Genomic DNA, 115343 nt, shown 5'->3' on the forward strand with positions numbered 1-115343 from the left:
TCAGCATCAAGACTGCCTGTTGAACTTCATGACTCACGCCGCCGGGTCCGATCCCTTCACTTTGCCGACGGAGAAGCCGAAATGATCGAAGTGTCAATGCGGTGCATGACCAAGCTGCTTGCGGGCTCTGCGCTATCGCTGTGTGCCGTGACGGCCATGGCGGACGATACGCTGAGCCTCTCCGAGAGCGCGTTCGCCCTTGCCGCTCCGGAGGTCCAGGCTGGCCCGTCCGGTACGCCCAGTCCATGGCGCTTTTCCGTGGGCGCCGGCGTCGTGAACATGCCTAAATTTCCAGGCGCGAGCGGCACGAAATGGGAGGGCGTGCCAGTGGTGAGCGCCAGCTACGACCGCTTCTTCATTGGCGCCAATCCGGATGCCGCATCGTTCCTGTCGCTCGGTGCTTACTTCTATCGCGACAGTAACTGGCGCGTGGGTGCGGCCATCACTTACGACTTCATCGAGCCGCGTAACGAATCCGACGACTCGCGGCTGCATGGCCTCGGCGATATCAAGCGCACCACGCATGCGGAGCTATTCGGCGTCTATACCTATCAGTTCGTCACGGCGCGCGCGAGCGTGTTGACCGATATCGGGGGCAACGACCGCGGCACCGTGGTGACTTTCGATGTGCTGGGCAAATACGAGCCGATGCCGGGATTGACGCTCAGTGCCGGACCCGGACTCACGTGGGCGAGCAGCGACTATAACGAAACCTATTTCGGCGTGAACGCGGAGCAGAGTGCCCGCTCTGGTTTGCCGGGCTTTTCGGCGAGTTCTGGCTTGAACCAGTTGCGCTTTTCGGTCGGTGGCGTGTATCGGATTGGGCGGCACTGGAATGTCGGCGCCAATGCCGCATTCGCGTGGCTGCGTGGCGACGCAACCGACAGTCCGATCACCGAGAAGACGAGCCAGATATCGTATGGCCTCTTCTGCACCTATCTCTTCTGAGTCGGGCGAAGCTTCCTGCCGGTTGTCATGTGAATGCGCGTTGCGCGCAATGCTGTAGCGGTTCGGCTCACCACGCAATGGGGTGAGCCGGGCCGAGTTCACTGACCGTAGACGTCGAAGTCGAAATACTTTTTCGCGATCTTGTCATACGTGCCGTCCGCGCGCGTGTCGGCGATCGCCTTGTCGATCTTCTCCTTCAATTCGGTGTCGTCCTTGCGCAAACCGATCGCGGTTCCGCTGCCCAGCGTCTTCGCGTCGTAGAGCGCGTTGCCGGCGAATGCGAAGTCCTTGCCTCTCGGTGTGCGCAGGAAACCGACTTCGGCCTGCACGGCGTTCTGCAGCGATGCGTCGATACGGCCGGCGATCAGATCCGTGTAGACGAGATCCTGATCCTGATACGAGACGACAACCGCGCCGGCCGGCTCCCAATACGTCTTCGCGTACGTCTCCTGAATCGAGCCCTGCTCGACGCCGATGTGCTTGCCTTTCAGCGCTTCCGGTGTCGGTACGATCGGCGCGCCCTTCTTCGCGACGAGGCGGGTGGGGATGCGGAATACCTTGGACGAGAACGCGATCTGCGCCTGGCGCGCCGGGGTCATCGACATCGTCGAGAGTACGCCGTCGAATTTGCGGCCTTTCAGCGCGGGAATCATGCCGTCGAACGAGTTTTCGACCCACACGCATTTCGCGTTCAGGCGGCGGCAGATCTCGTTGCCCAGGTCGATGTCGAAGCCGACGAGCTGGCCGTCGGCGGCTTTCGATTCGAACGGCGGATAGCTCGCATCGACGCCGAAGCGCACGGTCGACCACTCCTTTGCGATGGCGCTGCCGGACGATACGGCGAGTAGCGCCATCGTCAGCGTTGCAAGCATGGTTTTCATGTTTCTCCTTTCATCACTCTTTTAAAAACCGCGCGACGTGAATGAACGACCGCAAACGGACGTCAGGCACGCTGTTGCTGCGCCGGGACCAGCTGGACCAGTCGCAAGCGGCGCGCAAACCCGCCATTCGAGCGCAAATAGCCCGAACAGACAAATGTATTAAATAAATCGGTTCATGCGATCGGCGCATATGGAAGGCGATGCGGATTCTACCGGCATCGACTTGAATTTTGCGGACACGATCGAATTAGCGATGCTCGTCGATGAGAACGTGCAACAGGTTGGGGGACCGCACGTCGCGCGGCGCAGCGTCCATTCGCACAGCTTGACTTGTATATGCCTCAAGAGGTATATAAGAGGTATGGAGTCGACATTTGCCATCATCGCCGAGCCGAACCGCCGCGCCATCCTGAGTCTGCTTGCAGCTTCGGAGCAGTCGGTGGGTGAAATCGAGGAGAAGCTCAACCTCTCGCAACCCTCTGTCTCGAAGCATCTGCGGGTGCTCCGGGAGGCCGGTTTCGTGGAGGCGCGCGTTGATGCACAACGGCGTCTATACCGGATCAATCCGGAACCGTTGATGGAGATAGACGCCTGGCTCGCTCCATTCCGCCGATTCTGGTCGGTCCATCTCGACGCTCTGGAGCGTCACCTCGATCAGGTCGATCCTGCACCGCGCAGCAAGGGGAAGAAACGATGAGCAATCGCGACGAATACATGCCGGGCCCTGCCGCCGGCGCCGAAGTCAGACAGGATGGGGAAAAGTGGACGCTCGTTGTTGTCCGCGAGTTGCGCCATTCGCCGGCGCAAGTCTGGACGGCGTTGACCGATCCGGCCAGTCTGCGTGAATGGGCGCCGTTCGATGCCGACCGTAGCCTCGCCTGCGTCGGGCCCGTCAGGCTTTCGACGGTCGGAACGCCGGCGCCGCAGATCTCGGAGACCGAGGTGACGCGCGCCGACGCGCCGAATCTGCTCGAATACCGCTGGGGCGGCAACGATATGCGGTGGACACTCGAACCGCTCGGCGACGGCACGCGTCTCACGCTCTGGCACAACATCGATCGCAACTTCATCTCGATGGGCGCAGCCGGGTGGCACATTTGCCTCGACGTGCTCGAGAGGCTCGTGGCGGGTGATCCGATCGGGCGTATCGTCGGCGGCGACGCGATGCAATTCGGCTGGCCGCGCCTGAACACCGAGTACACGAAGCGCTTCGGTCTCTGAAACGGGCGCACGGTAAGGGGCAAAACCGGCGTCGGCGTCGTAGTCAAAAAAGAAGGCTTGCCCCGAATCATTACGATGTCCGAAAGATCAGGAGGAGAAGATGAAAAAGGCGGAGCCGACCGAAGGTCAGCCGGCATCTGAATTGATCGACAACAGAATCGCCGAACTCGGAGACTGGCGCGGAGAGACGTTGAGCAGGATGCGCAAGCTCATCAAGGATGCGGACCCTGAGGTCGTGGAGGAATGGAAGTGGATGGGCACGCCCACGTGGTCGCATGATGGGATCATCTGCACCGGCGAGTCGTACAAGTCGGTCGTGAAGCTGACCTTCGCCAAGGGGGCTTCGCTGGAAGATCCGTCCAGCCTCTTCAACGCTAGTCTCGACGGAAATGTTCGACGCGCGATCGACATCCATGAAGGAGAGCAGGTCGACGCGGCGGCGTTCAAGACGCTTATCCGCGCCGCCATCGCTCTCAATACGGCTGGTGTAAAGGCAAAGGCAACGAAAAAGCCGGCGCGGACGAAGTAGTCGTCGGACATGTGAACGATGCCCCGATGCCCGAAGCGTCTTACGCGACGCGCTTCGGGCAACGCGGCGCACGCTTGCCTGCCAGACGTGCTCAGTCAGGTATCTCCGGCTCGACCAGCCTCGCCAGTTGAGCGAGCGATTCCTGCCAGCCGAGGTAGCACATCTCCACCGGAATGACCTCGGGCACGCCTTCCTGCACGATGGTGACATCGGTGCCGCAGGACACCTGCCGCAATGAAATGGTGACGTGCATCTGCCCGGGCAGGTTCGGATCGTCGAAGCGGTCGAAGTAGCGGATTTTCTCGTTCGGCACCAGTTCGATGTACTCGCCGCCGAATGAGTGGCTATGGCCGGTGCCGAAGTTGCGGAAAGACATCTTGTGGGTGCCGCCGACGCGGGCATCCATGTGGTGGACCTGGCAGGTGAAACCGTAGGGCGGCAGCCAGCGCACGATTGCATCGGGTTCGAGGAAGGCGCGGTAGACGCGCTCGGGCGTGGAGCGCAAAACGCGGTGAAGATGAATGGTTCCGGTAGACATGATGTGCTCGCCTTTCACTAGAGAAGTTGGACTTACTTCTACGACGAACCGGCAATGCGGGTATCGACATGGGTTTCCTCAGGGAAAACCCATGGATGCCGCCAATCGTACTCGAAAAGGCTAGCCGCGCGGGGAGGGACGCCGCTCACTGTGACGGTGGCTGAATGCAGTTCACGACGGTCCCGGCCGTGATACGCATCCAGCAATCGTGAGCGGCGCGGCGGGCGCAAGGTGCCCCCGACTCCGGCGTCAACGAGCCGTTTGCGACTGGCTGAACCACGCGTCGAACTTCACCGAACCGAGGCGTGGATTCGCACCGGGCACCAGCGTGTCGTCGTGCAACTCGGCGCCGAAGTAGCGTGCGTGCGGATCCGCGACCACCTTGCGCTGATCGTGCGTCGCGCTAAGGAAATGCTCCGCGAGTTCGGGTAGCCGAATCCGCTCCGGCCCCGCCACTTCGACGACGCCATTCAGCGGCTTGCCGAGCGCATAGTCCGCGACCGCGAGGGCGATGTCGTCCGAGGAGATCGGCTGGATGTACGCGGTCGGAAGCCGTACGGTGTCGCCTTCGGTGCCCGATTGCACGATGCCGCCGATGAACTCGAAAAATTGCGTCGACTGGACGATCGTGTACGGCACGCCCGATGCGCGAATCAGTTTCTCCTGCGCGATCTTGCCGCGGAAATAGCCGCTTTCCGCGAGCCGCTCGGTGCCGACCACGGACAACGCGACGTGATGCGTGACGCCCGCGGCAGTTTCGGCTGCGAACAGATTGCGGCCGGACGTTTCGAAGAATTCGAGCACGGCCTTGTCCTCGAACGACGGCGAGTTGGCCACGTCGACGACGACTTGCGCGCCGCTCAGTGCGTCTGCAAGTCCCTCGCCGGTGATCGTGTTGACACCCGACGCCGGTGATGCCGCGATCACGTCATGACCGCGCGTCCGCAGGTCGTTGACGACTTTGCTGCCGATGAGTCCGCTACCGCCAATGACGACGATTTTCATGATGTCCTCTCGATGAGTGTTCGTGCAGCCGTAGAGGCCGCCGGATGTGTCTCGGGGCCTGGCGCGCGCATCGCACACGGCGCGTCGCAGGGGGCTGTATCGGAGACCTGATTGATGTGGCCGCCGTACGAGTTCAATAGTAGGCGTCGGCCGCGGCTCCCAGTAGGCCCGCGGCGGAACTCGCACTGTTGCCGCGACGACACCAATCAGCGCGCGCGCGCCGTGGGCAAGGCGGAAAGTACGGGGAATGAGGTCATGCAGTCGAGGTCGAGCGCGCGCGTTTGTTCCGTCATGTAATCGACGAATACACGGATACGCGCGGGTAGATGTTTGCGGCTCAGATAGCAGATGTAGTGGCCGCGGTCGTCGGGCGCGTATTGCTCGAGACAGGACCGCAGCCGCCCGTCGCGCAGCGCGTCGCAGACCTGGTACGCGGCGAGCTGCGCAATGCCCAAACCGTCGCGCACGGCTTGCAGTAAGAGGTCCGGGTCGTTGAACGTGTGTGGGGCGTTGGGCGTCATCCTGTGCGGCAGGCCGTTCACCTTGAACTCCCATTCGGTGATGCGCCCCGACGCCGCCCGCAAGTTGATGCAGCGATGCGCCCCCAGATCCGCCACGCTGCGCGGCAAGCCGTGCTCGCGTGCATAGGCGGGCGACGCGCAGACGATCATCTGCATCGGGATCAACTGCCTGGCGACGACCTGACTGTCCTCCATGCGTCCGTCGCGGAAAGCGACGTCGACGCGGTCGGCCGTGAAGTTGGCCGGACTGTCGTTGAGCAGCAGGTCGAGCGCGATATCCGGATAGCGTTCGTGAAAACCGCGCAACAGCGGCGCGACGATCGCACGGCCGAAGCCGCTCGTCGAGCAGATGCGCAATTGTCCGCGTGGCGGTCCGCTGCGAAGCTCGCGCATTTCCTCCAACGCCTGCACGATGCGCTCCACACCGGGATGGCAGTTCTCGTAGAAGCGTTCGCCTTCCCGCGTGAGCGACGTGCTGCGGGTGGTGCGCAGAAAGAGGCGCGCATCCAGTTGCGCTTCGAGTTTCTGGATGTTGCGGCTCACGGCCGAGCGGCCGATGCCGAGCCGGTCGCCGGCCTTGGCGAAACTGCCTTCGCTGGCGACCGCCAGAAACGCGATGACGCCCGCGTAGCTGGTGGCGAAGCTGCTGGCGAGCGAATCCTCGCTAGCGGGGGCGGAAATGGAAGAGGGTGCCGCTGGTCGGCGGAACGCGTGCATGTCAGGCATGGCGGCTCGGGTCGAAGAGGTGCATATCCCCAAGACGGGCGACGCGCGCGCGCTGTGACACGATCCGCCATTTTTTTCGGCGGACGATGTCACAGGCGGGTGGATCACTTCACTTCACCGGCGTCAGCACAGGCGCATTTTTGTTCTTCAGCAGCAGGACAAGAAACTTGGCCGGCTGCGTGGCGCTGGCGTTCCGGCCGACCGTGTGAATGTCGTTCGGCCCTTCGTAGAAGCTCTGCCCGGGCGTGAGCGTCACTTCCTTGCCGCCCTTGACGCCCATCACGATCGACCCTTCCAGTACATAGATGAAGCCATGCGCATCGTGCCGATGGGCGGGATCGGCGCCGCCGGGCGGGTAGACGACCGTGATCATCAGCGCTTCCTTGCCTGGATAGTCCGCAAGCGGCTGCTCCATCACGGGCGTGACGATCGCCTCGGGCGCGGCGCTGGCCGGTCCCGCAAACCACGCCGTGCAGAGCAGTGGCACCAGCAACGCGAGTCTTTTCGATCTCGACATGATGTTTCTCCTGCAAAGGCCACGCGGTGCGCGGCCGTTACTCATGCAAGGCCGGCCTTGTCGAGACCGAACGCTTTGTCCGACGAGCCCGGCACGGTCTTGAAGGCGACGTTCGCGCGGTTCCACCCGTTGATCGCCATCACTTCATAAGTCAGATCCGACAGTTCCTTCTCCGAAAACTGCGTGCGTACGCGCTCGTAGATGTCGTCGGGAACGCCTTGCTCGGGCAGGCGCGTGAGGATTTCGGTCCACGCGAGCGCGGCGCGTTCGCGCGGCGCAAACAGCGTCGATTCGCGCCAGACGGCCAGATGGTGCAGACGCAACTCGCGTTCGCCGTGGATCTTTGCCTGCTTCACGTGCATGTCGACACAGAAGCCGCAGCCGTTCATCTGCGAAGCGCGGATCGCGACGAGATCGCGGACCGATTCCTCGATGGCGCTGTCGCCCAGCAGGTTGCTGAACTCGAGAAACTTCTTGAACAGTTCCGGCGATTGCTGGATGTAGTTGATGCGTTGGCTCATGATTTTCTCCTGGCGGGAATGAAGCCGGCGCCCTTCGGCGACCGGAGCAGCGGTGTCGGCGATCTGCCGTACGGAAACCATGGTAGGTTCCGCCGCCCGGGCCCGGTAGACATGCCAGGGTGCTCACGCTGTTGCCCGCTCGACACCAATCGCGCGGACGCCTCCTGCCGTGGAGAAAATCTTCAGCAAGCTCCGAATGCGGCCGCGAGACGCACGAGCTTGTCCGGATTGCGCTGCACCTGGATGCGCACGATCCGCGCGCCATCAATCTCATACGACTGCGCGGATTCCAGGGTGCCTTCGATGAAGCGCAACAGCGCCCACTGTCCGTTGAGCACCGCGAGTTCGATGCGCAGTTCGTTGCCAAAGCGCCGGCTTGCGGCGTAGAACAGTTGCGCGATGCGCCTGCCGCCGACCATCGGTCTGGGGAAGCTCGGCACGCGGCCGCCGCCATCGCCGACGAGCACGGCGTCTTCAGCGAGCATGCCGTTGATGGCCGCGAAGTCGCCGCGCTCCAACGCCTGCGCGAACACTTGCAGCAACCGCAGATGGCTTTCGCGCGACACCGCGAAACGCGGCCGTTCATCGCGCAACTGTGTCTTCGCGCGGCTCACCAACTGGCGGCAAGCGGCTTCGCTTTTGCCGATGGCGTCGGCCACTTCATCGTAGTCGGCATCGAAAACTTCTCGCAGCAGGAATGCTGCGCGCGCCTCGGGCGTCAGTCGTTCGAGCAGCATCAGGAACGCAACCGATACGTCGTCCGCTCGCTCCTTGATCTCCTCGGGGGTGACCGGCGACTCGATGATGTGCGGCTCTGGAAGCCAGATACCTGCGTAGTGCTCGCGCTGCACCTTGGCGGCGCGCAGCCGGTCGATCGACAGACGCGTGGTGACCGATACGAGCCACGCTTCCGGATTGTCGATGGTGGCGCGGTCTGCGCCATGCCATCGCAGCCATGCGTCCTGCACCACGTCTTCGGCTTCCGCAACCGACGCCAGCATCCGGTACGCGATGCCCTGCAAACGAGGGCGAAGCCTGTCGAAGATGCGGGTCGCGTCATCCATCTGGGCGGGCTCCTGATGTGGCGTGTCGAGGGAGGAGGGAGTGCGCTTCATCGAAGATCTGGTTGGTTCGGGATTCGTTGTGGTGAAGTGAATCACGCAAGATGAGGACTATGTTCCTGGTGAATGCGGCGAGTCATGTCTGGCAGCTTGCCGCCTTTTAGTATAGCCGTGCGGGTGTGCAGCATCTGTCTGTGGTCTGCGGGCATCGCAACGTTGGCCAACACGCCGAAGCAGCAACTGATGGTCGCGCATGACGCGATAGACCCGCTTGGCGTTCACGCACGGCGCACCAGTCATTTCGTGACTATGTCGCAGCAGTGCCCCAGACTCGCCGGTCTCCATACGTCGGCAAGCCAGCCACGTGCTCGTGGATTGCAGCGACCAGCTCCGTGTCGTCGGTCTGTCGGGCGCGGCGGCCGTCCTGCCAGTCCGGCGAACGGGCTTTTCCGACTGGCAGAGCAGAGCACGCCACGCCGAGAACATCGCAGACTGCTTTCATTGGTCATCCCCGGGCAGTAAGGGCGAGCGCGCAATCCAGTTTTTTTGAGCGGCCATATTCGACTGCTTCCTTCAGGATTTCTGCCTCCAGCGTCTTCTTGTCAAACAGACGTTGGAGTTCCCTGATTTCCTTCATCGCTGAGGCTAACTGCGAGGCGGGCACCACGGTTCCCCCGCCTTCACCGCAGCCAGGCTGCCTTCCTCGTATTGCTTGCGCCACGCAAACGCCTGGTTTCGGTTCAGCCCGTGTCGTCGGGAACCGCTGAAACCGTTGCTCCCGGCTCCAGGGCTTCCTGCACGATGGCCACTTTCTCCTGGACGGAACGTCGACGACGGCGCTCCGGTCCCGTCAACACTTCCATCACTTCTTGCTTGTTGTTAGTCAAAAACACTGTCGTATGCCTACCCGCTATTGTAAGTGGGAGACTGTGTCCGGAGTTTCAGGGGGCCGCTCCAGTCAGCCGTGGTAGCGGTTATATGCGATCGAACAGATTCGCAGACCGTTCCGGGTCGAGACGACGCATTCGTCAATGACGAAAGCTGACATTCGCCGGCACCTACTCGCGAATGTCGGCGAAGCTTGATTTCATTTTTTCGAGTTTATTGTTAGCCGCCAGCAGATTCCCAATCTTGCGCATCCTTTCCCCTTCTATTGGGCAGGGACAATCGCGAGCGGCACCTTCGTTCCGCGCTCCGCTCAACCTTACAGTTTACTTGCGATCGATTCTCGTTTGAAGTAGGCTGACCGCTCGACAAATCAGCGGGCGAGGTGACCGATGTTCAAGTTTCTGGTGTTGATGGCGGCGTTCGGCATTTCCGGTGCAGTATTCGCGAAGGCCGATTGTGTGGCCCATCCGAAGAGCGAATGGATGAAGGAGTCGGATGCGCGCGCCCAACTGGAAGGGCAGGGCTACAAGATCAAAAAGTTCAAGGTCGACGGCAACTGCTATGAAATCTACGGCCACAACAAAGAGGGCAAGAAGGTCGAGATTTACTTCGACGCCAAGACACTGGATGTCGTGAAGTCGGAAATCGACTAACCGCAGGCGGTACGCGATGCCCGTCAAGATCTGGGACATCTGGGTGCGGTTCACGCACTGGAGCGTCGCGGGCATCGTCGTGTGGAATCTGTTCGGCTCGACCGATCAGATGCATCGAATTCTCGGCTATGTTGCCGCGGGGCTTGTCGTGTCGCGCATCGTGTGGGGTTTTATCGGCACGATGAACGCGCGGTTTTCTGCATGGTGGCCGACGCACTCGCGTCTCATGGAATATCTTCGCTCGCTTGCCGTTGGCAGGCCGCAGCATCATCTGTCGCACAATCCGCTTGGCGGCGTGATGGCGTTGACGTTATGGCTGCTGATTCTGGCGCTGGCCGTGAGCGGCTGGATGATGCGCCTCGACGCATTCTGGGGAGAGGACTGGCCGCAGGACCTTCACACCTGTCTGTCGATTGCGCTGCAGATCTGCGTGTGCGTGCATATTTTTGCGGCGCTCGTGATGAGCGTATGGACGCGCGAAAATCTCATCGGCTCGATGCTGTCGGGGTTCAAACGGGAGTCGGGGGATAAGGAGACTTTGCGTTAGCGTTGGGGTTGGCATGGCCGACATAACGGCCCTTTGTTGAGCAGCGGCGGTCTCTTCGATTGCTTAAAGATTCGCTGTCCGTATGAAAAGTAAAGCCTCGCTTATCCTGCGGTGCTCGCTGCATTACCGGCGCGTGCGTCGCGAACTTGCCGCGTGTTCCGGCCAATGCAATCGCTCACGTCCGCCTCGACGGCAATGGCGCCATGCTGCGCCGAACGCCAACCGGTCGCGACGTGAGCGGCTGATCACTTAGTAGGCGGCCTGCACGCCGCCGACGTCCCCCGCTCGATCTCTCCGACGCGCCAGGCCGCGTGGCGGCACGCTCGCCAATGTCGCTGGCGAATGCCGACCCCAGACGACTCTCGCTCAACGCCCGATCGCTCAAATCATCGCAAATGTGAACATTTTCGAATCTGAAGGAACAAATTCGCGCATGATCGTGTTTGTCATCAGACATCTCGTTCCTGCGGCACACCGGGTTTATAAGGTAGATATCTCAATATAATCAATAAAATAAATCTCACACATGGTTTTCCCTGGTGTGATGTCAAGCGTCGAGTGATACGATGACTGACGCGAAACGAACAGGAAAAGTTCGAATTCGCGTATACCGCTCGAGGCAACTCGCGGCATCGACAATTCGGAGATACCTTGAAAACAATCGTTGGACTGCGCTGGTGGATCATCGCGCTCGTGTGCCTCGGCACGATCGTCAACTATCTCTCGCGCAATTCGCTCGGCGTGATGGCGCCGCAATTGATGACACTGCTGCACATGAGCACCCAGCAGTATTCGTACGTCGTCGGCGCCTTCCAGATTGGCTACACGGTGATGCAGCCGGTGTGCGGCGTGATCATCGATCTGATCGGCCTGCGGCTCGGTTTCGCGCTGTTCGCCTGCCTCTGGTCGCTGACGGGCGTATTCCACGGTTTCGCGAGCGGCTGGCTCTCGCTCGCGGCATTGCGCGGGCTCATGGGCCTGAGCGAAGCGGTCGCCATCCCCGCAGGCATGAAGGTGGTTGCCGAATGGTTTCCCGATCGCGAGAAATCCGTTGCGGTCGGCTATTTCAACGCGGGCACGTCGTTCGGTTCGCTGCTCGCGCCGCCGCTGGTCGTCTTCCTCTCGTTGCGCTATGGCTGGCAAAGCGCGTTTGCCGTGACGGGCGCGCTCGGCTTCGTGTGGGCCGCCGCGTGGTATCTGCTGTACCGCTCGCCGGCGGATCACTCGCGCATCAGCGAGGTGGAGCGCGAAAAGATCGTCAGCGGGCAGGCGCCTGCCGCGCCGCGCCGCCGCAGCGTGCGCGAGGTATTGCGCACGCGCCGCTTCTGGGCGATTGCGCAAGCGCGCTTTTTCGCGGAACCCGCGTGGCAGACCTTCAGTTTCTGGATTCCCCTTTATCTCGCCACCCAGCGTCACATGGATCTGAAGCAGATCGCGATGTTCGCGTGGCTGCCCTTTCTCGCCGCCGATCTGGGCGGGCTGTTCGGCGGCTATCTGTCGCCGTTCCTGATGAAACACCTGCGCGTGCCGCTGGTCTGGTCGCGCATCGCGGGCGTCGTGCTCGGCGCCTTCATGATGCTCGGGCCGGCGGCCATCGGCCTCGTCGCTTCGCCGTATCAGGCCATCGCGCTCTTCTGCGTGGGCGGTTTCGCGCATCAGATGATCTCGGCGCTCGTGAATACGCTCGCCGCCGACGTGTTCGACCCGAGCGAGGTCGGCACCGTGGCCGGCTTTGCGGGCATGGCCGCCTGGATCGGCGGCCTCGGCTTCTCGCTGCTCGTCGGCGCGCTCGCCGACTCGATCGGCTATACACCGCTATTCGGCGCCCTCGGCGCTTTCGACCTGATCGGCGCGACGCTGCTGATCATCCTGATGCGCGGCGTCTCTCCCGACGGCCGTCCGCGTCCGATCGCCACCGGCGCCGGCACTCCTGCGTGACCTCATTCGAAGACCCATCATGCGTTCACTGACGAATCTGAAACACCCGCCACGTTTTGCGTTGTCGTCCCAGCTCGACAACCACCTTGTTCTGACCGCGCAGGAAAACTGCCGTATCGAGCTGTTCGTTCTCGCGGAAGACATCATCCGCGTGCTTGTGCTGCCCGACGGCGAATTGCACGGCCCGCGCACCTGGGCAATTGCGCCTGGCACCGACGATGTCGCGCTGGAAGGGCGCGAGCGTCGTGACCTCAACGGCTTCACGCCGCCGCCGTTCGCGGTGTCGAACGACGCGCAGCACCTGGTGGTCGAGACGGCGCGCGTGCGCCTGACGGTCACGCTCGACGGCGGCCTGTGCGCGTGGGACATCCTGCACGACGGCGCATGGCATCGCGTGATGAGCGATCGCAAGACGCAGTCCTACAACTTCGGCTGGTGGGACAAGCGCGTGTATCACTACATCGAGCGTCGCAAGGACGAGATGTACGTCGGCCTCGGCGAGCGCGCCGGCTCGCTCGACCGTGCGCATCAGAGCTACGAGATGCGCAATATCGACGCGATGGGCTACAGCGCGCGCACGACGGATCCGCTTTACAAGCACATTCCGTTCTACGTGACGTGGCAGCCGCAAACGTCGACCGGCTTCGGCCTGTTCTACGACACGCTCGCCGATTGCCGCTTCGACATGGGCCGCGAGCTCGACAACTACCACGGCCACTACCGCCATTTCATCGCCGAGCATGGCGACCTCGACTATTACTTCATCGCGTCCGCTGGCACGCCGTTGAATGCGGTACGCCGCTTCACGTGGTTGACGGGCCGCCCCGCCTGGATGCCGAAGTGGGGGCTGGGCTACTCCGGCTCGACCATGAGCTACACCGACGCGCCCGACGCGCAGCAGCGCATGGGCGAATTCATCGAACGATGCAGCGAGCACGACGTGCTGTGCGATTCGTTCCATCTGTCGTCGGGCTATACGTCGATCGGTCCGAAGCGTTACGTGTTCAACTGGAATCACGAGAAGTTTCCCGATATCGACGGCTTCGTGCAGAGCTATCTCGACCACGGCGTGCGACTGTGCGCGAACATCAAGCCGTGTCTGCTGCAGGATCATCCGGCATTCGAAGACGCGGCCCGCGCGGGTCTGCTGATCGAGTCGCGCGACGGCGACCCGGCATGGGTGCAGTACTGGGACGAAGTCGGCGCGTATCTGGACTTCACGAATCCCGACACCATCGACTGGTGGAAGGCGCGCGTGAAAGAAAGCCTGCTGAAGCACGGCATCGCGGCGACGTGGAACGACAACAACGAGTTCGAGATCTGGTCGCCTGACGCGATGGCGCGCGGCTTCGGCAAACCGTATCCGGCGCGCGAGGCGAAGGTGCTGCAAACGCAAATGATGATGCGCGCGTCGCACGATGCGCAGCGCGAGCATGCGCCCGACCGGCGGCCATTCCTCGTGTCGCGCTCGGGCGGCGTCGGCATGCACCGCTACGTGCAGACCTGGTCGGGCGACAACTACACGTCGTGGGAGACGTTGCGCTTCAACCTGAAAATGGGCCTTGGACTCGCGATGTCCGGCGTGTCGAACAGCGGCCATGACATCGGCGGCTTCTCGGGTCCGGCGCCGGGCCCCGAGCTGTTCGCGCGTTGGGTCGCGTTCGGTATCTTCCTGCCGCGCTTTAGCATCCACTCGTGGAATGACGACGGCACCGTCAACGAACCGTGGATGTACCCCGAGGTCACGCAGCACGTGGCCGATCTGATCAAGCTGCGCTATCGGTTGATCCCGTACCTGTACGAACTGCTGTGGCAATCTCACCGCGCCTATGAACCCGTTTTGCGGCCGATGTTCGCGGAGTTTCCGCACGACCCGCGCTGCCTCGAAGACGGCGACGACATGATGCTCGGCTCGTCGGTGCTGGTCGCGCCGGTGGTCGATGCGGGCCAGTCGACGCGCGACGTGTATCTGCCTGCGGGCACGCGCTGGGTCTCGTACTGGAGCGGCGAAGTATTCGACGGCGCTCAGACGGTGACGCTGCCGGCGCCGTTCGAACAACCCGTGTTCCTGCTGCGTGAAGGCAGCGTGGTGCCGTTGAATATCGCCGAACAGCACTTCGGCCACCCCGCGGACGAACGCGCATTCATCGCGGTGCCGCACGCCGGCACCGGCGTGACGCGCGGCGGCTGCGTCGAGGACGACGGAGAGAGCGAAGCCTGGCGCACCGGCGAACAAGGCCGCTGGAACGTCACGATGAAGGGCGACGCGCACACGTTGCGCATTGCGGTCGAACGTGAAGGCTGGATGCAACAGCCGCAGACGCAAGTCCGCCTCTACATGCCGATGCATGAAGCGCGCGCTATCGAGTGTATCGGCGCCACGCTCGCAGCCGACCACACGGCCGAAGGCTGGCGCTGCCTGACGATCTCCCTGTCCCACTGAACCCCTCAAAAAAGCATCCAGCACCGGCCTGAGGGATCAGGCCGGATATTCAATCCGGAGACCAGCAAGCGATGAACTCTTTGAAGCGCGCGCGAACCCGCGCGTTCGTCCTTTCCTGCCTGCCGTTGGCGGGCGCAGTGGTGTCGAGCAGCGCATCGGCGCAAAGCAGCGTGACGTTGTACGGTGTTGTCGATAACGCGTTCGCCTATGTCAGCAACCAGAACGGCCACTCCAACTTCTACATGAGCCAGGGCAACCTGCAGGCGAGCAAGTTCGGCCTGCTCGGCGCGGAAGACATCGGCGGCGGCACGAAGGCGATTTTCCGGCTCGAAAGCGGCTTTAATTCGCTGACCGGCGCGCAAAGCAGCGCTGGCTACATGTTCAACCGACAAGCTTATGTGGGTCTGGCGAATGACCGCTACGGCACGGTGACGCTCGGCCGCCAATACACGCCTTACTTCCAGATGGTCGGTGGACTCGGCCCGACCGGCGTGCTCACCGGTGCGACCGGCGCGCATCCCGGCGATATCGACGCGCTCGACACGACGCTGCGTTTCAATAATTCGGTTACCTATCTATCGCCGGCTATGGCGGGCTTGCAGATGAGCGCGCAATACGGCCTGGGTGGCGTGCCGGGCAGCATTGCCAACGGCAGCCATTTCAGCGCGGCGTTTCGCTACGACTACAGGCCATTCGCAATTGCAGCGGGTTACGTGAAGCTGAAAGACATCGCGACGAGCGCGGCGCTCGGCAGCTTTGCGATCAACTCGCCGGTGAATAACGGCTACGCCACCGCGCGCAGCGCACAACTGTTTGCCGCGGCGGCGCGCTATAGCTTGCAGGACCTGATGGTCGGTATCAACTATTCGAACGTGCAATACGCGCCGGGCAATGGTTCCTTGTTTACGAGCAAGGCCGTGTTCAATACGTACGGCGCAATTTCGACCTACCGGGTCACGTCCAGCGTGACGGTCGGCGCGGGCTACAGTTATACGCAGGCCAGCAAGGCGAATGGCATCAGCGATCCCGCACGCTATCACCAGATTTCACTCGAACAGACGTACAACCTCTCCGCGCGCACGACGCTCTATGCGCTTGAGGCGTATCAGCATGCGCGTGGCAAGTCGCTGGTCGCAACAGGTGCCGGCGCGACGAGTATCGTCGATGCGGTCGCGGTGGTCGGCGACTCGCAGAATACGACGCCGTCGTCCGGACCTTCGCAATTCGTCGGGATGGTGGGGCTAAGGCACGCGTTTTAAGGGCACGAAGGCCGTGGGATTGCGCGTTGCCGATGGCGGCGGGCGTCCCGCGCGAAATTACAATTGTTGACTCTTTCTCGGCTTTGGAAACAGCTATCCGGCATAGTCACGTGCTAAATTACGCCCGCCAGTTTGACTGCGTCCAGGCGCATTGACGAAGACAAGTCGATGGAACGCAGGTTGCGCCTGGACCGGGAGAACTGGCAAACATGCAGCAGCGCAAATAGACAGCCAGGAAAGCACTGGCATTGAAGCCGGCCTCGCACAGAGGCCGGCTTCAACCATTTCGGTGTGAGCTTTCTGAGATTACCCATCGAGCGCCAGAAACTGGTGCAGCGACTGAACCGCGGCAGCGCCTTCCCCGACAGCCGTCGCCACTCTCTTGACCGACCCGCTGCGAACGTCACCCACCGCGAAGATGCCGGGCCGGCTCGTTTCGAGAAAATGAGCGGGGCGCTCCGACGACCACGTGTTGATTGCATCGGGCCCGGTGAGCACAAAGCCATTCCTGTCCAGTTCGACGCAATCGCCGAGCCACGCGGTATTGGGCTGTGCGCCGAGAAAAAGGAAGACATGGCGGATCGCTTTTTCTTCGATCTGCCCTTGCCGGTTCCATTTGATCGATTCGAGCTGTGTGTCGCCGTTCAATTCCACGATCTGCGTTCGCGTATGAACGGTGATATTCGCGGCTGCCTCGATGCGCCTGATCAGGTAATTCGACATACTCGCATTGAGTGCGTCACCGCGGATCACGACGTGCACGTGACGGGCGAATCCCGCGAGAAAGACCGCAGCCTGGCCCGCCGAGTTGCCTCCGCCGACGATGACCAACTCCTGCTGCGGACAGAATGCGGCTTCCATATACGTGGCACTGTAATAGATGCCGCGTCCCTCGAAATGCTCGAGGCGGTCGAGCAAGGGTTTGCGATAGCGTGCGCCGGTCGCGATCACGACCGAGCGGGCATACAGATGCTCGTCATAATTGAGCCGGAGGTGAAAGGGCGGCCCGCTGTGACATTCGATGCCGAGTACTTCGATCGGCACGCCGACCTCGGCGCCGAATTTACGACATTGCGACAGGCCGCGCCCAGCAAGCGCTTGCCCCGATATACCCGTTGGGAAGCCGAAGTAATTTTCTATCTTCGAACTGGTGCCCGCCTGGCCGCCCGGCGCCTTGGTGTCCAGCACGGCCACTCTCAATCCTTCGGAAGCCGCATAGACCGCAGCCGCAAGACCGCCCGGTCCCGCACCGACTACCACCACGTCGAACCGCTCGCCGTTCAGGCGGTCGGGGCTGAGCCCGATCGCGTCGGCGACGGCCCGATGGGTCGGCTGCTTTAGCACGTTGCCTTGCAACGTGACCACCACTGGCAAATCGGCTTCGGTTGTGCCATAGCGCTCAAGGAGTGCTTTCGCTTCCTCGTGTTCGACGATATCGAAGTAAGCAAAAGGATGAGCGTTGCGGCTCAGGAAATGCCGCAGCTTGAGCGTATCCAGCGAAGCCGAACTGCCGATGACCAGCACGCCGCCGTTCTGATCCTGAATGAACGCGACGCGCCGCAGGATATAGGCGCGCATGATCGTTTCGCTCAATTCCGCTTCAGCGATGACGAGCGCGCGGAGCGACTCCTCATCGATCACGATCACTTCGCAGTCGCTGGTGGCACGGGCGCTCGCCACCGCGGCGCGACCGGCAAGCGTTCCTACTTCGCCAGTGAAACTGCCGGGGCCGTGCAGACCCAGAACGTGCAGGTTCTCCCCTGTGCCCCTCGTCGCCTCGATGGTGCCGGAGACGATGGCGAACATGGGTATATGGCGCTCGCCTTCGGAGAACAGCACGTCGCCGGTGATCAGCTTGCGCCGTTCGCCGTATCGTTCCAGAAGTGCGAATTGCCGCTCATCCAGCTTTGGAAAGATCTGGTAGTGGCGGCTGCCGCCTGCCAGCAGCTCTTCCAGTTTGCCTGAAGACTTATTGCTCATGGACGCGTTCCGAAGGGATAGGCGCACGGTGCGTGCGGGAGTGAGTCTGTGGGCGGTGGCCGGTTGGAACTGGCGAGAGTCACGCGGGCCGCGATATTCGGACAGATTGTGCGCCCGAGTTCTGCCCCAGGTAAAGTGCGCGGGAATTAGCGGTGGGGCGCACGTGAGTGCGCGAAGAGAACGGGCGCTGAGTGGCGGGCGTGGGGCAGTCGCCTTTGTGCGAGCGAGCGATCGGTTTCAAATGGCGGAGAGGAGGCGAGTCAGGCGCGCTGCGCTGGTACTTCCGGCTTTCGCGCAGTGCTTACCAGGTGCGGCCGGTGATGGGTGGACGGCGGGTCCGATTGCGCGGCGGGCTGGCTAATATGACCGCGTGATGAGTCACGGCATTGAGGGATGTCGCCGCGCGATCAGTGTGCAATCCGCCACGCCAATCAAACCAGCGGATCGGCGTGGCTATGCAGAAAAGCCGCGGAATTACTGCGCAACGGGCTGGGTCACGTCGGTGCCGAACCAATGAACGGATATCTTTTTCAGCGTGCCGTCCTGCTTCAATTCAGTGAGTGCGTCGTTGATGGCTTTCGCAAACTTGGGATTGTTCTGGCGGAACGGGATGCCCATCTCCTGATCGGCTCCCTTGAGTACCGCACCGGGGCGAAGCGGCAGCTGTGAGGTCTTGATGATGTACGGCAGCATCAGCCGGTCGTCGATCGTCGCATCGATACGCTTGCTAGCGAGGTCACGCAGCTTTTCGGGCGCGCCGGGGTAGGTTTGCACGTTAATGCCCTGGACGGCTCGCGCCATCTGATCGTAGTTGGTCCCGAGTGTCACCCCCAGCTTCTTGTCCCCCTTGAACTCGTCCAGGGACTTGAATTCGCGCTTGTCGTCCGCGCGCTGAATCAATTGCGCGGCCGAGTAGGTGTAGGGCTGACTGAAGTCCAGGGCCTGCTTGCGTTGCGGGGTGATCGTCACCTGGTTCACGATGACGTCGAACTTCCCGGTCTGGAGCGCCGCGATGATACCGCTCCACTCTGTGGGAATGAACTGCGGCTTGACGCCGAGCTTGGCGGCAACCGCTTTCGCGACATCGACATCGAAGCCTTCGAGTTGGCCGTCGCTGTTCCGATAGTCGAACGGAGGATAGGTGCCTTCCAGACCCACCTTGAGTACCCCGGCCTGCTTGACGGTGTCCAGCAGATCTTCAGCATGGGCGGCAACGGAGGCCAAACCGGCGGCCGATAGAGCCAACAGGCTGATGAGCACGCGCTTCGACAATTTCATTGAACATCTCCTTGTTATTCGAGTATTGAACTGCCTGACTACTTCACTACGAAAGAACGGGTTCAGCTTGCTTCAAGAAGGCTGGCTACTTCGGGATGAAGTCTCCAAAGAATGCTGGTCAATGTCGCGACGCTTTGCCGCCACCTGTCGGGATCGGCGGACCTCATCGTAGCACTCCTCGTAGCGCGTCATGAGGGGGACTCAACGGCTGGCCAGGTCATGGTTTTTACGTCTTCATGCGCCTGCCCACGATATGTCATGGTGTGAGCCATTCATTTGTATGCACATAGCGTCATGCGACCTCGGACATATAACCGCCAAAATTCCGCCAATCAATATCTTTTGGGGTTTTTGCAACACATCAATTTTCCTCTGATCTGCAATGCAAGCGTGGACGCGGTCCGCGCGGCAGCGCCATAACGTCAGACGAAAAACCGGATTGTTTCACGCGTTCGAGCGTGAGACATTGAGGGAACGTCAGCGCCTCATCGCGCGGCGTGTGTGTTCTCGCCGCAGCGCTGTCTGCGGCTTTTTTTATGGCGCAGACGTGTCTCCCCGGAACCGGTGAACTGCCGCCGACGTCGACGGAGCGCCGTCAAACTGCGCTGGAATGCGCTCATGCCATGGCGACCCACCGAACGGAATTGAGCCGAATCGGGCCGACGCCCGCCAGCCGACACCGCTATTGACGCGCGGCCGCAAAACCACAGGTACGAGGGTTGCTGATTTCGAACCAATCCGTGCGCCGGGTGACGCGTCATGAGTTCAAATTCGGCAATCCCCCGGCTACCAGGCGATCGAAGTCCGCAAGGGGCAGGTGACGGAAAGATGTCGCGTGAGGCGTTGCGCGACCGTTTCACGGCCCGCTTATGCGACCCGGCGTTCAGGGCCGAAGACGCTTCGCTCGCCCGTCTCCGCAATTCAGCGGCAGATTTTGGAGCGTAAAGTCTGCGAGGTCGATCTGCTCGATCTTTCCCGTCTGAATTCGGACCACGAATCTAAAGGCAATAAAACTGACCGCCGGTCATGATCCTGGTGACGTCCTTGCGGGCGAGGTCCGGTTTTTGCTGCGGCGTTATCGCGTCGGCTCGCTTGCAAACGGCCGCACGCTACTCAGAGCAGCGCATGCGAGGAGAGAGGAAAGTGTCCGCAGGGGTATCGACCGCCAGGCGAGATCTACGCACCGGCTTCGGCAAATTCACACTCGCAGCCATCCTCGCCTCCAACCTGATCCCCGCCCTTGCATCGACCTCCGCCGGACCTGACGCAGCACCCTCAGCCCCGCTGAACTATTTTCTCCACGCGGCCGGCCCGGCAGCTACGCCGACCCGGCAATTGGGCTGGGTGCTGGCCGCTATCGCGATAGGGGTGACGCTCATGATTGCCGCGCTGCTATTCGGCGCGATTACCCGTCGACGCCCATCGGCACCGATGCCGTCGCTCAGTGCTGAGTCTGGCGGCATGCGCTGGATCTACATTGGCACGGGCGTGTCTTCGGGCGCATTGCTCGCCATGCTGGTCTACGTGCTTGTCACGCTCGAGTCGGTCGCTTCGCCCGCCACGCATCCGCGGTTGACGATCACCGTGACGGCTTACGACTGGTGGTGGAAGATCGACTATGCCGACGACCCCGACCCGGCCCGCAACTTCAGCACCGCCAATGAAATTCATATCCCTGTCGGCGAACCGGTCAAGATCGAGCTCAAAAGCGCGGACGTGATCCACGCGTTCTGGGTGCCGCAATTGGCGGGAAAGACCCAGACGATTCCCGGACAAACCAACGAGCAGTGGCTTCAGGCGGATCGGCCCGGCATCTATCGCGGGCAATGCTCGCAGTTTTGCGGCGCGCAACATGCCCATATGGCCTTCGAAGTGATCGCGCAGAGCGCCGCGGAATTCAGCGCATGGCGCGATGCACAGGGACGCGCCGCGGGCGAAGCCGCGCGCGATGCCACGGTCGCAGCCGGCCGGCGTCTGTTCGCCGAGCGCTGCGCGGGGTGCCACACAGTTCGCGGTACCGACGCCGACGGTCTGCAAGCACCGGATCTCACCCATCTGATCTCGCGCCGCGAAATCGCGGCGGGTGCGCTGAGCAATACGCCCGATCACCTGCTCGACTGGATCGAGCACGCGCAACGAATCAAACCGGATGCGTTGATGCCGGATATCGCGCTGAGCGCGGGCGAGGCCGCCGCGCTGTCGGCCTATCTGGCGACGCTGCATTGAAACCCTGTTGAAACACGGAGTGTGTTCGATGTCCGAACCTGCTGTGACCGCCGTGACGCAAAACGCAGAGCGCGCTGCGCCGCCGCTTGCGCGCATGCCGCAGCGTGGCCGCCTCGCCACGGGGAGCCCCGAGGAAAGGCATCTGCGTGAAATCTGGGAAGCGGCCCCCGGGTGGCGTGGATGGCTCTCGACGGTCGACCACAAGACCATCGGCTTGCGCTATCTGGTCACGGCTTTCATCTTCCTGCTGATGGGCGGCATCGAAGCGCTGGTCATGCGCATTCAACTCGCGCGTCCCGATGCAACAGTGCTGACGCCCGAGCAATACAACCAGCTTTTCACGATGCACGGCGTGACGATGATCTTTCTCTACGCGCTGCCGGTGCTGTCGGGCTTCTCGAACTATTTGTGGCCGCTCGTACTCGGCTCGCGCGATATGGCGTTCCCGCGTTTGAACGCCCTCTCGTATTGGATATTTTTGTTCGCGGGCATCTTCCTGTACGCGAGTTTTCCGGCGGGGCAGGCGCCCGACGCAGGCTGGTTCAACTACGCGCCGCTGTCGGGCCTCGAATACAGCACCGGCCCGAACATCGACGTGTATGCGCTCGGCATGGTGCTGCTCGGCATTTCGACGACGGTCGGCTCGATGAACTTCATCGTCACGCTGTTGCGCATGCGCGCGCCGGGCATGTCGCTCGATCGGATGCCGGTTCTGGTGTGGGGCACGCTGACCGCGTCGGGTGGAAATCTGCTGGCGGTGCCTTCAGTGAGCCTCGCATTTTTTCTGCTGTGGATGGACCGGCGCATCGGTACGCATTTCTTCGACGTATTGAACGGCGGCCGTCCGCTTCTCTGGCAACACCTGTTCTGGATCTTCGCGCATCCGTGGGTCTATGCGGTCGTGCTGCCGGCCATGGGTATCGTATCCGACGCATTGCCAGTATTTTGCCGGCGTCCGCTGGTCGGTTACGGGCCGGTCGCGCTGTCCACCGTCGCGACGATGGTGATCGGCTTCGTCGTGTGGATTCATCACATGTTCGCGACCGGCATCCCGGCGCTCGCGCTATCGTTCTTCGGCGCGGCGAGCATGGTGATCGCGGTCCCGAGCGCAGTCGCCACCTTCGCGTGGATCGCGACCATCTGGACGGGCAGGCCGGTGTTGCGCGTGCCATTCCTGTTTTTCGCGGGCTTCGTGCTGCTGTTCGTGATCGGCGGCGTATCCGGTGTGATGACGGCGGCTGTTCCGTTCGACTGGCAACTCACCGATACGTACTTCGTGGTCGCGCATCTGCATTATGTGCTGCTCGGCATCAACGTATTCCCCGTGATCGGCGGCATCTATTTCTGGTTTCCGAAATTCACCGGCCGGATGATGAGCGAACGCCTGGGCAAGCTCGGCTTCTGGGTGTTGTTCATCGGCTTTAACGTCGCTTTCTTTCCGATGCACATCGCGGGACTGCTCGGCATGCCGCGCCGCATCTACACGTATTCCGGCGACATGGGATGGAATGCGGTGAATCTCGTCACGTCGGTGGGGTCGTTCCTGTTCGCGGCGGGCGTGCTGATCTTTCTGGTCGATCTCGTGGTAAGCCTGAAACGCGGCATACCCGCCGGCGACAATCCGTGGGATGCGCCCACGCTCGAATGGTCGATCAGTTCTCCGCCGCCACCGTATAACTTCGCGGTCGTGCCGTCGCTGGCGAGCCGGCATCCGTTATGGGAAGGCCGCATCGACGAGCCGGGCATGGCGTCGCACGCGCACTCGCAACTCGACGAAGGCTATCTGCTCGCCGAAGGCCGCGAAGCGCTCGGCACCACCGCGCTCGAAGCGCGCCCGGACGTGATTCTCAAGATGCCCGGCGATTCGTACGCGCCGTTCTGGCTGGCGGTATTCGCGGCACTCGTGTTCACGGGACTCGCACTGGGCGCATGGACCTTTGCAGGCGCGATGCTGGCGGGCTGCGCGGTGTCGATCGTCGTCTGGTTGTGGCCGGAACGTGCATTAGTCCAGCGCGAGCCGGTTGCCGTGCAAGACGCAGGAGTCTGAGATGAGCGACGCCATCGATCTGAATCAGCCGTCGGGCGAGCCCGTTGAACCGCTGCTGTGCTTGCCGGTGGGCAGCGCTGGCGAGCGCTCGGGCGGCTGGTGGGGCTGTCTCATGCTGATCGTCACCGAAGGGTCGCTATTCGGCTATCTGATCTTTTCGTATCTGTATCTCGCCTCACAAAGCCCGCAGCATTGGCCACCCGAAGGACTGCCGAAGCTCGGCCTGGGCATCGCGAACACCTTGATTCTTTTATCGAGCAGCGTGTTCGTATGGTGGTGCGAGCGCTGCGTGCGGCGCAGGCGCCTGCGCTGGGCCGTGGCGTCGATGGCGGCGGGTGTCGCGCTCGGCGGCGTGTTCATGGGGGTTCAATTGCTCGAATGGCGCGATCATCCGTATGGTGTGACCACGCATCTTTACGGCTCGCTGTACTTCACCATCACGGGCTTTCATATGGCGCACGTTGCCGTGGGCATCGTCGTGCTGCTGTTTCTGCTGCTGTGGACCGCGCTCGGTTATTTCGACGACAAACGCTGCGCCGCCTTGACGATCGGCGGTCTGTACTGGCATTTCGTCGATGTCGTGTGGCTCTTTATTTTCAGCACGCTGTATCTGACGCCTTACCTGTTTCAGGGGTGGTCATGGCAGAGCAGATGAAGCCATCAGAAGCGTCATATTCACCGATGCGATATGCCCTGGCCGGCCTCCTGATCGCGCCGCTCGCATGGCTTCTGCAAGTGGTGATCGCCGAGACAGTGGCTGCGCAAAGCTGCTATCCGTTCGACACGCCGCTGTCCGCGCCGCTCGTGCCGTGGATGCGTCCTGCGCTCGTCGTGATCAGCGCGGTGTGTCTCGCGGCGGGCGGATTCGGCGGCGTTATCGCGTGGCGCAATCTGCGGCGGCTCGCGCGGGAGATGAGAGGCGCGAGACGTAAGCGGACTGAACTCGTATGGTTCGTGAGTCGCGTAGCGGCCATGTGCAGCGCACTGTTCCTGTTCGCGCTGATCGCGACCGATGTCGCTTTGGCAATCGTGTCACCGTGCAGGTGGTGGTGATGGCGATGTATCCATTCATTCATTGCGCCGTACGGCGATATTGGACGATTCGTCGGCGAATGACGCGCCGTTCCTGGCTCGGCCCGTTGACGGCGTTGGCGTTGGCGCTTGCGTTGAGCGTCGAGCGGGTCTACGCGGCGGACCAGGCCGGTGGGGCAGCCGGTGCGGCTGACGCCGCCGAAATCGCCCGCGGCGCGTATCTTGCCAAGGCGGCCGATTGCGCCGGTTGCCACACGGCCGCCCCGCACTTGACCCGACGGGGCGCCCCGCCGACCTTGTCGCCGCCCTTTGCCGGAGGGCTCGGAATGGGTTCGCCTTTCGGCACGATCTATTCGTCGAATATCACGCCCGACCTCCATGCCGGTATCGGCCGCTATAGCTACGACGATTTCGCACGCGCGTTGCGTGACGGCGTCGCGCCCGGCGGCAAGCGCTTGTATCCGGCGATGCCTTACCCCTCTTTTGCCCGAATCACCGACGACGACATGCACGCGCTGTACGCGTACTTCATGCACGGGGTGCCGCCGGTAGCCACGCCCGCGCCCGAAACCCAACTGCCGTTCCCGTTCAACCAGCGCTGGGCGCTGATGTTCTGGGACTGGGTCTTTGCGCCGCGCGGCGTGTTCAAACCGGAAGCCGGGCGCGATGCGCAATGGAATCGCGGTGCTTACTTCGTGCAATCGCTCGGACATTGCGGCGCGTGCCACACGCCGCGCGGCCCCGCTTACGAGGAGCGCGGCTACAGCGAGTCGAGCGCGGCCTATCTGACAGGCGGCACGAACGACCACTGGTTCGCGCCGAACCTGACCGGCGATCCCGGCTCAGGGCTCGGCCGAAGCTCCGCGGCCGATATCGCCGCTTTCCTCAAGCATGGCCACGGCGGCGGACTGGTTACGTTCGGCTCGATGGTGCAAGTCGTCGAAGACAGCACGCAATATCTGAACGATACCGACCTCGATGCGATTGCCGTCTATCTGAAGAGCCTGCCGGCGCGCGCGCCAAGCGGCCATTTCAACGGCCAGTCACGCGCCGCGCAGCAGACTGCGCAGGCGTTCAAAACGGGCAACGTCGAACGGCCCGGCGCGGGTGTTTACGCGAGTTATTGCGCGCGTTGCCATCAGATGGATGGCGCGGGCGTGCCGCAAAAGTATCCGCGTCTGGCGGGCAATCCAGCGGTGTTGTCACCTTCGACGACATCGCTGGTGCGCTTGCTGGTGGAAGGGGGCGCGAGCCCGCATACTGACGGCGGCCCGGAGCCTCGCGAGATGCCGTCTTTCGCCGGGAAGTTGAATGACCGCGAAATCGCGCACGTGCTGACGTTCATCCGCAACACGTGGGGCAATGCGGCGGCGCCGGTGACCGCGAGGGATGTGTCGAGCGTGCGCGCGGCCTTGCATAAATAAAACGGCGACAGCATTCATTTCGGCGCGCTGTCGCCCCTCTCTCCCGGCATGGACCGGGCATGTGCGCAATCAGGCGGCCCGACGAGCGGCAACCACCTTCACCGGAATCGCCTTGGCCGCGGGCACCTTACTCTCTTTCGCATGATGCGACAGCGGAATCAGCGGATTGCATTCCGGGTAGTAACCCGCGATGCAACCCTCGGGCAAGTCGAACGGAATGATGCGCAATCCATCGATGCGGCGCTCCATTCCATCCGGAGACACCGCCTCAAGCGATACCTCGGCATCCGCTTCGAGCCCATGCCGCTCGATATCGCGCGCATTCATCAACAGCACCATGCGCGAGCCCCGTACGCCGCGAAAGCGGTCGTCGAGCGTGTAGATCGTCGTGTTGAACTGACTGTCGCTGCGCAGCGTGAAGAGGCGCAGGTCGTCGGGCTGGCGAGCGGGCATGTCGGGGTCCTCGTCGAGCGTGGTCGGCACCATGAATTCGGCCTTGCCGCTCTTCGTTTTCCATTGACGCTCACGTGCGGGCAGTGGGCGATGAAAGCCGCCCGGCGTCCACATCCGCGCGTTGAAGTCGTGGAAAATGTCCGGATACGTTTCGGCGATGGCGTCGCGCACCAGCGCATAGTCGTTGCTCCACGCGTCCCAGTCGACCAACTGCGAATCGAGCGTCGCTTTCGCGATGCCCGCGACGATCGCCTGCTCGGACAATAGCCGGTCGCTTGCCGGCTGCGCGACGCCGTGCGAGCCGTGCATGCAGCCGGTGCTGTCTTCCATCGAGACCGCCTGCGGCTTGCCCATGCGCTCGTCGATTTCGATGCGGCTCAAGCAAGGCAGCAGATAAGACACTTCGCCATGCACGAGATGGCTGCGATTGAGTTTGGTCGCGATGTTGACGGTCAGCCGCAGCTTGCGCCACGCCGGCTCGATTGCGTAGCGGTCGGGCACCGAGCGTACGAGGTTGCCGCCTAGCTGGAACACGGCGCGCACCTTGCCGTTTATCACGCCCTTGCATGCATCGACCGTCGCCATGCCTTGCGTGCGAGGCGGATCGAAGTGGTACTGCTCGGCGAGCTTGTCGAGCGGCGCGAGTTCCGGCTTCTCCGTGACGCCCACCGTACGCTGTCCCTGGACGTTCGAATGTCCGCGAATCGGCGACGGCCCCGCGCCGGGTTTGCCGATATTGCCGCGTAACAGCAGCAGATTCACGACCATCCGCACGTTCTGCACGCCCATCCGATGCTGCGTGAGGCCCATGCCGTAGTGGATGATGACCGCCTTCGCGCGGATATATTCGTCGGCCGCGGCTGTGAGCGCGGCGCGCGTGAGGCCGCATAGACGCTCGAGTTCGTCCCAGCTGGCGCGGCGCACATAGTCCGCGAATTCGTCGAAGCCGGTCGTATGTTGCGCGATGAACGCAGCGTCGACGATACGCGCTGCGCCGGTCGCTCGCGCGTGGTCGTCCGCTTCGATCACGGCCTTGCAGATGCCGACGATCGCCGCCGAATCGCCACCCGCTTTCAACTGATGATATTGCGTACTGATTTGCGTCGCGCCCGGCTTGAGCATTTGCGCGGGCGACTGCGGATTCACGAAGCTCACCAGGCCCGGCTCGCGAATCGGATTGAACGTGATGATCGGCACGCCGCGCTCCCTCGCTTCCTGCAGGTCATGCAGCATGCGCGGACTGTTCGTGCCCACGTTCTGGCCGAAGAAGAACATCAGATCGGTATGCTTGAAGTCGTCCAGTGTGATCGTGCCGACGCCCACGCCGATCGCTTCCTTCAGCCCGACGCTCGTGCTTTCATGGCACATATTCGAACTGTCCGGCAGGTTGTTGGTGCCGTACATGCGTGCGAAAAGCTGGTACATGTAGGCGGTTTCGAGCGACGCGCGGCCGGACGTGTAGAACACGGCTTCATCAGGCTGAAGCGCGCGCAGTTCGCGGCCGATTTCTCCGAACGCATGCTCCCATGTCACTTCGACGTATTGGTCCAGCGCCGCATCCCATCGCATCGGCGCGCAGAGGCGGCCGGCATCTTCCAGCGCGTGATCGTGCCATTGCGCCAGTTCCGCCAGTGTGTGGGCTTTGAAGAATTCAGGGTCGACGCGGCGCGAGGTGGTGTCCCATGCGGTCGCTTTCGCGCCGCTCTCGCAGAATTCGAGCGGATGCGGATGCGCGGGTTTGGCCCACGAACAGCTCACACACATGAAGCCGTCCGGTTTGTTCTGATGCACGAGCACACGGCTCGTGCCAACCGGCGCGCCTTCCTGAACCAGTGCGCCCGCGACCGCCTTGACCGATCCCCACCCGCCGCTGGCGTGCTGATAGGGGTCCGTGTCCTTGTGTGCGGTGCTCATGGCTGCCTCCCCGAGATGAACGACCTGTACGACTGCCCGCAACGAGCGTGCCTTGCATTTGGCTTACCCGGCTGGCATTAGCCACCTGCCGTCGTGTTTCGCGTGGCTCCATCAGGATTGTTTTTTGCAACGGAGCGTGTACGGCTCAGACATTGGAGAACGCTCATGACTGCAACGGTAGGGGATTTCGTCGTCGAACGGCTACGCGACTGGGGTGTGCGGCGCATCTTCGGCTATCCGGGCGACGGCATCAACGGCGTGTTCGGCGCGCTCAACCGGGCTTCGAAGTCGAAGGAAGGCGGGATCGAATTCATTCAGGCGCGTCATGAAGAAATGGCTGCCTTCATGGCATGCGCGCACGCGAAATTTACGGGCGAACTCGGCGTGTGCATCGCGACGTCGGGGCCGGGAGCCTCGCACCTGATCACCGGCCTCTACGACGCGCGCATGGACCATATGCCGGTGCTCGCGATCGTCGGGCAACAGGCGCGCGCCGCGCTCGGTGGCCACTATCAGCAGGAACTGGATCTTGCCGCCATGTTCAAGGACGTCGCCGGGTCGTTTGTGCAGCAGGCGAGTGTGCCCGCCCAGGTTCGCCATCTCGTCGATCGCGCGGTACGGATCGCCATTGCCGGGCGCGACGTGACCGCGCTCATTTTGCCGAACGATCTGCAGGAACTCGAATACGAGCCGCCGGCTCGCAAGCACGGCACGCTGCATTCCGGTGTCGGCTATACGAAGCCTAAAGTCGTGCCCTACGGCGAAGATCTGCAGCGTGCGGCGGATGTCCTGAATGCGGGCAGAAAGGTCGCGATTCTCGTGGGCGCGGGTGCGCTCGGCGCCACCGATGAAGTCATCGCCGTCGCCGACCGGTTGGGAGCGGGCGTCGCCAAGGCGTTGCTCGGCAAGGCGGTGCTGCCCGATGATCTGCCGTTCGTCACGGGATCGATCGGGCTGCTCGGCACGAAGCCGAGCTACGACATGATGGCCGAGTGCGACACGTTGTTGATGATCGGCTCCGGCTTCCCGTATGCGGAGTTCCTGCCGAAGGACGGACAAGCACGCGGCGTGCAGATCGACATCAAGGCGGACATGCTCAGCTTGCGCTATCCGATGGAGGTCAATCTCGTCGGCGACAGCGCGGAAACATTGCGCGCTTTATTGCCTTTGCTAAAAGAACAGTCGGCGAAGTCCTGGCGAATGAAGCTCGAGCGCTGGACCGGGGATTGGTGGACCACGCTCGACAAGCGTGCCGCGCAGAAGGCGGAGCACGGCGTGAACCCACAGCGGGCCTTTACCGAACTGTCACCGCGCTTGCCGGAAAACGCGATCATCACGAGCGACTCCGGTTCATGCGCGAACTGGTATGCGCGCGACCTGAAAATACGGCGCGGCATGATGTGTTCGTTATCGGGTGGATTGGCGTCGATGGGCGCGGCCGTTCCGTATGCGATTGCCGCGAAGTTTGCGCATCCGCAGCGGCCGGTGATTGCAATCGTCGGCGATGGCGCGATGCAGATGAACAACATGGCGGAGTTGATCACCGTCGCGAAGTACTGGAAGCAATGGAAGAACCCGCGCTGGATCTGCATGGTGCTGAACAACGAGGATCTGAATCAGGTGACATGGGAGCAGCGCGCGATGGAGGGCGACCCGAAGTACGAGGCATCGCAGCAGATACCGAACGTGCCGTATCACCGTTTTGCTGAACTGATCGGCTTGCGTGGGCTTTACGCTGACGACGATGAAAAGCTCGGCGGCCTGTGGGACGAAGCGCTGGCCTCGGACCGGCCCGTTGTGCTGGAAGTGAAGAGCGATCCCAACGTACCGCCATTGCCGCCTCATGTGACGCTCGCGCAAGCGAAGGCGTTTGCGTCGACGCTTTTCGAGGGCGATCCCGATGAGGGGAGCGTCCTTGTCGAGACGGCAAAGCAGGTGCTGGGTGCGGTGTTGCCGGGGAGTCAGCGCGATTGAAGGTGCGATTGCGTGGGTAATGGGCGCGACCAGAGGGGGCGCAGCCGCCCCGGGGCACGTCACGTTCATGCCGAGTGAGGCAAGAGCTGCGCGGCGAAGCCTCATGTGAATGAGGTGCGCGAACAGCAGCGAAGTCCACGGGCACGATAAAAATCCGCGCCTGCTGTAACCATTTGCCGGTCAGCGACGATCTATCAGTTAATCGCCGCAACTGTCCGCCGTTTTGCATGGCGGCGGTGCGTCCGTTCTCTCGATCATCGTGACGTTGACCGCTTATGAACCTCCTTCGCGCGCTGTCCGCCTTCGTTAATCCATCCTGGCTTACGCCACGCTTTGGCCGTTTCGCGCCGCTGCCGATCCGTCTGATCGTCGGCTACGGTTTTATGGCGCATGGTTATGCAAAACTCGTCAAGCACCCGGATAACTTCGTCGCGATCCTCCACGCGCTCGGCGTGCCGGCTCCGCACCTGATGGCGTGGAGCACCATCGTCATCGAACTGCTTGGCGGCTGCGCCATTCTCGCCGGCGCCTTCGTGCCGCTTGTCACGATACCGATGATCGCGGTGCTGCTCGTCGCGACTTTCACCGTGCATCTCCCCTACGGATTCACATCGATCAAGCTGATGTCGGCAGTGGGCGGGGTGCCGCAATTCGGGGCGCCGGGCTATGAAACCGACCTGCTATACGTTGCCGGGTTGATCTCGCTGGTGTTCGGCGGCTCGGGGCCGCTCGCCGTGGACGGCATGCTGGCGCGCTGGTATGCGCGCCGCACGGAAGGATTACTGCAAGCGTGACGTGCAAAACCGCGACCTTCCGGCGATGACATTGCCCCCTTGCGCCGGTTGCCGCAAGCCGTCGTCCACGCCGCTGGACGACGGCGCGAAGTCGATGATGTCGCAAGCCGAACGCCGACTCACGGCGCTGCTCGTGCGTTCGATCAACGGGGACAAGCGCGCGTATCAGCGCTTTCTCGAAGAGCTCGCGCGTCATCTGCGCGTGCGTCTGCGCAAGCGTCTGCATCAGCAGGACGCGGACATCGAAGACCTCGTGCAGGAAATCCTGATCGCCGTGCATAACGGGCTCGACACATTCAGGCCGGACGTACCGTTGACCGCGTGGATCAGCGCGATTGTGCGTTACAAACTCGCCGATCATTTCCGTTCGCTCTTGCGCCACGGGGCGCTTTTCGAGCCGCTAGGCGACACGACCGAACCCGAGGCGGCATCGCAGATCGACACGCTCGAAGCGCAGCGCGATCTGCAACAGTTGCTGGCCACTTTGCCGCCGCGGCAGCGTGGGCTGGTCGAGCAGATGAAGGTGCTGGGCTTGTCAGTGGCGGAGACCGCGGCGGCAACGGGCCTGTCCGAATCGGCGGTGAAGGTCGGCGTGCATCGCGCGCTCAAAGCACTCGCGGCAAAAATCCGGGGAAAATCGTATGAAGACTGACGAACTCATCACGATGCTGGTGGACAGCCCCCGCCCCCCGTCGCGTGCGGCGGTGGCGAGCCGCCTTGGCCTTGGCTTCGCGATCAGCCTCGCCGCCGCGCTGTTGCTGCTCATGCTCCTGCCCGGCGCCGCCGCAGGCCTCATGACGCGCGTGACGATGCCCGCGTTCTGGGCCAAGCTCGCATTGCCACTCACGATGACGCCAGCCGCCGTGTGTGTGACGTCGCGTCTGTCACAACCCGGCGTGCGCGTCGGCCGCGCGTGGGTTGCGCTGGCGCTTCCCGTGGGCATGGTATGCCTCGCCGCGCTCCTGGTGCTCGCGGTGGCGGCTCCCGAAGTGCGCGGGGAGCTGATTTTGGGACACACGTGGCGCACCTGCTCGCTCAACATCGTATTGCTGTCGATGCCGGCGCTCGGCGCATTGCTGTGGGCAATGCGTGGCTTGGCGCCTACCCGTCCGCAACTCGCCGGGGCCGCGACCGGGCTGCTTGCCGGCGCGATCGGCGCGTCGGCTTACTGCCTGCGTTGCCCCGAGATGAACGTGCCGTTCTGGGCGGCGTGGTACCTGCTCGGCATGGCGGCGCCGGCGCTTCTTGGCAGTCTTCTCGGGCCCCGTATGATGCACTGGTAGGATCGCTGCTCTTCTTTTTCAACGCCCGCGTCTGATGGCGCGCAACGGAGTCTGCAACGACGGCTGCGAGTCGTTGATTTTCGCGTCGATGACATCGGCGATGGCGATGCTGGTTCGTTGCCTCGACGTCAGCTTGTGTCGGTCCGGTCAGCTTCTGTCCGATCTATTTCGGCAGTTGATCCTTTCTACGCCAGACTCCGCTATGACTTGCCGAGAAAACCCGGTAGCCCGGTCGCTAAATCGCTGCGAGCGAGTTGGATCGCCTTGCGAAGCGCGTCGTCGAACTCGTCAGCGTTGGTCGGCGCAGGCAGCAGACTGCGCAGAAGATCGGCCCAGCGAAACTCCGCCAGCGGTGTGTCGGTTTTTTCAAAGGCTCCCGCGTCGCGGGCAAAAGCGGCGAGACTGCGATATTCATCGTTCGGCAGTTCCCAGACATGTCGCGGCATGTCGCTGAAAGGCCGGCGGCAGCCTTGTTCATCGTAGGGGTATGTCCAGCGCCGGTCTTCCATCGTCAGCCAGAACTTTTCGGGCGTCAGCGAGGATAGGTCTTCAAGCAGTACAACCGGCACTGCCGCTATCCGCAGCGCGTGGAGCGCGGCGACGATATGGTGATGATCGGTCAGATACGGCACTGCGTTTGGACCCAGCACGATCGGCACGGGCTTTTCTGCGATGGCCATTTGACGGTCGTGCTCCGACAGGCTTCGATATTGCTCGGACTTCTTTGCGACTTCCCGCATACCGTGCGTCATCTGTGAAGGCCGCAGCCGTTCCAGCGCGATTTGCTTCATGACGTACTCCCGGTGGTCTGCGCGCAGGTTCACAGCAAGTGTCATTCCTGCCCAATTCGGCGCTGGGCACATCGTATGCTCGCTTGCTATGGCGGCGCGTTGTCACGTCGCCGCATTTCTCACTGACAGCGAAAGGAGAAGATCATGCCGCTGAAAAGAGGAACCTCGAAAGATACGGTGTCGCGCAACATCAAGACCGAGACGAAGCACGGCAAGCCGCACAAGCAGGCCGTGGCGATCGCTTTGAACCAGGCGCGCAAATCGGGCGCGAAGATCCCGAAGAAGAGCGACAAGTAGCGCAAGTGGATGGCGGTTACGGGGAATCCGCCAGCGAGGAACCTATGTCAGCTATGTCAACCAGTAGCGAACCGGTTGAGGAAACCGGAGGATGTGCGTGTGGTGCGGTGCGCTTTCGCGTCAATGCGCGACCGCGGCGGGTGTCGCTCTGCCATTGCATGACTTGCCGGCGCATCCATGGCAACGTCTTTGGCGGCTACGCGATGTTCGAACGCAGCGCGGTGGAATTCTCGGGGTCTACTCAGGCCTGGCCGAGTTCGCCCGGCGCGCGGCGGCATTTTTGCCCGACGTGCGGGTCGGTCGCGTTCATGGAGTATGTCGGTGGCGACGAGCTCGACTTGCCATTGGGTGCGTTCGATCGCGTGGGCATTTATGAGCCGAGCTACGAGTTGTGGTGTCGTCACAAGGAGCCTTGGCTGCCCGCCGGTGTACGGGTCGAATACAACGAGGGTAGGCCGGGGTAGCAAGCGTCGCTTTACGGTTTTAGAGCATTGCGCAACGCTGCCTGCAAGACCTCAATAGCTGCCGGCTCAACCGGCGAAAGGAGTGGAAGATGACTGATACGAAGCAATCGAATACACAGCCCGGCAATCCGAAGAACGCGGGCAAACAGCAGGGCCAGCAACAGCAGAATCAGCAGAAGACGCCGCAGCATCAAGGCGGTCAGCGGCAGCCTTGATGGCATGTCGTGACGAGATACCGTGGGCACCGTTCGCAAGCGGCGTCCACGGTAAGACCCCATGCGCATGCGTGGCCTGTCGCGACTGACTACGTTGCGCTGACGCCGCCGGCGTCCCCGAACTCTACCCCGCGGAGGGCATGATGAAACCCACAGCAGACCATCCGGCGCAGAGCACTGTGGATGGCAACCCCAGTAAGCGCGCAAGCGCCGCTAACACGAACACGCCACCCGATACCGCGCAGAACGCGCGAGATATCGAAGAGAAACGCAAACATAGCCGCTCAGAAAACGCGTTGCAGTCTTCGCAGGACAAAAACCCGATCCCGCCCGACTCGACCCGTCATTCATAGGCATCGCAGACATGCGGTCCACGACAGACGACAAGCCCCCTCGGCGCACGCGCGGCGACACGCATCCCGACGCGGATGTCGAGCGCGATCAGCAGCCTGCAACCCTCGACGATTGCCGACGCTGCGCGCTTTGGCGCAATGCAACGCAAGCGGTGCCAGGCGAAGGGCCACGTCACGCGGCGATCGTATTGGTCGGCGAGCAGCCGGGCGACGCGGAAGACCGTCAGGGCAGGCCCTTTGTCGGACCGGCCGGCGCGTTGATGGACAAGGCGCTCGAAGAAGCGGGCCTCGTGCGCAATGAGGTCTACGTGACGAATGCGGTCAAACATTTCAAGTGGACCCCGCGTGGCAAGCGTCGTATGCACAAGACGCCGGGGCAAAGGGAGATCGATGCTTGTGAATACTGGCTCAAACAGGAACTTCACCGCATAGGGGCGCGTGTGATCGTCGCATTGGGCGCCACTGCACTCAAAGCCGTACTCGACGATTCACACGCACGGTTGCAGGACGCGCTCGGCAAGGCGATCGAGCACGGCGAGCATCTGGTGGTGGCGACATATCATCCATCGTTTGCATTGCGCGCGCCTGATCCGGCGACCCGTCAGCGTGTTTATGCCACGATCGTCGACGCGCTTCGCAGCGCGGAGAAACTGACTCATCAGCGCAAACCCGCTGGTTCGTGAGATCCAGGCCTGCCTCACTCACGCTGCCGAACCCGCTCGCTGCAACCTTCACCGATTCATCAGCCGCTGCGCGTCGAAAGGCGCGCGTGCCTTGACGTCATCGTCGAAATGGCAGTACACCTCGCGGCGTTTCCGGTGGGGCGGATGCGCGTCCGGCGCGATCAGCCGCGCCTCGATGAGTTCACACGTGCAGTCGTTAATACATGTCGGTCTGGGCTACCGTCGCCCGGCATGCCGTCTCTTCGCGCAGGCCATACCTGCTGGGCCCAAAGGTTGCTCATCTCCGTCATGAACGCTGACCGCAATGCCGTGCATTTTCCCGCACGCCGCGCCTATCCGCCCGCACCTGGAGATTTGACATGAGCGCCATCCAACGCCCCACGCCGCCGTTTCCCGCCCAGCAGCAACATCGCACGCCGGGCACGACGGCTGAAATGAATCCGCAACCCGATCATGGCGAACGAACGTACAAGGGCTCTGGCCGCCTTGCGGGCAAAGCGGCGATCGTGACCGGCGGCGACAGCGGCATCGGCCGCGCAGTCGCTATCGCATTTGCGCGCGAAGGTGCGGACGTGCTGATCTCCTACCTCGACGAGGACGACGATGCACGCGAAACCGCTCGCTGGGTGGAGGAGGCGGGCCGCAAGGCGGTGCTGGTGCCGGGCGACATCACCTCGCGGCCGCATTGCGATGCCATCGTCGACAAGGCCATCGACGCGTTCGGCCGGCTCGACGTACTGGTCAACAATGCGGCGTATCAGATGAGCTACCCGTCGCTCGATGGCATCAGCGACGAAGAGTGGGACAAGACCTTCGATACCAACATCGGTGCGATGTTCAGGATCACGCGCGCGGCGGTCAGGCACATGAAGGCGGGTGCGGCGATCATCAACACGACGTCCATCAACGCCGACCATCCGAATCCCGGACTGATCGCCTATGCGACGACCAAAGGCGCGATTCAGAACTTTACCGGCGGACTTGCGCAGTTGCTGGCCGAAAAAGGCATTCGCGCAAACTGTGTGGCTCCCGGCCCGATCTGGACGCCGCTGATTCCGTCCACGATGCCGCCGGAGAAGGTCGAAAAATTCGGTGAGCAGGTCCCGATGAAGCGACCCGGTCAACCCGCTGAATTGGCGGCGGCCTATGTGATGCTTGCCTCGGACGAAGCGAGTTACATCTCGGGCGCCACGATTGCAGTAACGGGTGGCGCGCCGATTATTTGAGGTGAACTGAACGCCCGACCGGTTGGCACTGACTGTTGACCGGTCCTGATTGACCTGCACGCACCGTGTAGGCTGCTCTCCATACCGTCTCGACAGGTGAGTTGCCCCGGAGAGCGCCCGCGTTTTTTCGACATCCAGATTCGGGTTTCAACGCTGGTGCCCCTTTGAGCGCCCAGGGCCGACATTGACACGTCCGCACCTATTGTGGAATAGTATTCCAAAGAGAACGAAATTCAACTTAGTCGGATGAATGCACTAAAAAGACCAGAATTCCCTTCCCCCGGTACAGCGTCATACTTCGGCTCGAAGTGCATGGATTCGAGGGCCGCCATCGTTGATCAACCCGGCCAACGCAGCAAGTAGCGCCAGTAAAGAGCGTCTTTCGAAGCAACTGTGGAAATGAACACTTCAAATCAGATGGACTGCGACCTGCTCGTGATCGGCTCCGGTGCCTCGGGTCTGGCCGCCGCGGTAACGGCCGCATGGCATGGCCTCAAGGTGATCGTGGTCGAAAAAGATGCCGTATTCGGTGGCGCAACGGCGTGGTCGGGCGGCTGGATGTGGGTTCCGGGCAATCCGCTGGCCAAATGCGCGGGCATCCACGAAGATCCGCAGCAGCCGCGCACTTACCTCAGGAACGAACTCGGCCACCGTTACGACGCGCAGCGTGTCGACGCGTTTCTCGACAACTGTCCGCACATGGTCTCCTTCTTCGAAGCGCATACGTCGCTGCAATTCGCGGACGGCAATGGCATCCCCGATGTGCATGGCAACGTCGAAGGCGCGGCCACGCAAGGCCACCAGGTCATTGCCGCTCCCTACGACGGACGTCAGGTCGGTCCGCTGATCAAACGTCTGCGCAAAACCATGCGCGAGACCGCGTTCATGGGTATGCCGATCATGGCGGGCGCGGACCTGATGGCTTTCCTGAGCATGACGCGCTCGCTCAAATCATTTATCCACGTGACGAAGCGTTTTACGCGGCATCTACTGGATCTCGCGCTCTATGGCCGCGCGATGCAGCTGGTCAACGGCGTGGCGTTGGTCGCGCGTCTCGTCAAATCGGCGCAGGACCTGGGTGTCGTCCTGATGGAGTCGGCACCCGCACAACGCCTGGTGTTCGAAGGGAGCGCGGTGCGCGGAGCGGTTGTTGCGACGCTCAAAGGGGACGTGACGATTCGCGCGACGAGGGGCGTCGTGCTGGCCGCCGGCGGTTTCCCCAACGACGTGGCGCGGCGCAAGGCGCTCTTCGCGCGTACGCCGACGGGCCGCGAACACCTCGCGCTGCCCCCCGAAAGTTGCTCGGGCGACGGCGTCAGTCTCGGAGAATCGGCCGGCGGCTATCTCTTCACGGATGTGGCGTCGGCGGCCGCCTGGGCGCCGGTGTCGAAAGTCACCCATGCTGACGGCAGCGTTGGCCACTTCCCGCACATCATCGACCGCGCGAAGCCCGGTGTGATCGGCGTGCTCTCGAACGGCAAGCGCTTCGTGAACGAGGCGGATGGCTACTACGACTACACGTCGGCGATGGTCGCGGCGGCGCCTGACGGGCAAGAAGTCGCTTCGTGGCTCATCTGCGATCACCGGTTTTTGCGCCGCTATGGTCTGGGCTATGCGCGGCCTTTTCCTGTGCCGGTCGGTTCGTTGATTCGCAACGGCTATCTGCAGCGAGGTTCGACGATCGAAGCGCTGGCGAAGCGTTGCGGTATCGCCCCCGATACATTGACGGCGACAGTGACGCGCTACAACGAGCATGCTCGCCGCGGCGAGGACCCGGAGTTCGGACGCGGCTCGACGCCGTATAACCGCAAGGGCGGCGACCCTCTGCATGGGGGGCCGAATCCTTGCGTCGCACCGCTCGAGCAGGGACCGTTCTACGCGGTCAAAGTTTTGCCGGGCAGCTTCGGCACGTTCGCCGGCCTTAAAACCAACGGGTCCGCGCAAGTGTTGACTAAGGACAGCCATCCGATTGCCGGTCTGTACGCGGTGGGAACGGATATGGCGAGTGTGATGGGCGGATGCTATCCGTCCGGCGGCATCAACCTCGGCCCTGCGATGACGTTCGGCTACATCGCGGGCCGTCATGCGGCGCATGCGATGGACTACGAACCACATGACGAGGCGCTCGTCAGCGCGGCAACCGTCTAACACAGCGAAGGCGTCGATACGGGTGCCGGTTCCCACGCATTGACGGCGGGCTTTTTTCCAGCGTACGGCACACACGCAGATTCGCGTGTGCGCCGTGCATTGTGCTTATGGCTGCGCCGCTTCCAGCAGAAATTCCACCATACGGTCGCAGACACGGCCGAACATCTGCGTGCCGGTCACCGTCGGGCAGCCACGGGCACGCGCCGCTTCGATAAACGGCGTGAGCGGCGGCTTCGTAACGACGTCGCCAACGAAGGTCTGCGGCCGTAAGCGCGACACATCGATAGGCAACGGGTCATCCGCGCGCATGCCGAGCGGCGACGCGTTGACCACGATATCGAACGTGTGCGCTTCGACATCGGCTGCGGCGCTGCCCACCTTGCCACGTTGCAGTGCATTGAGCCGCCCGGTCAGCGACGTCGTGCGGTCCGCATCGTTATCGCGGACGTCGAGCGAACCGACGCCCGCGCTCACGAGTGCATGGCCGATCGCCGACCCCGCGCCGCCGGCGCCGATGAGCAGCGCGCGCTTACCCGTCGGTTCACACCCCGCGTCGTTCAGCGCCGCGACGAATCCCGTGCCGTCGAACATGCCGCCGTGCCAGTGGCCGTCGGGCATACGGCGCAGCGTATTGACCGCGCCGAGGAAGGCCGCTTCGTCGGAAAGCGTCGTGCAGTATCCGGCTGCGCTGAACTTGTGCGGCACGGTAATGATCACGCCGTCGACGTTGTGCATCGGCTTCACGCCCGTGAAGAAGGCGGGGAGATCGGCGGGCGCCACGTGAGCGGGCACCACCAGCGCGTCGCGGCCGGCCGCCCGCAATGCGGCGGTGACGCCGGCAGGCGAACGGACCTGCGCGATCGGATCGCCGACGATGAAATAGATACGCGTCGCGCCACTCAGGCCTTCATCGAGCGACGGAGAAAATGAAGATGCGTTCTGCTGACTCATGCTGTTTCCAACCTCCTTTGATGTCTCCGGGTTCCGTTGCGCAGCGGGTACGGTGCGCGTGCATCCAGACCGAATCGATTGTCCTTGCTGCGCATATTTAGATGAACTTTAATCTGATATGGAATAGTATTCAACAAATAGATGAGGTTTCAGACGCTGTGATCGCTGTTCCGGCCAACTACAGAAGCACTCAAATCCAAGGAGAGACAGATGAGCAGGAGACGTTTGGCATTGATCGGCGCGGGAGCCATTGGGCGCATGCACGTCGAGCGCGCGCGTTCGCATGCGCAGTGCGAAATCGTCGCGATCGCCGATCCTTCACCGCAGGCGGAAAGCTTCGCGCGCGAGCAGCGGCTGCGCTGGTTCGCCGACTACCGGTCGATGCTCGACGAGGTGCGGCCCGAAGGCGCGATCGTCGCGACACCCAATGCGACGCATGTCGATGTTGGGCGCGACTGTATCGCGCGCGGCGTGCCGGTGCTGATGGAAAAGCCGGTGGCAGATACCGTCGAACAGGCGCGCCAACTGAACGACGCCGCCGTCGAAGCGCGCGTGCCGCTGCTCGTCGGCCATCATCGCCGCCACAATCCGATTCTGCGACGCGCGCGCGACATCGTGCAGTCGGGACGACTGGGCAAACCGGTGACCGCCACGGCTCTCGCCACCTTCTACAAACCGGACGCCTATTTCGACGTCGAATGGCGCCGTCGCCAGGGCGGCGGGCCGGTCCTGATCAATCTGATTCACGACATCGACATGATGCGCTTCCTGCTCGGCGATATCGTCGACGTGCAGGCGCTGACGTCCAACGCGATACGGGGCTTCGAAGTCGAGGACACCGCAGCCGTCATCCTGCGCTTCGCGAATGGCGCGCTGGGCACGCTGGCCGTGTCCGATTGCGCGGCGTCGCCCTGGAACTGGGACCTCGCCGCGGGCGAGGCGGCGCACTATCCCCGTCAGCAGGTGAACACGCATTTCGTGTCGGGCACAGATGCGTCGCTGACCTTGCCGCAGCTCGACGTCTGGGAGTACCGCAGCGGCAAAGGCTGGCACGAACCGCTGACGCACGAGCGCACCACGCCGCACAGCGGCGACCCCTACGCCGAGCAGTTGCGCCATTTCGCGGCGCTGATCGCCGGTGACGAAACCCCGGTCTGTTCGGGTGACGACGCCGCGCGCACACTGGCCGCAACCTTCGCCGTGCATCGCGCGGTGGCGGCGGGAGGGCGCGTCGCGCCGACCCTTTGAGGGAGGCGCGGCATGGTTCTGCATCGGAGAGCTAAGGGTTAAGCATCGTTTGAATAAAATAACAATATGGAATAGTATTCAACAAATCGAACCACCCTGAGGATGAAGCGGATTGGCCATGAAGCGCGAACCGATGCTCGAATGTGATGTGCTGGTACTGGGCTCCGGCGCGGGCGGCCTCTCCGCGGCGGTCACCGCCGCCGTGCGGGGACTGCGGGTCATCGTGGCGGAAAAGGAGGCGGTCTTCGGCGGCACGACGGCGTGGTCCGGCGGCTGGATGTGGATACCCGGCAATCCGCTCGCCGTACGTGCGGGGATCACCGAGGACGTCGAAGCGCCGCGCGCCTATCTGCGCAACGAACTCGGCTCGCATTTCGATGCGGCGAAGACGGGCGCGTTGCTGAACCACGGCCCGCGAATGGTCGAATTCTTCGAGCGGCATACGTCGATGCGTTTCGTCGACGGCAACCGGATTCCGGACTTTCACACGTCGGGCGGCGCCGGCACCGGCGGCCGCTCGGTCTGCGCAATGCCGTTCGACGGCCGTGAACTGGGACCGCTCATCGACAAGCTGCGGCAACCGCTCGCCACGACGACGCTTGGCGGGATGGGAATCGCCTCCGGCGCTGACCTCAGCCATTTCTTCAACGCGACGCGGTCGCTGCGCTCCGCGATGTATGTCACGCGAAGGTTAGCCACGTTCGCGCTGCACAAGCTGCGCTATGGCCGTTCGATGCATCTGGTCAACGGTCACGCGTTGGTTGCGCGTTTGCTGAAATCGGCGGTGGATCATGACGTCGATCTGCGCTCGAATGCGAAAGCCGTTGGCCTGATCCGCGAGGCGGGCCGCGTGGTGGGAGCACACATCGAGATCGATGGAATCGTCAAGGAGGTGCGAGCCGCGCGGGGTGTGGTGCTGGCGTGCGGAGGCTATCCGCATGACGTAGCGCGCCGCGCGCGCACCTTCTCCTACACGCCGTCCGGGCGCGAGCATTGGTCGGCCGCGCCGTTGTCCAATAGCGGCGACGGCATTCGCATCGGCGAGGCGGTCGGCGGCCATTTCGATGCAGCGCTCCGCGCGCCCGCCGCATGGGCGCCGGTGTCGCTCGTACCGCAACCAGCGGGCGAGCCACCGGTGGCGTTCCCGCATCTGATCGAACGCGCGAAACCGGGCGTGATTGCGGTGACGCGCACGGGCAAGCGCTTCGGTAATGAAGCATCGTCCTATTACGACCTGATGAGCGCGCTCTTCGAGGCAACGCCGCACGGCGAAGAAGTCTGCGCATGGCTGGTTTGCGACCATCGATTCCAGCGCCGTTACGGTCTGGGCGCATCGAGGCCGTTTCCGTTTCCGACCGGCTCCTATCGGCGCTCGGGCTATCTGAAACGCGCGGACAGTCTCGCCGGGTTGGCCGCGCAGTGCGGCATCGATCCGCAAGGGCTCGCGAACACCGTGGCCAGTTACAACACGTATGCGAAACACGGCATGGATCCGCAGTTCCATCGAGGCTCGACACCGTACACCCGTATGCAGGGCGACGCGCTTCACAAGCCGAACCCATGCGTCGCGCCGCTCGAAAACGGCCCGTTCTACGCGGTCAAACTGCTTCCCGGCAGCCTCGGCACCTTCGCCGGTCTGGCGACCGATGCCGCTGCCCGCGTCCTCGATGACGAGCACCGGCCGATTGCCGGTCTCTTCGCGACGGGCAACGACAGCGCCAGCATGATGGGCGGCTGTTATCCCGCTGGCGGCATCACGCTCGGTCCGGCGATGACCTTCGGCTACATCGCCGGACTCGCTCTCGCCGGTTCGGCTCAGACGGAGTCCGCCGCGCCTCTCTCCAATCACATGCAAGGACATATCCCATGACCCTCTATGACGTAGTGACGCTTACCGTGAAAATCGGTTCGAATGCGCAGGTCTTCGAAAGCATCAAGGCAAGCGGTGATCAACCCGGCTCGAAACTGCTTGGCTGCTGGTATTCCGATATCGGCGCGCTGGGGCAAGTGCTGGTGCTGCGCGGCTTCGAATCGGAAGCCGCGCTCGTCAGCGAGCGCAAGCGCATGCTGCTCGAAGGCAACCCGTTCGGCTGCGGCGAATTCGTCACCGACGTGAAGATCGACAGCTATTCGCTGTTCCCCTTCCTGCCGCCGATCGAGCCTGCCGTGCACGGCGGCATCTACGAAATGCGCATCTATGGGACGAAGCTCGCGAGCCTGCAGCACACCATCGACGCGTGGGAAAAAGCGCTGCCGGAACGCACGCAGCGCTCGCCGCTGATCGGCGCGATGTATTCGCTCGACGGCGCCGTGCCGCGCTTTCTGAACATATGGCCGTACGCGAGCGTCGACGAACGTTCGCGGATTCGCGCCGAAGCGGTGAAGGACGGCATCTGGCCGCCCAAGGGCGGCCCCGCGCATCTGACCACGATGGAATCGACCATCTGCGTGCCCGCACCGTTTTCGCCGCTGCGCTGAACGCGTATGGAGTACGAACGAACCACCGGATTCAAGGAAACGACATGACACAGCACAACACGCGCGCGCTTTCTCTCTCGGCATTGACCGCGCTCGAACTGACCCCGCCGCAGATGGTGGAGTGCGCCGCGCAGGCGGGCTACGACTACGTCGGCCTGCGCCTGTTGCCCGCAACCGATCACGAGGTGCGCCACGAGATCATCGGCGATACGCCGCTGAAACGCGAAACGCTCGCGCGCTTGCGCGACACCGGCATCAAGGTGCTCGACATCGAGATTCTGCGCCTGAGGCCGGACACGAATGTCGCCGATTACAAGCCGATGCTCGAAACCGGCGCGGAGCTCGGCGCACGCTATGTGCTGGTGGCCGGCAACGACCCGGACGAAGCGCGCACCGCGGATCGTCTCGCGCAACTCTGCGATCTCGCGAAGCCGCTGGGACTGTCGCCGTCGCTCGAGCCGATGCCGTGGACCGACGTGAAGGACATCACGCAGGGTGCGCGCATCGTCAAGGCCGCGGGCCGCAGTAATACCGGCCTCATCATCGACCCGATCCACTTCGACCGCGCCGGTTCGTCGACAGACGAACTCGCGGCGTTGCCGCGCGAGTACTTCGGCTACGTGCAGTTCTGCGACGCGCCCGCCGAGCGCCCGACCGATCTGGAGACGCTGCTCTTCCAGGCGCGCTGCGAGCGGATGATCCCGGGCGAAGGCGGCATCGATCTCGCCGGCATTCTGCGTGCGCTGCCCGACCATCTGCCGCTCAGCATCGAGGTGCCGACAGAGCAGTGGGCGAAGACCGCGCCGGCACTCGAACGTGCCCGCAAGCTGCGCGAGGCGACGCTTGCCGTGCTGGCGCAAACGTACGCGGCCGGCTGAAACGCGTGAGCGTCGCACAGTGCGCTGACGAGCCCGCGCGAGACGGAGCGCGGACTGGCATCCCTCATCGATAACAACCAATAACGATCCGGAGACAACCCATGAAGGCATCATTGAAGCCCGTCGCGTCAGACGCACAGGCGGCGCGCGTCATCGACGTGCAAAAGCTTCTCGACGAACAACCAGTCGGGCGCTTTCAGATTCTCGTGCTGTTGATGTGCATGTTCATCGTCACGCTCGATGGGCTCGACACCGTGATGGTCGGCTTCATCGCGCCGGCGCTGTCCACCGCCTGGGCGATTCCGCGCGATGCGCTCGGCCCGGTGATGAGCGGCGGCCTGCTCGGCCTCGCGTTCGGCGCGCTGGGCGCGGGACCGCTCGCGGACCGCTTCGGCCGCAAGACGGTGATGACCGGCGCGGTGCTGTTCTTCGGCGTGTGGAGTCTGGGTTCCGCGTTCGCGAGCAACGTCGGCGAACTGGCGGTGCTGCGTTTTCTGACCGGCCTGGGGCTGGGCGCGTCGATGCCCAACGCCGCCACGCTGATGGCCGAATACGCGCCGCAACGCTGCCGCGCGCTGATGGTGACGACCGTGTTCTGCGGCTTCACGCTCGGCGCGGCCGGCGGCGGTTTCATCAGCGCATGGTTGATCGCGGCGCATGGCTGGCACTCGGTGCTGATCCTCGGCGGCGTGCTGCCGATTCTCTACGTGCCGCTGATGATCAAATGGCTGCCCGAGTCCGCGCGTTTTCTCGCCTTGAAGGAAACGCGCCGCGCGCGCCTCGTGACGGTGATGAACCGCATCACAGCCGGCCTCGCCGATCACGCGACGCGCTTCGTCGCGCACGGCACGCCGCAGCGCGAACGCAGCCCGGTCCGTCTGATCCTCTCGCGCGACTATGTGTTCGGCACAGTGATGCTGTGGGTCTGCTACTTCGCGGGTCTGCTGACGGTGTACCTGCTTGGTAGCTGGCTGCCGATCCTGATTCGCGGCGCCGGCTTTACGCTCGAACAGGCGGCGATCGTCGGCGCGCTGTTTCAGGCGGGCGGCACCATCGGCTCGCTCGCGATCGGCTGGCTGATGGACCGCGTCAACCCGCACCGCGCGTTGGGCGCGACGGTGTTCGTCGGCGGACTCTTTGCGTGGTACATGGGTTTGCCGGGGCATGGCATCGTCGGCATCAGCGTGCTGGCGTTCGGCATGGGTTACTGCATGAACGGCTCCAACACCGGCTTTTGCGCACTCGCCGCCGGATCGTATCCGACCCGTATGCGCGCGACCGGCACGAGCTGGATGCTCGGCATCGGCCGCTTCGGCGGCATCGCGGGGGCCATGCTCGGCGCGAGCATGCTGCACGCGAACTGGGGCTTCGGCGAGGTGTTCACGGCGCTGGCGATTCCCGCGGCAGTCGGCGCCGCCGCGGTGCTTCTGAAAGGCGCGCGGCATCGCGGGCCGGTGCTGCGGGTCGAGGTTGCAGGCCACTAGGCCGGCGCTCAGGACCACACAGGAATGCGGGTTGCTTGAATTCCGATGTGGAATCGTGTTCTCATTCGGTATCTAAGTCGAACTGAGAGTTCAATATGGCGGGGAATCTTGAGCGGGCACTGGCGATCATCGAATTGCTGGCGAAGCAGGGCGGCAGCATGCAACTGGCCGCGATAGCCGACACGCTGAACATCCCGCGCAGCGGAACCCATCGCCTGCTCGCCGAACTGAGCGAAGAAGGCTATGTGCGGCAGGACGAGCACGGCGAGTACGTCCTTGCGCTCAAGCTTGTATCGCTGGCGTTGATCTGGCTGTCCACGGGCGGCGTGCTCGATATTTCGCAACCCGTGCTCGACAGGCTCGCCTCGGCCTCGGGCGAACTGGCGCGGCTCGGCGTGGTCGAGGACGATCACATCACGTTCGTCGGCAAGGCGCAGGGCGCCAAATCCGGCCTGCGCTACGACCCGGACATGGGCAGCCAGCCGCCGCTGCATTGCACCGCGAGCGGGCAGGCGTGGCTGTCGACGATGAGCGACGAAGAGGCGCTCGAACTGGTATCGCGCCAGGGTGGAATCGGCAAGGCGGGCCAGACCGGGCCGAGGGCGCCGAAGTCGATCCAGCAGTTTCTCCAGGACCTGGCTGGCGCGCGCAAACGCGGCTACGGCGTCGCGAGCGACACCTACGAGGTGGGGATGACGTCGATGGCCGCGGTTGTCCGCCATCCCGTCACCGGGCTGGCCGTCGGCGTGGTGAGTCTCGCCGGGCCGACGAGCCGCTTGCCTGAGGCGCGCTTGAAGGCGCTTGCGCCTGCGTTGCTCGAAGCCGTGTCGGACATGAGCGCGGCCACGCTCAGCTCGCCGTATTTCAAACGCAGCCTGAAAGTCGCGCCGGTGGTGACCAATGTGCAGCCGGTTCCGGCGCGGCGCAAGGGCCGGCCCAAAGCGGCCTGATTGCGGGTATGCCGGACCGCTCGTGCGGCTCGTCGCGGTATGGCGAATCAGCCTTCGCGCTTGTATCTGTCCGTGCAGACGCGCTGACCGGACCCTCTCCGGCGGCGTTCGCCGCTCATCATCTTGCTGCAGGACCACAAGGAAGCGGAAGGTCAAGGGCTTTCTACGCCATTTCTGGTGAACGGCCCCGAAGATCCTGCTGCGCGCCGTATCATCGTTACCAAGTCGAAGTACTTCCCCGAGATCAAGGATCTGTTCAAACGGCTGCAGCGCGAGGGGGCGTCATTTCTGGCGTGTAGCCGGCCAAATCGCGAACGCAAGCGTATTCAATGTCGGCTCGCATGACGAACCGCACACCCTGCTCAGGTCGCTGCCCTTAATTTCCATACATGACGCTCGACGTCACGCCAATGGCGCGGCATCTGTCTGCCATCAAGAAGAGATGGACATGAGGCAATATGCCTCTTCTCGTTGGGGCACCTGGCCAGCAGTGCAAAAAAGGCAAAGTCATCCGATGCGGTGATCCGCGTTTATTCGTCCGCGGTCGCGCGTGTCGCGTTGGGTTCGCTGTCGCCGAGCCACGTGACGTAGTCCTTCCATGCGCCGTTGACCGCGAGTTCGTGCACGTTGTCTCGTACGACGTCCGCCATCGTGCGCACGAGCCGCGACGCGCGCTGTTCACGCAGTGTCGCAAGCGAGACGATCGAGCGGATCGACGGCCGCTCGATCGGCAGCGCTCGCAGATCGCCACGCTGCACTTCGTCCTGAATGGCCGTGTACGTCAGCAGCGAGTAGCCGAGGCCACGATTCACGAGCGCCTTGGTCAGCGCGACACTATCCACCTCCAGCACGACGCGCAGATGCACGCCGTGCTGAACGGCCGCCTGTTCGAGGACGCGCCGGTTCGCATGTGGAAAACCCGGCACGATCAGCGGCAATTCGGCGAGATCGCGAATGCGCAGCGGCTCGCCGCCGCGTCGTTTGATCACGGTATCATCGGGCGGACCGACGATCACCATCGCTTCGTTGCACAGCGGCAGCACATCGAATGCTTCCAGCGCGGGCTGGTTGTAGACGATCGCGAGATCGACGCGCCGGTCGAGCAGCCATTCCTGCAACGAACTGCTGAGCCCTTCGCGGATATGCAGCCCTACCGCGGGCCAGCGCTCGCGAAACGCTTCGACGATCGGCGCCGATACGTGCACCCCCACCGCGGGCGGCAATCCGAGCGCGATATGCCCACTCAGACGATCGCTCGACGCGCGCACATGCTCACCCGTCTGCGCGACGAAGTTGATGATCATCTCCGCGCGTTCGAGCAACTGCGCACCGCCGCTCGTCAAACGCACACCGCGCCCGTGGCGCACGAACAGCGCGGTGCCGAGTTCTTCTTCGAGCTTGGCGATCTGCCGGCTCAACGCCGGCTGCGCGACGTACAACTCCGCCGCCGCGCGGCTGAAGCTACCCACTCGCGCGATGTGCACGAATGAACGCAGTTCCCTGATTTCGATGATCGTCTCCTGTTGTGCCGCACGTGCCACAGCTATGCTTTTTGAGCATAGCTTTCCATCGAAAAAAGGTTTTTGTCAATAGGTCGTGCCCCGGGCACAGTACTGGAAACGGAGACAGCCATTCATGAACGCGCTTTCAGAAGCTCTTGCCCCGCTGGCGTCGAAGGATAGCGAACTGGCATGGATCGACGCCTCGGGTATCAGCCTGGGCTATGTGCTCGCGGGAGCAGAGGGATCGGAGGCTGCCGGCACGGTCGTGCTGATTCATGAACTGGGCGGAAGCATCGCGAGTTGGGATGCCATCGTGTCCAGGTTGAGCGCGTCGCGCCGCGTACTTCGCTACGATCAGCGCGGACATGGCGATTCGGAAAAGGTCCGCGTGCCGTTCTCGCTTGCCGACCATGTCGATGATCTGCGCACGCTGCTCGACGAGCTTTCGCTGAACGAACCGTGCTGGCTCGTCGCGGCGGCTGCCGGCGCGCCGATCGCAGTGGACTTCGCGGCGCGCTATCCAGCACGCGTCGCTGGCATCGTGATGTGCGCGCCGGCCCTCGACGTCGATCCGTCACGACGGGGCATGTTGCGTGAACGCGCGCAACGGGCGAGGGCGGACGGCATGCGCGCGATCGTCGACAGTACGCTCGATCAGTCGTGGCCACCGGTGTTGCGCGACGATCCGTTTGCGCTCGAAGCCCATCTTGCTTACCGCGCGCGCCTGCTTGCCAACGATCCTGTCTGCTATGCGCTCGCAAACGACGCGCTCAGCGACATCGATCTGCGCGCGCAGTTGCCGGCCTTGCGCTGTCCGTGCCTGCTGCTCGCCGGCGAGCACGATCTGCAGCGCCCGCCCGCGCGGGTCGCCACTCAAGCCGCGCTGATTCGGGGCAGCGTGCTCGATACGGTGCCAGCCGGTCATCTGATGGCAGTGCAAACGCCTGCGCAGGTGTTCGACAAGATTGAAGCATTTATTGATAGAGACTACCGATGACCCACACCGCTCGGCCCGCTTTGCTGATGGTGTCGATGGAGCCGCCCGCCTCGCTCGAAGAGGAGTTCAACGACTGGTACGACACCGAGCATTTTCCGCAGCGCCTCGCGTTGCCGGGATTCGTGTCGGCGTCGCGCTGGGTCTGCGTGGACGGCTGGCCGCGCTGGATGGCGCTCTACGACCTCACCTCGCTGGATGCACTCGATAGCGACGCGTACCGCAAGGTGTCGGGCGCGCAATCGACGCCGTGGAGCAGGCGACTGCTGCCGCGCACGGTGGGCCGCTCGCGTGTGGCGGCTGGCGCGCTCGACGGGCGCGCAGAAGCACAACGCGATCCGCAAGCGGTCAGCCGGCTGCTTGCGATGAGCGTACGGCTGATCGCCGGCGTGGCCTCGGCGGAATCGATCGTCGCCGCGGTGCGTGAAGCGCTTGCCGCGCGCGAGGATCTGCTGCAGCTACGCGGCTTCGTCGAGGATGGCGAAACCGTGTGGATTCTAGCCGCGTTCGATTCACCGGCCACCTCGACACTCGCCGCCCAGATCGGTCGCCCGTGCGGATTCGGCATCAGCACTTTCAATGTTTATGTGCCATACCGGCGCAGCAGCTACTGATGGCATCACACGCGACGGCTGCATCTGAGCCGTGGCCACGAACGCTAACGAAGAACAGATAACGGAGACAGGGATGGCACAACTCAGGAAGCTGCACGTCCAGGTGCTGCTTGCGCTCATGCTCGCGGTGCTGGTCGGCATCGTCGCACCGGCCACCGCGATCGCCATGAAACCGCTCGGCGACGCCTTTATCGGCCTGCTGCGCATGCTGCTCGCGCCGATTGTGTTCTGCACCGTCGTGCACGGCATGTCGCACGTGCAGGACATGCGCAAGCTGGGGCGGCTCGGCGCAAAGACGCTGATCTATTTCGAGGTGGTCAGCACGCTCGCGATGTTCGTGGGTCTCGTGCTCGTCAACGTGTTCAAGCCCGGTGTCGGCATGCATGCGGCGCACCTCGAAAGCAGCGGGAAGGTCGCGCAGTTCGCGGAATCGGCCGCGCACATGTCTGTCACCGATTTTCTGCTGGGCATCGTGCCGACCACGCTTGTCGGTGCGTTCGCGACCGGCAACATTTTGCAGGTGCTATTAATCGCGATCCTGGCGGGTATCGCGCTGAACCTGTCGGTCGGCCGCGATTCCATTCTGCTGCGCGGCGTCGGCGAGGCGCAGCGCGTGCTGTTCACGATTCTCGGCTTCATCATGCGGCTCGCTCCCATCGGCGCATTCGGCGCGATGGCCGCCGCGGTGGGCAGCTACGGCGGCGCCACGATGCTCTATCTGATGAAGCTCGTGCTGCTCTACTGGGCCGGTTCGATCGGCTTCGTGCTGATTGTGTTCGGCGGCATCACCGCGTCGTGCGGCGTGTCGATCTTCGCGGTGCTGCGCCTGATTCGCGAGGAACTGCTGCTCGTGTTCGGTACCGCCTCGGGCGAGGTGGCGTTTCCCCGTCTCGTGCAAAAGTTGCAGCAGGCCGGTTGCGATGAAATGGTGGTCGGCTTCGTGCTGCCGGCCGGCTACAGCTTCAATCTCGACGGCACCGGCATCTATATGGCGATGTCAGTTGGCTTCATCGCGCAGGCCACCGATACGCCGTTCTCGATCGCCCAGCAGATCGCGTTGCTCGGCGTGCTGACGCTGACTTCGAAAGGCGGCACGACAGTTGCGGGCGGCGCATTCATCAAGCTCGCCGCCACGATGGAATCGCTGCGCGTGTTGCCCCTGGGCGGGCTCGGGTTGCTGTTCGGCATCGACCGCCTGATGGCGACGGCCACCGCGTTGACCAACATGATCGGCAATACGGTCGCCGTGATCGCCCTGGCGAAATGGGAACACGCGTTCGACGCTGACACCTTTCGCGCGTGCCAGGGGCCGCGTCGCGCGCAAGACAGTCACGAGACGCGCGCGGCGGCGCTCGCGTCGACCCGGTCATCCACGAAATAGCGGCTTCACCGCTCACTTCAGGCATCTCATGCTCAACAAGGAACTTCGATGAAACGTATCGCCGATCTCGATCCCGATCAGATGACTCCGGCGCAACGTGGCGCACACGACGCGATCGCCAGCGGTCCACGCAAGGGCGTACGCGGGCCGCTCGCCGTCTGGCTGCATCGCCCGGAACTGGCCCAGCATGCGCAGGCACTGGGCCGCTATTGCCGCTATGAAACGACGTTGCCGCCCCGCCTGTCGGAACTCGCGATTCTGACGCTGGCCCGCGTCTGGGGCTCGGAATACGAATGGTACGCGCACAAGCCGATCGCGCTCGAAGCGGGCGTGAGCCGCGATGTGGTCGAAGCGATTCGCACACACGCTCAGCCCGTTTTCTCGCAGCCAGATGAAGCCGTGATCCATGCGTTCCTGACCGAGTTGCATCGCGACCGCAAGGTATCAGATGCGCGCTACGCGGAAGCCGTCGAGCGGCTCGGCGAAGCGGGCGTGATCGATCTCGTCGGACTTGCCGGCTACTACACATTGATCTCGATGACGATCAACGTCTTTCAGGTGGCACAGCCCGCGGGCGTGCCAAACGAGCTCGGAGAATGAAGCAGATGAGCAAACGACTCGACAGCAAGGTAGCCATCGTGACGGGGGCGGGCTGCGTCGGGCCCGGCTGGGGCAACGGGCGCGCCGTGGCGGTGCGCTTTGCCGAGGAAGGCGCGAAGATCTATGCGGTCGATCGCAATCTCGACGCGATGCAGGACACGCTTCAGCGCGTGCGCGCGGTCGGCGCAGAAGTCACTGGCGTGGCATGCGACGTGACCGATAGCGCAGCGGTGGCGCGCATGGTGGAAGGCTGCGTGAAGACCTACGGGCGCGTGGACATTCTCGTCAACAACGTCGGCGGCTCGGAGGCGGGCGGTCCCGTCGCGCTCGATGAAGACAAATGGGACGCGCAGATCGCGCTGAATCTGAAAAGCGTGTACCTGACCTGCAAGCATGTCTTGCCCGTGATGGAAGCCCAGGGCGCGGGCGCGATCGTCAACACGGCATCGACCTCCGGCATTCGCTGGACCGGTGCCGCGCAGGTCGCGTATGCGGCGTCGAAGGCCGGCGTGATCCAGTTGTCGCGCGTCGTCGCGGTGGAGTATGCAGGCAAGGGGATTCGCGTGAACACGGTGGTGCCGGGTCAATTGCATACGCCGATGGTCGAGGCGCGGCTCGCAAACCAGCGTGCCGGCGGCGACGTCGACGCGCTGCTCACGCAGCGTCTTGCGCGGATTCCGCTCGGCTTCATGGGCGATGGCCGCGATACCGCGAACGCGGCGTTGTACCTCGCATCGGACGAAGCGCGCTTCGTGACCGGCACTGAGGTGGTGGTCGACGGCGGCATGACCGTACGCTGCGGTTAAGGAGCGCACCCATGAACCAGGTTTTGAAGACTTCCGACGCGCCGCTCGCGCATCCGCGCACACCGATGCTGCAATTGCCGCCCGGCAGTTGCGACTCGCACTGCCACATCTACGGACCGTTCGACCGCTATCCGCTGCCCGACGAACGCAGCTTCAACCCCGCGCTCGCGCCGGAGACCGCGTTGCGCAAGTGGCACGAGCGCTTTGGCTTCAGCCGCGCAGTAATCGTGCAGAGCCAGGGACACGGTTTCGATCACCGGCCGCTGCTCGACGCGCTGCATCATGGCGCGGGCCGTTATCGCGGCGTCGCGCTGGTGCGGCCGACGGACCCCGACTCGCAGATCGCCGAATTGGCCGCTGCCGGCGTGTGCGGCGCGCGCTTTCACTTTCTCGCGCATCTGGGCGGGCGCACCGATCTCGACGTGGTCCGCAACGTCGCCGCGAAAATCCGGCCATTCCGCTGGCACGTGGCGATCCACGTGGCCGGAAACGACATTGTCGAGTACGCGCCGTTCATCCTCTCACTCGACATGCCGGTCGTGATTGACCATATGGCTCGACTCGACATCGCCGATGGTCCAGACGGCGCGGCCGTTGCAGCACTGCGCCGCCTGATGGACAGCGGGCGCGTGTGGGTGAAGCTCAGTGCGGCAGACCGTCTGTCGAAGACCGGCACGCCGTTTCACGACGTGCTGCCGGTCGCGCGCAATCTCGCCGCGCATGCACCGCAGCGTGTGCTGTGGGGCAGCGACTGGCCGCACGTCAATCTGCACGGCCCGATGCCCGACGACGGCGACCTTACCGACCTGATTGCGCAGATGGCGCCGGGCGAGCAACAACGTCGCTTGCTACTGGTCGACAACCCCGCCGAGTTTTTCGGTTTCGAGTAGATCCATGTCCTGGACATTGGACACGACTCTCGTTCGTAGCTGCATGCGCTCAGTAGCGGCAGATGTTGGCGCAGATTCGCGGATTTATAAATTTCAGGAAACGTTCATGAAATTCGCAAAATATGGTCTCACTGGAGTTCTCGTCGCGATGTCAATGAGCAGTTTCGCGGCGCTGGACCCTGCTCAAGTGACCGACGAAGTTATCAAACGCGGCAACGTCCAGATAGAAGTACTGAGCCAGGGAAAGGGACCAACCGTCGTCATTCTCCCGTCGCTGGCGCGTTCGGCGCGCGACTATGACCAGGTCGCTGAGTACCTGATGGCCGATGGGTTACGCGTGTTACGCCCTGAACCGCGCGGGATCGGCAAGAGCAGGGGCCCGATGGAAAACCTGAGCATTCACGACTTTGCAGCTGACGTGGCAATGGTCATCGATCAAAAGCACGCCGGCCCTGTTGTCGTCGTCGGACATGCCTGGGGGAATTTCGCCGCGCGTCAGCTAGCGGTGGACCGTCCTGACCTTGTAAAGGGCGTCGTTCTAGCTGCCGCGTCAGCGGGCAAGGTTCCTCCGGGGTTTAACGGGAAACCCATCAGCCCGGAGATGCGCAAAGCGATTGACGGAGCCGCAGACCTCGGGCTTCCGGAAGCTCAACGGCTTCGGTACCTTGAAGAGGCCTTCTTCGCGCCGGGAAACAACCCTGGCGTGTGGTTGGGGGGCTGGCATCCAGAAGCGCATGAAGCAGAAGGACATGCTCGTAATATCACCCCGGTCGACGACTACTTCGCCGCCGGCACCGCGCCGATTCTCGACTTGCAGGGCGAGAACGATGCAGTGGCGCCTCGTCAGTTCTCGCACGTGCTCAAGAACATGCTTGGTGACCGGGTGACAGTGATTGTGGTGCCGAACGCCGGGCACGCAATGGCGCCGGAACAGCCCAAGGCAATGGCTGACGCCATTTCGGAGTTCGCGAAGCGGATCAACGAATAACGGCTGGCTCGATGCGTTGCTACTGCAGCGAATCCGTCATGCGGCCGAACCCGACAACATGGGGCGCGAAACACCATGGCCGATTCGACAAGGCAGACTTCATCTACAGTGCGCCGGACGACGAGTACCAATGTCCAACTGGAGAACGGGCAGTTTACCGTTACGCGAGTGAGCAACATGGGAGGCCGCTACATCGATACTGGAGTAGCGCCTGTTCGCAATGCAAAATAAAATCACGATGCACGCCCTCGCACTTCCTGACGCGCAGGTGCCCAACGTAGGTACCGAGATGCGTTTGAACGTACTCGCCTACAATCTCACGCGAGTGCTGAGAATCCTGGGCTTCAAGAAGACGATGGAAGCAATGCGGCTGGTGGGCGCATGAGCTGGCGTAGGTCGTCGCTCAAGCCTTTATCTGGTGGCCTGAAAATGCTCCTGCGGCGCGCTCGAATCAAACCGCGTTGGCGCGGCCGAATCCCGCGCGGCGCGAGCCGCATTTTTAGCGATCCGCCAGCCAAACACGATCGCAGGGCCGAGCGTCGTCCCCGGACCAGGATAGGTGCCGCGGAAGATCGACGCAAGGTCGTTGCCGCATGCGTACAGGCCGGGTATCACATGCCCGTCGTTATCGAGCACCTGGCCATCGGCGTTGCCCGCGAGCCCGGCGCTGCAGGCGAGATCCGCAGGCCACACCGTCACCGCATAGTACGGGCCGGCGCCGATCGCACGGATGCACGGATTGGGCTTCTGCGCGGCATCGCCGTTGAAGCGGTTCATCGGACTCGAGCCGCGCTGAAACGCGGGGTCGAGGCCTTGCGCCGCGCCGCGATTGTAGGTGGCGACCGTGCGTTCGAGGCCCGCTGCATCGACGCCCAGCTTCGCGGCCAGTTCGGCCAGTGTCTCGCCCTTGATCAGATAGCCCGCCTTTTCGAAACTGGCGATGCGCGCGCCGCTTCGTTCGCGCATCAGCAGTCCGAGGCCATAGTCGCGAATGAACGCCGCATCCACGATCAAATGCGCGGGTGCGCTTTCGCCTTTCGCGTCGCGCAACATGCCCATCACGAAGTCATGATACGAGTCCGACTCGTTGACGAACCGTTCGCCGCGGCGGTTCACCGCGATCAGCCCGGGTTTCGCCCGATCGAGAATGATGTGCGGCCAGACCGCGTCCTGTCCGTTGCCTGAGCGCAGGATCGAGCAGGGCATCCAGAGACCGGGGCTGTCGTGGCCGTCGTGCAACCGGGCGTTGATCTTGAGCGCACTGCCGACGCCGTCGCCGGTATGCGTGTCGGGCGACAGCGACAACGGTTGAGCCCCGGCGGGAAACAACTGCTTGCGCAGCACCGGATGACGCGTAATGCCGCCAGTCGCCAGCACTACGCCACGACGCGCGCGAATCCGCTTGCGTCCCACGCCTTTCTGTTCGACCACGGCGCCCGTGACTTCGCCTTGCTCGATCACGAGTTCAACCAGCGGCGTGTCGAAGCGGACTTCCACCTTCTGTTTGCGCAAGCTGTAAAAGAGCCGCGCCGCCAGCGCATTGCCCATGACGAGCTGCGTGCCGCGCGGATAGCGCAGCCGGTCGAGCATATAGCGGCCCACCACGGCCAGCGTGCGCGAGAAATTTTTCTTCGACGCGAAAGGCGCGAGCAGCGCGTCCAGATCGGTGCGCGCGACCATCATGCCGCCCAGGCCCATGAACTCCTTGCGCGGCGGCCTCACGCGGACGAACTCGTCGCCGAGCAGGCGGCCGTCGAATGCGACCGGCGCCAACGCGCGTCCGCCAAATGCAGCGCCCGGCCCCGCCACATAGTCCGGGTGGGCCGTGGCCGCGACGAACTTCACGTCGCTGATGCGTTGCAGTTCGTCGATTGCCTCCGGGCCGCTTTCCAGAAACGCCGCGCGCGCTTCGTCGCCGCCGCGCTCGCCGACCACCGAGGCGAGGAAGCGCCGCGCGTCGTCGACGCTGTCGGGCACACCGGCGCTCGCGCTCAGACTCGTGCCGGGCACCCACGTGGTGCCTCCGGAGGTGGACGTGATGCCGCCGACCGCATCCGTCTTTTCGCACACGAGAACCCTGATGCCTTCGTGATGGGCCACCAGCGCGGCGGTCATGCCGCCGGCTCCGGCACCGAACACGAGCAGATCGGTTTCCTCGTCCCACTGTGTTTGTCTCGCTTCGTTCATCGCCTGGATGTCTCCTTGTGCCGGGGCACGGAAATATGTAGAACAAGTTTTATTATTGGAATAGTATTCCATAAACCTCAAAAATCAAAATTTTCACGCACATTGGAGGAGCAAACGATGCGGGTCCTGGTGACGGGCGGAAGCGGCTTTCTTGCCGCATGGATCATGCGGCGTCTATTGGCGCGCAATGTCAGCGTGCGGACGTTCGACACGCGTCGCGACCCGCGCCTCCTGGGCGAACTCGTGCCGGAGAGGGCGCGCGAAGTCGAATGGGTGACGGGCGACATTTCCGTGGCGAGCGACGTGAGGCGTGCGCTGCAAGATTGCGACGGCGTCATTCATCTCGCAGGCGTGCTGACGCCGAGTTGCGCGAGCGATCCAGTGCGCGGCGCGCAAATCAATCTGATCGGCACGCTGAACGTATTCGACGCGGCGCGCGCGGCGGGTCTGCGCAGTGTGCTGTATGCGAGCAGCGCGGGGGTCTTCGGTCCCGACGACGGCGCGCGGCCGCATCCGCAGACGCACTACGGCGCATTCAAGCTCGCCTGTGAGGGATCGGCGCGAGCCTATTGGAATGACTGCGGTATCGCCAGCATCGGCTTCCGCCCGCTTGTGGTGTATGGCGCGGGGCGCGAGAGCGGCTCCAGCGCGGGGCCGAGTCTCGCCTGCCGCGCGGCGGCGCGCGGCGACGCGTACACGATCCCGTTCACGGGATCGACGGGCCTCGTATTTGCCGACGATGTCGCCGCCGCCTACGAGGCCGCGCTGTTTGCCCCGGCGCAGGGTGCGCACGTGTTCACGCTGGCAGGAGAGATCGCTTCAGTCGATAGCGTGATCGAGCGGTTATCTGTGCTCGCACCCGGCGCGCGTCTTGGCGCCGCCGGCGCGCCGTTGCCCATCGCCACTGACTTTCCGCACGACCCGGCGCTCGACAGGTTGCTGCCGGATTTGCCGGCCACGTCGCTGGAAGACGGCTTGCGGCAGACCTTGGCGTTCTACCGCGAGCGACGGTAGCGCACGCGCCACTCATTTTTCCGAACCTCCCATATTCACGAAAACCCTGTAAGGGTTGAAGATTGTTGAATCATATTCCAGTTAAAACTACTATTCAGAAAAATTGGAATCGGCGGCGACAGACCTCGCTGCCGTTATGAATGGGCAAACAGGAGCGGAGACAGATGAGCGAGAACCACGGTGGCGACAACAAAGAGCGCGGCAACGCAAGCGAGACGCCGGGAGCAATGACGCGGCGCGACTGGCTGGCCGCGGCCGGCAAGACGCTCGCGAGCGGCGCGGCCATGATGGCCGCACCGGCCTTCGTGCGAGCGCAGGGTGACCAGCCGCTGAAGCTCGGCCTCGTGATCGCGAAGCAGGGCGTGTGGACCGAGCAGGGCGAGATGATCGCGAACGGCGTGAAGCTGGCGCTGGCCGATGCCGGCAATCAGGTGCGCGGCCGGCGTGTCGATCTGATCTGGTACGACGAGCCGAACCCGCAATCGGCGCAGCAGAACATGCAGAAGCTCGTCGACGAAGACAAAGTGGTCGCGGTGATCGGCGGCACCAATAGCGGCACGTCGCTCGCGATGGCCTCCGTGGCTAACCGCACGAAAGTGCCGTACATCTCGCCGAATGCGGCTGCCCGCGAACTCACCGGCAGCAGTTGCAACCCTTACACGTTCCGCACGCTCGCGCCCACGCCGGTGACATGCCGCGCGCTCGCGCCGTCGCTCCTCGCGAAGGGCAAGCGCTGGCACTTCCTCGTCGCGAATTACGCGTATGGCCAGGACATTCAGCGCGCGATGTCGGAACTGCTCAAGCAGGCTGGCGGCACGATGACGGGCGCGGACGTCACGCCGTTGAACACCACCGATTTCAGCTCCTTCATTCTCAAGATCAGGCAAACCAAGCCGGACGTGGTGGTACTCGGTTTGCCCGGCGGTGACCTGTCCACATTTCTCAAGCAGTACGCCGAAATGGGCATGAGAGGGACGATTCCGGTGGCCTGCCCGATCATCGGCGACTCGGACCTGTGGGCAATCAGTCCCGATGCCGCAACCGGCTACTACGGCAAGCCCTGGCATTTCAGCTCGCCCGGCCATACGCCGGCGGAACTGGCCTTCATCAAGAGCTATACGGCGAAGTACGGCAAGCCGCCCGCCGACAAGGCATGGCTCGGCTGGTTCTCGACCCGGGGCCTGCTCGAAGGCATCAAGCAGGCGAAGAGCACGAGCGGCGCGGACATCGCGTCGAGCCTCGAAACCGTCAAGCTCGACGACGGCGCCGTGCCCGCTTACTACCGCGCGTGGGACCACCAGATGGTGCGTCGCTGGAGCGTGTTCAAGGTGAAGGACCACGTCACCGACAAATGGGACTGGCTCGACCAGGTGTCGGTCGTGCCGCAGAACGCCGCCGACGTCGACAAGCTTTACGGCTCGCGCCAGGAAGTCGGCTGCACGATGCCGCCGCGCCAGATCTGATCCTTCAAGCACGCTGCTACCGGGAGTACGGACATGGCAGAAATTGTCTTGTCCCAGATCGCCAATGGCTTGGTGCTGGGATTCCTTTACGTCTTGCTCGCGATCGGGCTGTCGATCATCTGCGGGCTGCTTGGCATCGTCAACTTCGCGCACGGGGCGCTGTTCGCGCTCGGCGCGTACTTTGCGATTGCGCTGTCGACGCACTTCGGCTGGTGGGCGGTCGTGCTCGCCCCCGTGCTGGTTGCCGCGGTCGGCATGCTGATCGAGGTCGTGTTCATTCGCCGGCTCTATGGCAAGGAGCCACTGCTGGGATTGATCGTCACGTTCGCGCTCTCGCTGCTGTTGACCGCGCTGATCCGGCTCGTGTGGGGCGCGGGCGGCTTGCCGTTCAGTCCGCCGGCGGCACTCTCGGGCTTCATCGTGTATGGGCCGTTGCTGCTCACGAAATACCGCCTGTTCGTGCTCGTCACGACGGTCGTGATCCTGCTCGCGCTGTGGTGGTTTCTCAAGTTCACGCCGTACGGACGCATCCTGCGCGCCGGCAGTCGCGACCCGGAAATGGTCGGCTTGCTCGGCATCAATCTGCCGCGCGTGCTGACCGGTGCATTCGGACTCGGTGCATTGCTGGCTGGTGCGGCCGGTCTGCTCGCCGCGCCGCTGCTGACCGTCACGCCGAGCATGGCGACGGCCGCCGTGATGCCGGCCTTCGTGATCGTTACGATCGGCGGGCTCGGCTCGTTCGCGGGCGCGGTGGTCGCGGGCCTGCTGGTGGGCGTCGTCACCGCGCTGGCGGTGCAGTTCTTCCCCGAGGGTTCGGCCGTCGCGATGTACGTGCTGATGGCGCTCGTGCTGCTCGTGCGCCCACGTGGGCTCTTCGGTGAACGTTGGGAGCGCTTCGAATGAATCTCAAACTCGTCTCAAGGCATCCGGTCGCGCTCCTCGCGATCTGCCTCGTTGTCGTCTCGGCGTTGCTCGCGCTGACCGGCACGCCGCTCGAACGTGCGACGCAGGTGGCGATCTATGCGCTGTACGGCATGGGCGTGAATCTGCTGGTCGCGTATACCGGGCTCGTGCCGTTCGGCGCGTCGGTATTCTTCGGGACGTCGACGTATCTGGTCGCCGTGTCGCTGCAGCGCTACGTGCATAACGAAGTGCTCGCTCTCGCGTTGAGCGTCGCGCTTTCGGCGGGGATGGCGTTGCTGATCGGCGCGGTGGTGTTGAAGCGGCGCGGACTTTACTTCTCGCTGCTGACGCTGGCGTGCTCGCAGATTGCCTTTGAGATCGCCTTCAAATGGACCGACGTGACCGGCGGCGAGAACGGGCTGCAGGATATACCGCGTCCGATGTTCGCGACCTTCCCGGCGTTCCACGTGTTTGCCTGCGTGACGGTGGTGGCGGCCGCGTGGATCTTGTGGCGCCTCGTTCACTCGCCGTTCGGTCGCGCGTTGCAAGCACTGCGCGACAACGAACAGCGCGCGTCGAGCCTCGGCTATGACACCTATCGTCTGAAGCTGTTTTCTTTCGTGGTGTCCGCGGCCATCATCGGCTATGCGGGCGGCTTGCTCTGTCTGATGTTGCAAGGCGCGTACGCGAACAACCTGAGCTGGGAACACGCGGGCGACAGTCTGCTGATGACCGTGCTCGGCGGCGTGCACCAGTTCCTCGGGCCGCTGTGGGGCGCGATTGCCTTCATTCTGCTCGAAGACAAATTGAGTGGTCTGACGGAGCATTGGTGGCTGCTGTTCGCGCCGATCATCATTGCCTTTGCGTTCTTCTCGCCCGAAGGGATTCAGGGGCTGGTGCAGCGCGTACTGAAGAGACCGCGCTGGACGCTCGTGCGTGACACGATTCCGGCACGTCCCGCTGTCATCGAGCCGTATAAAAGCGCGCGTATCGATGCCGATCCCGACAAGCCAATCCTGTCGGTGCGTGGTTTGTCGAAGCAGTTTGGCTCGCTGGTCACCGCCGACAAGATCGATCTCGATGTGTTTCCATATCGGTTACACAGCTTTATCGGTCCGAACGGCGCGGGCAAGACGACCTTCTTCAACATGCTGACCGGTGTGCTGCAACCGACGGCCGGACGTATCGTCTTCGATGGTCAGGATGTGACGCGCGTGGCGATGTTCAAGCGCGTGCGTCTCGGCATGAGCCGCTCGTTCCAGATTCTGAGCGTGTTTCCTCATCTGACGGTGTTCGAGAACGTACGCGTGGCGGTGCAGGCGGCTGAACGAAAACGTCTTGGCATGTGGCGCGATGCGCATGGCTGCGCGCAGCAGAATGCCCGCACGTGGTCGCTGCTGGCGGCGGTCGGCCTCGCCGACAAGGCTGCTGCCGCGTGCGAGAACCTGTCGCACGGTGAACAGCGTCTGCTTGAAATCGCCATTTCGCTGGCGACTCAGGCGAAGATTCTGCTGCTGGACGAACCGCTCGCGGGGCTGGCCGAAGCGGATCGCGAGATCGTTGCGAAGATCGTACGCGAACTCGCGAATCATCATGCGGTGGTGTTGATCGAACATGATATCGACCGCGTGCTCGCCATTTCCGACCGCATCAGCGTGTTGCACCGCGGACATCTGATTGCCGATGGTGCGCCGGCGGAAGTGGCCGCGCATCCGGAAGTCATCGAAGCGTACATGGGCCGCTCGAAGCTGACGCTGCCGATCGCCGAGCGCGTGAACACGCGCGTGGCGCGCGCAGCGGCGACGAAGCCGCTGCTGAGCATCAGGAATCTGAAGGCCGGTTATGGCGGCAACACGATTCTCGACGGTCTCGACCTCACGCTCAACGAAGGCGAGGTGGTGGCGATTCTCGGCCGTAACGGCGTGGGCAAGACCACCACGCTGCGCGCAGCCACCGGAGTCGTGCAGATCAATGCCGGCACGATCACCTTCGACGGACGCGACATCACCCACGAGCCGAGCCATGTGATCAACCGGCTCGGTCTCGCGATGGTGCCGGAGGGCAGGCGGCTGTTCCCGAACCTGACGGTTTATGAAAACCTGCGTCTCGCGGCGCGCAAAGGCGGCGCGAGCGTCGAAGAAATCTATGCGCTCTTTCCGCGTCTGGCTAACCGGAAGGACACGCGCGCAGAGAATCTCTCGGGCGGCGAGCGGCAGATGGTGGCGATTGCCCGCGCGTTGATGGCACCGGCAAAAGCGATCCTGCTCGACGAACCGTTCGAAGGGCTCGCGCCGGCCGTCGTGCAGGAAGTGCTCGATGCGGTGGTGCGCTTGCGCGAGCGCGCGAGTGTGATCATCGTCGAGCATCAGGCGGACATGGTGCTGCCGATCGCGGACCGCGTGTATGTGCTCGTCAACGGACGCGTGGCGTATCAGAACACCGCCGAAGCGCTGGAGCGTGACGAGTTCACGCAGGCGCGGCTGTTGGGTGTCATGCACGACGACGCGGCGCCTGCTCCGGAGGTCAGGACGGCGTGATCGAAATGGGGCGCCCGCTGCGTTTGTCACTGCGGCGGGCGCAGTGTGATCGTCTGGGGACGGTCTTATCAGTCCGAGGCCAGAATGTCGCATGCGGTCTCGATGCATTTGGCGCGTGGTGATCGAATTCCGTACAGACACATCACGCTGCCGGCCAACAGCAACGCTGCGGCGGTCATCAAGGAAAGATGCATGCCTCGCATGAACGCATCAGGGCGGGGATCGCGCACGAAAAACCCGAAGACCGCCACGCCGAGCATGCCGCCTACCTGCCTCGCGGCGTTCAATATGCCCGATGCGATGCCGGATCGGGACGCCTCCACGGACGACAACGTGAGGTTTGTCATGGTCGGCACCATGAGCGCAATCCCGCTCGCGGCAATGAGCATTGGCACGATCAGCAACCGGTACGAGCCGTTCAGACTGACTGGCAGGAGAAGCAGGTAACCCGACGCGGCAATCACCATCCCCGCGATCATCAGTTTCTTTGCGCCGAGCCGGTTGAGCAGGCGGGCCGCCAGAATGTTCACCGCCATCAGCACAACGGTCATGGGTAAGAATGCGAGTCCCGTCCTCTGGGCGGACAGATGCTGCTCGATCTGAAAGAAGAGGCTGAAAACAAAGATCAAACCGTAGTACGCAAAGTTGACGATGACACCGGCGGCCGACGCTGTGGCAAACGTGGCGGTTCGAAACAGCGCCAGCGGGAACATGGGTTGCGTACTGCGCGACTCCACCCAGACAAAAGCCAGCATGAAGATCACGGCAAGCAGCAGCGCGCCATAGACCAGCGGATGATCGAATCCAAAATGGGCTGCTTCCGTGATGCACACGGTCAAAGCGCTTAGCGCCAGGATTGCAGCCAGTTGACCGGGAAGATCGATGCTTCGGCCAGGCGCTGGTTGTGCGTCGGCCGCATGACGCAGAGTGAGCGCCGCCCCCACGATGCCGATGGGCAGATTGAGCAAAAATATGCTGCGCCAGCCGACATGAGTGACCAGCAGTCCACCGAGGACGGGGCCCGCGGCCAGCGCAATGCCCCCTGCCGCACCCCACCATCCCACCGCGCGGCTTCGTTGCTCGGTGTCGGGGAAGGCCTGCCGCAGCATGGCCAGCGAATTGGGTACGAGCAGCGCGGCGCCTATCCCTTGCACGACACGCGCGATCACCAGAAGCGCCAACGAGTTGGCCATTCCGCACATGATCGACGCCGCCGTAAACACGGTGAACCCTGCGGTGAAGGCTCGCTTTGCGCCGAAACGGTCGCCCAGAACGCCCGTGGTGAGAAGAAGTGAAGCGAACGCCAGCGTGTACGCGTTGACGACCCATTGCAGGCCGGTCACGTCTGTCGCGAAGCGGCTTCTGAGGGCGTCGAGTGCCACGTTCACGACGCTGACATCGAGCAGGACGACGACGAAGCCCAGCCCTGCGGCGGCGAGCGTGCCGCGTTGATTGCGGCTCATGGACATGCTCATCTGGAACGACCCCGATCGATTGAACGAGTATCGATGTTAGGCAGAATAGCTTTGTGCGAATATTCCACATCACCGCACACCGTCCTTGAGAAAATGCACAGATGTTCGATTGGGAAAATATTCGTCATTTCCTGGCGGTCGCCCGCATCGGTACGTTGTCAGGGGCCGCACGCAAACTGAAGGTGGATCACGCGACCGTGAGCCGCCGCTTGAGCGCACTCGAGGATCAGGTCAAGACTCGCCTGGTCGAACGGCTTCCCAGAGCCTGCAAGCTCACGCCGGCCGGGCAGCGTGTTTTCGAACTGGCGCAAGGCATGGAGGACAACGCCTACGCGATCGAGCGATTCCTCGATGCCAGCCTTTCCCCGCTGAGCGGCAAAGTCACGCTGAGCGCGCCACCGGTGCTCGTAGCCAGTTTTCTGGTGAAGCATCTGCGGGCTTTCCGGCTTGCCCATCCCAGCATCCAGTTGTCCGTTTCGGGCGACGCACGGCAGGTTTCGCTCAGCCGAAGAGAGGCGGATATCGCCTTACGGCTGCTTCGTCCCGATGAAGCGACCAGCGTAATACGCAAGCTCGGGCGTATGCCTTTCGACTTGTACGCGAGCCGGGACTATCCGCATTTGCATAATCCCGCTGCCTGGGAGTTCATCGTCTACGATGCCGGCTTCGCGGAGATGCCCCAGCAAAAGTGGTTGATGAGCGTTGCAAACGGCAGACCGATTGCTTGCGAGATCAGCGATATCACGGGCCACCTCGCCGCGACTCAGGCAGGCGCGGGTGTAGCTGGCTTGCCTTGCTTTCTGGCGGAGACGAGTGCGAATCTGCAACGCCTGCCACACGATGGCGAATCGTTTTCACGGGACATCTGGATGGCCGTGCATCGGGATTTGCGTCGTTCGCCCCATGTCCGGGCAGTGATGGACTTTCTCCTGAAAATCGTCGCGGAAAATCCCGATTTCATGACGAGCGGGTAGAAAGCGGATGTTTGGCCGTCACAACGAGTCCGTCCAACATCAGCTTCGCCACAGTTTCGACAAGGCAACGCCTGTTGACGCCGCTGGCCGAAATTCGAGCAGGTCTCCTCCCTGAAGAGACGCGCGGGCGTATGCATGCTTGCGCTTACCCGTTCAAGGGCGCCGCCGCGCGCACAAATACGAACGACGATCACTCTTCTTTTCTTAAATGTAATGTTATAACATACAGCTCCGTAACCTGAGGAAGAGACCACCCTTCAGGAATTTTGTCGACCACATGGCGGCGGTTCTGTGCAATGTTATATCGTTTCGATTCGACGCGCCGCCGGGGTCGAAGTCAACCCTTAGAAAAAGATCGTGAACAGACAACCTATACGCTCCATCGCGCGGCGGGCCCGCCGGCTATCGCCTGCTTCATTGGCCTTGCTCGCGTTCGCTGCGCAAGCCCAGCAACAGAATGCGACGCCGGAGGCATTGCCCGGGGGCGCGCTTGCGCCCGTCTTCGTCACCGCGAACCCACTGGGCTCGACCGACCTCATCGCGCCGGCGACTGCGCTGTACGGCGACGCGCTCACCTTCAGACAAACGAATTCACTCGGCGAAACGCTCAACGGCCTGCCCGGCGTGTCCACGACGACGTATGGGCCGATGGTGGGTCGTCCGATCATCCGTGGCATGGATGGGGATCGCATCCGCATTCTGCAGAACGGGGTGGCGGCCTGGGACGCATCGTCGCTGTCGTACGACCACGCCGTGCCGCAGGAACCCCTCACGGTCGATCGCGTCGAGATCGTCCGAGGGCCCGCGGCACTTCTCTATGGCGGCAACGCCATCGGTGGCGTCGTCAATACGATCGACAACCGTATTCCGCGCGAGCCGATCACCGGCGTCACGGGTGCAGTCGACGCGAGCTACGGCGGGGCCAACGACGCGCGCGCCGGCGCGGCCCTCGTCGAAGGAGGCAATGGGCAATTTGCATTTCACGTCGATGCGTTCGATCGGGACACCGGCACGCAACGTATTCCAGGTTTCGCGCACTCCGATCGCCAGCGCGCGCTCGACGGCCCGGATGCCGACGAGGCCTACGGCAGCATTCCAAACAGCGACGGCCGGTGGCATGGCGGCGCGCTCGGCGGTGCGTACACCTGGGCCGATGGCTATGCAGGTCTGTCGTACAACGGCTACGACGGCAACTACGGCTCGGTCGCAGAAGACAACGTGCGGCTTCGCATGCATCAGGACCACGTAGCATTCGCCTCGGAGTTACGCAATCTGAGCGGGCCGTTCTCGCAACTGAAGTTCGATTTCGGCTACACGGACTACGAGCACAGGGAGATCGACAACGGCGAGACCAGCACGACCTTTCGCAACCATGGCTATGAAGCGCGTATCGAAGCGCGTCATCGGCAGATCGGCCCGTTCGAGGGTGCCGTGGGTGTGCAGATCAGCCAGAACACGTTTTCGGCGCTAGGCGACGAAGCGCTCGTCCCGACCACGCAGACCACCAACGTGGCGCTGTTCGGGCTGGAAGAGTGGAACGTCACCGACGCTTTCAAGCTCAGCGCGGGCGCACGCTACGAGCACGTAAAACAGGACCCCGTGGCCAACGGCAACGACAGGTTCGCGAGTGCGACAGACCGCGACTTCAATGCGCTCAGCGCGTCGCTCGGTGCGTTGTACAAACTGTCGCCAGTGTGGTCGGTGGCGGGCAATGCCGCCTATACGGAGCGCGCGCCGGCGCTGTACGAACTCTATGCAAACGGGCCGCACGATGCGACGGGCCAGTATCTGATCGGCAATCCGGATGCACAGAAAGAGAAGGCCGTGTCGACCGATCTGTCATTGCGCTTTGCGAGTGGCCCGAACAAGGGTAGCGTTGGCGTGTTCTACAGCCGCTTCAAGAACTATCTGACCGAATTCAACACGGGGCGTCTCGTCAACGACGACGGCGAAGTCGTGCCGCGCGGTACCGACGATGCGTTGAACGAAGCGGTATATCGCGGCGTGCGCGCGGAGTTCTATGGCATCGAACTCGACGGCAGATGGCGCGTCTTCGAGAAAGGCGCGCACCAGGTGGACGTCGAACTCGTTGCCGATTACACGCATGCTCGCGACCTCGACAACGGCGAGGCGCTGCCTCGCATTGCGCCGCTGCGCGCGACGCTCGCGGTCGACTATGGCTACGGACCCTTCGGCGCTCGTGCGGAGATGGAGCATGCGTGGGCCCAGAATCGCGTCCCTGACAACGATCTGCCGACTTCGAGCTATACGAAGCTGGGCCTGATTTTGACGTATAAGTTCCACGTCGGCGCAACGAACTGGCTTGCGTATGTTCGCGGAGACAACCTCACGAATCAGGAGATCCGCTATGCAAGTTCGGTGGTCCGGGATATCGCGCCAGAGGGCGGCCGCAGTGTGATGGTCGGCATGCGTACTACGTTCTAGTTGGATCATGCGGGCATGCGCGATGGAGATACAGTGCCGCTGCCTTGGGCGGCTTCCTTGTCAGTTAGCGCATGCCTCGACGACACGCGCTTCCATGCGGCACCGGAGCGTCGCGTGCCGGCGGCGGATCGTCCGTATGCAAGATCGGCGAAGCAATCGCCGTCACGTACACTACGCACCCGGCCCTCAGCACACCGAATCCTCGACGACGCGCAGTTCAAACACCTTATGCTCCCCGCTCAGCGAACTCGCGGCAGGCGCGGCGAGCGCACGCCGATACCACGCATGAAAGTGGCGCATGCCATCTTCGAGCGGCGATTGATACGGTCCAGCGTCACTCACGCCGCGCCGGTGCAGACGCAGGCGCCCCGCATCCATGCGTTCGGCGATTTCATCGTCTTCGATCATTGTTTCCAGATACGCGGCGCGCTGCGCCTCGATGAATTCGCGCTCAAATGCCGCGATTTCCTCCGGATAGAAAAACTCGACGACGTTCAGCGTTTCCTGCGGTCCTTTCGGATGGAGCGTGGACACCACGAGCACATGCGGATAAAGCTCGATCATTTGCGTCGGAAAATACGCGAGCCAGATTGCGCCGAACGAGGGCGCGTCGCCGCCGCGATAGTCGAGCAGCCGGTCGTGCCACGCTCGATAAATATCCGACCCCGGCTGCGCGAGTGCGTTATGTATGCCGACCCGCTGCATACTGTATGTGTCGGCAAATTCCCAATCGAGGTCGTCGCAGGTCACGAATTTGCCCAGCCCCGGATGAAACGGAGCGACGTGATAGTCCTCCAGATAGACCTCGATGAAGGTCTTCCAGTTGTAATGACAGGTGTGCGTTTCGGTATGGTCGAGCACATAGCCGGAAAAATCGAATTCGGGGCGCGCGAACACTTTGGCCATATCCCGCGCGGGTTCACGCGGTCCTTCGTAGAGGAGTCCGTGGCAATTCTTCAGTGCGAAGCGTTCGAGATTACGGCAAGGCTTGCGTTCGAACTCGGGCGCCCCGATCAGTTCGCCCTTGCCGTCATAGGTCCAGCGATGCAGCGGGCAGACGATGTTGCCGCCGGTCGCGGCGAGATTGCCGCTCGACTGCGCGGCGCCGCCCACGTCGCCTGTTTCGCCGCCCAGCATCAGCGCCTGGCGATGACGGCACACGTTGGAGAGCAACTGCACGCCGCTCGCGTTGTGCACGAGGACGCGGCCGCCTTCCTCCTGCGGCAGACGGCGCCAGTCGCCAGGCGCGGGCACCGACTGTTCGTGGCCCACATAGAGCGCGGCGTTCGTGAAGATGCGCGCCATTTCGCGCTCGAACAGCGCTTCGTCGAAATAGGCGCTTGCCGGCAGTTGCAGCTGCGCGTCTTGCGCATCGGACGGCGGCGCGAGATGCGTCATGTTGCTGATGTCGTTCATCGGTCGTTTCCATTTCGGTTGGATGCCAGGTACGCGTGCGTTCGCGTTCACGCGGCCGGCATGGCATCCCGTTCCGCATTCAGGCGCACGATGCGCTCGCGTTGTTCCAGTCGCGGGCACGTGCTGCAAAGTTCGCCATCGCGCCGGCGATAGTGGTAGCAGCAGGTCTGGCGATCGAGCGCGAGCGCGCTCGCGCCGTCGCTGCGCGCGTAAGCGAAAAAGCCGCCGCGGCCTGCGAGTGCGAGCGCCCCGAGCCAACGCTCGCCGAGCGCTTCGATATGCGCGTGGCTCCAGCCGGGGTGCGTGGGTCGCAAAGCGAGCAGCGCCGCCAGCACGCAATCGGCCTGCATGCACCGCGCGGCGTGAGCATTGAGCCGGATGACGCTCGACAGTTCGTCGAAAATCTGCGCGCAGCAGGCGGCAATCTCACTCGCGGCGCGGTCGATCAGTGTGTCGGGATCGCCCTGCGCCGGCACGTGGTCGGGCAATCGCACTTCGCGGGTCCAGCCGTTCTCGATAGGCTGCTCGATGCGATCGAGCGACAGCGCGCGCTGCGCTGCGTGGACGCCGATCACGCTCAGGTAAATCGGCTGCCAGATCAGAATGCCCCAGCAGCGCAACGACCAGTACGCACGTCCGGTTTCGGGATATCCCTTGGTCCAGAAACTGAGCAGCGCTTCCAGCGCAACACGATTGCCGTCGCGACGGGGAGGGCGAAAGTGCGTTGCGCCACGCGCGGACTCGTCGTTGCGAGGCGGCGAAGAGCTTGCGCAGTCTGCGACCACCCCGCGCAAGCCAGGCACTACGCGTGCGGCGAGCCGCAGGAGATCTTCCAGTGTGCGGTTCGCCGTCATGCTTATGCCTCAACTGCTTCCGCGAGCGCACCCGTTGCGACTTCCTTCGGTGCCGCGCGCCGACCCGCGAGCGGGTTCTGGAGATTGCCCGCCATCTTCAGATTGCCAGCGGGGTCCGACAGATTGACCATCTGCAGATTGTTGCCGAGCTGCAGACGGTTGAGGCACGAATGCAGGAACTCCGGCGCGAACAGGTCGTACTCGGCAAACTTCTGCGCGAGCTGCGGATGCTCTGCCTGATAGCGTGCGACGCAGCTTGCCACCGAGTTCCAGAATACATCCTCGCTGCAGCAGCCGTGCTCGACGAGAATCTGGTTGACGTAGCGGAAGAATCCGTCGAACACGTCGATGAAAATCGCCAGCAGCTTTACGCGTTCAGGTACATCCACCGCGAGCCGTTTCACGTTGTCGGGGAGCGTGGCGTCCTTATTGAGGATCGCGGATTCCTCCGCGATGTCCTTCATGATCGCGCGCACCGGCACGTGGTTCTCCATCACGAGGATCAGGTTCTCGCCATGCGGCATGAACACCAGGTCGTGCGTGTAGAAGCAATGTACGAGCGGCGCGAGATACGCGTTCAGGTAGCGCTCGAGCCACGCCTGCACGCCGAGTCCGGACGCGTCGATGAGCGCGGGCAGCAGCGCGCGGCCGTGGCGGTCGGTGTGCAGCAGCGCCGCCATCGTCATCAGGCGTTGGCCTTCGCCCGCGAGTGTCAGCGGGTTCTCGCGCCAGAGTGCCGAAAACATCTTCTTGTAAGGACTGTCGACTTGCACGGCCGCTTCGTAATAGCGATTGCGAAAGCCGAGCGACGCGACTTCGCGCAGGATCGTGAAACCCTTCTGCTGCAAGTAGGGATCGCTCGCGACGAGGCCCTTGATGTAGTCGTTGATCGCCGGCGTGCCCGACATGTAGTACGGCGAAAGACCGCGCATGAATCCCATGTTGAGAATCGACAGCGAAGTCTTCACGTAGCGCTTCGAGCGGTCCGAGAGGTTGAAGAACGTCCGGATCGATTGCTGCGCGATATAGCGGTCGTCGCCATAACCCAGGCAGATGATGCGATTCGTCGCGACGTACGACGCGAACGCGATCGACAGCTTGTTGAACCACTGCCACGGATGAGCCGGCATCAGATGGTAGTCGTCGAAGTTACAGCCACTCGCTTCCACGATCTCCCTGAATCGCGCGATGGTTGGCGCGCCGAGTTCGTCGTCCATGAGGCGCGCGTAGTCGAGGTCGTCGCTGCAATGGAAGGCGGCGTTGTCCTTATGAACCGCGAGCCATACGACCTGAATCGGCGAACCTGCTTCCGGCGCGAACGCGCGATAGTCGCCCGCGTCGAAGCCGAGGCGGCCATTGTTGGCGACGAAGCCTGGGTGACCTTCACTCATCGCGGTTTCGATGGCCTGGAAGTCGGCGTTCAGCAGATCGGGCGTATCGGGGCCAACTTTAACCGCCTTGTACGCGGCGCCATACAGCGTGCTGCTGATTTCGTCGAGATAGATCGGCAGCATCTCTTCCTTGATGCCGAGACGACCCTTTACGTCGAGGATGAAGGCGAGCGCGTCCAGCGGTTGTTGCGCACCGTCCCGCGTCCACACGATCGACTCCGGACGAATGCTCCAGTGACGCAGCGCGAGTTGCCGTGCTTCGAAGCTGTAGATGCTCGTGCCGTCGTCGGACTTCACTTCGTAGCGGGCATGGTGTTCGCCGGGCGCGTCGCCGATTCGCGTCGGCTCGACGATCAGCTCATGCGCGTATTCGGCGAGCGCCTTGCGAACCAGCATGCGGTTGGCGTTAGCCCATACGTCGGGCGTGAGATGCACGGTGGCCTGTTGCGGGGCGAGCGTCACGTGTTGCATCGAAGGTTGCGTCGTCGGTTGAGTCATGACTTGAGATCCTTTGCGGTAGTCTTTTGAAGGGTGGCGTAAAAGTCGGCTCGCGTGCAGAACGCGAGCGAGGCGGTTTTCTCGCGGAACGCGACGTTCTTCGTATAGACGAAGCCCATCGCGCGGTTGAGTGCGTGGATACGCGTGTTACGCGCATCCGGTTCGACGACTATGCGCTCGGCGTCGAGGTGGTCGAACAGGAACGTCATCAGCGTCTGAAACACGCGGCGTGTATGACCGGGCACGGGCGTCGCGGCAGGTCCGACGAACAGATGCATGCCGAGGTCGCCGTCGCGCACGTCGTAGTGCTCGCCCGCTTCGTCGTGCGCCGGGTCGTAGCTCTCGAAGAGAAAGGCGCTCGCGCCATGCTGACTGCCGATCCATGCACGTGCGTGACCGGAGTCTTCGATGGCCTGATAGAACGCGGCGACCTGGTCGGCGCTCTTGTCCTGCATGTTCCAGAAGGCGGCGCGCTCTTCGATGAACCAGCGGTGCAGCGTGGGCGCGTCGCGTTTGACGTCGAGCGGGCGGATGTAAAAGCCGTTCACCGTTGCGCAGAGCGTTGCGTGGTGCGAGTTCGCGGGGTTATCTGCGAGTCGCGCGGCAGATAACGGCGCGGCCGCACGCAGTGCGATTTCGTCGGAGGCGATGTCAGTTCGCATGGCCGGTGGCTCCTGTGTTGGCAAGGTCGTTGGAAAGCGCGGCATCGGCGAGCGCGGTATGTTGCGTGTCGCGAGCGGGCCGGCGCTCGAGCAGCCAGATGCTCATGAGCGCGCACAGCAAGAGGCCCGCCGACGCGATGAAGAACGGCGCGCGCAAGCTGATTTCATCGACGATTGCGCCGGCGGCGAACGAAGCGAGCAGCACGCCGAGGTTCTGGAAGAAGTTGATCACGCTGAAGTCGGTCGCATACGAGGCGGGCGTACTGAGCGCGAACATCGTCACGTCGAGCTTGACGACGATCTGGAAGAACGCCCAGCCGAACAGCACGCGCCCGACGATGATCCACAGCGGTGCTTCGACGCCTTGCAGCAGCATGCCCACGGTGCAAAGCAGCAGATTCGGGATCATCTGATCCGGCAGGCGCCGGCCTTGTCCGGCGGTGTGCTTGTTGATATACAACGCGACGAGTGCGACCATGCCGGGAATCGCGAAAACGAGCCCGGAGAGCAACTCGCTCGGCGAGCCGCTCGTGTTTTGCCAGTAGGACGACATGAACGGCCGGATCAGGTACACGCAGAAGTCGAACGCAAGCATCAACAACGCGAGCCGCAAAATCGGCAACCGTGTGCTCAGCTTCGGACGCGCGTCCCCAGCCTGAGCGGTCGCTTCGTCTGCGAAGCGGCAGCGCCGTGCGATGGCGTGCGAGCGGATCAGCCACATGCAGATCGCCATCTGCGCGAAGTCGCCGGCGGCCATCGCGAAGATGCAGGTGTGCGCGTTCCAGACCTGCATCACGAAGCCGCCCGCAACAGCGCCCGCGATCGCGCCGAAGTGCACGACCACCGATAGCAGCCCGATCGTATGCGCGTGGGACTCCTTCGGCTCGAGCCGCATCATGTACGGGTACATCAGCAGATAGCTGCTCTTGCACATGAACATCGCGAGCGACAGCACCCAGAAGAGCGGCAGTGTCGACGCCCAGTAGCTCGCCATCGAAAGCACACCGGCTGCGCATTGCGTATAGACGAGAAGATGCATGGCGTCGAGCCGTTTGGCGATGCGTGCCCAGATGGGCAACGTCAGCATCACGACGATCGAAATGAACGCCACGTAGGCGCCCGCGTGCACAGGGCTCGTCACGCCGTAGCGCGCGGCGAAGAACTGCGGATAAAACGGAATCAGGATCGCGTCGCTGACGACCGCGAAGGTCGTCATGAGGATGATCATGTTGCGCAATTTCATCGCGCCTCCAAAGGCGCTTTCACGAACGCCTCCGTATCGGGCACCGAGAAATCTTGCAACGCGATGCGCCGCTCGATCTTGTAGTGCTCGACGCCGGTCAGTTCGCGCAGGATGCACGAATTGCGGTAGCAGCTCATGCCGAGGTCGGGATTGGTCAGCCCGTGGCTGAGAAGCCCGGCGTTCTGGACGAAGATATCGCGTTCGTTCACATCGATCGCATAGTTTCGCGACAGGAGGTAATGCCCGTTATCGTCCCAGCGGATGCGCTCGCGAATGCCGTCGATGAAACCCGGCACATTCTGCCGGTAGCCGGTCGCGAAGATCGCGCCGTCGGTGATGTGCGTGTACTGCACGCCCTCGTCGCGCTGCACGAAGTGCAGATGGTAGCGGTCGTCGATGTGATCGTGATGGCAGCCGGTCAGCTCCGAATTTGTGATGAGCCGCGCGTTACGATGACCGCGGCTGCGGCGGTCATCGAGCAGATCGTAGATCTGGTTGATCAACGAAGCATTCACGCCTTTGTAGAGACTGTCCTGCTTCGCAATGATGCTTTCGCGCACATTGCGCGGCAGGTTGTAGAAGTAGTCGATGTAGTCGGGCGAGATCATTTCCAGTGTGAGCTTGGTGTTCTCCATCTGGAAGAAGCGCGGTGAACGCGTGATCCACGTGAGCGAATAGTTGTACTTATCGCTTTCCTTGAGAAGATCGTGAAAGATTTCGGCGGCGCTCTGGCCGCTGCCGATCACCGCAATCGACCGCTTCTGCTGCAATTCGTGTTTGCACGCCACGTAATGCGCGCTGTGAATGCAGCGCTCGCGCATTTCGTCGCAACAGGCCGGCAGTTGCGGCACCGAACCCACGCCGACCACGAGCCGCTTCGCGCGATGCGCGAAGACTTCACCGGTGCGCACATGACGCCCGCTCACAACGTAATGGGCGCGCTCGCGATCGTATTCGACGTTCTCCACGCTAGAGCCGAAAGCGATGCTGGAAAGCTGCCTGATTGCCCATTTGCAGTAACGGTTATATTCCTCGCGGCTCAAATAGAAGCGCTCACGGATGTAATACGCGTAGAGCTTGCCCTCCTGCTTGCAGTAGTTCAGGAAGCTGAACTTGCTCTTCGGATCGGCGAGGCTGACGAGGTCGGCCAGAAAGGGATTTTGCAGCGTGGTGTCGTCGATCAGCATGCCGGGATGCCAGTCGAAGTCTTCGTTGCGTTCGAGGAAAAGACCGTGCAGATCGCGGATCGGATCGGCGAGACACGCGAGACTCAGGTTGAACGGGCCCAGACCGATCGCGATGAAATCGAGAACCGCCGGGTTCGTCCCGGCAACGGAGCCCGCACCTGCAGTACGGGGCTCGTGCTCATGGAAGATATTCGTTGTACTCATGATTGAGTTTCCTCTTTGACCGGGTAGGACCATGTTGGGATGCCATCAACGATGGACGGAAAACACGAGCGTCACGCAACGGACACAGTAGAACGCCGGCAGCGTGATAGGCGACTCAGGTGCGAATGAGATTGATTCGCGTTTGAGGATCATAGAAATTTCCTCGCCGTCTGGCAAGGTCAAATGACACATTAAAAGGAATCCGAATCAATAAATTGACTCGCTGCGCATGAACGAGCCATGAGCCGTATCGGCTGAAAAGTCGCTGTGGATCGAAGAAGCGTGGGATTGGTGGCGGTGTGCGCGGGGGGCGTCGGTCGGGACCACGAAAAGTTCGTTTTCCCCATTTCGTCAGACTTTATACCCCTTCGCCGAGTGGGGGTTCGTGCGGGGGCGGGTCATCCGGGTCAGAAGAGCGGGGGAAACCCGCGTGGCGGGCCATGCGGCGCTTTTAAGAGGCCGTAAGGCAATCGAATTGCAACGTAAGGCTTTTAAATGGACGCCCGCTTTGCTAGTATCGCGCCTTTGAGAATGATTCCCATTCACAACGTGAGGCGCAGACGCCTCGGTCCTGTCAGACATGAAAAATCAACAAACCAAACGCCGTACCGGGCTCATGCCTTACCGTCCTCTGCACGTTGCCGCGTGGCTGACTTTTGCCGCCGCGTCTCAGCATGCCTTTGCTCAGAGCAACGCCAATGCCGACGCCGCGGTGCCGGCTGCCGCCTCCGGCGTGACAGCGGGCGCGCCGGAGGCGGGCCGCGGCGAACAGGCATTGCCTGCCGTCAAAGTGACGGCGGCTGCCCAGGCAGACTCGCCGCTGCATCTGAATACGCCGATTTCGGCCGGCGCGCTCGGCTCGCGCTCGCAGTTGGAGACGCCGTTTTCGACCACCATCGTGACCGGCGAAGAACTCGCCGACCGCCAGGCCAACAAGCTCGGCGACGTGTTCGCGGGCGACGCTTCGGTGACCGACAGCAGCAACGCGTACAACGCGTGGGCGACATACATCACGATTCGCGGCCTGCCGATCGACTGGCAAAACGGCTTTCGTATCGACGGCAATCCGTTCATTTCATACGGCATCACTATGCCCTATGAAAATCTGGAACGGGTGGAATTGCTCAAGGGCCTCGGCGGATTCATGTATGGTTTCGCGCAACCAGGCGGCGTCGTCAATTACGTGACGAAAAAACCTGCGGCCGAACCGGTGACGAGCGCCTCATTGGGTTATCGGATGGACGGCGTGCTGAGCCAGCATGTGGACCTGAGCCGCCGTTTCGGCCCGGACGGGATGTTCGGCGCGCGCATCAACTACACGCACGAGGCGGGCAAGACCTATAACGCCGGCGACATCAACCGCAATTCGGTAGCGTTGGCGCTGGACGGCCAGCTCACGCGCGACCTCGCCGTCTACTTCAATGCGATCTATCAGCAAAGCCGTTCGAGCGGCGGGACGCCGGCGATCTACACGGGCAGCTACACGGCGGCGAATCTGCCCGCGACGATCAGCGGCGGCAGCAATCTGCTGGGCGGCACCGATCAGCATCTGAACACGAACCTTCAGCTTTACACGGGAGGCGTGCGCTACCAGATCACGCCGGACTGGTCGTTCAATACGTCGCTGAGTTACAGCAAGTCGACGCGCGACCGTAACGAGAGCACGCTCACGCTGCTCAACCAGGCGGGCGACTACACCGACAACCGCTGGAACGGCGACGAAGGTCACCAGGACATTTACTGGCAGGGGATGTTCGAAGGCAAGGTGAAGACCGGCCCGTTCATGCATCAACTGGTGCTCGGCGCGTCGTGGCAGCATCAGACCAACGACTACAGCGCTGTTTCGTACTACTTCGAACTCGGCAACGGCAACCTCTTCCAGCCGAATCCGTGGCGCTATTACTCTGGCGCGGGTCTCGACAAGTACCGCGCGAGCGAGATCACGCAGAAATCGGTGTTTGCGAGCGACACGATCCAGTTGACGAGCCGCTGGTCGGTGCTCGCGGGCGTGCGCGTCACGAACTACGATCAGGAGACGTACAACGTGAACGGCTCGCTGGCGTCGTCGTACGGACACAATGGCGTCGTCACGCCGACCTTCGCGCTCATGTACAAGCTCGAGCCGAACACGACCGTCTACGCGAGCTACGTGGAGTCGCTGGAGCAAGGGACGACCGTCGCCAGCAATTACGCGAACGCCGGGGCGCTGCTGAACCCGCTGCGCTCGCGCCAGTATGAGGTCGGCATCAAGAGCGAGCACGGGAGCTGGAGCGCGAATGCCGCGCTGTTCCGTATCGAGCGCGGCGCCACGTATGAGAACGACCAGCACGTGCTGACGCAGGACGGCACGTCGATCTATCAGGGTATGGAAGCGGGCGGCAGCGTGCGCCTGGGCCGCAGCTGGCAGGTGGCGGGCGACGTCATGCTGCTCGACACGTGGTACGCGAAGGGGCAGACGTATAACGGCAACCGCGTTGCCGGTGCACCGCGGTTCGTTGCCGCTGCGCGCGTGACCTACGATGTTCCGTTCGTGCCGGGCCTGCAGGTGGGCGCCGATACGAAATACACGGGCAACATGGAAGTACGTCCGGCGGGCAATCTGCAGACGGGCGGCTATATGCTCGTGAACGTCGGTGCGAACTATATGACTCGCATCGGTGGCCACGACGTGACGCTGCGCGCGGCGATCGATAACATCACGAATCGCCGCTACTGGATGTTCCAGTACGAAAACTATATTGCGCCGGGCGATCCGCGTACGGTCAGCCTGAATGCCAAGATCGATTTCTGATCGAAAGTTGGAAGCCTGCTCGCCGGTCGAGTATCGGCAGCGGGCTTTTCGTTACTGCGCGGCCGAGGTATTCGGCCTGGCCTGAATTCGAGCGCACATTCTCTGGGCATAGGGGCACGCGCCGCGTGCCTCCCTGCAAACGCCACGCCGTTTCGCTCCGCCTCGTTACCAATCTCTCCACCGCTTTCGCCACGCAACACCCGCAGCCATAGCAGAAAGCGATAACCGCCATCGGAAATCGGTAGTCCCGCGCTCGCGGTTCACGCGCTTACACTGCGTCTCCATGACAGACGAAAACTACGATCTGATTGTGGTCGGCGCGGGCGCGGCGGGGCTAGCGGCCGCTTCCATCGGCGCGGCGGAAGGACATCGCGTGCTGTTGCTCGAGCACACCAGCCGGGTTGGAGGCACCACGGCGATTTCCGGCGGCATGGTCTGGATTCCCGCGAACCACAAGATGAAGGACGCGGGCCTCGACGATAGCGAGGAAGCGGCGCGTCGCTACATCGAAGCAACGGTGCCGGGCGCGACGAACGACGCACGCATGCAGGCCTTTCTCCAGCAAGGCGACGCGGCGATCCGCGACCTCGAAGCCCACACCGCGCTAAAGCTGCGCCCGGTGCGCCGCTATCCCGACTACTATCCCGATCTTCCCGGCGCGACGCCCGGCGGACGCGTGCTCGAACCCGTTCCCTTCGACGGCCGCGAACTCGGCAAGGACTTCGCACTGCTGCGCGATCCATTGCCCGAATTCATGCTGTTCGGCGGCATGATGATCAGCCGCGAGGACATTCCGAAGCTGCGTCGCCTCGGCAAATCGCCGGCCGCCACGTGGGACGTGCTCAAGCTGATCGGCCGATACGCGCGGGAGCGGCTGCGCGCCCATCGCGGGACGACGCTCGTGCTCGGCAATGCGCTCGCCGCCAGATTGTTCAAGTCGGCGCGTGAGCTAGACGTCGAAATCGTGCTGAACGCGCAGGTCGATCGCCTCGTGCTGGATGGTGGCCGGGTCGCGGGTCTGCGGCTGCGAATCGACGGGACCGCGAAGGAAGTGCGCGCGCGGGCCGTGGTGCTCGCGACAGGTGGCATCTCGCACGATATGGCACTGCGCGCGTCGTTCGTGCCCGCCCAGGCGGGACAGCGCTCCGCTACCGCAAACGCAGGTGTGCAGGCAGGCGGGGCTCGCCTCGCGCAGGCAGCGGGCGCTGCATTGAGCCCACCATCGCGAGGCGTGGACGATGCGCTGGCTTTCTGGGTACCCGTGTCCTGCTGGCAACGGGAAGACGGGTCTTCAGCCGTATTCCCTCACACCGTGACTGATCGCGCGAAGCCGGGATTGATTGCTGTGAACCGGCACGGCAAACGTTTCGTCAACGAGGCGGTTTCTTATCACGAGTTTGTGCGGGCCCAGCTTCGCGATGCCGACGCTGCGATCCCCGCATGGCTCGTCTGCGATAGCCGCTTTCTCTGGAAATACGGGCTCGGCCGCGTGCGCCCATTCGCGCTATCGACCCGGCGCGACGTCGCGAGCGGCTACCTCAGGAAGGCGCACACGCTGGATGCTCTAGCCGACAGCATCGGCGTGCCGCGTGCGGCGTTCGTGCAAACCGTGCAGCGCTTCAACGTCGATGCAGGAGAAGGCCGCGACGGCGAATTCGGCCGGGGCGGCAACATGTACCAGCGTCATCTGGGCGATGCGGACCGCCAGCCCAATCCCTGCGTCGCGCCGATAGAGCACGGCCCTTTCTACGCGGTCGCCGTGTTTCCCGCCGATCTCGGCATGGCCGCCGGCCTCGTCACCGACGCGCATGCGCGCGTGCTGCGCGCCGACGGCACGCCGATCGACGGCCTCTACGCGTGCGGCAACGACATGCACTCGGTGATGAACGGCGCGTATCCTGGCCCCGGCATCACGCTCGGCCCGGCGCTGGTGTTCGGCGTGATCGCGGCGCGGCACGCGCTCGGCCATAAGCTGACCGTATAGGTGGTCTCGGAAAACAATAGTTTTGCTCGCGAAACCGCGCCTCTACACTGCTTGCTATCGCATGGAGCCTAATTTCGATGACCGAATCATTCACTGCCCTGCCTGAGGTACGACTCCTGATCGACGGCCAGTGGGCCGATGGCGTCGAACGCATCGCGGTGCTCGACAAATACCGGCTGACGCGATGTGCGAACCTGCATCTCGCGTCGCAGGACCAGGTGCGCATCGCGGTGGCGGCAGCGCAGCGTGCCTTTGCGGCATCGACGTTGACGCCGTATGAAAGAGGCGCCGTGCTCGAGCGCGCCGCAGCGCTGCTCGAACGCGATTCGCAGCAGCTCGTCGGCGCATTGCAGACGGAGGGCGGGTTTACGCTTACCGATGCGCAAGGTGAGATCAAGCGCTGTCTGCAGACTTTCAGGCTCTCGGCGGAAGAAGCGCGCCGGCTGGCCGGCGACATGGTGCCGCTCGACGGCGCGCCGCAGCAGGCAGGCCGCCTCGGCTTCACGATTCGCGTGCCGTTGGGCGTGGTGTGCGCAATCACGCCGTTCAACGCGCCGCTCAACACGGTCGCGCACAAGGTCGCGCCCGCGCTCGCAGCCGGCAACGCCGTCGTGCTGAAGCCTTCGACGCATACGCCCACGCTCGCGAATCTGATGGCGTCGAGTCTGCTCGAAGCTGGTTTGCCGCCGGGACTCATTACGGTGGTGCACGGTGGTGCGGAAGTGGCGGGGTGGCTGATCGACGAGCCCGCCGTGCGCTTTTTCGCGTTCACGGGCAGTACCGAAGTCGGACGTTCGATCCAGCAGCGCGCGGGCCTGCGCCGTACGCAGATGGAACTCGGCAGCATCGCGTTTACGATCGTCGGCGATGACGCCGACCTCGATCAGGCGCTGCCGAAAATCGTCGCGGCAGGCTACCGCAAAGCGGGACAGGTCTGCACGTCGATCCAGACGCTGCTCGTGCAACGCGACCGCCTCGCGGAGGTCAAGGCGCGCCTGACCGGACTGGTGGGCGAACTGCGCTTCGGCGATCCACGCGACCCGGCGACGCTGGTCGGCCCCGTCATCAGCCTTGCGTCGGCCGAGCGCATCGAGCGTTGGATCGACGATGCGGTGGCACGAGGTGCAAGCCGACTGGTGGGCGGCGCGCGCGACGGCGCGGTCGTGCCGCCGACGCTGCTGGCCGACGTCGATCCCGCCTCGCAGGTCAGTTGCCAGGAAGTGTTCGGCCCGGTGATGTCGCTCGTGCCGTTCGACACGCTCGACGAAGCGATCGACCGCGTCAACGCCACGCCGTACGGGCTCGCGACCGGGCTCTTCACGAACCGCCTCGACGTGGCGCTGAAAGCGGCGCGCCGCCTGCACGTGGGCGGCGTGCACATCAACGAGACGTCGAGTTCGCGGGTCGATCTGATGCCGTACGGCGGCAGCAAGGACTCCGGCTTCGGACGCGAAGGGCCGCACTACGCGGTGCGGGAGATGAGCGAAGAACGTTTGATCACGCTGAGTACATGAAGGGGACGATGCAATGCCGATGATGAAGGGCGGTCAACTGATCGCCGAGACGCTGGTCAAGGAAAACGTGCCGTACGTGTTCGGCATCTGTGGTCATGGCAATGTCGGGATTCTCGATGCCCTGTACGACGTGCGCGACAAACTGCAACTGATCTCCCCGCGTCACGAGCAGTGCGCGGGACACATGGCCGATGCGTACTTCCGCGTGAAGCACCGTCCGGTCGCGACGCTGACGTCCACCGGCCCCGGTTCGGCGAACATGGTGATGTCGCTCGCCACCGCGCTGGCCGATTCCTCGGCGTTCATGGCGATCAGCGCCAACGTGCCGACGTCGCAGCACAATCGCGGGCCGTTCCAGGAACTCTATCAGCACAACCAGGCGGATTTCGCGCAGGTCATGCGGCCGGTCGTCAAGCGCGCGTTCCAGCCGTCGCGCGTCGACATGCTGCCGCTCGCGCTGCGTCAGGCGATGGACACGATGGTTACGGGCCGTCCCGGTCCGGTGAATCTCGACATACCGTACAACGTGTTTCAGGAAGAGGCCGATGTCGAATTGCCGCCCGCCTCGCAGATCGGCCGCCGGGTGCGGCCCGGCGCGAGCGACGCCGACCTTGCCGCCGTGCTGGATCTGCTCGCCGCCGCGCACAAGCCGGTGCTCTTCATCGGCCATGGTGCGACGCTCGCCGAAGCGGGGCCGGAGCTGGCCGAATTGCAGAAGACGCTGCGCATTCCGGTGATCACGTCGCCGAACGGCATGGGTTGCGTGCCGGCGGACGACACGCTGACGCTCGGCTTCATCGGCCGCAACGGCGCGTATGCCGCCAACGAGGCGGGCCGCCAGGCCGACCTCGTCGTGACGATCGGCACGCGCTTCGACGACCGTTCGTCGTCGAGCTGGCATCCGGGCTACTCGTGGAATTTCCCGAAGACGCGGCTCGTGCACGTAGATATCGATCCGAACGAACTGGGGCGCAACTATGCGGTGACGGTCGGCATCGTCGCCGATGCGAAAGTGTTCACGCGGCAGTTGCTCAATGCGCTGCCCGGCCGTCCGGCGATCGAGGCGAGGCGCTACGCGCCGTGGGCCGAAGAAGTGCTCGGCTGGGTGCGTCAGTGGGAAGCGTTCGTGCGTCCGCACTTCAGCGATTCCACGAGCCCGCTGCGGCCAGAGTTCGTGGTCGGCACGTTGCAGAAAGCGCTTCCCGACGATGTCATTCTGTCGCTCGATTCAGGCGTGCATCACAACTGGTTCATGCAGTTCTGGAAGCCGAAGCGCCCGCAGAGCATGTTGAACAGCTGGGGTTATTCGTCGATGGGCTTCGGCGTATGTGGCGTGCTCGGCGCGCAACTCGCCGCGCCTGACCGGCCGTGCGTCGCGGTGGTCGGCGACGGCGGCTTCACGATGACGCCGTACGTGCTGTGCACCGCCGTCGAATACGACCTGCCGGTGGTGTGGATCATCTGGAACAACTTCGCGTGGGGCGCGATTCGCGATCTGCAATACGGTCTGTTCGATGGCCGCGAGATCGGCACGGCCTTCTACAAGGGGCAAACCGGCGAACGCTACAACCCCGACTTCGCCGCATGGGCGCGCGCGTGCGGCGCCGATGGCATGACCGTCACGCGTGCACAGGACCTTGGCAATGCTGTGGAGCAGGCGCTCAGGAACCGGCGGCCCTGCGTGATCGACGTACACGTGGACGCCGAAGTCAGGCCGCCTTCGACCGGCACGTGGCAGTTGCCGCCGATTCCGTACAAGGAGCCGGTCTACGGCAAGCCGTACATCGCCTGATCACAGATTCACAGCCGCACGCATAACCAGAGAGCAGTCGTTCAACTCATGCTCCACGGCGCCTCGTGACCTTGAAGGCCGGCGCCGCCCCTAAACAGGAGACAGTCATGATTTTCCGCAATCCGCGCGGGCGGGTAGGTGTTCGCTCGTTTCTCGCAATCGCAATGGGTTTGGCTTGCAGCGCCACGGCGCTCGCGCAGGGCAGCGATCCTGTGCGCATCGGACTCATTTATTCGAAGCAGGGCCCCGGCGCCTCGATCGGTCAATTCCTCGAACGCGGCAGCGAGCTCGCACTCGAACAGGCCGGCGGAAAAGTGCTGGGCCGGCCGGTAGAACTCGTGTGGCTCGACGAGCCGAATCCGCAGGTCTCGCAGCAGAACATGCAGAAGCTGGTCGGCGAGAACAAGGTCGTCGCGGTGGTCGGCGGCAATTACAGCTCGTCCGCGCTCGCGATGATGAGCGTCGCCAACCGCGCAAAGATTCCGCTGATACTGCCGGGCGCCGCCGCCAGTGAGATCACCGGCAAGGATTGCAGCCGCTATACGTTCCGCACCCAGGCCACGGTGCCGGTTCAGATCGCCGGCGTCATGCCGTATCTGTCGCAGATCGGCAAGAAGGTCTATTTCCTGACGCCATCGTATGCATTCGGCCAGGACATTCTGCGTTCGGCGCGCGGTCGGCTGAAAGAGAACGGCATGAGCGAAGTTGGTGTCGATGAAGTGCCCGTCAATACCGCGGACTACAGCTCGTACATTCTGAAGATCAGACAGGCGAAGCCGGATGTCGTGCTCGGCGGGCTCGTCGGCGGCGATTTCTCGAACTTCCTGAAGCAATGGAACGAGATGGGCATGAAGGACAAGATCCCGTACGTGGCCGTCGCGGTGACCGACACGGACTTCTGGGACGTGGGCGCGCAGGCATCGGCGGGCATCTACGTGAAGCCCTGGTATTACAACAACCCGAAGAACACCGCAGCCGAGCAGAAATTCACCGCCGACTTCGAGAAGAAATACGGCCGGCCGCCTTCCGACAAGTCGTGGTCAGGCTGGATCGCGATGCGCTCTCTGCTCGAATCGATCAATGCGGCGAAGTCCACGGACTCGAAGGCCATCGTCACCCAGCTCGAGAAGTGGAAGAACACGGACCGCGCTTTCCCGTTCTATTACCGCGATTGGGATCACCAGCTCGTGCGTCCTTCGGTGGTCGTCAAGGTCAAGTCGAAGATCACCGACAAGTACGACTTCTTCGACGTGGTGAGAGATACGTCGAACACCGCGGCCGAGACCGAGAAGGCCTTCGGCGACAAGCAGGAGATCGGTTGCAACATGCCGTCGCTGTAACGTCGCGGCAACCATACGGCAACTGCACGATCAAGGGGGCATCATGCTCGATACGCTTGTTTCACAGTCGGCCAACGGACTGGTACTCGGCTTCATCTACGTGCTGATCGCCGTGGGCCTGTCCATCACTTTCGGCCTGCTCGGCGTGATCAATTTCGCGCACGGCGCGTTCTTCGCACTCGGCGCCTACGTCGCGTACCAGCTCTATCAGATGTTCGGCTGGCCCGCGGTGGTGCTCGCGCCGATCCTGGTCGGCGTGATCGGCATGGTGGTGGAGGTGGTCATCATCCGGCGGCTGTACGGCAAGGAACCGCTGTCCAGTCTCATCGTCACCTTTGCACTCGCGTTGCTGATCGAAGCGCTGATCCGCTTCTTCTGGGGCGCCGACGGCAAGCCGTTCAACCAGCCGGAGTTTCTCGCGGGCATTGTCGAGGCGGGGCCGCTGCTGATCACGAAGTACCGGGTCGCCGTGCTCGTCGCGACGCTCGGCACGCTGCTCGCGCTCGGCGCGTTCCTCGCATGGACACCGTACGGCCGCATTCTGCGCGCGGGCAGCCGCGATCCCGAGATGGTGGAGCTGCTCGGCATCAACCTGCCGCGCGTGCTGACCGGCGTGTTCGGGCTCGGCTGTGCGCTGGCGGCGATCGCCGGCGTGCTGGCCGCGCCGCTGTGGACCGTGTCGCCGTCGATGGCCGCCAACGCGATCATGCCGGCGTTCGTGGTCGTCGCGATCGGCGGTCTCGGCTCGTTTGCAGGCGCGGTGGTCGCGGGACTGGCGGTGGGCATCGTGAGTTCGCTCACGATCCAGTTCCAGCCCGATGCCGCGGCCGCGTCGATGTATGCGCTGATGTTTATCGTAATGCTGTTGCGTCCGCGCGGACTGTTTGGAGAACACTGGGAGCGCTTCGAATGAATACGCGCAGGAATACCGGCACGCCGCTGCGGGAGCGCGGCCATTTCCGTCCGTTGCGTCATCCGGTGGTCACGATGGCGGCCGTGCTGATCATCATCTCCGGGGCGGCGCTCGCGCTGGGCATGCCGATCGACCGCATCACGCAGATCGCGATCTATACGCTCTATGCCGCGGGCACGAACTTTCTGATCGGCTATCTCGGGCTGGTTCCGTTCGGCGCGTCGTTTTTCTTCGGCTGTTCGAGCTATGCGCTGGCCATTGCCTCCGGGGCATGGGGCGGCAACGAAATCACGGGCGTGCTGATTGCCGGGGGCTTTTCGCTGCTGCTCGCGCTCGTGATCGGTGCGCTGATTCTGCGGCGCAAAGGTCTCTACTTCTCGTTGCTGACGCTCGCCTGCTCGCAAATCGCATTCGAGATCGCGTACAAGTGGACCGCGGTGACGGGCGGCGAGAACGGTTTGCAGAACGTGGCGCGGCCGCTGTTCGGATCGGCGCTGGCGTTCCATGCTTTTGCGCTGGTGGTTGTGATCGCGCTGTCGTGGGCGCTGTGGCGCATCGCGCACGCGCCGTTTGGCCGCCTGATGCAGGCGCTGCGCGATAACGAGCAACGCGTGACGAGTCTCGGCTACGACGTGTATACCACGCGGCTGATCGCGCTGCTGATAGCGGGCGGCACGATCGGCGTGGCGGGCGGCCTGATGGCACTGCTGCTGCAAGGCGTCTATGCGAACAATCTGAACTGGGCACACGCGGGCGACCCGGTGCTGATGGCGGTGCTGGGTGGCGTGCATCAGTTCCTCGGGCCGCTGTGGGGCGCGATTACCTTCATCGTGCTCGAAGACCGGCTCAGCGCGATCACGGAAAACTGGTGGCTGTTTTTTGCGCCGGTGATCATCGTCATGGCGCTGCTTTCGCCGGAGGGCATTCAGGGGTTCTGGCAGCGCTTCGGCAAGCGGCCACGCTGGACGCTCACGCGCGACACCATTCCCGCGCGGCCGGCGCGCATCACGCCGTATCGTCCGCTCGATGCGGGCGGCGACGAAGGTGATGGCGTGCTGTCGGTGCAGAACCTGTCCAAGCGTTTCGGTTCGATCGTCACGCAAGACAGCATTTCACTCGACGTGAAGCGCAATCAGCTGCACAGCTTCATCGGGCCAAACGGCGCGGGCAAGACCACTTTCTTCAACATCCTCACGGGCTTCATTCTGCCCGACGAAGGCCGCATCGTTTTCGAAGGGAGCGACATCACGCGCTTGCAGGCGCATAAGCGTGCCCGTCTGGGACTCGCGCGGTCGTTCCAGATTCTCAGCGTATTTCCGAACCTGAGCGCATTCGAAAATGTGCGTGTCGCCGTGCAGGCTGCTCGCAAGCAATGGCGCGGCTTCTGGCTCGACGCATACACGGCCGGGGACGCCAATGAGCGCGTCTGGTCGCTGCTCGACGCGGTCGGGCTGGCCGATCGCGCCGGCAGTTTGTGCGCGGAGTTGTCGCATGGCGAGAAACGTCTGCTCGAAATCGCGATGACGCTCGCCACGAGCGCGAAGCTGTTGCTGCTGGACGAACCGCTCGCCGGTCTCGCGGAGTCGGATCGCCAGGTCGTCGCCGCGCTGATCCGGCGGCTCGCGAGTTCGCATGCGGTGCTGCTGATCGAGCACGACATCGATCGCGTGCTTGCGCTGTCCGATCGCATCACGGTGCTGCACCAAGGGCGGCTGATTGCGGACGGGTTGCCGGCGGACGTCGCGCGTGATCCGCAGGTGATCAGCGCCTATCTCGGCGATTCGGGCACGGCAGACGGCGCCGCGACCAAGGTCGCGCGCATCGACACTGCAGCAGAACCGGCGCGGGCTGCTGCAAAAGCCGCTTCATCTGGCCGTGCGCTGCTGCAGCTCGGACAGGTGAGCGCGGGCTACGACGGCGGGACGGTGCTCGAAGGCGTCGATCTGACCGTGCAGTCGGGCGAGGTCGTCGCGCTGCTCGGCCGTAACGGCGTCGGCAAGACCACGCTGTTGCGCACGATCACGGGGACGCTGCACGCAACGGCGGGCCGGGTGATCTTCGACGGCAACGATGTCAGCGCGATGCGCGCCGATCTGATCAACCGGCTCGGCGTATCGCTGGTGCCGGAAGGGCGTCGGCTGTTCCCCAATCTCACGGTTCAGGACAACCTGAAGATCGGCGCCCGTGTAGGCGGCGCACCGCTCGATGAGATCTGCGAACTGTTTCCCAAGCTGCGCATATTGATGCGTTCGCGTGCGGGCAACCTCTCCGGCGGTGAACGCCAGATGGTCGCGATTGCGCGCGCGCTGATGGTGCCGAGCCGCCTCATCCTGCTGGACGAGCCGTTCGAGGGTCTTGCGCCGGCGGTCGTGCACGAGGTGCGCGAGGCGGTCGTGAAACTGACCACGCGCGCGAGCCTCGTCATCGTCGAGCACCATGCGGAGTCCGTGCTGACGATGGCCGACCGTGCGTACGTGCTCGTCAACGGCAAGGTGGCGTTCGGCGGCAGCGCACAGGAACTGGCCGCCGATACCGCGCTGCAGGAACGCCTGCTCGGCGTGACGGCGGGCGATCCGGAAGAACTGTTGCGGAAGACGGCATGAGCATGACGACGATCGACACGACACACCGCGCGCGGCCGCTCGGCGTGAACACCTATGGCTATATCTGGTCGACGCCGGCGGCCGAGTGCGTGCGGCGGCTGGGCGCGCTCGGCTATCGCGAGTTCGAGCTGGTGCTCAATCCGCCCCACCTCGCACTGGATGAATTCAAGTCCGGCGAGCGCAGGCAGTTTGCCGCATTGCTGACGGCCGAAGGTCTGGTGGCGCGCTCGCTGAACGTGCCGAGCCTGGATCACAACCTCGCGAGTCCGATGCGGCGCATGCGCCAGTACTCGGTCAATCTGTTCATCGACGCGATCGACCTGGCCGCCGATATCGGCGCCACACACCTGGTCGTCGTGCCCGGCCGCATGAGTCCGCTCTTTCCGCCACCGCAGCAGCAGTGCGAAGCGTGGATGCGTGAAAGCCTCGACGCGCTCGTGCCGCATGCCGAGCGGCGTGGTGTGACGCTCGCGCTGGAGAACGTGCCGTTCGCGTCGTTTCCCGATGCCGTGACGCTTGGCGCCTTCGTACGTGGATACGCTTCGGCGTCGCTGGCGGTCTGCTATGACGTGGCGAACGCGCATTTCATCGGCGAGTCGCCTGCCGCGGGCTTGCGGGAATTGCGCGAACTGGTCCGGCTGATCCATCTGTCCGACACGACGCGCGAGACGTGGCGTCATGATGAAGTCGGTCTGGGAGACGTGCCCTTTTCTGAAGTGCCCGCCGCGCTCGATGAAATCAACTTCAACGGAGCTTGCATGCTTGAAATCATCTCGTCGGAACCTGAGCGCGCGATTCGGCGCAGCCACCGGGCATTGACCGCGTTCGGCTTTGCAGAAGCTGAAAAAACTACGCTGAGGCCCGCATGAGCCGCATTCTGGTCACGGGCGCCGCAGGCCTTCTGGGCCGCTTCGTCGTCCGCGAATTGCGCGCGCATGGCTACGACGTGCGCGGCTTCGATCGCCGCGCGGGCGACGCGGACATCGAATGGCTGATCGCCGACGTGACCGACGCCGCCGCCCTCGAGGCGGCCATGCGTGGCGTCGACGCCGTGCTGCACATCGCGGCGGTGCCGAACATCTGGTCCGGCGACGGCGCGACCATCATGCACGTGAACACGCAAGGCACGTGGCTCGTGTTCGACGCAGCCGAGGCCGCAGGCATTCAGCGCGTCGTCTTCTGTTCGAGCGATTCGGTCGCGGGCTACACCGTGCGTGAAGGCAAGATGGTGCCGCCGCGCTATGCGCCGCTCGACCTCGCGCATCCGCTGAACGCGACGGATCCGTACGCGTTGAGCAAAGTCGCGGGAGAGGACATCGCGCGGGCGTATGCGTTGCGCGGTATGTCGGTGCTGGCGTTGCGCACGGTGTTCGTCGCGTATCCGGAGATGGCGGGCGAGATCGTCGCGCGCGCGAAAGATCCGCTCAACTATCACGCGCCGGTGGCGGGCGGTCCCTCGACGGCAGGCGGCGGCCCGCTGCACCACCACATCGACGCGCGCGACCTCGCCCGCGCGTTTCGCCTCGCGCTGGAACTGCCGGTGCGGTCCGGCGAGTTCGATCGTTTCTATCTGTCGGCGAGCGTCACGCTGTCGCCGGAGCCGACCATCGAGCGTTTGCGCCGCCTTCATGGCGACGCGGTCGACATCCGCGACCCCGAGCACTATCGCCGCCATCCGTTTGCACCCCTTTACGACCTCAAGCACGCCGCGACTCGGCTCGGCTTCGTACCCGAGTTCGATCAGCGGCACCTGTTGGCCGGCTTGCCCGGCTTCGAGAAACAATCATGACGACAATCATCCCCGACGATAAGCATTTCCAGAACGCGGCCAGGGAAAAGCAGGCCGTGACACGCAACCTCGCCGAGCTGCTGTGGGTGCAATACCCTGGCCACTTCAATCAGGCGCTTTCGAAAGCGATCGTGACGCCAGACACGGTGGGCAGCCGTTTCTTCGATCACCGCATCTCATGCTACGAGCCCGGCGCTTATGTCGAGAATCATGTGCACAAGGTGCAGGAGCAGATCTATCACGTGCTGTCGGGCGAAGGCATGCTGGTCGTCGACGGCGAGCAGCGTCTGGTTCGCGCGAACGACGTGACCTATATCCCGCCCGGCGTACAGCACGAATTTCACTGCACCGGCACGGACACGCTGGTCTTTCTGGTGATCACGAGCCCGCCGACCGACGAGGAACCGCAGCCGCGCTGAGGCTGCACAACGAGAGAAGACGATGAAGAAGATTCTGGTTACCGGTGCGAGCGGCTGGCTCGGCACCGAGATCGTGAAAGCACTGCTCGCACGCGGCGATGCAGTGGTCGGCACCGACATCGTGATCAGCCCGGCGGCGACCGCGCTCGCCGCGCGCTATCCGGCGCTCACGCTGGCCGCGGCGGACCTGTGCGAGTGGCCGCAAGTATTGCGTCTGATGCACGACCATCGTCCTGACGCGGTGATTCATGCGGCTGCGATCGTCGGCGTGATTCAGTGCGCGGACATTCCGATCAAGGCGAATCGCGTCAACGTGGAAGGGTCGATCAACCTCTTCGAAGCGATGCGGCTCGCGGGCGTCAAGCGGATCGTGCATGTCAGCACAGAGGAGACGTACGGCGACTTCACCGCGCCGTCGATCGACGAAGATCATCCGCAAAAGCCCGTCAGCGTGTACGGCGCGACGAAGCTCGCGGTCGAGCATTACGGGCGCATGTACTCGCGCGATCACGGGCTCGAATGCATCAACGTGCGCACCTGCTGGGTCTATGGGCCGCATCTGCCGCGCCTGCGCGTGCCGCGCACCTTCATCGAAGCCGCGCTGCGCGGCGAGGCGCTGCATGCGCCGGACGGCGCGCAGCTCGCGGTCGATCAGGTCTACGTTGCCGACACCGTGGCGGGTCTGCTGCTCGCGCTCGACAAAGAGGCGCACCGTTTCGACAGCTACAACGTTGCGACGGGCGTTGCACCGACGATCGCGGACGTCGCAGAAGCCGTCAACCGGGCGATCCCCGGCGCGCGCATCACCGTGGGTAGTCGCGGCCCGTACCGGCACGGCGGCACGGTGCTCAGCGCGAAGAAGGGCGCGCTCGACATCAGCCGGGCGCGCGCCGAACTGGGGTACGAGCCGCGCTACGACTTGCAGCATGGCATCGAAGCCACCATCGAAGAAACCCGCGCGGCGTTTGCGCGCCATACCGCGTAGCACCGTTACGCATCGATACGCAAAAGGGAGACAGGCAATGAACAGCATCAAGCCATTGGCGCTGGTGTTCGGTGGATCGCGCGGCATTGGCGCCGCATGTGTCGATGTGCTGGCGCGCGGCGGTAGCGACATCGCATTCACTTACGCGAGCCAGTCCACGGCGGCCCGCGAACTGGAGGACAAGGCGAGCGCGCACGGCGCAAAAGTGCGTGGCTACCGCGTGGATATCTGCGACGCGGCTGCCGTGAACGCAGTGTTCGCCGACATCCTGCGCGACTTTGAGCGCCCGCTGCAAGCGGTGATCGCGAACGCCGGCATCAACGTGCCGCCCGCGCCCGTCGCGCAATTCGGCGATGACGATTTCCGGCGCCTCATCGAAGTGAACCTCGTCGGCGCGTTTCATGTGCTGCGCGCCGCGGCGCGCGAGGTGGCCGACGGCGGCTCGATCGTCGCGCTGACCACCTCGCTCGTGCGCCACGCGGTGCCGGGCGTGGGCCCGTACAGCGCGACCAAGGCGGCGGTGGAGTGCCTCGTACGGTCGATGTCGAAGGAACTCGCGGCGCGCAACGTGCGCGTGAATGCGGTGGCGCCAGGGCCGATCGACACCGAGCTGTTTCGCGCCGGCAAGACTGACGAAGCAAAGCAGCGCTCGGCCAGCATGAGCCCGCTGAACCGCATCGGCACGCCCGAGGAGGTCGCGGAAGTGGTCGCGTTCCTGGTCTCGGGTAAAGCGTCGTGGGTAGACGGCCAGATCGTGCAGGCCAACGGCGCGCTGGTGTGAATGTCCGGACGTACAGAGATGCAGACACGAAACCGTATCTATCCGCCGGCCGACGAGACCGTTGACGTACTAGTGGTCGGCGCGGGCGGCGCGGGGCTCGCGGCGGCGATCGCGGCGGCCGAGGCTGGTGCGCGCGTCGTGCTGTTGGAGAAAAACGAGGCGCCGGGTGGATCGACCTCGTGGTCGATCGGCTCCGTGAGCGCTTCGCAGACGCCGCATCAGCGGGCCCAGGGCATCGCGGACACGCCGCAAGCGCACTGGGAGGACATGCCCGGCTTCGCGGGCGATCTCGCCGACCGCGACAACGACGCGCTGCGCCACGTGTTGTGCGACGCGATGCCCGACACGTTCCAATGGCTGCTCGATAGCGGCATCCGGTTCATGGGACCGATGCCCGAGCCGCCGCATCGCGTGCCGCGCATGCACAACGTTTTGCCGAATTCGCGTTCGTTCATCTATCACCTGTCGCGGCGCGCGCGCCGCTGTGGCGTGGAGATTCGCGTCCGCGCGCGTGTGACGGAACTGGTGCTGGAGGAGGACGGAGTACGGGGCGTGCTCGTCGACAGCGAGAGCGAAGGCCGCCCGACTCGGCGTATCGACGCCCGCGGGGGGGTGATTCTCGCCGCGGGCGACTTTACCAACAGCCCCGAACTGAAGGCCCGTTTCATGGGACCGCAGGAGGCTAAAGTCGCCGCGGTGAACCCGACCGCCACCGGCGACGGCCAGCGCATGGCCGAGCGCTGCGGGGCGCAGATCGTCAATGGCGACCTCGCGCTCGGCCCGGAGATCCGTTTCATCGCACCCGCGAAGGAGAATTTCGTGCGCCGTCTGCCGCCGTGGCGTTCGCTGGCCGCGGTCATGCAATGGTCGATGAAACATGTTCCCGACGTGATTCTGCGGCCGTTCCTCATGAAGTTCCTGACCACCGCGCTCGCACCCGCACTCGCGCTATTCGAAGACGGCGCGCTGCTCGTCAACGCGCGTGGCGAACGTTTCTGCGACGAGTCCGACAAGCCCGCATACCGCTTGCCTGATCAGCCGGGCGGCGTCGGCTATATCGTCATCGACGGGCGTATCGCCGAACGCTATTCCCGCTGGCCGCATTTCATTTCGACCGCGCCGGGTGTCGCCTACGCATATCTCGCCGATTACCGGCGCAACCGTCCGGATATTTATCGCGAGGCCAATACCGTCGAAGGGCTCGCGCGCATCACGGGGATGGACGCCAACGCACTCGGCGCGAGCATCGCGGGCACGTCGTCGGGCATGAATTCACTCGCACGTGCGCCGTTCATCGCGCTCGGGCCGGTGCGCGCGGTGTTCGTGCATAGCGAAGGGGGGGTGCGCGTCGACGCTCAACACCACGTGATCGACGTATGCGGACAGCGCATTGCGGGTTTATATGCCGCCGGTTCGACTGGGCAGGGCGGTTTGCTGCTGAAGGGGCACGGGCACCATCTCGCGTGGGCATTCGCTTCGGGGCGGCGCGCTGGACGGCTTGCCGCGGCGGCCTCGCGCCGACCCTCGGAGCGGACCACTAAGGTCGAAACCGCATGAGGGCCGTCATGGAAACATCAGGTTTCGACGCCTTGCATTGGAAGGTCGTCGAATTCGACCCGCTCGGGTGCGGGCGTATCGAGCGGCGACATCGAACGCACGCCTTGCCACGCGTTGCTGCCGATCAGTGTGCGCACGACGTGCTTGAGTTCGTCGCGCACGATCGCCGCGGCTTGCGACAACTTTTCCGGCCCGAGCGCGTACAGGTAATTGCGTCGCACCATCTCGGCGTCCGAGATGCGCAGGCAGCGCCATTGCTCGGGCGCGTTCTGCAGCGCATACACCGCGGCCATCGGTTTGATCGTTGCGCCGATGCCATCGGCCACGCAGTGCATCAGCAGCGGCAGCGAATCGATTTCCGCCACTGCGTCGACGGTCAGGTTCACGCGGTCGAACTCGAGTGTGATGCGCCGGCGCAGGCCGTGTCCGGGGCTAGGCAAGATCAGCGGCAGCTTCGCCAGTTCGTGCAGCGTGATGTCTTTGCGGTGTGGCGCGATCATCTGGCTGTCATGCGGCAGGATTACGAACAGTTCTTCCTCCGCCAGCAGTTCGACCGTGAGATCCAGCGCGGCCGTCGTGCTGAACAGGATCGCGAGGTCGAGTTCGCCGAGGCGGGTCATATGTTCGAGGTGGCCCGAGAGTGCCTCGACGACATTGAGCACGATGCCGGGATATTTCGCGTTCAGATGCTTGATGAGCGGCAAGCCGAGCGCGCACACCGTGGTCGGGGCCATGCCGAGATTGACGCGGCCGCTCACGTTCGAATGCTCGCGGCGCGCGACCGATACCGCCTGATCGAGCTGGCGCAGGATGAAACACGCATGATGGTAAAGCGCTTCGCCGTTGTCGGTCGGCCTCACGCCGCGCGACGAGCGCACGAGAAGCGGCTTGCCGACTTCGTCTTCGAGCCGGGTCATTTGCTGGCTCAGCGCGGGTTGCGCGATGAACAGTTGCCGCGATGCTTTCGACAGGCTTCCGCTCTCGACGATCTGCACGAAGTACTTCAACTGACGCATGTCCATGTGTGATCCCTGTGCGGAGCAGCGAGTGTTCCGCACGTCTCCTTTACTGGACGTAACCCCATGTCGATTGCAAGTCTGATTTTTGCAAATGAGGACCAGGTCGAACTGCCGATCGAACTTCGGCAGTTGCGCTATTTCGTCCGTGCGGTGGAACTAGGAAGTATAAGGCGGGCCGCGTCCGAATTGGGAGTGGCGGTTTCCCTGCTCGGTCAGGATCTCGACAGGCTCGAAGCGCAACTGTCGACGCAGCTGTTGCGCCGCACGCGCAGCGGGCTGATTCCGACTGACGCCGGTTTCGCGTTTCTGCGCCACGCGCAATTGACGCTGCAGCATGCCGTCGAAGCCGTGGAGGCCGCGCGGCAGAAGCGCCTCGTGGGACACGTGAGCGTCGGCCTGCCGCCGAGCACCGCATCGGTACTAGGCGTGCCGCTCGTCATGGCGATGCGCGAGCGGCACCCCGAATTGCGCGTGCATCTCGTCGAAGCGCTGTCGGGACATCTCGCGGCGATGCTCGACGCGCGGCAGCTCGACCTGGCGCTGGTCGCGCGCGGCAACGCCACGCGGCGCTGGCGTGTTCGTCCGTTGATCGACGAGCGTGTGTACCTGCTTGGCCGCGCGGACTTGCCGGGCTTTCCCGCGGTGGAGACGCTAAGTCTCGCCGACCTCGGCGATCTGCCGCTGGTGATGCCGAGCGGCTCGCACGGTTTGCGCGCGTTGCTCGATCTCGCGTTCGAGCGGGCGGGCGTGCAGCCTCATATCGCGCTTGAAATCGACGGTCTCGCGTTGCTGATGGACGCCGTGTGCGCGGGCCTCGGTGCCACGCTGCAGCCCGGTTCCGTGGTGTGCCGTGAACCAGGCCGCCCGTTGCGGGCCTTGCTGATCGCCGACCCGGATGCGCGCAGGCAAACGTTGATCGCGAGCCAGTCCGAGGATGAACTATCTCCCGCCGCGCTTGCCACCCGGGTCGTGATCGCGGATGTCGCGCACGAACTCGCGGTGGCCGGACGCTGGCCCGGCACCACCCTGCACGACCTGAACACGGGAGGCGACGAACCATGATCGATGTGCTGGTAATCGGCGGCGGCAATGCCGCGTTGTGCGCCGCCTTGATGGCGCGCGAAGCGGGCGCGAGCGTGGTGCTTCTCGAAGCCGCGCCGCGTGAATGGCGCGGCGGCAATTCGATGCATACGCGCAATCTGCGCTGCATGCACGATGCTCCTCAGGACGTGCTCGTCGATGCCTATCCGGAAGAGGAGTTCTGGCAGGACCTCCTGAAAGTCACCGGCGGCGCGACCGATGAAAAACTGGCGCGGCTGGTGATCCGCGCGTCGTCGACCTGCCGGCCCTGGATGCGCCGGCACGGTGTGCGCTTTCAGCCGTCGTTGTCGGGCGCGCTGCACACGGCGCGCACTAACGCGTTCTTCATGGGCGGAGGCAAGGCGCTCGTCAACGCCTACTATCGCAGCGCCGAAGCGCTCGGCGTGCGCATCCGCTATGACGCGCGCGTGGAGCGGCTGCAATTGCGCGATGGCCGGTTTGTCGCGGCGTGGGTGGGCGATGAGCGTATCGAGGCCCGCAGTTGCGTGCTCGCCGCCGGTGGCTTCGAATCGAATCGCGAGTGGTTGCGCGACGCGTGGGGCCGCAATGCGGCGGGGGAATGGCCCGCCGACAACTTCATCATCCGGGGCACGCGCTTCAATACGGGAACGTTGTTGCGCTTCATGAAGGATGCCGACGCCGACATGATCGGCGATCCGACCCAAGCGCACATGGTGGCGATCGACGCGCGTGCGCCGCTCTACGATGGCGGCATCTGCACGCGTATCGATTGCGTGTCGCTCGGCGTCGTGGTGAACCGCGACGCCGAGCGCTTCTATGACGAAGGCGAGGATTTCTGGCCGAAGCGCTACGCGATCTGGGGCCGGCTCGTCGCCCAGCAATCTGGCCAGGTTGCGTATTCGATTATCGACGCGAAGGCCGTGGGACGTTTCATGCCACCGGTCTTTCCCGGCACGAAGGCGGAGTCGCTGCCGCAACTGGCGCGCGCGCTCGGCCTCGATGAAGCGCGTTTCATGCGGACGATGAACGCTTACAACGACGCCTGCCGTCCGGGCAGCTTCAATCACACCGTACTCGACGATTGCACGACAGCTGGACTCGCACCGCCGAAGACGCACTGGGCCCGGCCCATCGACACGCCGCCGTTCTTCGGTTATGCGCTGCGGCCCGGCGTGACGTTCACCTACCTGGGACTCAAGGTCGACGAAACAGCGGCGGTACGTTTCGGCGGCGAGCCGAGTGCGAATCTCTTCGTCGCGGGCGAAATGATGGCCGGCAATGTGCTCGGCAAGGGATACACGGCCGGAGTCGGCATGAGCATCGGCACGGCGTTTGGCCGTATCGCCGGCACTCAGGCTGCGCGGGCCGCACTGGAGGAGCGTCGACATGCAGCAGCTTGAAGCGTTGACCCGTGAAGCCGCCGCGCTGGGCGAGGGTAAGGCGAGGGTGATCCCGATCCATGCGTTGTCCCGTGATGAGGCCGAGGTCGCACGCGTTTTGCAGATCTGCAATGCGTGCCGCTATTGCGAGGGCTTTTGCGCGGTCTTTCCTGCGATGACGCGCCGGCTCGAATTCGGCAAGGCCGACATTCACTATCTGGCCAATCTCTGCCACAACTGCGGAGCGTGTCTGCATGCGTGTCAGTACGCACCGCCGCATGAATTCGCCGTCAACGTGCCGCGCTCGATGGCGCAAGTCCGCGTGACCACTTACACGGATTACGCGTGGCCGTCCGCCTTCGGTGCGCTGTACAAGCGCAACGGGCTGGTGCTTGCGCTCGCGCTGGTGCTCGGCTTCACACTGTTCATGACGTTGGGGCTGGCCGCGAACGGCACGCTCTGGGGAACCGTGAACGGCAGCTTCTACGCGATCTTCCCGCATAACCTGCTGGTCGCGCTATTCGCGCCGGTGTTCGTCTTCGCGGCGCTCGCACTCGGTGTCGGCGTGCGCCGCTTCTGGCGGCAGGAGGAGGTTGGTTCGCCTTCCGGCGCCGCATTGAGTGAGGCCGCGCATAACGTGTTGTCGCTCAAGTACCTGGACGGCGGGCACGGAGAAGGATGCAACAACGCGGACGACGCCTTCACGCATGCGCGCAGACGCTTTCATCACCTGACGTTTTACGGCTTCATGCTGTGTTTTGCCGCTACGTCGGTGGCGACGTTGTATCACTATGTGATGGGATGGTCCGCACCGTATGACTTCGTCAGCTTGCCGAAGTTGCTGGGCATGTCGGGCGGAATTCTACTGGCGGTGGGCACGGCTGGGCTCTTCGTGCTCAATCTGCGACGCCATCCGCTGCAGCAGGACCCCGCACAGCGTCCGATGGATCGCGGCTTCATCGCGTTGCTGTTCCTTACCGCTGCGAGCGGCCTCGTGTTGATGCTGACGAGAGGCACTGCCGCGCTTCCGTTGGCCCTGTGCGTCCACCTCGGTTGCGTGATGGCGCTGTTCGCGACGATGCCCTACGGCAAGTTTGCGCATGGCATTTTCCGGTGCGCGGCATTGCTGAAATGGGCGATCGAACGGTGTCAGCCGAACCGGCTGCAACTTGGGGATGATTGACGGGGCGCGCAGGAATCACCGCATGGATATGCTCAAGCGCGAGGACGCGAGCGCCGCAACCTCACGAGGCCGTTTGTGCTTCGTTGCGCGTTGCGTTGCCACTCGATGACCCACCGTGCGAATGTCACGTGCCGGCCGGACCATAAGGCCATGCTACGCAGCTTTCACGAACGCTCGGCCTCGCCGTTTACCGCAGTCTCGACAGTCACGCGTTCGATAGCCTTGAACGTTGCGAGGCGCGCCGGATCGGCGCTCGCCGATGTAATCAGACGCCAGTCGCGCTCGATGGGCGTCCAGTGTTGCTGACGTGCGCGGCCTAGCTTGTCATCATCGGCGAGCACGAAGATTTGCGCCGCCCGTTTGATGATGCAGTCTTTCAGATAGGCCTGCTCCGCGCTGGCTTCACACAAGCCGAACTCGGCAACCACGCCATCGGCGCCAAGGAACGCCTTGTCCACGCTCAGCCGGCTGAGCGTCAGCTCGGCAAGCGGTCCGAGCGTGCTCATGCTCGAACTGCGCAGGTCGCCGCCGATCAGCGTCAGGTGCACGCCCGGCGCACTGGCGAGCGTCATGACAGCGAGCAGGTTGTTGGTCACGACGCGCAGATCAAGCCGTGAGACCAGGTGCCGGGCCAGCGCGGCACACGTCGTGCCGCCGTCGAGCAGCACGGTATCGCCGTCATGCACGTGGGCCGCCGCGGCCTTGGCAATCGCTTCCTTCTGTTCGCGCTGCGTCGACTTGCGTTCCTCGAGCGACGCTTCCGGCTCGTGCGAGCCGATCAGCGCCGTCGCGCCGCCGTAAGTGCGCACCAGCCGGCGCTGGTTGGCGAGCGTCGTGAGGTCGCGCCGGATCGTCGCTTCCGATACGCCGAGAGCGACCCCGAGCTCTTCCACGTTGGCGTCGCGGGTCAGGATGAGATCGAGGATCGCGCGGTGGCGTTCGGACGCTTTCATGTTTTTCGTCATGCGTGAACAAGGCTGCCGATGTTACACCACGGCGCCGCGCACCACGCGAGGCAATCACCCGCGGCGCGTCGCGAGTTCGGCGCCTTGGCGCAGTGCTTCGAGCAAACTGCCTTCGTCGGCGATGCCCTTGCCCGCGATGTCGAACGCCGTGCCGTGATCCACCGACGTGCGGATCACTTCGAGCCCGACCGTCACGTTCACGCCGGCTTCGAGTCCGAGCACCTTGACCGGGCCGTGACCCTGGTCGTGATACATCGCGACGACGAGATCGAAGTCGCCGCGGCCGGCGCGGAAAAACAGCGTATCGGCGGGCAGGGGGCCGGTCACGTCGAGGCCGCGCTCCTGCAATACCTTGACCGCCGGAATGATCTTTTCCTCTTCCTCACCGTAGCCGAACAGGCCGTTTTCGCCCGCGTGCGGGTTGATGCCGCACACGCCGATGCGCGGTCGCTCGATGCCGGCCTTGATCAGCGTGTCGTTGCCGCGCTCGATCGTGCGTTGCACGAGACCGGGTTCGATCTTGCGGATCGCGTCGATGATGCCGATGTGGGTCGTCACGTGAATCACGCGCAGTTGCGGCGCGACCAGCATCATCGAGACTTCGTCGACGCCCGTCAGGTGCGCGAGCATTTCCGTGTGACCCGGAAACTTGTGGCCACCCGCGTGCAGCGCTTCCTTGTTCAGCGGCGCCGTGCAGATCGCGTCGATCTGTTTGGCCTCGGCCAGTTCGACTGCGCGCGCGATATAGCGGTACGCTGCATCGCCCGCGACGGCCGACAGCTTGCCGAACGGCATGTCGGCAGGAATCAGGCCGAGGTCGATACAGTCGATCGTTCCCTGTTCGTAACGCGCTTCGGACGCTTCCTTGATGCGCCGGATCTTCGCGCTGCCGCCGACAATCACGTTCGCCTGTTCGAGCCGGCCCGCGTCACCGATCACGAGCGGACGGCATTGCTGATAGACGGTGTCGTGAGTCAGGCTCTTGACGACGATTTCGGGACCGACGCCGGCGGCGTCGCCCATCGTGATGCCGATGACAGGAAGATAGTTGCTCATGATGTTTTGCCCGAATCCTTGATTGCGTTTGTCTTGCGTACTCGATCGCATGAAGTGCCGCGATCAGATTGAATGGTGTGGGACTGCGCCGGCGCCGGCTTCTTCGTGAAGATAGTTCCATGCCGCGTACAGCGCGTGATCCGTGCCGAACGCCCCCGCTTTCGTGACGACCCGCAGGTGTTGCGGAACGTTTGCACCGACCGGGCGCCCGACCGCAACCCCCGCTTCGATTTCCGCGAGCAGCTCCAGACCGCCGATGCCGACCGTGCCGAGCATTGCCCGCGCCGTTTCACCGCCGGTCGCGACGAGGCCGCCCAACGCGGCAAAATGCGGCTTCGCGAGCGCGGCCAGCGCGGAAGAAAGCAGGGCGCCCTCGGCGGCGTCGAATGCGTCGTCGCGGCCGATGCGCAGCAGCAGATCAGCGCGTTCGCCCAGCGTCGCGGCGATGCGCGCCTGCCAGGCGGGCCAGTCCGCGTGGCGCTCCTGTTGACGCAGCACGGCGGGCGGCACGATCAGTTCATGCACGTGGCCGCGTTCGCGCAGCATCGCGCATTGGCGTTCAGAGACGGCCGACAGACTGCCCACGAGGATCAGCACCGGCGCATCGTGCGCATCGTGCGTGGCGTGCGTCGTTCGTTCGTGCCGCGCGTGGCCGTCGAACAGGCCCGGCAGGCTCGCCATTTCGCGCGCAAGGCCGCCCGAGCCGACCCAGAACAGCGGGGTATCCATGCGTGTCGTGACCTGCGCGAGCGTGAGCAGGTCATCACCCGTTTCCGCGTCGACGATCAGCGCTTGCGTGCCGCTTGCCGCAGTTGCCGCGATCCGCCTGGCCAGTGCGTCGCCGCCCTGGCGCAATGCATCCAGATCGAGATGGGCGCTCGACAGGCCGGCTTCGGCCAGCATGATGCGCGGCTCGGCCGGGCGACCGGCGTGTTCGAGCTTCCACGTATCCGTCGTGTCGAGCGGCTTGCCATGCACGATCACATGACCGCCGCGCAACGTGCGGCCGGTGGCGGGGAACGCCGGCGCGACGATGGCGAGACCGGCGAGCGGCTGCAAGGCGGCGACTTCGGCGGCCCAATTGCCGCGCAGTGTCGAATCGATTTTCTTGTACAGGCGCCGGCCCGGCGCGTGCAGCGTGCTCCAGACTTGGGCCGTGCGCACGCCTGCTGCCGCTGGTGTGAGGCGGCGCGTGTCGGTATCGGCGGCGATCACGTCGGCATCGAGCGAATCGACGGCGTCGAGCGTGACCACCGTGCGATATCCCGCGCTCGCGAAGCCGATGGCGCAATCGGCCGCGCCGGACAGATCGTCCGCGATGATCAGCATGCTCATCGTGCAAGTTCCCCTGCCTTGCGGCGTTCAGGTATCCGTTTGGCGACGGCCGCGGTGAGGAGCGGCGAAAGTATCGCGGTCACCACCACGCAGGCGGCAACGAGGAGTGTCGCGCTTTTCGCCGCTTCCGCGTAGACCGGATTGGCCGCGGCGATGAGCGCCGGCACCGCCGCCGCGTTGCCCGCTGTATTGGCGGCCGCCGTGCCGGCTACGCCGGTGCCGCCCGTCAGGCGGTCCACCAGGTAAAGCGGAATGCCGGTCACGATGACAACGGCAATGCCGAGTCCGATGCCGAGCAAGCCGGCTTGCCAGACCTTGTGCAAATCGAGACTCGCGCCGAGCGCCAGCGCGAAGAACGGAATCATCACCGGCACGGCCCTGCTGAGGAAGTCGCGCATCTCGCGATCGAGATTGCCGAGCAACATGCCGACAGCGAGCGGCAGGATGCTGCCGACCAGCGTCGGCCACGGGAACGCGGACAGGCCTGCGACACCCAGCGTGACCATGGTGAGAAACGGTCCCGACTCGAGCGACATGATCGTGTAGGCGCCGACGTCTTCCGAGCGGCCGTACTGGCCCATCAATGCCATGTAGAGTCCGCCGTTCGTGTCGTTCATCGCGGCGACGACGGCGAGCGTCGAGATGCCTGCGAACAGCCCCGACGAGATCGGCTGTTCGCCGAGAAAGTGGCCCAGTACGACACCGGCCACGACCGCCGCGCCGACTTTCGTTGCGAGCAAGGCGCCGCCTTTCTTGAGCAGATAGGGGGTGGCCTTGACATCGATGCTCGCGCCCATGCACACGTAGAACACGGCGAGGATCGGCAGCGCGCCGGTGAACAACGCGTTGGTGAACGAACCGAAGAACTTCGGCATGCCGGGCAGAAAAGTCGCCACCAGCGATCCGAGTAGCAGCGGCACGATCATCATCCCGCCGGGTACGCGCTCGATTGCGCGCTTTATATGTATTTGGGCCATGCGAGTCTCCTGATTGATCGGCAGAATGATCGAATCAGTCACTATTTTGATTGAATCGATCAAATTGGATGGTACCTCTTCGCTCGGGAATGCGCAAATCGAGCATTGTTTTGATCGATTCGCGCAGTGCGGTGATTTCAGGAGGAGCGGACCTGGCATCGGCGAGGGCGCCGGTTTTCTTCGGTCGCGGATGTCCGCACGCGTTGCCCGGCGTTGCAGGCAATGAGGCACCGGGAGGAGGTAGATCGTGCTGCAGGGAAGCCGAACTAGTGAGGCGGGCGCGTCATTCGTGAGACTCAAAAATCCAAATTGATGGCCTGCCTGGACTTGGATGATGGTCCATCGCTAAGGCCTGAAACCGGCCAGAAGACGCTTTTGAAATATCGTGTCGGCTTCGTTCGTGGCGTGCATTAACCGCGTAGAACATGGTGAACGATACCTTCTGCAAGCTGCCGTGGCTCGTCGAACATGGTCGCAAGCTCAAACAACATGACAAACAGGCAGGCGTACGAAATTTTTGGATACCTGTCGATGAGTCGCACGATGGCCGGAGCGAATCGCTCCATGATCGGTCTTCGCGTTACCACCCAGGTCACGCCGACGCCGAGGATCATTCCTGCCAGAACGTCGCTCGGATAGTGCAAGCCTAGATAAACGCGCGGAATACTGATAAGGAAGATGCAGTGCAGCAGCGCGACCACGCCCATCCATCTGGAGACGAGAAATATTCCCATCGCGACCGCCGCCCAGATCATGGCATGGTCGCTAGGAAACGAACTCCAGGTTCGAAGAACCGCTTCCGGAGCGGCCGCTATCGGAAACGTCAGGCCGAGGCTCGGGTCGTAGAGGGGGCGTTGGCGGAAGGGCAAACCGTAAGCGAGAACCCTGCCGATGAAGAGTGCCAGCAAACCGCCCAGCACGGTGGCAACAACCATCTCCCGTTGCCACTGCCGACGCTCCCTTGTGTCGAACCAGATGGCACACAGCATGGCTAGTGGCAGCACACCCTTGAACAGGTAGAAGTCCGCAGCGAGCCTGACTGCGTGGTTGAAAGACTCCGAGTGCATCGCATGGTGTGTGACGACGGTCAGTATTGACGAGTCGAAGCTGTTCATGATTTGGCCTTGGCGGGGCATGTTGATTTACGAATCGCCTACGTGTCGGTGGAGGCGGCCAGTTGCAACGGAACGCGAACTGAACGGTATGCTTGCACTTCGCAATTCGTTAATATGTTTGCGAGCGTACATCCGTTCATAAAATTGTCACCTGCGGGTTTTTCTCCGTGACATCGTTGGGAACCCCCGGTTACAGGCGGCACCGCTCATCCTTGGCGTTGGCATGCCAGATCTGCGGCGCGCCAAGAGGGCGGCCGGTTTGGAAGCGGCTATGTTCTGAACCACAAGCCGCCGCATGATCAGTCGGCGTCGTAGGGTAGTGCGCGACAATCGCCAGGCACCTTGATATCGACGCGGGCCGCGCTCGCGCGGCGGACAAATCCGCAGAGTGCCACGCAAGCAATTTGTAATAGACGCGGCAGTCGCGCGAAGGGCTGCAATGTCTTCGACGTCGTATCCAGAGCGCGCCCCGGCGGCCCCTCCCTCACAAATCAATCTGCCAGGCATATCAGTCGCGCTTCCGACACGCTGCGTCTCCTCACATTCAATCGCATTGCCGGAGCCCGGCAAGTTGTGTATCGCGAACTCGGATATTCAAACTTCGCGCCTTTGAGAAATGTCTGCACATCTACCGCGAATTTTCTGTAAGCGTGACGTAGCACGCTTCTGAAAAAGTGCTGCTCACTCCCGCGAGGCGACCGCCGCAAGTGAGGGAATACCCTCTCATCGTCTTGCTTGAACGCCCGCAAAGTCGTGTGCTACAGTAAAAATTGTTACCGGTAACTAAAATCCGGCAAATCAAAGCCCGATCACTTCAGAAACCCCCTCTCTGATGAGCATTATTCAAAACCCTGTTCTGCGCGGCTTCAATCCAGATCCCTGTGTGTGTCGCGGTAAAGACGCGTGGTACATCGCCGTATCGACGTTCGAATGGTATCCGGGCGTTCTGATCTACGAATCGAAAGACTTCGTCAACTGGGAGCTCAAGGCCACGCCACTGGACCGACTTTCGCAGCTGAACCTCATTGGCGAACAACCTTCCGGCGGCATCTGGGCGCCAGCCTTGTCGTATCACGATGGCCTCTACTGGCTCGTCTATACCGACACGAAGGCATGGAAAGGCGAACAGAAGATTTCGCCGCTGCGCGACATGCACAACTATCTCGTGACGGCCCCTGACATTACCGGCCCGTGGTCGGAGCCAGTGCATCTCGTGTCAGGCGGATACGACCCGTCGCTGTTTCACGATGAAACGGGCAAGAAGTGGCTGGCGTATATTCGCCGCGATTTCAGGGGCATCCACGCGGATCTTTTCGCGGGCATCATTCTGCGCGAGTACTCGGTGGAGGAGCAGAGGCTGGTCGGCGAAGAGCGTGTCATCTACAAAGGAGCGAATCTGAAGACCGATTACTTCATGAAGTGCCAGATCTACGAAGCCCCGCATCTGATGAAGAAGGGAGAGTGGTATTACCTCATCACCGCGGAAGGCGGGACGGGCTATACCCATGCGACCTGCGTGTCCAGGTCGCGCAATATTTTCGGGCCCTACGAGTTTCATCCAGAAACGCCCATGCTGACCTCGCGCGAGGCAAGCGGACGAATCCAGCGTACCGGTCACGGCAATCTGGTCGAAGGTCCGCATGGCCAGTGGTATATGACGTACCTCGGTTCCCGGCCGATCGACGCGCAGACGAAGCGCTCACCGCTAGGCCGGGAGACCTGTATTGCGTCGATTGAGTGGCGCAACGAATGGCCTTGTCTCAGCGGCGCGGGTGTGATTCCATCGGAGTCCTTCACGGTCGATTCCGACGTCGAGCAGAACCTCGATAGCAGCTGGCATATCGATTTCAACCACTGCGCCACGCTGCCTCTGGAACTGCAGAGTCTGCGAGCGCCGAAGAGCGACACCTGGTGCAACCTGAAGGAACGCCCCGGCTACCTGCGCATACGTGGCCAGGAGTCGCCGACGTCGCGCTTTCATCAAAGCCTGTTGGCGTGCCGCGTGCGTGACTGGCAATTCGAAGTCGAAACGACGCTGGAGTTCTCGCCCAGCTCGTATCTGCACATGGCCGGACTGATGGCGCGATACGACGAGAGCACGTTCCACTACCTGTTCATCACCCGCGACGACGACGGTACGAAAATCCTCTCCTACATGGAGATGGATGCGGGCAGCTTCGCCTATGACAATCGCCTTGCCGTCCTGCCGGAAGGCTGCGAGACCAGCTTGCGGGTGCGCGTGGAGAACACGAAACTGCGCTTCTCCTATCGCTCGGACGAGGGCGCCTGGATAGAGGTCGGCGTGGAAAAGGATTTCACCAGGCTAAGCGATGAATATGCGACTCCCATTGGTTTCACGGGGGCTTTCGTGGGGATCACGGTCAACGACATGCTCGGCTTCCGTGAGCCGGCTGACTTTAGACTTTTCTCGTATCGCCAGTTGCCGGGGTAGGGATTGAGTCCCCGCAATTTTGCAATGAGCCCGTGAACCTCGCATCGGCGGCTTCGTGCCGATCTGCGAGGTCGCCAGTCAGGGACAGTCGTGTGGGCAACCCATAGCACGGCGTCGACGAATTCCCTGTTACCGGCTGCTTGTCCGGGCGTGACTTCCTGCCGTGTCCGGCAGCACCTGCGCAGTGCGCTCGGGTCTTTCACCTCACAGAAACCTTTGAACCATTCCGGCTGCGAAAAATACGAGAACGTGAACAGCTTCACGAAAACTTGACGAGCCTTTGCACCGTCACTCGTTGTCACCGGACCAATTGAAGGCTTTGCTATTTTTGCGGCAATCACGCATTAACGTTCCAAAATACAATCAAGGAGACGAAGTGACACGCAAAATCATCGGTCTGAGATGGTGGATCATCGGGACCATCATGCTCGCTTCATGCCTGAATTTCCTGACCCGAAGCACGCTTGCGGTCACCGCTCCAACGCTCACCACGCAGTTGCACTTGACCGCGCAGCAATACTCTTATGTGCTGAGTGCCTTTACCGCCACGAACGCTTTGCAGCCAATCACCGGTTATGTCATCGATGTGATCGGGCTGAAGGCGGGCTTTGCGCTCTTCTGCTTCGCGTGGTCGGTCATCACCATGTCTCATGGTTTGGTCCACTCGTGGCAGGGCCTGGCAGTGGCGCGGGGGCTTCTCGGCTTGCCCGAGGGGGCGGTCCATCCTGCGGGGATGAAGGCCACATCGCAGTGGTTCCCCGCGAAGGAGCGGGGCCTCGCGGGCGGCATCTATAACATTGGTGCGTCGTTGGGTTCGATGCTCGCGCCGCCGCTCGTCGTCTGGGCAACGCTGTTCTACAACTGGCAATTCGCCTTCGTGCTCACTGGTGGACTCGGCTTCATATGGTTGGCCCTGTGGCTGTGGCTCTATGACTCGCCGGAGAAGCACCGCGCCATTTCCTCTCGCGAGAAGGAATACATACTTTCCGGTCAGGAAAAGCATTTGCAGGCGAGCGCGGCACGACCGTCCATCTATTCAATCATCAGTCAACGCAATTTCTGGGGCATCGCCTTGCCGCGATTCCTCGCTGATCCGACGTGGATCACGCTCAGCTTCTGGCTTCCGCTCTATCTGAGTACGGTACGGCATATGGATCTGAAGCAGATCGCCCTGTTTGCATGGCTACCATTCCTTGCAGCGGATATCGGCAGCGTTTTTGGCGGGGCACTCGTCGCAGCACTGCTTAAATATACCGGGATGAGTGTGGTCAACGCCCGACGGTGCGTCTTCACCTTCGGTGCTGCGATGATGTTGCCCGTGCCGCTCGTCGGATTTGTTGAGCATCCCTTGACGGCCATCGCGCTGCTATGTCTGGGCGGTTTTGCTCACCAGACGTTATCGGTGACTGTTATCACCATGTCGAGCGACCTGTTTCGAAAAAACGAGGTTGCAACCGTGACTGGTTGCGTGGGGACCGTGAGCGCCATCGGTCAATTCTGCTTTACGTTGGTCGTTGGAGCAGTGGTCAGTCATGTTGGCTACAAGCCGATTTTCATTCTTCTGGCCGTATTTGATCTGGTGGGTGCGGCTGTGCTGTGGACGTTTGTTCGCGTCAAACTAGACCAGATCATTCCACCAGCGCACGCGCCGGAAACCAGTCCGGCGCTTCTGAAGCAGTAGGCGTAGTCGACCAGTGAGAGCCTGGCGTAACAACCTTTACCTCTACATAAGGGCTGGACATGGATTTTTTGAGCGTCACCGGAAATCAGATCATCGATGCTAAAGGAGAGAGGGTCCGCCTCAGAGGAACCTGTCCGGGCGGCTGGATGAATATGGAGGACTTCATTAACGGCTACCCGGGAGCGGAACATACACTCCGCGCCGAAATGAAGTCAGTTTTGGGCGTCGCCAAGGCAGAATTCTTTTTCGAGCGTCTGCTCGATCATTTCTTTAACGAGAGCGACGTCATCTACCTCAAGCGTATGGGCGCGACAGTAGTCCGCCTTCCGCTGAATTTCCGTCACTTCGAGGATGAGAGTGCGCCCTTTCAATACAATGAAAAGGGCTTTGCCCGTCTGAATCAGGTGCTCAAATGGTGCGAGAGGCACGGTGTTTATGCCATTCTCGATTTGCACGCAGTTGCCGGATGGCAAAACGTCCATTGGCACTCGGACAACGCCTCCCGCATCAATCTGTTTTGGGAGAGCGCGCATTATCAGGACCGCTTCATCGCGCTGTGGCAGGAGTTTGCGCGCCGCTATCGGGACGAAGCGGTGGTTGCCGGCTACAACCTGATGAACGAACCGTGCGTCAATAACTACAGGGGGGATCAGCCGTGGAACATCTACAGGAACTACCAGCCTGACTGGGCGCGCTTTAATGCGCTTTACAAGCGGGCGGTTACGGCGGTACGCGAGATAGACGCGAAGCACATTATCTTTCTCGAAGGCGACTGCTACTCACAGCTGTTCGCGGGCATGGACGCGCCGTTTGCCGATAATCTCGTGTATAGCAGCCACAACTATACGTCGTGCGGATTCGGGCCGGGCTCCTATCCCGGCGTTATCCAGTCACAGTCCGCCAGGACGGAGGAATTGACCGAATTCTGGGATCTTGCGCGACAGGAGCGAACATTCCTCGATCACGAGGGTACGGTGTTCACGCAAAAGCACGGTGTGCCGCTCTGGGTTGGGGAATTCGGCTCTGCTTACAACGGTGCAACGGAAGAAATTCCTGACCGGTTGCGCGCGATGGATGATCAGATCTCCATTCTTGAGCGCCACGGTGCCCATTGGACGACATGGAACTACAAGGACGTCGGAGTCATGGGCATGCTCACGGTCGATCCGGATTCCCCGTACATGCAGCTTGTTGGCGATCTCATTCGCAAGAAGGAAATGATCGGTACCGATGACTGGATGCACTGGTTGCCAATGACGCCAGTCAAGGACGCGGCTGTCCAGCTGGCCGACCAGATTCGGGCCATCATCGGCGATGAAGAGCAGTCACAGGCGTACACCCGTCGTTGTCTCAGCCAAAATCTGATGTGCTTCTTCGTCGGTGGCCTGATGCAGCCGGCTTACGCGAAACTATTCAAGGGACTCTCGGAAAGTCAGATTGACCATATCTTGATGTCCTTTTCGCGTGAGCAATGCAGGCCGAACGAGGGGCTCACCCCTATCTTGAAGAAATATATGGCGTACCCCGCCTGATGTGGCTGTCCCGGCGTCGATGTGGTTCGACGCCGCTAGTATTGCAGCAAGTACAAGGCTCAGATGTCGTGCGGTCCTCCTGTGATTTCACGCGCCGCTACCGGGATTATTTCAGCGCCTTAAAAAACGACGATACCAGTACGCTATCGCGCCGCTCCCGCAAGCAGCACACGTGAATGTGTGTGCTAACCGGATCTCCGTCGATCCGCAACGGCCGCAGCCTGTCATCGGGAACGTATTCGGATTGCGACACCGTCCCCACACCCAACCCACGCGCAACGGCCTCGCGCAACGCTTCACGGCTGCCTATCTCCATTGCCGTGCGCGGATTCAATCCCGCATCGATAAAGGCGGTTTCGAGCGCCTTGCGCGTTGTCGAGCCGGGTTCGCGCATCAATAGCGGCTCGGCAGCGAGTTCGTCGAGGGTGATCGTGTCGCGAGAGGCGAGCTTGTGTGCGCAATTGACGAACGCTATGACCGGATATCGCGCATACGGTTGCATGTGATAACGCTCGTCGTCGAACACGCTGGCAATCACACCGACATCGCACGCATAGTCGTTCAGGTCGTGTAACACGGCCTCCGAATTGCCGAGCGTAACGGCGAGATGCATATGCGGATATAGCGCGTGATACGACTCGATCATTTCCGTCACGTGAAACGGGCCGACCGCGCCGATCTTCAGCGAGCCATGCTTGAGCGTGCCACTGTCGTGCAGCATCGAATTGGCGTCGGCTTCGAGGCCGCTGATCTGCCGCGCGATCGGCAACAGGTCCATGCCGACTGCCGATAACTCGACACGCCGGCCACGCCGGTGGAACAGTTCGATCCCGTGTTCTTCCTCGAGCGCCTGAATCTGCGACGTGATCGTCGTCTGACTGATCGACAGTGCGCGCGCCGCGGCCGTGAAGCCGCCGTGCTGGACGACTGCGATAAAGCTGCGCAACTGAACGAGTGTCATAGGCGGATAGGCGAATTCATCGCAAATATTGTCCCAGGCGATCCATCGAAAAAATCGGTTGAAACCCAGTAATTAATCGGGTGATTCGATCATAGGTGCGTCATGTGACAAAACTAAGCTGTGTTCATCGACACCTCGCCACTTTTCGGGTCATGAACACGATGCAGCTATCCCCCTTTCAAACCGCCTACTCATACGGGCGCACGTATCGCGGCCCCGTCACGACCGCAATTTTCGACTGGGCCGGCACCGTGCTCGACTTCGGCTGCATGGCGCCAGTCGATGCATTTCGTCAGTGCTTCGCGTCGGCCGGCGTGCCGATCTCCGAAGCCGAGGCGCGCGCGCCGATGGGTGCGGCCAAACGCGAACACATCGTCGCGATTCTGCGGATGCCCGACGTGCAGTTGCGCTGGAAAGCGCGTCACGGCGCGCAATCGAATGATGGCGACGTCGACGCGCTGTACGCCGAATTCCTGCGCGTCGACGAGCGCAACGTAGCGCGCTATAGCGACCTGATTCCGGGCGCGCTCGATTCGCTGGCAGCGCTGCGCGCACGCGGCATCCGCATCGGCAGCACAACCGGCTATCCGCGCGAGGTGATGAACAACCTGCTGCCGATTGCGAGCGACAAAGGCTATCGCCCGGACCATTGCTGCACCGTCAGCGAAGTGTCGCGCGGACGCCCGTTTCCCGACATGTGCCTCGACAACGCGTTGGCGCTCGGTGCGCCCGACGTGCGCGCGTGCGTGGTCGTCGACGATAGCCCAACCGGTCTCGAATCCGGTCTCGCGGCCGGCATGTGGACCGTCGGCATTGCGGCGAGCGGCAACGAAGTGGGCCTCTCGCTGGCCGACTGGCAGTCGCTCGATGATGACGGCCGACGCACGCGGATCGAACCCGCGCGTCAGCGTCTCGCGCGAACTGGCGCGCACTACGTGATCGACAGTATTGCCGATCTGCTGCCAGTGATCGATGCGATCGAAATGCGTCTCGCCGCAGGAGAAAAAACGTGAAAACGTGGAGCTTTCATAACCCCGTGCGGCTGCGTCTCGGCGTCGATACGTTAAACGAAATCGGTACGCTGCTGAACGGCCGCAGTTACGCGGTCGTCACCTACCACGACGCGCCATTCCGCGCGGTGACGCAGCGGATCGAAGCGATTGCAGGTCCCGCGCTCGCGTGTATCGACAACGTCGAAGCGAATCCCTCCATTTCAATGCTGCGCGCCGCGTGCGCGCAACTCGCCGCATTGCCTCAATTGCCCGAGGTGCTGGTCGCGTTGGGCGGTGGCTCGGTGATGGATTCGGCGAAAGTGCTGGCCGCCGAACACGGCGAGTTCGAGCCAATGCTCGCGTATCTGACGCAAGGGCGCGAAACCGGCCGCCGCGCGTTGCCGATCATCGCCGTTCCTACCACGTCCGGCACGGGTAGCGAAGTCACGTCGTGGGCCACCGTGTGGGACCCGGAGAACGACCGCAAGCTGTCGTTGTCACGTGACGACCTGTACCCGGAGGCGGTGCTGGTCGATCCGCGCCTCGTGGTCGGCCTGCCGCGCGTGCAGACCGTGGCGAGCGGACTCGACGCGTTGTCGCATGCACTCGAAAGTCTGTGGAACGTGCATGCCAATCCGGTCACGCGCGGCCTCGCTGTCGAAGCCGCGCGCGAAATCATCGCCGCGCTGCCGCAAGTCGCCGCCGCGCCCACGAATCTCGACGCCCGTAGCCAGATGGCGCTCGGTGCGTTGCGGGCGGGTCTCGCGTTCTCGAATACGCGGACCGCGCTCGCACACAACATTTCGTATGCAATCACCCTCGGCCACGGCGTGCCGCACGGTCTTGCATGTTCGTTCTGTCTGCCCGCCGTGATGCAGGCTGCTATCGGCGCCGATCCGGCGTGCGACGCCGCGCTCGGAGCAATTTTCGGCTCGCTGGAACATGCGCCGCAACGTCTCACCGAATTCCTGCGACTGCTGGACGTCGATACGCACCCGGCCGCTTACGGTCTGGCGTCAGCCGAATGGACCGGCATTGTCGACGAAGCATTCGACGGCGCACGCGGTCGGAATTTCATTGGCTCGCGTGCCCGCTTTCCCTCTTTCGATTTCGAACCGATGTTGCTCAAGGAACCATCGTGAACTCTAGAAACACGACGCAAACCGACGCGCTCGCGCGTCTCGACAACATGCCGTGGACTCGCTTTCATACCTTGCTGATCGTCGCATTGGGCGTTGGCTGGGCGCTCGATTCGTTCGAGACCAATATCATCGGCAGCGTATTCGGCGTTTTGAAGATGCAGTGGCATTTGAGCGCCGGGCAGGGCTCCATCGCCGTCAGCGTGTGGGTGTTCGGGATGCTGGTGGGGGCGATCGGCTTCGGTTATCTGGCCGACCGGTTTGGCCGCAAGCGGCTCTTTCTCGCCACGTTGCTCTGGTACGCCGCGTTCAGCGTGATGACCGTGTTCTCATGGAACTTCGACTCGTTCCTGTTCTTTCGCGCGATGACCGCGTTGGCCGTAGGCGGCGAATATTCGGCCGTCACCGCGACGATGGGCGAATTCGTTCCAAAGCGGCATCGCGGCAAAACCGATTCGCTGATTCTGTCGGGCTTTCCGCTCGGTGCGCTGCTGTCGGCCGCTGTGTCGTATCTGGTGCTGAACAACCTGCCAGCCGACATATCGTGGCGGGTCGGCTTCGGTCTCGGAACGACGATGGCATTGCTGTTCTTCTGGATTCGCAGAGTGATTCCGGAGTCGCCGCGCTGGTTGCTGCAACAAGGCCGCGTGAAAGAAGCGGAAGCAGTCGTCGATCAGATTGTGAGCAGTGCTTCGCCGGAGCAGGCAGCGCAAGCGGGGCGACGTTATCCCTCGGTCGGATTCATGCCTGAACAGGCCGCGTTCTGGCGCAACGTGCGGGCGCTCTTTGGCGAATATCGAGGACGCTGCCTGGTGGCCAGCGCATTCAATTTCTCGCAGGCGGCCGTTGTATATGGGGTGCTTTCGCTGATGGCTCTGGTGATTCTGCCGTTCATGAAAGTGCCGGCCGGCGATATGCCGCTCTACTACATGTACGGCAACGCAGCGGCGCTGATGGGCGGCGTGACCGCCTCGGTACTGGTCGAGCGTTGGGGGCGGCGCGCATCGCTGTTCGTCAGCTACACGTTCACGACGTTGTCGATTCTCGTTATCTACGGCACAAGTTCGCTGCCCGGCATGGTGATCGGCTATTGCATGATCCAGTTCGGCGTGACATGGGCCTATATTTCCGGCTACGTCGTCTCGTCCGAAATTCTACCGACTCGTGTGCGGGCGACGGGGTTAGGTGTTTCCGTGGCCGTGGGACGCGTCGGCGCGGTCGTGGCACCGCTGATGCTGACGAATGCGTATGCGAGTTCGGGCACGCCGTCGTCGGCACTGATTGCGCTGCTGGTGCTAGCGTTGCCGGGGCCGATTGCGGCTGCGTACTGGTGGATTCGTGGGAACGAGACACGCAATGTCTCGCTGGAAACGGGGAGCGGGCAGGTTATTGCCGGTGCATTGCAGTAGGAAATCCGGATGAGGCGGTCGGTGAGCCAGCCGCTTCGCTCAACCGCCCCAGCCACGATGCCTTCGTCCTTGAACAACCTTAGCGGTACTGGCGGTATGAACCAGCCAAGACACCACCCTGAAATGGCCGTTGCCGCCACATTCGCACCTGGATCATCGCTTGTGCCGGCGAGGTCCGACACCTGCGTATAAGACAGCGGCCGCGACAGGGGCTGAATGAACGTGCACATGCGTTCGAGCGAACTCAGTTTCGCGGGCGAGTGATCGTTTGCAAAAAAACGCCGCGAGTCTTGTGAACTCGTGGCGTTTTTTCCGACAATTGTCAGTGCAATCCGGACGACGATGATTGATAGTCGATAATCAATCAGTAGTCCCAAAGCACAGGCACAAAACGGAAGCTTTCACCGTTCTTTGCAACGTGACCGATGGACGGGAACGCGACATGCGCTGCGGCCAGCAGAGCGCCGGTTTCGGCGGCTTCGTTGAGCAGCGCGATACGCACGTCCGCAGCGACGTCAGGATCGTGCTCGAAGCCATTTTGCCATTCGGGATTGTCGAAGTTGACTTCGAAAATCGCGTCGCCTACGAACGTCAGCTTCTCGCCGTTCGATGCGATGTCCACGACGCAGTGCCCCGGCGTGTGCCCACCCGTCACGCGTGCCGACACGCCCGCTGCGACTTCCACGGTCTGATCGAACTGCAGGATGTTTTCATCGTAGAGTTTTACGAACTTTGCAGCCGCTTTGCGAAGCGCGGGAGGAACCGTTTCCGGCATCACCGTCCTGCTGAAATCCGGATTTTTCCAGAACTCCACTTCCGCGGCCGCCACGTGAATCCGCACGTCCGGGCTCAGCCTGGCTTTGACGCCATCAACGGTCAGCCCACCGACGTGATCCATGTGCATATGCGTAATCACGATGTCGGTGATCGCAGCCAGGTCGATGCCCGCCGATTCCAGGCGCATCACCGACTGACCGGCGCGAGTGAAATATTCGAAACCATCGCCCACGCCCGAGTCGATCAGGATCAGGCGTTCGCCACTGCGCACGAGCGCGATATTCAGCGCCCAGTCGAACATGTCACGTTGCAGGAAACGACCGTCGAACCATTCGTTGCGGTCCGCTTCACTGACGTTAGTGGACATGGTGGAGGTCGGCAGCGGCAATACGCCATCGCTGATAAGCACGACGTCGACGTCACCCACGCGCACGGCGTAGCGGGATGGCACGAGTTCGCCTGAGCCTTCTTTGCCAAGGCTGACCGTAACCGGCTTCACATTGCGGGTTGTTTCGCTCATCTTCAATACTCCTGTTGATTAAGTGGGGTAAGCCGCACTGCGCGGCACGGTTCACGAGCACGACCACGAATTTCGCGCGTTTCGTTTTGCTCGCGTTTCGACCGACCGTATGAAAGATTCTAGTCAGCGGAGGCGAATGCCAGTAGCGCTGCGAATGTGTTCAGCATGTTGTCCGAACGACAACAATCGACGACGGACAGGCAATGAGATGCGACGCGAGTAACAGGCTTAGTGATTAGCGGTTCCGTAGGAAACTCTTCATCCATGAGGCGTCCACTCCATTAACGGATCTATCCGACGCCGTCAGCGCCTAGGCTACTTGGAGA

The 115343-nt window shown here is 63.1% G+C and carries 96 protein-coding genes and 4 pseudogenes (1 of these 100 running past the window's edge); 68 read left to right on the forward strand and 32 right to left on the reverse strand.

Features of this window, described 5'->3' with window-relative positions:
* Positions 1-81 precede the first annotated feature (81 nt).
* Positions 82-948, forward strand: a complete 867-nt coding sequence (locus PQQ53_RS03700; protein WP_408323324.1) for a MipA/OmpV family protein — start codon at positions 82-84, stop codon at positions 946-948.
* A gap of 98 nt (positions 949-1046) precedes the next feature.
* Here the strand turns inward: PQQ53_RS03700 and PQQ53_RS03705 are convergent, their stop codons facing one another.
* Positions 1047-1829 carry an ABC transporter substrate-binding protein gene (locus tag PQQ53_RS03705; protein WP_408141074.1) on the reverse strand — a complete coding sequence of 261 codons (783 nt, stop codon included), beginning with the start codon at positions 1827-1829 and terminating at the stop codon, positions 1047-1049.
* Positions 1830-2019: 190 nt separating this feature from the next.
* Between PQQ53_RS03705 and PQQ53_RS03710 the strand changes: the two genes are divergently transcribed.
* From PQQ53_RS03710 to PQQ53_RS03720, 3 genes are all read left to right on the forward strand, one after another.
* Entirely contained in the window at positions 2020-2526 is a 507-nt protein-coding gene (locus tag PQQ53_RS03710) for an ArsR/SmtB family transcription factor (protein ID WP_408141076.1), read from the forward strand.
* Positions 2523-3050, forward strand: coding sequence for an SRPBCC family protein (locus PQQ53_RS03715; protein WP_408323325.1), 528 nt, complete (start codon positions 2523-2525; stop codon positions 3048-3050). The genes PQQ53_RS03710 and PQQ53_RS03715 overlap by 4 nt, the downstream gene beginning before the upstream one ends.
* A gap of 100 nt (positions 3051-3150) precedes the next feature.
* Entirely contained in the window at positions 3151-3579 is a 429-nt protein-coding gene (locus tag PQQ53_RS03720; protein WP_408152182.1) for a DUF1801 domain-containing protein, read from the forward strand.
* A 91-nt stretch (positions 3580-3670) separates the two neighbouring features.
* Here PQQ53_RS03720 and PQQ53_RS03725 read toward each other — a convergent pair whose 3' ends face one another.
* The 7 genes and pseudogenes from PQQ53_RS03725 to PQQ53_RS03755 form a co-directional block, all read right to left on the reverse strand.
* Positions 3671-4117 carry an SRPBCC family protein gene (locus tag PQQ53_RS03725; protein WP_408141081.1) on the reverse strand — a complete coding sequence of 149 codons (447 nt, stop codon included), beginning with the start codon at positions 4115-4117 and terminating at the stop codon, positions 3671-3673.
* 249 nt (positions 4118-4366) lie between these two features.
* On the reverse strand, positions 4367-5122 hold the full coding sequence (locus PQQ53_RS03730) for an SDR family oxidoreductase (RefSeq protein ID WP_408323326.1): 756 nt from the start codon (positions 5120-5122) through the stop codon (positions 4367-4369).
* A 206-nt stretch (positions 5123-5328) separates the two neighbouring features.
* Positions 5329-6360, reverse strand: coding sequence for a LysR family transcriptional regulator (locus tag PQQ53_RS03735; protein ID WP_408152345.1), 1032 nt, complete (start codon positions 6358-6360; stop codon positions 5329-5331).
* 118 nt (positions 6361-6478) lie between these two features.
* A complete protein-coding gene (locus PQQ53_RS03740) occupies positions 6479-6886 on the reverse strand; it encodes a cupin domain-containing protein (RefSeq protein ID WP_408323327.1) in 408 nt (135 codons plus the stop codon).
* 41 nt (positions 6887-6927) lie between these two features.
* The gene (locus PQQ53_RS03745; protein WP_408141087.1) at positions 6928-7407 is read right to left on the reverse strand and encodes a carboxymuconolactone decarboxylase family protein; all 480 of its coding nucleotides are present in this window, start codon (positions 7405-7407) and stop codon (positions 6928-6930) included.
* 182 nt (positions 7408-7589) lie between these two features.
* Positions 7590-8471, reverse strand: a complete 882-nt coding sequence (locus PQQ53_RS03750) for an RNA polymerase sigma-70 factor (protein WP_408141089.1) — start codon at positions 8469-8471, stop codon at positions 7590-7592.
* A 222-nt stretch (positions 8472-8693) separates the two neighbouring features.
* Positions 8694-9331, reverse strand: a pseudogene (locus PQQ53_RS03755) (transposase); the annotation flags it as partial.
* Between the two features lie 414 nt (positions 9332-9745).
* On the opposite strand from PQQ53_RS03755, the gene PQQ53_RS03760 reads away from it, so the two are divergent.
* The 5 genes from PQQ53_RS03760 to PQQ53_RS03780 all read left to right on the forward strand — a co-directional run bounded on the left by PQQ53_RS03760 (position 9746) and on the right by PQQ53_RS03780 (position 16196).
* Positions 9746-10009, forward strand: a complete 264-nt coding sequence (locus tag PQQ53_RS03760; protein WP_408141093.1) for a PepSY domain-containing protein — start codon at positions 9746-9748, stop codon at positions 10007-10009.
* 16 nt (positions 10010-10025) lie between these two features.
* The gene (locus PQQ53_RS03765) at positions 10026-10556 is read left to right on the forward strand and encodes a cytochrome b/b6 domain-containing protein (RefSeq protein ID WP_408141094.1); all 531 of its coding nucleotides are present in this window, start codon (positions 10026-10028) and stop codon (positions 10554-10556) included.
* A 651-nt stretch (positions 10557-11207) separates the two neighbouring features.
* Positions 11208-12494, forward strand: a complete 1287-nt coding sequence (locus PQQ53_RS03770) for an MFS transporter (protein ID WP_408141095.1) — start codon at positions 11208-11210, stop codon at positions 12492-12494.
* Between the two features lie 19 nt (positions 12495-12513).
* Positions 12514-14937 (forward strand): TIM-barrel domain-containing protein, encoded by a 2424-nt coding sequence (locus tag PQQ53_RS03775; protein WP_408152185.1) that lies wholly within the window; start codon positions 12514-12516, stop codon positions 14935-14937.
* A 71-nt stretch (positions 14938-15008) separates the two neighbouring features.
* Positions 15009-16196, forward strand: coding sequence for a porin (locus PQQ53_RS03780; protein ID WP_408152186.1), 1188 nt, complete (start codon positions 15009-15011; stop codon positions 16194-16196).
* Positions 16197-16502: 306 nt separating this feature from the next.
* Here PQQ53_RS03780 and PQQ53_RS03785 read toward each other — a convergent pair whose 3' ends face one another.
* Both PQQ53_RS03785 and PQQ53_RS03790 read right to left on the reverse strand, forming a co-directional pair.
* Positions 16503-18176, reverse strand: coding sequence for an FAD-dependent oxidoreductase (locus PQQ53_RS03785; protein WP_408152187.1), 1674 nt, complete (start codon positions 18174-18176; stop codon positions 16503-16505).
* A gap of 474 nt (positions 18177-18650) precedes the next feature.
* On the reverse strand, positions 18651-19454 hold the full coding sequence (locus PQQ53_RS03790) for a transporter substrate-binding domain-containing protein (RefSeq protein ID WP_408152188.1): 804 nt from the start codon (positions 19452-19454) through the stop codon (positions 18651-18653).
* Between the two features lie 1212 nt (positions 19455-20666).
* Between PQQ53_RS03790 and coxB the strand changes: the two genes are divergently transcribed.
* The 5 genes from coxB to PQQ53_RS03815 are packed head-to-tail and all read left to right on the forward strand — an operon-like array spanning position 20667 to position 26183.
* Positions 20667-21680: a cytochrome c oxidase subunit II gene (gene coxB, locus PQQ53_RS03795; RefSeq protein WP_408152347.1), complete on the forward strand. Its 1014-nt coding sequence runs from the start codon at positions 20667-20669 to the stop codon at positions 21678-21680.
* A gap of 28 nt (positions 21681-21708) precedes the next feature.
* Positions 21709-23727 (forward strand): cytochrome c oxidase subunit I, encoded by a 2019-nt coding sequence (gene ctaD, locus PQQ53_RS03800; protein WP_408323328.1) that lies wholly within the window; start codon positions 21709-21711, stop codon positions 23725-23727.
* Position 23728: 1 nt separating this feature from the next.
* On the forward strand, positions 23729-24382 hold the full coding sequence (locus PQQ53_RS03805; protein WP_408141101.1) for a cytochrome c oxidase subunit 3: 654 nt from the start codon (positions 23729-23731) through the stop codon (positions 24380-24382).
* A gap of 26 nt (positions 24383-24408) precedes the next feature.
* The gene (locus tag PQQ53_RS03810) at positions 24409-24780 is read left to right on the forward strand and encodes a hypothetical protein (RefSeq protein WP_408141102.1); all 372 of its coding nucleotides are present in this window, start codon (positions 24409-24411) and stop codon (positions 24778-24780) included.
* A gap of 59 nt (positions 24781-24839) precedes the next feature.
* Positions 24840-26183, forward strand: a complete 1344-nt coding sequence (locus PQQ53_RS03815) for a c-type cytochrome (protein WP_408141103.1) — start codon at positions 24840-24842, stop codon at positions 26181-26183.
* A 69-nt stretch (positions 26184-26252) separates the two neighbouring features.
* Here PQQ53_RS03815 and PQQ53_RS03820 read toward each other — a convergent pair whose 3' ends face one another.
* A complete protein-coding gene (locus PQQ53_RS03820; protein ID WP_408152191.1) occupies positions 26253-28550 on the reverse strand; it encodes an FdhF/YdeP family oxidoreductase in 2298 nt (765 codons plus the stop codon).
* 165 nt (positions 28551-28715) lie between these two features.
* Between PQQ53_RS03820 and PQQ53_RS03825 the strand changes: the two genes are divergently transcribed.
* The 4 genes from PQQ53_RS03825 (at position 28716) to PQQ53_RS03840 (ending at position 32601) form a co-directional block, all read left to right on the forward strand.
* The gene (locus tag PQQ53_RS03825; RefSeq protein ID WP_408152192.1) at positions 28716-30524 is read left to right on the forward strand and encodes a thiamine pyrophosphate-requiring protein; all 1809 of its coding nucleotides are present in this window, start codon (positions 28716-28718) and stop codon (positions 30522-30524) included.
* A gap of 275 nt (positions 30525-30799) precedes the next feature.
* Positions 30800-31318: a DoxX family protein gene (locus PQQ53_RS03830; RefSeq protein ID WP_408141106.1), complete on the forward strand. Its 519-nt coding sequence runs from the start codon at positions 30800-30802 to the stop codon at positions 31316-31318.
* A gap of 25 nt (positions 31319-31343) precedes the next feature.
* Positions 31344-31970, forward strand: a complete 627-nt coding sequence (locus PQQ53_RS03835) for a sigma-70 family RNA polymerase sigma factor (RefSeq protein ID WP_408152193.1) — start codon at positions 31344-31346, stop codon at positions 31968-31970.
* Positions 31960-32601 carry an NrsF family protein gene (locus tag PQQ53_RS03840; RefSeq protein ID WP_408152194.1) on the forward strand — a complete coding sequence of 214 codons (642 nt, stop codon included), beginning with the start codon at positions 31960-31962 and terminating at the stop codon, positions 32599-32601. The genes PQQ53_RS03835 and PQQ53_RS03840 overlap by 11 nt, the downstream gene beginning before the upstream one ends.
* A 200-nt stretch (positions 32602-32801) precedes the next feature.
* Here PQQ53_RS03840 and PQQ53_RS03845 read toward each other — a convergent pair whose 3' ends face one another.
* A complete protein-coding gene (locus tag PQQ53_RS03845) occupies positions 32802-33392 on the reverse strand; it encodes a ParB-like protein (RefSeq protein WP_408141109.1) in 591 nt (196 codons plus the stop codon).
* Positions 33393-33536: 144 nt separating this feature from the next.
* On the opposite strand from PQQ53_RS03845, the gene PQQ53_RS03850 reads away from it, so the two are divergent.
* The 4 genes from PQQ53_RS03850 (at position 33537) to PQQ53_RS03865 (ending at position 35404) form a co-directional block, all read left to right on the forward strand.
* A complete protein-coding gene (locus tag PQQ53_RS03850) occupies positions 33537-33689 on the forward strand; it encodes a DUF6496 domain-containing protein (protein WP_199731465.1) in 153 nt (50 codons plus the stop codon).
* Between the two features lie 44 nt (positions 33690-33733).
* Positions 33734-34153, forward strand: coding sequence for a GFA family protein (locus PQQ53_RS03855; RefSeq protein ID WP_408152195.1), 420 nt, complete (start codon positions 33734-33736; stop codon positions 34151-34153).
* An 89-nt stretch (positions 34154-34242) separates the two neighbouring features.
* A complete protein-coding gene (locus PQQ53_RS03860) occupies positions 34243-34368 on the forward strand; it encodes a hypothetical protein (RefSeq protein ID WP_408152196.1) in 126 nt (41 codons plus the stop codon).
* A 364-nt stretch (positions 34369-34732) separates the two neighbouring features.
* Positions 34733-35404, forward strand: a complete 672-nt coding sequence (locus PQQ53_RS03865) for a UdgX family uracil-DNA binding protein (protein WP_408152197.1) — start codon at positions 34733-34735, stop codon at positions 35402-35404.
* Between the two features lie 48 nt (positions 35405-35452).
* Here PQQ53_RS03865 and PQQ53_RS03870 read toward each other — a convergent pair.
* Positions 35453-35578, reverse strand: a pseudogene (locus tag PQQ53_RS03870) (DUF72 domain-containing protein); the annotation flags it as partial.
* A 185-nt stretch (positions 35579-35763) separates the two neighbouring features.
* Between PQQ53_RS03870 and PQQ53_RS03875 the strand changes: the two are divergent.
* Both PQQ53_RS03875 and PQQ53_RS03880 read left to right on the forward strand, forming a co-directional pair.
* Positions 35764-36630: a glucose 1-dehydrogenase gene (locus PQQ53_RS03875; RefSeq protein WP_408152198.1), complete on the forward strand. Its 867-nt coding sequence runs from the start codon at positions 35764-35766 to the stop codon at positions 36628-36630.
* A 399-nt stretch (positions 36631-37029) separates the two neighbouring features.
* A complete protein-coding gene (locus tag PQQ53_RS03880) occupies positions 37030-38778 on the forward strand; it encodes an FAD-dependent oxidoreductase (protein WP_408152199.1) in 1749 nt (582 codons plus the stop codon).
* A 105-nt stretch (positions 38779-38883) separates the two neighbouring features.
* On the opposite strand, the gene PQQ53_RS03885 is transcribed toward PQQ53_RS03880, so the two are convergent.
* Entirely contained in the window at positions 38884-39729 is an 846-nt protein-coding gene (locus tag PQQ53_RS03885; RefSeq protein ID WP_408152200.1) for a shikimate dehydrogenase family protein, read from the reverse strand.
* A 210-nt stretch (positions 39730-39939) separates the two neighbouring features.
* On the opposite strand from PQQ53_RS03885, the gene PQQ53_RS03890 reads away from it, so the two are divergent.
* The 8 genes from PQQ53_RS03890 to PQQ53_RS03925 all read left to right on the forward strand — a co-directional run bounded on the left by PQQ53_RS03890 (position 39940) and on the right by PQQ53_RS03925 (position 47290).
* The gene (locus tag PQQ53_RS03890; protein ID WP_408152201.1) at positions 39940-40977 is read left to right on the forward strand and encodes a Gfo/Idh/MocA family protein; all 1038 of its coding nucleotides are present in this window, start codon (positions 39940-39942) and stop codon (positions 40975-40977) included.
* Between the two features lie 118 nt (positions 40978-41095).
* A complete protein-coding gene (locus PQQ53_RS03895) occupies positions 41096-42847 on the forward strand; it encodes an FAD-dependent oxidoreductase (RefSeq protein ID WP_408152202.1) in 1752 nt (583 codons plus the stop codon).
* A complete protein-coding gene (locus PQQ53_RS03900) occupies positions 42844-43455 on the forward strand; it encodes an NIPSNAP family protein (RefSeq protein ID WP_408152203.1) in 612 nt (203 codons plus the stop codon). The genes PQQ53_RS03895 and PQQ53_RS03900 overlap by 4 nt, the downstream gene beginning before the upstream one ends.
* Positions 43456-43499: 44 nt before the next feature.
* Positions 43500-44333 (forward strand): sugar phosphate isomerase/epimerase family protein, encoded by an 834-nt coding sequence (locus tag PQQ53_RS03905; RefSeq protein WP_408152204.1) that lies wholly within the window; start codon positions 43500-43502, stop codon positions 44331-44333.
* A 101-nt stretch (positions 44334-44434) separates the two neighbouring features.
* Positions 44435-45817 (forward strand): MFS transporter, encoded by a 1383-nt coding sequence (locus PQQ53_RS03910; protein ID WP_408152205.1) that lies wholly within the window; start codon positions 44435-44437, stop codon positions 45815-45817.
* A gap of 95 nt (positions 45818-45912) precedes the next feature.
* Positions 45913-46767, forward strand: coding sequence for an IclR family transcriptional regulator (locus PQQ53_RS03915; protein ID WP_408141121.1), 855 nt, complete (start codon positions 45913-45915; stop codon positions 46765-46767).
* A gap of 123 nt (positions 46768-46890) precedes the next feature.
* On the forward strand, positions 46891-47112 hold the full coding sequence (locus PQQ53_RS03920; protein ID WP_408152206.1) for a hypothetical protein: 222 nt from the start codon (positions 46891-46893) through the stop codon (positions 47110-47112).
* On the forward strand, positions 47075-47290 hold the full coding sequence (locus tag PQQ53_RS03925) for a hypothetical protein (RefSeq protein ID WP_408152348.1): 216 nt from the start codon (positions 47075-47077) through the stop codon (positions 47288-47290). Before PQQ53_RS03920 ends, PQQ53_RS03925 begins: the two co-directional genes overlap by 38 nt.
* 7 nt (positions 47291-47297) lie before the next feature.
* Here the strand turns inward: PQQ53_RS03925 and PQQ53_RS03930 are convergent, their stop codons facing one another.
* A complete protein-coding gene (locus PQQ53_RS03930) occupies positions 47298-48308 on the reverse strand; it encodes a LysR substrate-binding domain-containing protein (protein WP_408141122.1) in 1011 nt (336 codons plus the stop codon).
* 94 nt (positions 48309-48402) lie between these two features.
* Between PQQ53_RS03930 and PQQ53_RS03935 the strand changes: the two genes are divergently transcribed.
* The 8 genes and pseudogenes from PQQ53_RS03935 to PQQ53_RS35060 all read left to right on the forward strand — a co-directional run.
* Positions 48403-49266, forward strand: coding sequence for an alpha/beta fold hydrolase (locus PQQ53_RS03935; protein ID WP_408152207.1), 864 nt, complete (start codon positions 48403-48405; stop codon positions 49264-49266).
* Positions 49263-49877 (forward strand): hypothetical protein, encoded by a 615-nt coding sequence (locus tag PQQ53_RS03940; RefSeq protein WP_408152208.1) that lies wholly within the window; start codon positions 49263-49265, stop codon positions 49875-49877. Before PQQ53_RS03935 ends, PQQ53_RS03940 begins: the two co-directional genes overlap by 4 nt.
* A 73-nt stretch (positions 49878-49950) precedes the next feature.
* Complete coding sequence (locus PQQ53_RS03945; RefSeq protein ID WP_408141125.1) at positions 49951-51258, forward strand: cation:dicarboxylate symporter family transporter; 1308 nt, start codon at positions 49951-49953, stop codon at positions 51256-51258.
* 48 nt (positions 51259-51306) lie between these two features.
* Complete coding sequence (locus PQQ53_RS03950) at positions 51307-51858, forward strand: carboxymuconolactone decarboxylase family protein (RefSeq protein WP_408141126.1); 552 nt, start codon at positions 51307-51309, stop codon at positions 51856-51858.
* A gap of 5 nt (positions 51859-51863) precedes the next feature.
* Positions 51864-52664 (forward strand): SDR family NAD(P)-dependent oxidoreductase, encoded by an 801-nt coding sequence (locus tag PQQ53_RS03955; protein WP_408141127.1) that lies wholly within the window; start codon positions 51864-51866, stop codon positions 52662-52664.
* Between the two features lie 11 nt (positions 52665-52675).
* Positions 52676-53554 carry an amidohydrolase family protein gene (locus PQQ53_RS03960; protein WP_408141128.1) on the forward strand — a complete coding sequence of 293 codons (879 nt, stop codon included), beginning with the start codon at positions 52676-52678 and terminating at the stop codon, positions 53552-53554.
* Between the two features lie 106 nt (positions 53555-53660).
* Positions 53661-54542, forward strand: coding sequence for an alpha/beta fold hydrolase (locus PQQ53_RS03965; protein ID WP_408152209.1), 882 nt, complete (start codon positions 53661-53663; stop codon positions 54540-54542).
* A gap of 44 nt (positions 54543-54586) precedes the next feature.
* Positions 54587-54927: pseudogene (locus PQQ53_RS35060) on the forward strand (IS5/IS1182 family transposase); the annotation flags it as partial.
* 26 nt (positions 54928-54953) lie between these two features.
* Here the strand turns inward: PQQ53_RS35060 and PQQ53_RS03975 are convergent.
* The gene (locus tag PQQ53_RS03975) at positions 54954-56729 is read right to left on the reverse strand and encodes an FAD-dependent oxidoreductase (RefSeq protein ID WP_408152211.1); all 1776 of its coding nucleotides are present in this window, start codon (positions 56727-56729) and stop codon (positions 54954-54956) included.
* Positions 56730-56846: 117 nt separating this feature from the next.
* On the opposite strand from PQQ53_RS03975, the gene PQQ53_RS03980 reads away from it, so the two are divergent.
* From PQQ53_RS03980 to PQQ53_RS03995, 4 genes are all read left to right on the forward strand, one after another.
* Positions 56847-57743, forward strand: a complete 897-nt coding sequence (locus tag PQQ53_RS03980) for an NAD-dependent epimerase/dehydratase family protein (protein ID WP_408152212.1) — start codon at positions 56847-56849, stop codon at positions 57741-57743.
* Between the two features lie 164 nt (positions 57744-57907).
* Positions 57908-59206, forward strand: a complete 1299-nt coding sequence (locus PQQ53_RS03985; RefSeq protein WP_408141133.1) for an ABC transporter substrate-binding protein — start codon at positions 57908-57910, stop codon at positions 59204-59206.
* A gap of 33 nt (positions 59207-59239) precedes the next feature.
* A complete protein-coding gene (locus PQQ53_RS03990; protein ID WP_408141134.1) occupies positions 59240-60109 on the forward strand; it encodes a branched-chain amino acid ABC transporter permease in 870 nt (289 codons plus the stop codon).
* Positions 60106-62646 (forward strand): branched-chain amino acid ABC transporter ATP-binding protein/permease, encoded by a 2541-nt coding sequence (locus PQQ53_RS03995; RefSeq protein ID WP_408152213.1) that lies wholly within the window; start codon positions 60106-60108, stop codon positions 62644-62646. Before PQQ53_RS03990 ends, PQQ53_RS03995 begins: the two co-directional genes overlap by 4 nt.
* Positions 62647-62714: 68 nt before the next feature.
* Here the strand turns inward: PQQ53_RS03995 and PQQ53_RS04000 are convergent, their stop codons facing one another.
* On the reverse strand, positions 62715-64109 hold the full coding sequence (locus PQQ53_RS04000) for an MFS transporter (RefSeq protein WP_408323329.1): 1395 nt from the start codon (positions 64107-64109) through the stop codon (positions 62715-62717).
* 113 nt (positions 64110-64222) lie between these two features.
* On the opposite strand from PQQ53_RS04000, the gene PQQ53_RS04005 reads away from it, so the two are divergent.
* Together PQQ53_RS04005 and PQQ53_RS04010 are read left to right on the forward strand one after the other, a co-directional pair.
* Positions 64223-65095 carry a LysR family transcriptional regulator gene (locus tag PQQ53_RS04005; RefSeq protein ID WP_408323330.1) on the forward strand — a complete coding sequence of 291 codons (873 nt, stop codon included), beginning with the start codon at positions 64223-64225 and terminating at the stop codon, positions 65093-65095.
* Between the two features lie 357 nt (positions 65096-65452).
* A complete protein-coding gene (locus PQQ53_RS04010; RefSeq protein ID WP_408323331.1) occupies positions 65453-67540 on the forward strand; it encodes a TonB-dependent receptor in 2088 nt (695 codons plus the stop codon).
* Between the two features lie 186 nt (positions 67541-67726).
* Here the strand turns inward: PQQ53_RS04010 and PQQ53_RS04015 are convergent, their stop codons facing one another.
* From PQQ53_RS04015 to PQQ53_RS04040, 6 genes are read right to left on the reverse strand one after another with little or no spacing between them, the layout of a single operon-like run.
* Complete coding sequence (locus tag PQQ53_RS04015; protein ID WP_408152217.1) at positions 67727-68956, reverse strand: aromatic ring-hydroxylating oxygenase subunit alpha; 1230 nt, start codon at positions 68954-68956, stop codon at positions 67727-67729.
* A 47-nt stretch (positions 68957-69003) separates the two neighbouring features.
* The gene (locus tag PQQ53_RS04020) at positions 69004-69810 is read right to left on the reverse strand and encodes a siderophore ferric iron reductase (RefSeq protein ID WP_408152218.1); all 807 of its coding nucleotides are present in this window, start codon (positions 69808-69810) and stop codon (positions 69004-69006) included.
* Between the two features lie 2 nt (positions 69811-69812).
* Entirely contained in the window at positions 69813-71699 is a 1887-nt protein-coding gene (locus PQQ53_RS04025) for an IucA/IucC family protein (protein ID WP_408152219.1), read from the reverse strand.
* The gene (locus PQQ53_RS04030; RefSeq protein WP_408141142.1) at positions 71696-72361 is read right to left on the reverse strand and encodes a GNAT family N-acetyltransferase; all 666 of its coding nucleotides are present in this window, start codon (positions 72359-72361) and stop codon (positions 71696-71698) included. The genes PQQ53_RS04025 and PQQ53_RS04030 overlap by 4 nt, the downstream gene beginning before the upstream one ends.
* Positions 72351-73604 (reverse strand): MFS transporter, encoded by a 1254-nt coding sequence (locus tag PQQ53_RS04035; protein ID WP_408152221.1) that lies wholly within the window; start codon positions 73602-73604, stop codon positions 72351-72353. Before PQQ53_RS04035 ends, PQQ53_RS04030 begins: the two co-directional genes overlap by 11 nt.
* Positions 73601-74995, reverse strand: coding sequence for a lysine N(6)-hydroxylase/L-ornithine N(5)-oxygenase family protein (locus tag PQQ53_RS04040; RefSeq protein WP_408152222.1), 1395 nt, complete (start codon positions 74993-74995; stop codon positions 73601-73603). The genes PQQ53_RS04035 and PQQ53_RS04040 overlap by 4 nt, the downstream gene beginning before the upstream one ends.
* Before the next feature lie 580 nt (positions 74996-75575).
* Between PQQ53_RS04040 and PQQ53_RS04045 the strand changes: the two genes are divergently transcribed.
* The 13 genes from PQQ53_RS04045 to PQQ53_RS04105 all read left to right on the forward strand — a co-directional run bounded on the left by PQQ53_RS04045 (position 75576) and on the right by PQQ53_RS04105 (position 93463).
* Positions 75576-77786: a TonB-dependent siderophore receptor gene (locus PQQ53_RS04045; RefSeq protein ID WP_408152223.1), complete on the forward strand. Its 2211-nt coding sequence runs from the start codon at positions 75576-75578 to the stop codon at positions 77784-77786.
* 283 nt (positions 77787-78069) lie between these two features.
* Positions 78070-79770, forward strand: a complete 1701-nt coding sequence (locus PQQ53_RS04050) for an FAD-dependent oxidoreductase (RefSeq protein ID WP_408141146.1) — start codon at positions 78070-78072, stop codon at positions 79768-79770.
* 77 nt (positions 79771-79847) lie between these two features.
* Positions 79848-81284, forward strand: coding sequence for an aldehyde dehydrogenase family protein (locus tag PQQ53_RS04055; RefSeq protein WP_408141147.1), 1437 nt, complete (start codon positions 79848-79850; stop codon positions 81282-81284).
* Between the two features lie 13 nt (positions 81285-81297).
* Positions 81298-83076, forward strand: coding sequence for a thiamine pyrophosphate-binding protein (locus tag PQQ53_RS04060; protein WP_408152224.1), 1779 nt, complete (start codon positions 81298-81300; stop codon positions 83074-83076).
* Between the two features lie 107 nt (positions 83077-83183).
* Positions 83184-84416 carry an ABC transporter substrate-binding protein gene (locus PQQ53_RS04065; RefSeq protein ID WP_408152225.1) on the forward strand — a complete coding sequence of 411 codons (1233 nt, stop codon included), beginning with the start codon at positions 83184-83186 and terminating at the stop codon, positions 84414-84416.
* 43 nt (positions 84417-84459) lie between these two features.
* Entirely contained in the window at positions 84460-85329 is an 870-nt protein-coding gene (locus PQQ53_RS04070; protein ID WP_408141150.1) for a branched-chain amino acid ABC transporter permease, read from the forward strand.
* Positions 85326-87932, forward strand: a complete 2607-nt coding sequence (locus PQQ53_RS04075) for a branched-chain amino acid ABC transporter ATP-binding protein/permease (RefSeq protein WP_408323332.1) — start codon at positions 85326-85328, stop codon at positions 87930-87932. The genes PQQ53_RS04070 and PQQ53_RS04075 overlap by 4 nt, the downstream gene beginning before the upstream one ends.
* Positions 87929-88801 (forward strand): sugar phosphate isomerase/epimerase family protein, encoded by an 873-nt coding sequence (locus PQQ53_RS04080; RefSeq protein ID WP_408141152.1) that lies wholly within the window; start codon positions 87929-87931, stop codon positions 88799-88801. Before PQQ53_RS04075 ends, PQQ53_RS04080 begins: the two co-directional genes overlap by 4 nt.
* On the forward strand, positions 88798-89721 hold the full coding sequence (locus PQQ53_RS04085) for an NAD-dependent epimerase/dehydratase family protein (protein ID WP_408152227.1): 924 nt from the start codon (positions 88798-88800) through the stop codon (positions 89719-89721). The genes PQQ53_RS04080 and PQQ53_RS04085 overlap by 4 nt, the downstream gene beginning before the upstream one ends.
* Entirely contained in the window at positions 89718-90140 is a 423-nt protein-coding gene (locus tag PQQ53_RS04090) for a cupin domain-containing protein (protein WP_408152228.1), read from the forward strand. Before PQQ53_RS04085 ends, PQQ53_RS04090 begins: the two co-directional genes overlap by 4 nt.
* A 22-nt stretch (positions 90141-90162) precedes the next feature.
* Positions 90163-91125: an NAD-dependent epimerase/dehydratase family protein gene (locus tag PQQ53_RS04095; RefSeq protein ID WP_408141155.1), complete on the forward strand. Its 963-nt coding sequence runs from the start codon at positions 90163-90165 to the stop codon at positions 91123-91125.
* Positions 91126-91162: 37 nt separating this feature from the next.
* A complete protein-coding gene (locus tag PQQ53_RS04100) occupies positions 91163-91906 on the forward strand; it encodes an SDR family oxidoreductase (protein ID WP_408141156.1) in 744 nt (247 codons plus the stop codon).
* 18 nt (positions 91907-91924) lie between these two features.
* Positions 91925-93463, forward strand: coding sequence for an FAD-dependent oxidoreductase (locus tag PQQ53_RS04105; RefSeq protein WP_408152229.1), 1539 nt, complete (start codon positions 91925-91927; stop codon positions 93461-93463).
* 17 nt (positions 93464-93480) lie between these two features.
* On the opposite strand, the gene PQQ53_RS04110 is transcribed toward PQQ53_RS04105, so the two are convergent.
* Positions 93481-94485, reverse strand: coding sequence for a LysR substrate-binding domain-containing protein (locus PQQ53_RS04110; RefSeq protein ID WP_408141158.1), 1005 nt, complete (start codon positions 94483-94485; stop codon positions 93481-93483).
* A gap of 111 nt (positions 94486-94596) precedes the next feature.
* Here PQQ53_RS04110 and PQQ53_RS04115 point away from each other — a divergent pair, with 111 nt between their 5' ends.
* Genes PQQ53_RS04115 through tcuB form a run of 3 tightly spaced genes read left to right on the forward strand, consistent with a single transcriptional unit; the run spans position 94597 to position 98106 of the window.
* Positions 94597-95544 carry a LysR family transcriptional regulator gene (locus tag PQQ53_RS04115; protein ID WP_408152351.1) on the forward strand — a complete coding sequence of 316 codons (948 nt, stop codon included), beginning with the start codon at positions 94597-94599 and terminating at the stop codon, positions 95542-95544.
* Positions 95541-96944 (forward strand): FAD-dependent tricarballylate dehydrogenase TcuA, encoded by a 1404-nt coding sequence (gene tcuA / locus PQQ53_RS04120; RefSeq protein ID WP_408141159.1) that lies wholly within the window; start codon positions 95541-95543, stop codon positions 96942-96944. The genes PQQ53_RS04115 and tcuA overlap by 4 nt, the downstream gene beginning before the upstream one ends.
* Positions 96931-98106 carry a tricarballylate utilization 4Fe-4S protein TcuB gene (tcuB, locus tag PQQ53_RS04125; protein WP_408152230.1) on the forward strand — a complete coding sequence of 392 codons (1176 nt, stop codon included), beginning with the start codon at positions 96931-96933 and terminating at the stop codon, positions 98104-98106. The genes tcuA and tcuB overlap by 14 nt, the downstream gene beginning before the upstream one ends.
* Positions 98107-98270: 164 nt before the next feature.
* Here tcuB and PQQ53_RS04130 read toward each other — a convergent pair whose 3' ends face one another.
* The 5 genes from PQQ53_RS04130 to PQQ53_RS04150 all read right to left on the reverse strand — a co-directional run bounded on the left by PQQ53_RS04130 (position 98271) and on the right by PQQ53_RS04150 (position 103554).
* Positions 98271-99059: a DeoR/GlpR family DNA-binding transcription regulator gene (locus PQQ53_RS04130; protein ID WP_408141161.1), complete on the reverse strand. Its 789-nt coding sequence runs from the start codon at positions 99057-99059 to the stop codon at positions 98271-98273.
* A gap of 66 nt (positions 99060-99125) precedes the next feature.
* Positions 99126-100127, reverse strand: a complete 1002-nt coding sequence (gene pdxA / locus PQQ53_RS04135; protein ID WP_408141162.1) for a 4-hydroxythreonine-4-phosphate dehydrogenase PdxA — start codon at positions 100125-100127, stop codon at positions 99126-99128.
* 63 nt (positions 100128-100190) lie between these two features.
* Positions 100191-101462 (reverse strand): four-carbon acid sugar kinase family protein, encoded by a 1272-nt coding sequence (locus tag PQQ53_RS04140; RefSeq protein WP_408152231.1) that lies wholly within the window; start codon positions 101460-101462, stop codon positions 100191-100193.
* Positions 101459-102439, reverse strand: a complete 981-nt coding sequence (locus tag PQQ53_RS04145; RefSeq protein WP_408152232.1) for a 2-keto-3-deoxygluconate permease — start codon at positions 102437-102439, stop codon at positions 101459-101461. Before PQQ53_RS04145 ends, PQQ53_RS04140 begins: the two co-directional genes overlap by 4 nt.
* Positions 102440-102849: 410 nt before the next feature.
* Positions 102850-103554: a phosphatase PAP2 family protein gene (locus PQQ53_RS04150; RefSeq protein ID WP_408141165.1), complete on the reverse strand. Its 705-nt coding sequence runs from the start codon at positions 103552-103554 to the stop codon at positions 102850-102852.
* An 832-nt stretch (positions 103555-104386) separates the two neighbouring features.
* Here PQQ53_RS04150 and PQQ53_RS04155 point away from each other — a divergent pair.
* The 3 genes from PQQ53_RS04155 (at position 104387) to PQQ53_RS04165 (ending at position 109219) form a co-directional block, all read left to right on the forward strand.
* Positions 104387-106006: a glycoside hydrolase family 43 protein gene (locus PQQ53_RS04155; protein WP_408152233.1), complete on the forward strand. Its 1620-nt coding sequence runs from the start codon at positions 104387-104389 to the stop codon at positions 106004-106006.
* Between the two features lie 376 nt (positions 106007-106382).
* Positions 106383-107687, forward strand: a complete 1305-nt coding sequence (locus PQQ53_RS04160; protein WP_408141167.1) for an MFS transporter — start codon at positions 106383-106385, stop codon at positions 107685-107687.
* A 59-nt stretch (positions 107688-107746) separates the two neighbouring features.
* Positions 107747-109219, forward strand: coding sequence for a glycoside hydrolase family 5 protein (locus tag PQQ53_RS04165; RefSeq protein ID WP_408152234.1), 1473 nt, complete (start codon positions 107747-107749; stop codon positions 109217-109219).
* A gap of 106 nt (positions 109220-109325) precedes the next feature.
* Here PQQ53_RS04165 and PQQ53_RS04170 read toward each other — a convergent pair whose 3' ends face one another.
* Positions 109326-110180: a LysR substrate-binding domain-containing protein gene (locus PQQ53_RS04170; RefSeq protein WP_408141169.1), complete on the reverse strand. Its 855-nt coding sequence runs from the start codon at positions 110178-110180 to the stop codon at positions 109326-109328.
* 161 nt (positions 110181-110341) lie between these two features.
* Here PQQ53_RS04170 and phnX point away from each other — a divergent pair, with 161 nt between their 5' ends.
* From phnX to PQQ53_RS04185, 3 genes are read left to right on the forward strand one after another with little or no spacing between them, the layout of a single operon-like run.
* On the forward strand, positions 110342-111193 hold the full coding sequence (gene phnX, locus PQQ53_RS04175; RefSeq protein WP_408152235.1) for a phosphonoacetaldehyde hydrolase: 852 nt from the start codon (positions 110342-110344) through the stop codon (positions 111191-111193).
* On the forward strand, positions 111190-112314 hold the full coding sequence (psrA, locus tag PQQ53_RS04180) for an iron-containing alcohol dehydrogenase PsrA (protein ID WP_408152236.1): 1125 nt from the start codon (positions 111190-111192) through the stop codon (positions 112312-112314). The genes phnX and psrA overlap by 4 nt, the downstream gene beginning before the upstream one ends.
* A gap of 47 nt (positions 112315-112361) precedes the next feature.
* On the forward strand, positions 112362-113720 hold the full coding sequence (locus PQQ53_RS04185) for an MFS transporter (RefSeq protein ID WP_408141268.1): 1359 nt from the start codon (positions 112362-112364) through the stop codon (positions 113718-113720).
* Between the two features lie 364 nt (positions 113721-114084).
* Here the strand turns inward: PQQ53_RS04185 and PQQ53_RS04190 are convergent, their stop codons facing one another.
* Both PQQ53_RS04190 and PQQ53_RS04195 read right to left on the reverse strand, forming a co-directional pair.
* Positions 114085-115017, reverse strand: a complete 933-nt coding sequence (locus tag PQQ53_RS04190) for an MBL fold metallo-hydrolase (protein WP_408152237.1) — start codon at positions 115015-115017, stop codon at positions 114085-114087.
* 315 nt (positions 115018-115332) lie between these two features.
* Positions 115333-115343, reverse strand: a pseudogene (locus tag PQQ53_RS04195) (transposase); its annotated part runs 405 nt beyond the window's last position; the annotation flags it as partial.

The sequence above is a fragment of the Paraburkholderia strydomiana genome (assembly GCF_046030495.1).
Classification (GTDB): Bacteria; Pseudomonadota; Gammaproteobacteria; order Burkholderiales; family Burkholderiaceae; genus Paraburkholderia; species Paraburkholderia strydomiana_A.

Coding starts and splice junctions, on each gene's coding strand:
- PQQ53_RS03710 (WP_408141076.1), top strand. CDS start 2,020: ATGGAAGGCGATGCGGATTCTACCGGCATCGACTTGAATTTTGCGGAC.
- PQQ53_RS04185 (WP_408141268.1), top strand. CDS start 112,362: ATGCCGTGGACTCGCTTTCATACCTTGCTGATCGTCGCATTGGGCGTT.
- PQQ53_RS03885 (WP_408152200.1), bottom strand. CDS start 39,729: ATGAGTCAGCAGAACGCATCTTCATTTTCTCCGTCGCTCGATGAAGGC.
- PQQ53_RS03740 (WP_408323327.1), bottom strand. CDS start 6,886: ATGTCGAGATCGAAAAGACTCGCGTTGCTGGTGCCACTGCTCTGCACG.
- PQQ53_RS04100 (WP_408141156.1), top strand. CDS start 91,163: ATGAACAGCATCAAGCCATTGGCGCTGGTGTTCGGTGGATCGCGCGGC.
- PQQ53_RS04005 (WP_408323330.1), top strand. CDS start 64,223: ATGTTCGATTGGGAAAATATTCGTCATTTCCTGGCGGTCGCCCGCATC.
- PQQ53_RS03815 (WP_408141103.1), top strand. CDS start 24,840: ATGACGCGCCGTTCCTGGCTCGGCCCGTTGACGGCGTTGGCGTTGGCG.
- PQQ53_RS03955 (WP_408141127.1), top strand. CDS start 51,864: ATGAGCAAACGACTCGACAGCAAGGTAGCCATCGTGACGGGGGCGGGC.
- PQQ53_RS03730 (WP_408323326.1), bottom strand. CDS start 5,122: ATGAAAATCGTCGTCATTGGCGGTAGCGGACTCATCGGCAGCAAAGTC.
- PQQ53_RS03995 (WP_408152213.1), top strand. CDS start 60,106: ATGAATCTCAAACTCGTCTCAAGGCATCCGGTCGCGCTCCTCGCGATC.
- PQQ53_RS03965 (WP_408152209.1), top strand. CDS start 53,661: ATGAAATTCGCAAAATATGGTCTCACTGGAGTTCTCGTCGCGATGTCA.
- PQQ53_RS04140 (WP_408152231.1), bottom strand. CDS start 101,462: ATGAGCATGCTGATCATCGCGGACGATCTGTCCGGCGCGGCCGATTGC.
- PQQ53_RS04030 (WP_408141142.1), bottom strand. CDS start 72,361: ATGCGAACTGACATCGCCTCCGACGAAATCGCACTGCGTGCGGCCGCG.
- PQQ53_RS03700 (WP_408323324.1), top strand. CDS start 82: ATGATCGAAGTGTCAATGCGGTGCATGACCAAGCTGCTTGCGGGCTCT.
- PQQ53_RS03790 (WP_408152188.1), bottom strand. CDS start 19,454: ATGAAATTGTCGAAGCGCGTGCTCATCAGCCTGTTGGCTCTATCGGCC.
- PQQ53_RS04050 (WP_408141146.1), top strand. CDS start 78,070: ATGACAGACGAAAACTACGATCTGATTGTGGTCGGCGCGGGCGCGGCG.
- phnX (WP_408152235.1), top strand. CDS start 110,342: ATGCAGCTATCCCCCTTTCAAACCGCCTACTCATACGGGCGCACGTAT.
- PQQ53_RS03840 (WP_408152194.1), top strand. CDS start 31,960: ATGAAGACTGACGAACTCATCACGATGCTGGTGGACAGCCCCCGCCCC.
- PQQ53_RS04060 (WP_408152224.1), top strand. CDS start 81,298: ATGCCGATGATGAAGGGCGGTCAACTGATCGCCGAGACGCTGGTCAAG.
- PQQ53_RS04155 (WP_408152233.1), top strand. CDS start 104,387: ATGAGCATTATTCAAAACCCTGTTCTGCGCGGCTTCAATCCAGATCCC.
- PQQ53_RS03985 (WP_408141133.1), top strand. CDS start 57,908: ATGAGCGAGAACCACGGTGGCGACAACAAAGAGCGCGGCAACGCAAGC.
- PQQ53_RS04040 (WP_408152222.1), bottom strand. CDS start 74,995: ATGAGTACAACGAATATCTTCCATGAGCACGAGCCCCGTACTGCAGGT.
- PQQ53_RS03785 (WP_408152187.1), bottom strand. CDS start 18,176: ATGAGCAATAAGTCTTCAGGCAAACTGGAAGAGCTGCTGGCAGGCGGC.
- PQQ53_RS03760 (WP_408141093.1), top strand. CDS start 9,746: ATGTTCAAGTTTCTGGTGTTGATGGCGGCGTTCGGCATTTCCGGTGCA.
- PQQ53_RS04145 (WP_408152232.1), bottom strand. CDS start 102,439: ATGGCCCAAATACATATAAAGCGCGCAATCGAGCGCGTACCCGGCGGG.
- PQQ53_RS04070 (WP_408141150.1), top strand. CDS start 84,460: ATGCTCGATACGCTTGTTTCACAGTCGGCCAACGGACTGGTACTCGGC.
- PQQ53_RS03990 (WP_408141134.1), top strand. CDS start 59,240: ATGGCAGAAATTGTCTTGTCCCAGATCGCCAATGGCTTGGTGCTGGGA.
- PQQ53_RS03855 (WP_408152195.1), top strand. CDS start 33,734: ATGTCAGCTATGTCAACCAGTAGCGAACCGGTTGAGGAAACCGGAGGA.
- PQQ53_RS04090 (WP_408152228.1), top strand. CDS start 89,718: ATGACGACAATCATCCCCGACGATAAGCATTTCCAGAACGCGGCCAGG.
- PQQ53_RS03900 (WP_408152203.1), top strand. CDS start 42,844: ATGACCCTCTATGACGTAGTGACGCTTACCGTGAAAATCGGTTCGAAT.
- PQQ53_RS03865 (WP_408152197.1), top strand. CDS start 34,733: ATGCGGTCCACGACAGACGACAAGCCCCCTCGGCGCACGCGCGGCGAC.
- PQQ53_RS03720 (WP_408152182.1), top strand. CDS start 3,151: ATGAAAAAGGCGGAGCCGACCGAAGGTCAGCCGGCATCTGAATTGATC.
- PQQ53_RS03820 (WP_408152191.1), bottom strand. CDS start 28,550: ATGAGCACCGCACACAAGGACACGGACCCCTATCAGCACGCCAGCGGC.
- ctaD (WP_408323328.1), top strand. CDS start 21,709: ATGTCCGAACCTGCTGTGACCGCCGTGACGCAAAACGCAGAGCGCGCT.
- PQQ53_RS03745 (WP_408141087.1), bottom strand. CDS start 7,407: ATGAGCCAACGCATCAACTACATCCAGCAATCGCCGGAACTGTTCAAG.
- PQQ53_RS03835 (WP_408152193.1), top strand. CDS start 31,344: ATGACATTGCCCCCTTGCGCCGGTTGCCGCAAGCCGTCGTCCACGCCG.
- PQQ53_RS03950 (WP_408141126.1), top strand. CDS start 51,307: ATGAAACGTATCGCCGATCTCGATCCCGATCAGATGACTCCGGCGCAA.
- PQQ53_RS03960 (WP_408141128.1), top strand. CDS start 52,676: ATGAACCAGGTTTTGAAGACTTCCGACGCGCCGCTCGCGCATCCGCGC.
- PQQ53_RS03725 (WP_408141081.1), bottom strand. CDS start 4,117: ATGTCTACCGGAACCATTCATCTTCACCGCGTTTTGCGCTCCACGCCC.
- PQQ53_RS03915 (WP_408141121.1), top strand. CDS start 45,913: ATGGCGGGGAATCTTGAGCGGGCACTGGCGATCATCGAATTGCTGGCG.
- pdxA (WP_408141162.1), bottom strand. CDS start 100,127: ATGAGCAACTATCTTCCTGTCATCGGCATCACGATGGGCGACGCCGCC.
- PQQ53_RS04150 (WP_408141165.1), bottom strand. CDS start 103,554: ATGAACAGCTTCGACTCGTCAATACTGACCGTCGTCACACACCATGCG.
- PQQ53_RS04110 (WP_408141158.1), bottom strand. CDS start 94,485: ATGGACATGCGTCAGTTGAAGTACTTCGTGCAGATCGTCGAGAGCGGA.
- PQQ53_RS04020 (WP_408152218.1), bottom strand. CDS start 69,810: ATGACGGCGAACCGCACACTGGAAGATCTCCTGCGGCTCGCCGCACGC.
- PQQ53_RS04055 (WP_408141147.1), top strand. CDS start 79,848: ATGACCGAATCATTCACTGCCCTGCCTGAGGTACGACTCCTGATCGAC.
- PQQ53_RS04105 (WP_408152229.1), top strand. CDS start 91,925: ATGCAGACACGAAACCGTATCTATCCGCCGGCCGACGAGACCGTTGAC.
- PQQ53_RS03880 (WP_408152199.1), top strand. CDS start 37,030: ATGAACACTTCAAATCAGATGGACTGCGACCTGCTCGTGATCGGCTCC.
- PQQ53_RS03765 (WP_408141094.1), top strand. CDS start 10,026: ATGCCCGTCAAGATCTGGGACATCTGGGTGCGGTTCACGCACTGGAGC.
- PQQ53_RS04190 (WP_408152237.1), bottom strand. CDS start 115,017: ATGAGCGAAACAACCCGCAATGTGAAGCCGGTTACGGTCAGCCTTGGC.
- PQQ53_RS03780 (WP_408152186.1), top strand. CDS start 15,009: ATGAACTCTTTGAAGCGCGCGCGAACCCGCGCGTTCGTCCTTTCCTGC.
- PQQ53_RS04170 (WP_408141169.1), bottom strand. CDS start 110,180: ATGACACTCGTTCAGTTGCGCAGCTTTATCGCAGTCGTCCAGCACGGC.
- PQQ53_RS04025 (WP_408152219.1), bottom strand. CDS start 71,699: ATGACTCAACCGACGACGCAACCTTCGATGCAACACGTGACGCTCGCC.
- PQQ53_RS03940 (WP_408152208.1), top strand. CDS start 49,263: ATGACCCACACCGCTCGGCCCGCTTTGCTGATGGTGTCGATGGAGCCG.
- PQQ53_RS03945 (WP_408141125.1), top strand. CDS start 49,951: ATGGCACAACTCAGGAAGCTGCACGTCCAGGTGCTGCTTGCGCTCATG.
- PQQ53_RS03890 (WP_408152201.1), top strand. CDS start 39,940: ATGAGCAGGAGACGTTTGGCATTGATCGGCGCGGGAGCCATTGGGCGC.
- PQQ53_RS04085 (WP_408152227.1), top strand. CDS start 88,798: ATGAGCCGCATTCTGGTCACGGGCGCCGCAGGCCTTCTGGGCCGCTTC.
- tcuB (WP_408152230.1), top strand. CDS start 96,931: ATGCAGCAGCTTGAAGCGTTGACCCGTGAAGCCGCCGCGCTGGGCGAG.
- PQQ53_RS03750 (WP_408141089.1), bottom strand. CDS start 8,471: ATGGATGACGCGACCCGCATCTTCGACAGGCTTCGCCCTCGTTTGCAG.
- PQQ53_RS03810 (WP_408141102.1), top strand. CDS start 24,409: ATGCGATATGCCCTGGCCGGCCTCCTGATCGCGCCGCTCGCATGGCTT.
- PQQ53_RS03705 (WP_408141074.1), bottom strand. CDS start 1,829: ATGAAAACCATGCTTGCAACGCTGACGATGGCGCTACTCGCCGTATCG.
- PQQ53_RS03910 (WP_408152205.1), top strand. CDS start 44,435: ATGAAGGCATCATTGAAGCCCGTCGCGTCAGACGCACAGGCGGCGCGC.
- PQQ53_RS03935 (WP_408152207.1), top strand. CDS start 48,403: ATGAACGCGCTTTCAGAAGCTCTTGCCCCGCTGGCGTCGAAGGATAGC.
- PQQ53_RS04045 (WP_408152223.1), top strand. CDS start 75,576: ATGAAAAATCAACAAACCAAACGCCGTACCGGGCTCATGCCTTACCGT.
- PQQ53_RS03975 (WP_408152211.1), bottom strand. CDS start 56,729: ATGAACGAAGCGAGACAAACACAGTGGGACGAGGAAACCGATCTGCTC.
- PQQ53_RS03775 (WP_408152185.1), top strand. CDS start 12,514: ATGCGTTCACTGACGAATCTGAAACACCCGCCACGTTTTGCGTTGTCG.
- PQQ53_RS03805 (WP_408141101.1), top strand. CDS start 23,729: ATGAGCGACGCCATCGATCTGAATCAGCCGTCGGGCGAGCCCGTTGAA.
- PQQ53_RS03825 (WP_408152192.1), top strand. CDS start 28,716: ATGACTGCAACGGTAGGGGATTTCGTCGTCGAACGGCTACGCGACTGG.
- PQQ53_RS04000 (WP_408323329.1), bottom strand. CDS start 64,109: ATGAGCCGCAATCAACGCGGCACGCTCGCCGCCGCAGGGCTGGGCTTC.
- PQQ53_RS03715 (WP_408323325.1), top strand. CDS start 2,523: ATGAGCAATCGCGACGAATACATGCCGGGCCCTGCCGCCGGCGCCGAA.
- PQQ53_RS04035 (WP_408152221.1), bottom strand. CDS start 73,604: ATGAAATTGCGCAACATGATCATCCTCATGACGACCTTCGCGGTCGTC.
- PQQ53_RS04015 (WP_408152217.1), bottom strand. CDS start 68,956: ATGAACGACATCAGCAACATGACGCATCTCGCGCCGCCGTCCGATGCG.
- PQQ53_RS04075 (WP_408323332.1), top strand. CDS start 85,326: ATGAATACGCGCAGGAATACCGGCACGCCGCTGCGGGAGCGCGGCCAT.
- PQQ53_RS04065 (WP_408152225.1), top strand. CDS start 83,184: ATGATTTTCCGCAATCCGCGCGGGCGGGTAGGTGTTCGCTCGTTTCTC.
- PQQ53_RS04165 (WP_408152234.1), top strand. CDS start 107,747: ATGGATTTTTTGAGCGTCACCGGAAATCAGATCATCGATGCTAAAGGA.
- PQQ53_RS04095 (WP_408141155.1), top strand. CDS start 90,163: ATGAAGAAGATTCTGGTTACCGGTGCGAGCGGCTGGCTCGGCACCGAG.
- PQQ53_RS03980 (WP_408152212.1), top strand. CDS start 56,847: ATGCGGGTCCTGGTGACGGGCGGAAGCGGCTTTCTTGCCGCATGGATC.
- PQQ53_RS04080 (WP_408141152.1), top strand. CDS start 87,929: ATGAGCATGACGACGATCGACACGACACACCGCGCGCGGCCGCTCGGC.
- PQQ53_RS03860 (WP_408152196.1), top strand. CDS start 34,243: ATGACTGATACGAAGCAATCGAATACACAGCCCGGCAATCCGAAGAAC.
- PQQ53_RS03830 (WP_408141106.1), top strand. CDS start 30,800: ATGAACCTCCTTCGCGCGCTGTCCGCCTTCGTTAATCCATCCTGGCTT.
- PQQ53_RS03845 (WP_408141109.1), bottom strand. CDS start 33,392: ATGAAGCAAATCGCGCTGGAACGGCTGCGGCCTTCACAGATGACGCAC.
- PQQ53_RS03735 (WP_408152345.1), bottom strand. CDS start 6,360: ATGCACGCGTTCCGCCGACCAGCGGCACCCTCTTCCATTTCCGCCCCC.
- tcuA (WP_408141159.1), top strand. CDS start 95,541: ATGATCGATGTGCTGGTAATCGGCGGCGGCAATGCCGCGTTGTGCGCC.
- PQQ53_RS03875 (WP_408152198.1), top strand. CDS start 35,764: ATGAGCGCCATCCAACGCCCCACGCCGCCGTTTCCCGCCCAGCAGCAA.
- PQQ53_RS03895 (WP_408152202.1), top strand. CDS start 41,096: ATGAAGCGCGAACCGATGCTCGAATGTGATGTGCTGGTACTGGGCTCC.
- PQQ53_RS04130 (WP_408141161.1), bottom strand. CDS start 99,059: ATGAAAGCGTCCGAACGCCACCGCGCGATCCTCGATCTCATCCTGACC.
- PQQ53_RS03905 (WP_408152204.1), top strand. CDS start 43,500: ATGACACAGCACAACACGCGCGCGCTTTCTCTCTCGGCATTGACCGCG.
- PQQ53_RS03850 (WP_199731465.1), top strand. CDS start 33,537: ATGCCGCTGAAAAGAGGAACCTCGAAAGATACGGTGTCGCGCAACATC.